General features: G+C 66.7%; 81 protein-coding genes, 8 pseudogenes and 1 riboswitch (1 of these 90 cut by a window edge). Of the genes and pseudogenes, 41 read left to right on the top strand and 48 right to left on the bottom strand.

The features are described from left to right. The 3 genes from IPK20_12270 to IPK20_12260 all read right to left on the bottom strand — a co-directional run. Positions 1-671 (bottom strand): hypothetical protein (locus tag IPK20_12270; GenBank protein ID MBK8017407.1); only part of this gene is annotated, 671 nt, incomplete at its 3' end. A 49-nt stretch (positions 672-720) separates the two neighbouring features. Then, the gene (locus IPK20_12265) at positions 721-1,500 is read right to left on the bottom strand and encodes a c-type cytochrome (GenBank protein MBK8017406.1); all 780 of its coding nucleotides are present in this window, start codon (positions 1,498-1,500) and stop codon (positions 721-723) included. Positions 1,501-1,642: 142 nt separating this feature from the next. Beyond that, the gene (locus tag IPK20_12260) at positions 1,643-2,320 is read right to left on the bottom strand and encodes a twin-arginine translocation signal domain-containing protein (protein ID MBK8017405.1); all 678 of its coding nucleotides are present in this window, start codon (positions 2,318-2,320) and stop codon (positions 1,643-1,645) included. 604 nt (positions 2,321-2,924) lie between these two features. Between IPK20_12260 and IPK20_12255 the strand changes: the two genes are divergently transcribed. After that, positions 2,925-3,296: a PEP-CTERM sorting domain-containing protein gene (locus tag IPK20_12255; GenBank protein ID MBK8017404.1), complete on the top strand. Its 372-nt coding sequence runs from the start codon at positions 2,925-2,927 to the stop codon at positions 3,294-3,296. 76 nt (positions 3,297-3,372) lie between these two features. On the opposite strand, the gene IPK20_12250 is transcribed toward IPK20_12255, so the two are convergent. From IPK20_12250 to IPK20_12235, 4 genes are all read right to left on the bottom strand, one after another. After that, complete coding sequence (locus tag IPK20_12250; GenBank protein MBK8017403.1) at positions 3,373-3,972, bottom strand: riboflavin synthase; 600 nt, start codon at positions 3,970-3,972, stop codon at positions 3,373-3,375. Between the two features lie 73 nt (positions 3,973-4,045). Beyond that, complete coding sequence (gene ribD / locus IPK20_12245; GenBank protein MBK8017402.1) at positions 4,046-5,155, bottom strand: bifunctional diaminohydroxyphosphoribosylaminopyrimidine deaminase/5-amino-6-(5-phosphoribosylamino)uracil reductase RibD; 1,110 nt, start codon at positions 5,153-5,155, stop codon at positions 4,046-4,048. Beyond that, positions 5,152-5,637, bottom strand: coding sequence for a transcriptional repressor NrdR (gene nrdR, locus IPK20_12240; protein ID MBK8017401.1), 486 nt, complete (start codon positions 5,635-5,637; stop codon positions 5,152-5,154). Before nrdR ends, ribD begins: the two co-directional genes overlap by 4 nt. Positions 5,638-5,738: 101 nt before the next feature. Continuing rightward, a complete protein-coding gene (locus IPK20_12235) occupies positions 5,739-7,004 on the bottom strand; it encodes a serine hydroxymethyltransferase (GenBank protein ID MBK8017400.1) in 1,266 nt (421 codons plus the stop codon). A gap of 256 nt (positions 7,005-7,260) precedes the next feature. Here IPK20_12235 and IPK20_12230 point away from each other — a divergent pair, with 256 nt between their 5' ends. Then, on the top strand, positions 7,261-9,324 hold the full coding sequence (locus tag IPK20_12230; GenBank protein MBK8017399.1) for a carbon starvation protein A: 2,064 nt from the start codon (positions 7,261-7,263) through the stop codon (positions 9,322-9,324). 100 nt (positions 9,325-9,424) lie between these two features. Continuing rightward, positions 9,425-9,604 carry a YbdD/YjiX family protein gene (locus IPK20_12225; GenBank protein ID MBK8017398.1) on the top strand — a complete coding sequence of 60 codons (180 nt, stop codon included), beginning with the start codon at positions 9,425-9,427 and terminating at the stop codon, positions 9,602-9,604. 69 nt (positions 9,605-9,673) lie between these two features. Here IPK20_12225 and IPK20_12220 read toward each other — a convergent pair whose 3' ends face one another. The 3 genes and pseudogenes from IPK20_12220 to pmbA form a co-directional block, all read right to left on the bottom strand. Next, positions 9,674-10,807, bottom strand: a complete 1,134-nt coding sequence (locus IPK20_12220; protein ID MBK8017397.1) for an iron-containing alcohol dehydrogenase — start codon at positions 10,805-10,807, stop codon at positions 9,674-9,676. Between the two features lie 192 nt (positions 10,808-10,999). Next, the gene (locus tag IPK20_12215; GenBank protein MBK8017396.1) at positions 11,000-11,866 is read right to left on the bottom strand and encodes a potassium channel family protein; all 867 of its coding nucleotides are present in this window, start codon (positions 11,864-11,866) and stop codon (positions 11,000-11,002) included. A gap of 25 nt (positions 11,867-11,891) precedes the next feature. Then, positions 11,892-13,257: pseudogene (gene pmbA / locus IPK20_12210) on the bottom strand (metalloprotease PmbA). A 52-nt stretch (positions 13,258-13,309) separates the two neighbouring features. Between pmbA and IPK20_12205 the strand changes: the two are divergent. Both IPK20_12205 and mog read left to right on the top strand, forming a co-directional pair. Continuing rightward, entirely contained in the window at positions 13,310-13,849 is a 540-nt protein-coding gene (locus tag IPK20_12205; protein MBK8017395.1) for a DUF615 domain-containing protein, read from the top strand. Beyond that, a complete protein-coding gene (gene mog, locus IPK20_12200) occupies positions 13,842-14,432 on the top strand; it encodes a molybdopterin adenylyltransferase (GenBank protein ID MBK8017394.1) in 591 nt (196 codons plus the stop codon). The genes IPK20_12205 and mog overlap by 8 nt, the downstream gene beginning before the upstream one ends. A gap of 189 nt (positions 14,433-14,621) precedes the next feature. Here mog and IPK20_12195 read toward each other — a convergent pair whose 3' ends face one another. The 3 genes from IPK20_12195 to IPK20_12185 all read right to left on the bottom strand — a co-directional run bounded on the left by IPK20_12195 (position 14,622) and on the right by IPK20_12185 (position 18,222). Continuing rightward, positions 14,622-16,184: a hypothetical protein gene (locus IPK20_12195; protein ID MBK8017393.1), complete on the bottom strand. Its 1,563-nt coding sequence runs from the start codon at positions 16,182-16,184 to the stop codon at positions 14,622-14,624. A 66-nt stretch (positions 16,185-16,250) separates the two neighbouring features. Continuing rightward, on the bottom strand, positions 16,251-17,570 hold the full coding sequence (locus tag IPK20_12190; protein ID MBK8017392.1) for an MFS transporter: 1,320 nt from the start codon (positions 17,568-17,570) through the stop codon (positions 16,251-16,253). Positions 17,571-17,796: 226 nt separating this feature from the next. Next, positions 17,797-18,222, bottom strand: coding sequence for an amidohydrolase family protein (locus IPK20_12185; protein MBK8017391.1), 426 nt, complete (start codon positions 18,220-18,222; stop codon positions 17,797-17,799). Between the two features lie 305 nt (positions 18,223-18,527). Here IPK20_12185 and IPK20_12180 point away from each other — a divergent pair, with 305 nt between their 5' ends. Both IPK20_12180 and IPK20_12175 read left to right on the top strand, forming a co-directional pair. Next, a complete protein-coding gene (locus tag IPK20_12180; GenBank protein MBK8017390.1) occupies positions 18,528-18,800 on the top strand; it encodes a hypothetical protein in 273 nt (90 codons plus the stop codon). Positions 18,801-19,030: 230 nt separating this feature from the next. After that, positions 19,031-19,801 (top strand): hypothetical protein, encoded by a 771-nt coding sequence (locus IPK20_12175; protein ID MBK8017389.1) that lies wholly within the window; start codon positions 19,031-19,033, stop codon positions 19,799-19,801. A 10-nt stretch (positions 19,802-19,811) separates the two neighbouring features. Here IPK20_12175 and IPK20_12170 read toward each other — a convergent pair whose 3' ends face one another. The 8 genes from IPK20_12170 to IPK20_12135 form a co-directional block, all read right to left on the bottom strand. Then, positions 19,812-20,387 (bottom strand): YqhA family protein, encoded by a 576-nt coding sequence (locus IPK20_12170; protein ID MBK8017388.1) that lies wholly within the window; start codon positions 20,385-20,387, stop codon positions 19,812-19,814. Positions 20,388-20,751: 364 nt separating this feature from the next. Continuing rightward, positions 20,752-21,900, bottom strand: coding sequence for a mandelate racemase/muconate lactonizing enzyme family protein (locus tag IPK20_12165; GenBank protein ID MBK8017387.1), 1,149 nt, complete (start codon positions 21,898-21,900; stop codon positions 20,752-20,754). A 16-nt stretch (positions 21,901-21,916) separates the two neighbouring features. Next, positions 21,917-22,228: a hypothetical protein gene (locus IPK20_12160; GenBank protein MBK8017386.1), complete on the bottom strand. Its 312-nt coding sequence runs from the start codon at positions 22,226-22,228 to the stop codon at positions 21,917-21,919. 161 nt (positions 22,229-22,389) lie between these two features. Next, on the bottom strand, positions 22,390-23,556 hold the full coding sequence (locus IPK20_12155; GenBank protein ID MBK8017385.1) for an ABC transporter permease: 1,167 nt from the start codon (positions 23,554-23,556) through the stop codon (positions 22,390-22,392). A 55-nt stretch (positions 23,557-23,611) separates the two neighbouring features. Next, on the bottom strand, positions 23,612-24,760 hold the full coding sequence (locus IPK20_12150) for an ABC transporter permease (protein MBK8017384.1): 1,149 nt from the start codon (positions 24,758-24,760) through the stop codon (positions 23,612-23,614). Positions 24,761-25,255: 495 nt separating this feature from the next. Beyond that, positions 25,256-25,948 carry an ABC transporter ATP-binding protein gene (locus tag IPK20_12145; protein MBK8017383.1) on the bottom strand — a complete coding sequence of 231 codons (693 nt, stop codon included), beginning with the start codon at positions 25,946-25,948 and terminating at the stop codon, positions 25,256-25,258. Then, complete coding sequence (locus tag IPK20_12140) at positions 25,945-27,171, bottom strand: efflux RND transporter periplasmic adaptor subunit (GenBank protein MBK8017382.1); 1,227 nt, start codon at positions 27,169-27,171, stop codon at positions 25,945-25,947. Before IPK20_12140 ends, IPK20_12145 begins: the two co-directional genes overlap by 4 nt. Positions 27,172-27,213: 42 nt before the next feature. Next, on the bottom strand, positions 27,214-28,413 hold the full coding sequence (locus IPK20_12135; protein MBK8017381.1) for an ammonium transporter: 1,200 nt from the start codon (positions 28,411-28,413) through the stop codon (positions 27,214-27,216). Between the two features lie 167 nt (positions 28,414-28,580). After that, a riboswitch (cobalamin riboswitch) is annotated at positions 28,581-28,807 on the top strand. A 163-nt stretch (positions 28,808-28,970) separates the two neighbouring features. On the opposite strand from IPK20_12135, the gene IPK20_12130 reads away from it, so the two are divergent. From IPK20_12130 to IPK20_12085, 10 genes and pseudogenes are all read left to right on the top strand, one after another. Continuing rightward, positions 28,971-29,771: a PEP-CTERM sorting domain-containing protein gene (locus IPK20_12130; protein ID MBK8017380.1), complete on the top strand. Its 801-nt coding sequence runs from the start codon at positions 28,971-28,973 to the stop codon at positions 29,769-29,771. Positions 29,772-29,792: 21 nt separating this feature from the next. Then, positions 29,793-30,524: pseudogene (locus IPK20_12125) on the top strand (DUF4465 domain-containing protein). Positions 30,525-30,688: 164 nt separating this feature from the next. Next, positions 30,689-32,710 (top strand): TonB-dependent receptor, encoded by a 2,022-nt coding sequence (locus IPK20_12120; protein MBK8017379.1) that lies wholly within the window; start codon positions 30,689-30,691, stop codon positions 32,708-32,710. A 99-nt stretch (positions 32,711-32,809) separates the two neighbouring features. Further along, positions 32,810-34,794 (top strand): annotated as a pseudogene (gene tadA, locus IPK20_12115) (Flp pilus assembly complex ATPase component TadA). Continuing rightward, a complete protein-coding gene (locus IPK20_12110) occupies positions 34,742-35,425 on the top strand; it encodes an MASE1 domain-containing protein (protein ID MBK8017378.1) in 684 nt (227 codons plus the stop codon). Before tadA ends, IPK20_12110 begins: the two are co-directional and overlap by 53 nt. A 301-nt stretch (positions 35,426-35,726) precedes the next feature. After that, a complete protein-coding gene (locus tag IPK20_12105; protein ID MBK8017377.1) occupies positions 35,727-36,278 on the top strand; it encodes a PAS domain-containing protein in 552 nt (183 codons plus the stop codon). Further along, positions 36,212-36,817 carry a PAS domain S-box protein gene (locus IPK20_12100; protein MBK8017376.1) on the top strand — a complete coding sequence of 202 codons (606 nt, stop codon included), beginning with the start codon at positions 36,212-36,214 and terminating at the stop codon, positions 36,815-36,817. Before IPK20_12105 ends, IPK20_12100 begins: the two co-directional genes overlap by 67 nt. A 327-nt stretch (positions 36,818-37,144) precedes the next feature. Further along, a complete protein-coding gene (locus IPK20_12095) occupies positions 37,145-37,330 on the top strand; it encodes a GGDEF domain-containing protein (GenBank protein ID MBK8017375.1) in 186 nt (61 codons plus the stop codon). Further along, on the top strand, positions 37,279-38,427 hold the full coding sequence (locus IPK20_12090) for an EAL domain-containing protein (protein ID MBK8017374.1): 1,149 nt from the start codon (positions 37,279-37,281) through the stop codon (positions 38,425-38,427). Before IPK20_12095 ends, IPK20_12090 begins: the two co-directional genes overlap by 52 nt. Before the next feature lie 168 nt (positions 38,428-38,595). Continuing rightward, complete coding sequence (locus IPK20_12085; protein ID MBK8017373.1) at positions 38,596-38,817, top strand: hypothetical protein; 222 nt, start codon at positions 38,596-38,598, stop codon at positions 38,815-38,817. Between the two features lie 1,136 nt (positions 38,818-39,953). On the opposite strand, the pseudogene IPK20_12080 reads toward IPK20_12085, so the two are convergent. The 4 genes and pseudogenes from IPK20_12080 to IPK20_12065 all read right to left on the bottom strand — a co-directional run bounded on the left by IPK20_12080 (position 39,954) and on the right by IPK20_12065 (position 44,623). Next, positions 39,954-41,143, bottom strand: a pseudogene (locus IPK20_12080) (VWA domain-containing protein). After that, positions 41,116-42,019, bottom strand: a pseudogene (locus IPK20_12075) (MoxR family ATPase). The pseudogenes IPK20_12080 and IPK20_12075 overlap by 28 nt, the downstream one beginning before the upstream one ends. A gap of 270 nt (positions 42,020-42,289) precedes the next feature. Beyond that, a pseudogene (locus IPK20_12070) lies at positions 42,290-43,668 on the bottom strand (von Willebrand factor type A domain-containing protein). 508 nt (positions 43,669-44,176) lie between these two features. Next, positions 44,177-44,623, bottom strand: a complete 447-nt coding sequence (locus IPK20_12065; protein ID MBK8017372.1) for a nuclear transport factor 2 family protein — start codon at positions 44,621-44,623, stop codon at positions 44,177-44,179. A gap of 302 nt (positions 44,624-44,925) precedes the next feature. Here IPK20_12065 and hyi point away from each other — a divergent pair, with 302 nt between their 5' ends. The 6 genes from hyi (at position 44,926) to glcF (ending at position 52,081) form a co-directional block, all read left to right on the top strand. Then, positions 44,926-45,702: a hydroxypyruvate isomerase gene (hyi, locus tag IPK20_12060; GenBank protein ID MBK8017371.1), complete on the top strand. Its 777-nt coding sequence runs from the start codon at positions 44,926-44,928 to the stop codon at positions 45,700-45,702. A 39-nt stretch (positions 45,703-45,741) separates the two neighbouring features. Then, complete coding sequence (locus tag IPK20_12055; GenBank protein ID MBK8017370.1) at positions 45,742-46,662, top strand: DMT family transporter; 921 nt, start codon at positions 45,742-45,744, stop codon at positions 46,660-46,662. Positions 46,663-46,709: 47 nt separating this feature from the next. After that, the gene (locus IPK20_12050) at positions 46,710-47,975 is read left to right on the top strand and encodes a glycerate kinase (protein ID MBK8017369.1); all 1,266 of its coding nucleotides are present in this window, start codon (positions 46,710-46,712) and stop codon (positions 47,973-47,975) included. A gap of 1 nt (position 47,976) precedes the next feature. After that, positions 47,977-49,470: an FAD-binding protein gene (locus tag IPK20_12045; GenBank protein ID MBK8017368.1), complete on the top strand. Its 1,494-nt coding sequence runs from the start codon at positions 47,977-47,979 to the stop codon at positions 49,468-49,470. A 2-nt stretch (positions 49,471-49,472) separates the two neighbouring features. Then, positions 49,473-50,516 (top strand): glycolate oxidase subunit GlcE, encoded by a 1,044-nt coding sequence (glcE, locus tag IPK20_12040; protein MBK8017367.1) that lies wholly within the window; start codon positions 49,473-49,475, stop codon positions 50,514-50,516. Positions 50,517-50,818: 302 nt separating this feature from the next. Beyond that, the gene (glcF, locus tag IPK20_12035; GenBank protein ID MBK8017366.1) at positions 50,819-52,081 is read left to right on the top strand and encodes a glycolate oxidase subunit GlcF; all 1,263 of its coding nucleotides are present in this window, start codon (positions 50,819-50,821) and stop codon (positions 52,079-52,081) included. A 6-nt stretch (positions 52,082-52,087) separates the two neighbouring features. On the opposite strand, the gene IPK20_12030 is transcribed toward glcF, so the two are convergent. Further along, positions 52,088-52,513: a c-type cytochrome gene (locus IPK20_12030; GenBank protein ID MBK8017365.1), complete on the bottom strand. Its 426-nt coding sequence runs from the start codon at positions 52,511-52,513 to the stop codon at positions 52,088-52,090. 17 nt (positions 52,514-52,530) lie between these two features. Beyond that, on the bottom strand, positions 52,531-53,067 hold the full coding sequence (locus IPK20_12025; protein MBK8017364.1) for a hypothetical protein: 537 nt from the start codon (positions 53,065-53,067) through the stop codon (positions 52,531-52,533). A gap of 167 nt (positions 53,068-53,234) precedes the next feature. Between IPK20_12025 and IPK20_12020 the strand changes: the two genes are divergently transcribed. Next, positions 53,235-53,771, top strand: coding sequence for a tetratricopeptide repeat-containing protein (locus IPK20_12020; GenBank protein MBK8017363.1), 537 nt, complete (start codon positions 53,235-53,237; stop codon positions 53,769-53,771). Positions 53,772-54,081: 310 nt separating this feature from the next. Continuing rightward, positions 54,082-54,821, top strand: a pseudogene (locus tag IPK20_12015) (site-2 protease family protein). A 285-nt stretch (positions 54,822-55,106) separates the two neighbouring features. Here the strand turns inward: IPK20_12015 and IPK20_12010 are convergent. The 5 genes from IPK20_12010 to IPK20_11990 form a co-directional block, all read right to left on the bottom strand. Beyond that, the gene (locus IPK20_12010; GenBank protein MBK8017362.1) at positions 55,107-55,826 is read right to left on the bottom strand and encodes a response regulator transcription factor; all 720 of its coding nucleotides are present in this window, start codon (positions 55,824-55,826) and stop codon (positions 55,107-55,109) included. Between the two features lie 72 nt (positions 55,827-55,898). Then, entirely contained in the window at positions 55,899-56,750 is an 852-nt protein-coding gene (locus IPK20_12005) for a PEPxxWA-CTERM sorting domain-containing protein (protein MBK8017361.1), read from the bottom strand. Positions 56,751-56,838: 88 nt separating this feature from the next. Then, positions 56,839-59,292, bottom strand: coding sequence for a TonB-dependent receptor (locus IPK20_12000; GenBank protein MBK8017360.1), 2,454 nt, complete (start codon positions 59,290-59,292; stop codon positions 56,839-56,841). Between the two features lie 564 nt (positions 59,293-59,856). Beyond that, positions 59,857-60,528, bottom strand: a complete 672-nt coding sequence (locus IPK20_11995; GenBank protein ID MBK8017359.1) for a response regulator transcription factor — start codon at positions 60,526-60,528, stop codon at positions 59,857-59,859. Continuing rightward, positions 60,525-61,871: a PAS domain S-box protein gene (locus IPK20_11990; protein ID MBK8017358.1), complete on the bottom strand. Its 1,347-nt coding sequence runs from the start codon at positions 61,869-61,871 to the stop codon at positions 60,525-60,527. The genes IPK20_11995 and IPK20_11990 overlap by 4 nt, the downstream gene beginning before the upstream one ends. A 378-nt stretch (positions 61,872-62,249) precedes the next feature. Between IPK20_11990 and IPK20_11985 the strand changes: the two genes are divergently transcribed. The 7 genes from IPK20_11985 to IPK20_11955 all read left to right on the top strand — a co-directional run bounded on the left by IPK20_11985 (position 62,250) and on the right by IPK20_11955 (position 68,800). Further along, entirely contained in the window at positions 62,250-63,203 is a 954-nt protein-coding gene (locus IPK20_11985; protein MBK8017357.1) for a beta-propeller fold lactonase family protein, read from the top strand. A 152-nt stretch (positions 63,204-63,355) separates the two neighbouring features. Continuing rightward, positions 63,356-64,972: a hypothetical protein gene (locus IPK20_11980; protein MBK8017356.1), complete on the top strand. Its 1,617-nt coding sequence runs from the start codon at positions 63,356-63,358 to the stop codon at positions 64,970-64,972. Next, a complete protein-coding gene (locus tag IPK20_11975) occupies positions 64,969-65,406 on the top strand; it encodes a DUF1425 domain-containing protein (protein ID MBK8017355.1) in 438 nt (145 codons plus the stop codon). The genes IPK20_11980 and IPK20_11975 overlap by 4 nt, the downstream gene beginning before the upstream one ends. Positions 65,407-65,435: 29 nt before the next feature. Beyond that, positions 65,436-66,020: a penicillin-binding protein activator LpoB gene (lpoB, locus tag IPK20_11970; protein ID MBK8017354.1), complete on the top strand. Its 585-nt coding sequence runs from the start codon at positions 65,436-65,438 to the stop codon at positions 66,018-66,020. Between the two features lie 112 nt (positions 66,021-66,132). Beyond that, positions 66,133-67,692 (top strand): sel1 repeat family protein, encoded by a 1,560-nt coding sequence (locus IPK20_11965; protein MBK8017353.1) that lies wholly within the window; start codon positions 66,133-66,135, stop codon positions 67,690-67,692. 92 nt (positions 67,693-67,784) lie between these two features. After that, positions 67,785-67,934, top strand: a complete 150-nt coding sequence (locus tag IPK20_11960; GenBank protein MBK8017352.1) for a hypothetical protein — start codon at positions 67,785-67,787, stop codon at positions 67,932-67,934. Further along, positions 67,931-68,800, top strand: coding sequence for a DMT family transporter (locus IPK20_11955; protein ID MBK8017351.1), 870 nt, complete (start codon positions 67,931-67,933; stop codon positions 68,798-68,800). The genes IPK20_11960 and IPK20_11955 overlap by 4 nt, the downstream gene beginning before the upstream one ends. 27 nt (positions 68,801-68,827) lie before the next feature. Here the strand turns inward: IPK20_11955 and IPK20_11950 are convergent, their stop codons facing one another. From IPK20_11950 to IPK20_11930, 5 genes and pseudogenes are all read right to left on the bottom strand, one after another. After that, complete coding sequence (locus IPK20_11950) at positions 68,828-69,874, bottom strand: GGDEF domain-containing protein (GenBank protein MBK8017350.1); 1,047 nt, start codon at positions 69,872-69,874, stop codon at positions 68,828-68,830. Between the two features lie 169 nt (positions 69,875-70,043). Then, positions 70,044-71,058 (bottom strand): annotated as a pseudogene (locus tag IPK20_11945) (branched-chain amino acid ABC transporter permease). A 394-nt stretch (positions 71,059-71,452) separates the two neighbouring features. Beyond that, a complete protein-coding gene (locus IPK20_11940; protein MBK8017349.1) occupies positions 71,453-72,322 on the bottom strand; it encodes a branched-chain amino acid ABC transporter permease in 870 nt (289 codons plus the stop codon). A gap of 40 nt (positions 72,323-72,362) precedes the next feature. Further along, positions 72,363-73,076, bottom strand: a complete 714-nt coding sequence (locus IPK20_11935; protein MBK8017348.1) for an ABC transporter ATP-binding protein — start codon at positions 73,074-73,076, stop codon at positions 72,363-72,365. A gap of 55 nt (positions 73,077-73,131) precedes the next feature. After that, positions 73,132-73,896: an ABC transporter ATP-binding protein gene (locus tag IPK20_11930; protein ID MBK8017347.1), complete on the bottom strand. Its 765-nt coding sequence runs from the start codon at positions 73,894-73,896 to the stop codon at positions 73,132-73,134. Positions 73,897-74,104: 208 nt separating this feature from the next. Between IPK20_11930 and IPK20_11925 the strand changes: the two genes are divergently transcribed. The 3 genes from IPK20_11925 to IPK20_11915 all read left to right on the top strand — a co-directional run bounded on the left by IPK20_11925 (position 74,105) and on the right by IPK20_11915 (position 78,259). Then, the gene (locus IPK20_11925; protein MBK8017346.1) at positions 74,105-75,766 is read left to right on the top strand and encodes a long-chain fatty acid--CoA ligase; all 1,662 of its coding nucleotides are present in this window, start codon (positions 74,105-74,107) and stop codon (positions 75,764-75,766) included. A gap of 157 nt (positions 75,767-75,923) precedes the next feature. After that, positions 75,924-77,093, top strand: a complete 1,170-nt coding sequence (locus tag IPK20_11920) for an OmpA family protein (GenBank protein MBK8017345.1) — start codon at positions 75,924-75,926, stop codon at positions 77,091-77,093. A gap of 170 nt (positions 77,094-77,263) precedes the next feature. Then, positions 77,264-78,259 carry a hypothetical protein gene (locus tag IPK20_11915; protein ID MBK8017344.1) on the top strand — a complete coding sequence of 332 codons (996 nt, stop codon included), beginning with the start codon at positions 77,264-77,266 and terminating at the stop codon, positions 78,257-78,259. Positions 78,260-78,352: 93 nt separating this feature from the next. On the opposite strand, the gene IPK20_11910 is transcribed toward IPK20_11915, so the two are convergent. Continuing rightward, the gene (locus IPK20_11910) at positions 78,353-79,270 is read right to left on the bottom strand and encodes an SDR family oxidoreductase (protein MBK8017343.1); all 918 of its coding nucleotides are present in this window, start codon (positions 79,268-79,270) and stop codon (positions 78,353-78,355) included. Positions 79,271-79,408: 138 nt separating this feature from the next. On the opposite strand from IPK20_11910, the gene IPK20_11905 reads away from it, so the two are divergent. From IPK20_11905 to mscL, 3 genes are all read left to right on the top strand, one after another. Then, complete coding sequence (locus IPK20_11905; GenBank protein ID MBK8017342.1) at positions 79,409-80,716, top strand: ArgE/DapE family deacylase; 1,308 nt, start codon at positions 79,409-79,411, stop codon at positions 80,714-80,716. Continuing rightward, the gene (locus IPK20_11900) at positions 80,713-81,312 is read left to right on the top strand and encodes a C40 family peptidase (protein MBK8017341.1); all 600 of its coding nucleotides are present in this window, start codon (positions 80,713-80,715) and stop codon (positions 81,310-81,312) included. Before IPK20_11905 ends, IPK20_11900 begins: the two co-directional genes overlap by 4 nt. A 123-nt stretch (positions 81,313-81,435) precedes the next feature. Further along, positions 81,436-81,864: a large conductance mechanosensitive channel protein MscL gene (gene mscL, locus IPK20_11895; GenBank protein ID MBK8017340.1), complete on the top strand. Its 429-nt coding sequence runs from the start codon at positions 81,436-81,438 to the stop codon at positions 81,862-81,864. 89 nt (positions 81,865-81,953) lie between these two features. Here mscL and IPK20_11890 read toward each other — a convergent pair whose 3' ends face one another. The 6 genes from IPK20_11890 to IPK20_11865 form a co-directional block, all read right to left on the bottom strand. After that, positions 81,954-82,553 carry a GGDEF domain-containing protein gene (locus IPK20_11890; GenBank protein MBK8017339.1) on the bottom strand — a complete coding sequence of 200 codons (600 nt, stop codon included), beginning with the start codon at positions 82,551-82,553 and terminating at the stop codon, positions 81,954-81,956. Between the two features lie 239 nt (positions 82,554-82,792). Beyond that, complete coding sequence (locus tag IPK20_11885; protein MBK8017338.1) at positions 82,793-84,331, bottom strand: VWA domain-containing protein; 1,539 nt, start codon at positions 84,329-84,331, stop codon at positions 82,793-82,795. 39 nt (positions 84,332-84,370) lie between these two features. Beyond that, complete coding sequence (locus tag IPK20_11880) at positions 84,371-85,372, bottom strand: hypothetical protein (GenBank protein MBK8017337.1); 1,002 nt, start codon at positions 85,370-85,372, stop codon at positions 84,371-84,373. Next, a complete protein-coding gene (locus IPK20_11875) occupies positions 85,369-87,168 on the bottom strand; it encodes a VWA domain-containing protein (GenBank protein ID MBK8017336.1) in 1,800 nt (599 codons plus the stop codon). Before IPK20_11875 ends, IPK20_11880 begins: the two co-directional genes overlap by 4 nt. Further along, a complete protein-coding gene (locus IPK20_11870) occupies positions 87,165-88,058 on the bottom strand; it encodes a DUF58 domain-containing protein (protein MBK8017335.1) in 894 nt (297 codons plus the stop codon). Before IPK20_11870 ends, IPK20_11875 begins: the two co-directional genes overlap by 4 nt. A gap of 164 nt (positions 88,059-88,222) precedes the next feature. Beyond that, positions 88,223-89,836: a MoxR family ATPase gene (locus IPK20_11865; protein ID MBK8017334.1), complete on the bottom strand. Its 1,614-nt coding sequence runs from the start codon at positions 89,834-89,836 to the stop codon at positions 88,223-88,225. Between the two features lie 1,174 nt (positions 89,837-91,010). Between IPK20_11865 and IPK20_11860 the strand changes: the two genes are divergently transcribed. The 3 genes from IPK20_11860 to IPK20_11850 are packed head-to-tail and all read left to right on the top strand — an operon-like array spanning position 91,011 to position 96,213. Further along, the gene (locus tag IPK20_11860) at positions 91,011-92,537 is read left to right on the top strand and encodes an arylsulfatase (GenBank protein ID MBK8017333.1); all 1,527 of its coding nucleotides are present in this window, start codon (positions 91,011-91,013) and stop codon (positions 92,535-92,537) included. Then, complete coding sequence (locus IPK20_11855; protein MBK8017332.1) at positions 92,455-93,807, top strand: alpha-hydroxy-acid oxidizing protein; 1,353 nt, start codon at positions 92,455-92,457, stop codon at positions 93,805-93,807. The genes IPK20_11860 and IPK20_11855 overlap by 83 nt, the downstream gene beginning before the upstream one ends. A gap of 6 nt (positions 93,808-93,813) precedes the next feature. After that, a complete protein-coding gene (locus IPK20_11850; protein ID MBK8017331.1) occupies positions 93,814-96,213 on the top strand; it encodes a hypothetical protein in 2,400 nt (799 codons plus the stop codon). A 263-nt stretch (positions 96,214-96,476) separates the two neighbouring features. Here the strand turns inward: IPK20_11850 and IPK20_11845 are convergent, their stop codons facing one another. The 4 genes from IPK20_11845 to IPK20_11830 all read right to left on the bottom strand — a co-directional run. Next, entirely contained in the window at positions 96,477-97,367 is an 891-nt protein-coding gene (locus IPK20_11845) for an EAL domain-containing protein (GenBank protein ID MBK8017330.1), read from the bottom strand. Positions 97,368-97,438: 71 nt separating this feature from the next. Further along, positions 97,439-98,623 carry a diguanylate cyclase gene (locus IPK20_11840; GenBank protein MBK8017329.1) on the bottom strand — a complete coding sequence of 395 codons (1,185 nt, stop codon included), beginning with the start codon at positions 98,621-98,623 and terminating at the stop codon, positions 97,439-97,441. Between the two features lie 220 nt (positions 98,624-98,843). Continuing rightward, positions 98,844-99,473: a response regulator transcription factor gene (locus IPK20_11835; protein MBK8017328.1), complete on the bottom strand. Its 630-nt coding sequence runs from the start codon at positions 99,471-99,473 to the stop codon at positions 98,844-98,846. Further along, positions 99,470-100,451: the final stretch of a PAS domain S-box protein gene (locus tag IPK20_11830; protein MBK8017327.1), read on the bottom strand. It continues 2,015 nt past the right edge of the window; 982 of the gene's 2,997 nt are visible here — the last part of the coding sequence; its start codon lies off the right edge, out of view; it ends in the stop codon at positions 99,470-99,472. The genes IPK20_11835 and IPK20_11830 overlap by 4 nt, the downstream gene beginning before the upstream one ends.

Below are 100,451 nucleotides of genomic sequence, written 5' to 3'. Positions count from 1 at the left end.
AGCGCACCCGTGACGGCTCCCAGCAGCATGGCCACGATGATGTAGGAACGGGGAAACAACCGCTTGAAGGCCACGGCGGAAACCAGCGTCACGCCGCTTATCGCGGCCGCGTACGGATTCACGATGTCGTTCCACGATGCCACCACAACGTAGAACTTCTCGTAGAAGAACTGCATCGACAGGCCCGAGACGCCCAGCGAACCCTCGAGCGCGGATGTGATGAGAAGCACCCCCACGCCGATCTTGATGCCACCGATCGCGGCCGGGCTGAGGAACCGGAAGACCGCGGCCCCACGCAACAGCCAGAACGCAAGCTGCAGCACGCCGACCATGAGACTCAGCAGCAGGACGTAGTCGGTGTAGAGGGGGCTGCCTCGTCCCGCGTGAGGCATGACCGCCAGACTCATGAGGATCGACAACGCGGTATTGGGACCGCCCACCATCGCGGAGTTTCCGAACAGGCTCGATACAAGCGCCACGAACACTGCACAGTACAGGCCGTATTCCGGAGCGAGTCCGACCACGTAGGCGAACGTGATCGCCTGAGGGATGACCAGGATCGCGCCGGCGATTCCGGAACCGAATTCACGCCGCTTGTCCGCATGTGCCCACCACGACACATCCGGCAGCGCCTCGCGGACCAGGGAAGGCAGGATACGCACCCGGCTCACGATCGGGCCCGCAGGCGGACTCGGGCCGATGGTCCTGAGCGTCGCACCCTCAGCGTCCGCTCCCTGTTCCGCCGCGGAACCACTGAACCACGCGTTCCGCCAGCTTCTTCAGCCGTCCCTCGCGGGGATCGAATGGACGCAACTGGAGATGAAGGAAGGCCGCCACGTCGAGCGCTTCCTGCTGCGTGAGCGATCGCCCCGCCCCGAGCGGCATGTTGGCCCAGATGAATGCGGCCGCCTTTTCGATGTTGTTCATGCCTGCACCAGCGCTGTACGACTCCGGACCCCACACGGGCGGCACGGTGGAGGAGCCACGCCCCTCCGGCCCGTGGCAAGCCGCGCAAGCGCGCTTGTAGACCGTCTCTCCCATGGCGGGATTGGGATCCTGGTCGGTGTCCGTGAGCGTGGGCACGCCCCAGCTGCGGGGGGGCTTGCCGATCACCTCGCCCTCCGACAGATAGTTCACATAGGCGGCGACTGCGAGCACTTCGGGCGCGTCCGCGGGAGGCATCACGCCGTTATGACTATAGAGAAAGCATTCCCGGATGCGCAGGCCGATTCCGTTGCGCACGCCGTTCTTGGCCCTCCAGCGCGGGTACAGACCCGCCACGTTGAGCGGGAAGGCATCGGGTGCCGTGCCCCCGGCGAGATGGCAGTTCGTGCAACTGAGCCGGTTGCCGGAGTACCGGGGCGCGTAACGGGGCGTGTCCATCACGATGTTGTACCCGAATACGACATTGCTCTCGTAGTCGTCGAGCACGCCCCGGGCTTTCAGTTCGTCGATGGAGGGTCGCGCGCAGGCAACCGCGCTCATGAGCGCGGTTGCCACCGTGAGGAGAACGCGTCCGATCAGGCTCGGGCGATGCATGTGAATGAAGGAAGGCAGGACGACCGGGCCGGTGCTTGCGTGCAACTGCGGATGCCGCGACCGTCGGCGCCTCGCGACCACACGCGAAGCGCCGAACCCATCGTCAACCGGCGAACATGTAGGTGAAACCCCTGGCCTGCGCTGCGTGGCAGGCGAACACGCCGGAGGGAAGGACCTTGATGCCCGGGTGCAACGCGTCCATCCACTCCTGTTTCACGGCAGCCGGCTCCAGTCCCATCTTCTTCGCGATCATCATGCTGCGGAACGTCAGCGCCAGATCGCACGCAGCGACCCGGACGCCGGCGTCAATCAACCTGGACAATGCCGCTTCCTGGAAGGGCAACGCGCCCGGCTTGAGGTAATAGGGATTGCGGACAGCAGGTGCCTTGGTTTCGGGATCGTCGATCTTGAACACCTCGCCCAGCTTGTATTTCGCCCAGACCGCATCGCCAAGAGCGAGCGGAATCGTATCGTGCCGGATCACCAGCACGGCCCCCACGTCGGCAGGCGATACACCGAGGCCTGCCGGGGTGCTGATCAGAAAAGCGAGGGTATAGATGAGCCCCATGCCGTGGTTGAGCTCTGGCCAGTCCGTCACCTGGTGATGCTTACCCGGCACACTCTCGAACCAGCGGGCGATATCCGCCGCCAGCTCGGTAGAGGCCTCGGCGGCATGAACCGCGGAACTGGCCACCGGCAGCGTGGCACCGAGTCCGGCGGCGGCAGCGGCGGCCAGCGTCAGGAACTCGCGTCGATTCTCGGGAAACGGTGTCTCTTTCATGCTGTGCTCCTCCTCTGGTTGGCGGGCGTGGCCTTCGCGCACTGCGGCGAATGGTACCAAAGGGCCTGACGCCAAGAAGGCGCAGCGACGTTGCGTCGAATTTCTTGACAGCATGCAACGCCCCGCCACAGGGTCCGGAGTGTCGCGGGACCGAGTCGCGAGCGGAGCCGTCGACGCCTCCAGGGCTAGGCGTGATAGTTGCTGTCACTCACTGCATACGCCAAGGACGATCTGGCGCTGCCAGATCCATCTACAAGGGAGACCCGGAATGTCGAAGCAGAAGCAGAGCAGACTCAACGCAATGCTGGGCGGCGCCCTGTGCGCCGGGGCGATGCTGACCCAACCCGTCTCGGCGGCGATCGTGACGGGGCATTACGAGGGTCCCATCATCGCGAGCAACTTTCCCGGGGTCCCCTCCAACTCGGCAATTCTCGAACTCGATTTCTCCTACGACGATGCAGCCGTGCCCGACAACAACGCGGGTGGCATCGCCGACTACACTACTTTCCTCCAGAGTCTCACTGTAACGATCGGTTCGAATGCCTGGAACTGGGACTCCGCCAACGGATCGGCGTGGTTGAACCTCTACGACAATTATTCGGGCATGAACGGACAGGACGCGATGTTCCTGTATGCCGAGACGTTCAACGGGCCCGAACTCGTGCCGGGTGCCCATGATTACGTGTTCTCGCTGTCCATGTACGACTTCGAGCCCTTCGGAGGCCCGGACGCCTTGACCGCGCCCGCGCCGCTGCCCGCCACGGTGCCGGATCCCGGCCAGTTTCAGCCGGCGCCTGCCTATCAGAACGGTATGAACTTCTCGTTCCTCGTGGGTGACCCCGAACTGGGCGACCGATATGCGGTCGTCACGGATGAAGTGACCACCGCGGTGCCTGAACCGTCCACCTATCTTCTGATCCTTGCGGGACTGGGCATTGTCGCTGGAGCGAGCCGCAGGGTCGCACGCAACCACTGACGATCCAGCTGCCAGTACCCCCCTCCAGGAACGCCCGCCTGCGCATCGTCGCGGCGGGTGTTGCCGTTCGTGCATCTCAGGGATGTGAGGAATCTCCGGACAGCATGCGTTCCACGTACCGGGCGATCAGATCCACCTCCAGATTCACCCGTGATCCCGTCTCGAGGTCGCCGAGATTGGTGACCGCCAGCGTGTGTGGAATGAGATTCACGCTGAAGCAGTCGTCTCCCACCCGATTGACCGTGAGACTCACACCGTTCACGGTGATCGAGCCCTTGCGCGCAACGTAACGCGCGAGTTCTCCAGGAACCCGGAATTCGAGCTTGCGGTTGTCCGCGAGCGATTCCACGTTCACTACTTCGCCTACCCCGTCCACGTGACCGGTCACGAGGTGACCGCCCAGGCGGTCATTCGCCCGCAACGCCTTTTCCAGGTTGAGCCGCTCTCCCGGCCGGAAGCCCACGGTGCAGTCGAGCGTCTCCCTCGACACGTCGACTTCGAACCCGGAGCCATCGAGCGCCACGACCGTAAGGCAACAACCATTGACGGCGATGCTGTCGCCGAGCATCGCGTCTCCGAGATCCAGGGTCGGCGCGTCGATCCTGACGCGCGCGCCAAGTCCGCTAGGTATGAAGCGGTCTATCCTGCCGATGGCCTGCACGATTCCGGTGAACATGATCTGGGGAAGCTCCGGTTTCCGATTGACGGTCCCTTCGATGCACGCGGCGCGTACATCAGGCGGGCCTGGCCTAGGTTGAATGGGATGAACGGCGACGAGGCCGCGCGATGATCCTCAGGTCGTCGCCAAAGCGTGAAATGTCGCGCACATCCAGTTGCGGCATGTCGTCGACGAGTTCTCCGGGCGCCAGCCTGAGCATTCCACGCGCCGCATCGCCCAGCAGCCGCGGCGCCTGGTACAGCACGAGTTCATCCACGACGCCGGCTGCCCACAGCGCGCTGTGCAGGTTGATGCCGGCCTCGCCCAGCACCTCGTTTACCTGCCGCTCTCCCAGACGCTGCATGAGCGACGGCAGATCCACCTTGCCGGTGGAGTCCGGCAGGACCCAGACCTCCGCGTTCCGCTCGGCGAGCTGTGCGACCTTCTCGGCATCGTCCGTGGCAGTCGCGACGATGAGACTGCCGCCGTCCAGGATCTTGGCATCGAGCGGAATGCGCAGACGGCTGTCCACCACCAGCCTCACCGGCTGGCGTTGCACCGGAACATCGCGCACGGTGAGCCTCGGATCGTCGTCACGCAAGGTGCCGATCCCGGTCATCACCACGCATGAGCGTGCCCGCCAGGCGTGACCGTCACGGCGCGCCTCGGGCCCGGTGATCCACTGACTCGCGCCGTTGGGCAGGGCAGTCTTGCCATCCAGGCTCGCGGCGATCTTCACGCGGAGCCAGGGCCGTCCCCGGGTCATCCGCGCCACGAAACCGATGTTGAGTTCGCGCGCCTCGTCCTCCAGCAGACCACAGTCGGTCTCCATGCCGGCTTCCCTGAGCCGGGCCAGACCCTGGCCCCGTACCCTGGGATTGGGGTCTTCCATGGCGGCAACCACACGCCGCACACCGGCGCGGATCAGCGCGTCTGCGCAGGGAGGCGTCCGTCCATGATGGCTGCACGGCTCGAGCGAAACATAGGCGGTGGCCCCCGCCGCTCGGTCTCCGGCAGCCGCGAGCGCATGCACTTCCGCGTGAGGTTCGCCCGTCCGCGCGTGCCAGCCCTCGCCCACCGTCGCACCGTCGCGCACGAGCACGCACCCGACCCGCGGATTGGGGGAGGTGGTATTCATGCCGAGCGCCGCGAGTTCCAGCGCCCGTGCCATGTGACCCCGGTCGTCGTACGTGAAACTCATGAACGGAGCGTCGTGCGTCTGCGCCGCGGGACCGGCTTGGCGACTTCTTCGATCGCATCGCGAAAGTCGTCCACGTCCTGGAAGCTGCGATAGACGGATGCGAAGCGGATGTAGGCCACCTTGTCGAGCTTGTACAGTTCCTTCATGACCATCTGTCCCACGGCCCGCGAGGCAATCTCCCGCTCGCCCAGCGCCAGCAACCGCTGCGTGATCCGCTGAATCGCGGCGTCGACCTGCTCGGTAGGAACCGGACGCTTGTGCAAGGCCCGCGTGAAGCTCGTGCGCAGCTTGCGCTCATCGAACTCCGCCCGGCTGCCGCTGGTCTTCACGATCTGCGGCATCCGCAGTTCGACACGCTCGAAGGTGGTGAATCGCTTGTCGCATGCCAGGCAGCGCCGGCGGCGGCGGACGCTGTCGGCATCCTCGCTTACCCGCGAATCCACCACCTGCGTATCCAGATGGCCACAGAACGGGCACTTCATGGAATTTCGGGCACAGTACTCCGGCCCTCACGCGCAATCAGCGAACGAGCGTTCTGCACTTCTGCTTTCCTGGCGGCGGCATCACCCTGGGGAGCCGGTGCTCAGCGGCTGCGGCCCGCCGACGATTCGTAGACGGGAAACTTCGCGCACATCGCCTTCACGTCATCCGCGACCCGGGCAATCACGGCGTCGTCCTGCGGAGCGTCGAGGACGTCGGCGACGAGATTGGCGAGCCGTTCGGCTTCCAGTTCCCTGAAGCCTCGCGTCGTCATGGCAGGCGAGCCGATCCGGATGCCGGAGGTCACGAACGGCTTCTCCGGATCGTTCGGTATGGCATTCTTGTTGACGGTGATGTGGGCCCGGCCCAGCGCGGCTTCGGCATCCTTGCCGGTGATCTTCTTGGCGCGCAGGTCCAGCAGGAACATGTGACTTTCCGTGCGGCCGGACACGATGCGCAACCCCCGCTCCGCCAGCACCTTCGCGAGCACCATGGCATTGTCCATCACCTGGGTCTGGTACTGCCTGAAGGCCGGGGTCATCGCCTCCTTGAATGCGACCGCCTTGGCTGCGATCACGTGCATGAGAGGCCCGCCCTGGATCCCGGGAAAGATCGCGGAATTGATGATCTTCTCGTGCTCTGCGCCCGCCAGGATGATGCCGCCCCGTGGCCCGCGAAGCGTCTTGTGCGTGGTGCTCGTGACGAAGTGGGCGATGCCGACCGGGTTGGGGTACAGCCCTGCCGCCACCAGACCGGCGTAGTGCGCCATGTCCACCATCAGGTAAGCGCCCACCGCGTCGGCGATTTCCCGGAATCGCTTGAAGTCGATGCGCAGAGCGTAGGCCGATGCGCCGGCCACGATCAGGCGAGGCTTGTGTTCCGCGGCCAGCCGGGCGACTTCGTCGTAGTCGATGGCCTCGTCCGCCGTCATGCCGTACGCGACGGCGTGGTAGAGCTTGCCGGAAAGATTGACCGGCGATCCATGCGTGAGGTGTCCGCCGTGGGCCAGCGACATGCCAAGAATCGTGTCGCCGGCCTTGAGGACCGCGGCGTATACCGCCTGGTTCGCCTGCGATCCGGAGTGCGGTTGCACGTTGGCGAACTCGGCACCGAAGAGCTTCTTGCACCGATCGATGGCGAGCTGTTCCGCCACGTCCACGTGCTCGCAGCCGCCGTAGTAGCGCTTGCCCGGATACCCTTCCGCGTACTTGTTCGTCAGAACCGAACCCTGGGCTTCCAGCACTCGGGGACTCGTGTAATTTTCCGAGGCGATGAGTTCGATGTGATCTTCCTGGCGCGCGATCTCGGCCTCGATGGCCTGGGAAAGCTCGGGGTCGAACCCGGCGATGGTGTCTTGGCTGCTGAACATGGCGGTCCTGCCTGGGGAGAGGCCCGGGATGTTACCACCCGCGCCGCTGCCTCCCTCCGGGTGCCGTCCCGGAAACTGTGGAAAACGCCTTGCCATTGAGGGAGTTGCCGCACTGCACATCGCATTGGGCGATGGCCTTGTCGTATGATCCGTCGTTCGCTGGCGGGGTTCGACACAGGGTGGCCCTGCCGGAACGGGAGAACACATCCGCGGCTGCCCGCGGGCACGCGACATCCAACGGGAGGAGAACCCTGAAATGCCCAACGTCCTGTCCAAGCTGATCTGGGTGGCCATCGCCATCCTCGGCGCCTCGGCCATCGGCGGCATCGCGCTCCACAGGGGCGAGTCGATCAACGCCATGTGGTTCATCGCCGCAGCCGTATGCACGTACCTCATCGCGTACCGCTTCTACAGTGCCTGGATATGCGCCAAGGTGCTGGTGCTCGACGAGACACGCGCCACGCCGGCGGAACGCTTCAACAACGGACGCGATTTCGTGCCCACGAACAAGTGGGTCGCCTTCGGACACCACTTCGCCGCCATCGCCGGTCCGGGACCGCTCATCGGACCGACGCTCGCCATGCAGTTCGGCTACCTGCCCGGCACGCTGTGGATTCTCGTCGGTTCGGTCCTCGGCGGCTGTGTGCAGGACATGGTGACCATGTTCTGCTCCACCCGGCGCGACGGCCGTTCCCTGGGTCAGATGGCCAAGGACGAACTCGGTGCCGTCGGCGGCTGGGCCGCAATGATCGGTGCCCTGATGATCATCATCATCCTCATCGCCGTGCTGGGTCTCGTGATCGTCAAGGCAATGAAGCACAGCCCGTGGGCGACGGCGACGGTGCTGGGCACCATCCCCGTGGCGATGCTGATCGGCATCTACATGCGCGGGATCCGCCCCGGGCGGGTGCTCGAAGGCTCGCTCATCGGCATTGCCCTGCTTCTCGTCTGCGTGTGGGGCGGCGGGGTCATCAACGAGTCCGATTCCCTCAAGGGCATGTTCGACTGGGACGACATGCAGTGCGCCTGGTTCGTGATGATCTACGGATTCTCCGCGGCGGCACTGCCTGTCTGGCTGCTGCTGGCACCCCGGGACTATCTCTCCACCTTCCTCAAGCTGGGCGTGGTGTTCATGCTGGCAGGCGCCATCCTGCTGACGGCCCCCGAGGTCAAGATGCCCGCCATCACGCAGTTCATCGACGGCACCGGCCCCATCTTCAAGGGCACGCTCTTCCCCTTCGTCTTCATCACCATCGCCTGCGGCGCCATCTCCGGCTTCCACTCGCTGGTGTCCTCCGGCACGACGCCCAAGCTGCTCGCCAACGAGCGCGAGATCCGCATGATCGGCTACGGCAGCATGGCCCTCGAGTCGTTCGTCGCCATCATGGCGGTGATCGCGGCGACCGTGATGGAGCCCGGCGTCTATTTCGCCATCAACAGCGCGGCAGGCGTTGTGGGCAAGGAAGCAGCCGACGCGGTGGCGAAGATCACGTCGTGGGGATTCCCTGTCACGGTGGACCAGATGAACACCCTGGCCAGCGAGATGGGCGAGAAGACGCTGTTCGCTCGTGTGGGCGGCGCGCCCTCCCTGGCCGTGGGCATGGCGACGATCTTCCACAGCACGTTCGGCGGCAAGATGCTGGCGATGTGGTACCACTTCGCCATCATGTTCGAGGTGCTGTTCATCCTGACCACTCTGGACGCCGGCACGCGCGTGGGACGTTTCATGCTGCAGGATCTGCTGAAGCACGTATCCCCGAAACTGGGCGACGTGTCTTCCTATCCCGCAACCGTGTTCGCAAGCGTCGTGTTCGTCGCGGCCTGGGGCTACTTCCTGGTGCAGGGTGTGCAGGATCCGCTCGGGGGCGTGAACATCCTCTGGCCGCTGTTCGGGATCTCCAACCAGTTGCTCGCGGGGATCGCGCTCACCGTGTGTACCGGCATCATCATCAAGATGGGCAAGGTACGGTATGCGTGGGTGACCGGCCTGCCGCTCACCTGGCTCGCGGTCGTGTGCACGAGTGCGGCCGTGGAGAAGGTGTTCAGCCCCAATCCCGCCGTCGGTTTCCTGTCGGGCGCGAACAAGCTCGCGGCGGATCTTGCCGCAGGCACCTTGCCTCCCGAGAAGATCGCCTCCGCGCCGTCGCTCATTTTCGGCCAGCGGATCGACGCCGCGTTGGCACTCCTGTTCGCGATCATCCTGTGGGTGGTGATCCTCGACATGCTGCGCATGGCACGCCGTTTCCTCGCGGGCGAGCCGGTGCAGGCATTGTCTGAATCTCCGCATACGCAAACGCAACTCGCGTGGGCGCGCGACTGAACGCTGGTGCACGTCCGGGGCGACGCGACGCGCGCTCCGGACACTCGATCTTTCGCTCCCGCCCCCGCAATCACCGATCCGGCGCCAGGGGCCAGAGACCATGCGTGACGATCTGAAGAAGCTCTGGGACTATCTGCGCGAGGTGTCGGGCGACGACGCCTACGAGCGTTATCTGGAGCGGCATCGGCGCACCCACCCCGAGGCGCCGCCACTCACCGAGAGGGAGTTCTTCGCGTCCGAGCAGGACCGCAAGTGGAGCGGCGTGACGCGCTGCTGCTGATTCGGAGAGAGAACGCCGCGCCCGCGATGATCCGCGCAAGCGGTTCACTGGCTGACGAACGACCTGCCCTCAGATCCAGGAAGCTTCCAGGATAGCCAGATACTCCGCCACGGTGGCCTTGCGCGGATTGGTCGCGTGGCAGTGGTCTTTAGGCGCGGCTTCCGCGATGGCGCTCAGCGCTTCCTTTGGCACGCCCATGGACTTGAGCCCCGGCGGCAAACCGAGACGCTGGTTCAGATCCGCGATGGCTCGGGCCACATCCGCCCCCGGCTCCAGCCCCATCACCGCCGCCATGCCGATCAGCTTGTCGCCGACGTGCTCGGCATTGAACCGGATGACCTCGGGCAACAGCACTGCGTTCAATGTGCCGTGATGCAGTTTCAGATCCTTCAATGCTCCCAACGGATGGGAAAGCGCATGAACGGCGCCCAGCCCCTTCTGGAACGCCAGCGCGCCTTCCATCGCGGCCATCATCATGTTCCAGCGCGCGTCGCGGTCGGAACCGTCGCGCGTGGCCCGCTCCAGGTACAGCGCGCACTTCGCCAGGCCATCCAGCGCGATCGCTTCGGCCGGCGGATTGATCAGGGGCGACAGGAAGGTCTCGATGCAATGCGCCATCGCGTCCATGCCCGTGGCTGCCGTGAGCAGGGGGGGCAGACCGAGCGTCAGCTCCGGATCGCAGATGGCCACCTTGGGCAGCAGATGCGGCGACAGCAGCCCCAGTTTGCGGCCGTCGTTCAGCACGATGACGGAACCTCGGCCGACTTCGCTGCCGGTTCCCGCCGTCGTGGGAATCGCGATGAGCGGTGCGACTGCTGCCGTGATCTTTCCTGCGCCCCCTTCCACGGCGGCGTACTGAACGAGCGGTTCGGGATGCGTCGCGAGCAGCACCAGGGCCTTGCCCAGATCGATCGACGATCCGCCGCCCATCGCGATCACGCCGTCTGCCGCGACAGCCCGGTAGCGGGCCAATGCGGAAAGCGTCGCCGCTTCCGTGGGATTCGGCGGCGTCTCGTCGAACACGTCGAATCCCAAGGAGGCGTCGAGCGCCTCCTGCAGCTTGTCCAGCAGGCCTGCGGCCCGGATGCCCTTGTCGGTGACGATGAGCGGGTGACGGATTCCAAGCCGCACGCACTCCTGCGAGACGAGGCGGATGGCGCCGAAATCGAACTGGGCAGTGGTGAGATAGCTGATGGTGGCCATGGCGGTGTGCGGGTGTGAGGGTGGCTGACGCTCGCATTATCTCACCGCAAGTGCGCACGCCGTGCTGGCCAGATCGCTGCATCACGCAACGCAACGGCCTGATGCGGGCTCCGCCCGGCGCGGAATCGGTCGCCAGATGCTCGTGGCGAATGAACAGCGCCGAGACAAGGCTCTGGAATCCCCGGAAGATGTCTAGCCGCGCGCGCGGCGAAGCGCCTCGATCTCCTCGCGCACCGACTCCAGTTCTCCCCGCAAATGGCGGACGTCCCGGTGCAGTTCCCGGATGATCGTCCTCTCCTCGTCGGTGATGAGCCTGGCGATCTCGACGCGCATCGTACGGACGTCCTCGTGCATCTCCTGGCGCAGACGGCGCTCGTCCTCGCCGATCAGCAGCGCCGCGATGCTCGCCGTCACCATCGACATCGTGGCAACGCCCACGACCACGATGAAGACGGCGAAGAAGCGCGCTGCGGTCGTGGTAGGAACGAAGTCCCCGTATCCGATGGTCGCGCCGGTCACGACTGCCAGCCACAGTCCTTCCCCGTAGCTGTGCACCGTCGGTTCCAGCCAGTAGAACCCGAAGCCTGACAAGAGCAGGACGACGAAACCGAACACCAGGAGATAGGGCAGCCCCCCCTTGCGGAATACCTTTCTGCTGGCGGCGAACGTCCGCATGAGCAGCAGTCCGACGATGGCAACACGGGTGAGACGCACGAGCGTGACCCATTCGGTCTCGAAACCCACGAGACTCGCCAACGTGAACACGATCACCAGGACGTCGAGCCAGTTGCGGAACAGGTACCGCACCTTGAACCGCGTGAGATGGAGCATCCATCCGAGTTCGGCAGTGAACGCCACGAGGATGAAGATCTCGATGACCTCGCCGAGGACGCGGGCGGGCCGTCCCGAGGCCAGTTCCTCGAAGTAGAAGCCGGGGACCGACAGGAGCGCCACCCCGATCATCACCCAGTGGAGCCGCCGCTCCCACAGATAGGCCTCCGGGGCGTCACCCGGAGGAACGCCGCCGATACCGAACCAGGAAAGACCCCGAAGCGCCATGAGGGCGTGCCGATGGAGTGAGGGTTCAGTCCCCTGCGACGGTCAGTTCGTCGATCAGAATGGAACCGCACTGCCGGGGTCCACGCACCAGCACGTCCGAGCCCGTCGCGACGATTCCCTTGAACATCGTCTTGAGATTTCCCGCCACGGTGATCTCGTGCACCGGATAGGCGATCGCACCATTCTCCACCCAGAAGCCCGCGGCACCACGCGAGTAGTCGCCCGTCACCATGTTGAGGCCGTGGCCCAGCATTTCGGTGAGCAGCAGTCCGGTGCCCATCGTGGCGAGCAGTTCTTCGAAGCTCTCGCCCGTGGGCTCCAGGACGAGATTGTGCGTTCCACCTGCATTGCCGGTGGAACGCATGCCGAGCTTGCGCGCCGAATACGAGCCCAGAAAGTAGCCGTTCAGCACGCCTGCCGTCACGATCTCCCTGTCCTGCGTCGCCACCCCTTCGTCGTCGAAGAAACTGCTCGCCATGCCACGGGGGACGTGCGCGAGATCACGGATGCGGACGATCGGCGAGAAGATCGGCTGCCCCAGACTGTCGAGCAGAAATGAAGACTTGCGGTAGAGACTGCCGCCGCTTGCTGCGGACGCGAAGTGGCTCAGCAGGGACGAAGCGATGGGTGCCCTCGAACAATACGGGGCACTGCCGGGTCGTGATCTTGCGACCGCCCAGGCGCGCCACCGCGCGCCGCCCCGCCTCCCGCCCCACGGCCTCGGCAGGTTCCAGCCCGTCGCGCATCCGCGAGACCGTGTACCAGTCATCCCGCTGCATGTCGTCCCCCTTGCCGGCGACAACGGAGCACGAAATGCTGTGACGGGTGGCGGGGAACCCGCCGATGAAGCCCAGGGAATTCGCGTACACGAAATGAGAGGCATGAGTACCCACCGTCGCCCCCTCGGAATTGCCGATGCGCGGATCCACGGCGAGTGCCGCGGCTTCGCACTCGCGCGCGATGTCGATGGCACTTTCCACGGCCAGTTCCCACGGATGAAAGAGATCCAGGTCGGAGGGGCGCTTCGCCAGGAGATCGGGATCGGCAAGACCCGCGCAATCGTCCTCTGCCGTATGCCGTGCGATGGAAACCGCTGCCCGCACCGTATCCTGCAATGCCTCCCGCGAGAGATCCGCGCTGGAGGCGTGGCCGCGGCGCGTGCCCACGTAGACGGTGACACCCCCCCCTTTGTCGCGGTTGTATTCGATGGTCTCGACCTCGCCGCGCCGGACCGAGACGGACTGGCCATGGCTCTCGCTCAGGTCCAGTTCGGCGCTGGTGGCCCCCTGCTCCGCCGCCATGCGCAGGATGTCCGCGGCAAGCGTCTTCAGGGTGTCGAGGTCGTAGGCAAATCCGTCGGGGCTGTTCACTTGATCGGAGGCTCGGGGCATGGGGGGAGTCGCGAAGGACGGGCAGTCGCGATCACTTATCATAGCAAGCGACATGACCGATCCCACCTTCCAGCACGAAGACGCGCCGAGCAAGTCTCAGCGCAAGCGCGAGATGAACGCCCTCCAGGACCTCGGCGAGGCCCTGGTGGCCTTGAGCGCAGACCGGCTCGCCCGCATCGAGCTGCCCGACTCCCTCCGGGCGGCCATCGACGAAGCACGGCGAATCCACAAATTCGGGGCCCTGCGCCGCCAGCTCCAGTACATCGGCAAGCTCATGCGCGACGTCGATGCGGAACCTATCCGGCGCCAGCTCGGCGCCCTCGAAGGCCAGTCACGCGAGCACACCGCGTGGCTGCATCGGCTGGAGCATTGGCGCGACCGGCTGATCGCCGACGAACACGCGCTGGGCGAACTGTTGAATGCTCACCCGGGCATCGACGCGCAGCGCATGCGAACGCTGATCCGCAATGCAAGACACGAGGAGGCGCAGGGCAAGCCGCCGAAGTCGTTCCGCGAGATGTTCCGCGTGCTGAAGGAATCGGTGCCTTTGCCCGCGGACGTTTCCCCACCCCCCGAGGAAGACAATGAGTGAAGAGGCTGTCAGGATCGGCCTGGTCTCCATCAGCGACCGGGCCTCGAAAGGCGTGTATCGGGACGAGGGTCTGCCGGCCCTGCGCGACTGGCTGAGCCGGGCGGTCATCAATCCGATCGCGTTCGTCGAGCGGCTCATTCCCGACGAGCAGCCCGGGATCGAGGCGACGCTCAGGGAACTGGCTGACGGCGAACGATGCAATCTGGTGCTGACCACCGGCGGAACCGGCCCCGCGAAACGGGATGTGACACCCGAGGCAACGCTGGCCATCGCGGACAAGGTAATGCCGGGTTTCGGCGAGCAGATGCGGCAGATCAGCCTCAGGTTCGTGCCGACCGCCATCCTTTCCCGGCAGACGGCCGTGATCCGGGGCGATGCGCTGATCATCAACCTGCCGGGCCAGCCGAAGTCGATCCGCGAGACGCTCGAGGGCCTGCGCAACGCCGATGGCACACAGGCCGTGCCCGGAATCTTTGCCGCGGTGCCCTACTGTGTGGACCTCATCGGCGGCCCCTACATCGAGACGCGCGAGGACCTGTGCAAGGCGTTCAGGCCCAAGTCCGCGATCCGGCCGAAGGCGTGACGCTGCGCGAGAGGAAGAACTGCCGGGATCTTCGGCGGATCCGATGAACCCGGCAAGCCGCGCAGAAGGGCGGCGACCGTTTCCACAGGGGCAGATGACCCGCCAGATGCCCGCGCGGGAAGAACCTTCCGGTATCGGGCCGACCATCGCGCCGAGACCGCGGGTTTCCGCCCGGAGTCCGGCGCTCCGTCAGTCGACCGTCTTCAGCAGCAGCCGGTATTCGGCGATCGCGTAGTCTTCCGTCTGCTCGATCACGCCCTTGGGCACCAGCAGATAGTCCATGCCATAGAGCATGAGCCCGTAACTGCTGCGAAGGTCGAACGAGCCGGGCTTGACGGCGATGCGCGTCGTGAGGCGCCCCACACTGTTGTCCGAAGACGATGGGAGAAGCATGGCGTCCACGGCAGTACGCGGGTCGGGATTGTGGGTGCCGTCCGACCGCAGCGAACTCAGCGCGACCCGGATGGCACCTCGGGACAGCAGCTCGATGCCGATCTGCCGCTGGTTGTTCTCCTGAACGGACAGGCGCCGCACGATCCCCACGCCCCAGGCGACGCCTTCGTCCAGATACCTGACGCCGACGAGATCGCCCAGGGTGACCCAGTCACCGCGACCGGCGGGAACGACGGCGCCGAAACCGGCCGGACTCTCGTCCGACAGTCCCCAGTCCTCGTACTTGTTGACGTCGAAATTCCAGCCGAACTCCTCCGCATCCACGGCGGCGACGATGTCCCCGAAACCGTGGACGACCTCGATACCTTCTTCCGAAGGGCGGCGCTTCTCGCGGCGGGCCGGAGGAATCGGCGCCCAGTAGTGCGCCAGATGCTCCAGCACGCGAACCACGTCGTAGACGGGGTAGGGGGATCCGAGATTGACGGTCGAGGGCACGGCACCGGTGGCCCGGATGTCCTGGGCGAGCTTCTTGAGGTGCGGCGCCGCGGCACTGGGCCCGAAATACCGCATCCCGGGACCGTCGTGACCTGTCCCCAGCGCCCGGGCAGGCGGGTGATCCGTGTCGAGATCGAAGCGGAAGTGCACGCCGGGCGCCGGTTGCTCCTGGAGCGTGAAGAACTCGGAGTACTGGGCACAGATGCGCTCGACGATCTCGATCTGCGGCTTCGGCAGCGCGTCCGTGGAGGACACCGCGAGCATCATCGCCTTCAGCATCTCGCGGCGCACCGACGAGATGCCCCAGGGACCGGGATAGACCTCCACGTTCACGGACGCCACCTTGTGCCGCTCCGCGATCGAGAACACGCGCGCCAGACTGCCCCACAGTCCGGGGTCCACCGGTGTGTAGCGCAACAGACACCACTTCAGATGCAGATTGAACGCCCGGATGGCGCGGGCACCGATCATGGGGATCTTGGCGCGCAGGTTCTGCGCCGTGGGATCGCCCACTTCGTGGCTCTCAAGCGCCATGCGGTAGGCCTTGGCAAGGCAATCCCAGAACGTGGCCTCGACGTGCGCGATGCGCATGCCGGCGGCCCGGTGCTGGAGGCCATGATCCAGATACTCCCGGGTCAGCAGGCGATGGAAGGGCTTACCGGTCTGGTCGATGTGTTCGATGATCTCCAGGGTCCGGGCGGCGGAGAGCCCGGCGGCTTCCCGCACCGAATCCAGATACTCCGCCAGGGTCTCCAGCGCCACCAGCGGGGTGCCGGTCGGCAGGGAGGACAGGATCTCCTTTGCAGCCTTCGGATCCGCAAGCGGGTGATCGGATTCGGGCGCAGTCTTGAGCCAGCTCAGCATGGGAAGAGGTCGCGCTAGAGAGTCGGACGGGAAACCATTGGCATACGCTCCATGGCAGCGAGCAAGTTATGCACCTTCTCGAAACACGCCATCGTGATCTGCATCAAGGGCAGCCTGCCGCCCCCTGTCGGCCTTCACACCTGCCAGCAGGGCGAGTCCGATGACGAAAAAGACGCCGGTAAGCAGCATTGCGAGACGGTGGTCACCCCTGGACACCCAGCTCACCACACCATAGGTGAGAGGGCCGAGTATCGACGACAGCTTCACCGAGAGACCCCACAGCCCGAAGAACTCCGCCCGCCGCGTCTCCGGACTGAAGTACCCCACGAGCGCCCTTCCCGCCGATTGACTGGCCCCCATGCACAGTCCGGCGAGGTTTGCCGCCAGCCAGAACCAGGCCGCCTCGGTGGCGCGCCAGGCGACGAGCGTGGTCACGCACCAGCCGATAAGCGTCAGGCCCACGCTTCGGACGTGGCCTACCCTGTCCTGAACGTAACCGAAGCCAAAGGCCCCGATGCTTGCAGTGATGTTGACCAGAAGCACCATGATGAGCGTTTCGCGGGTGCCGAAACCCATGGCCTCCTGGGCATAGATGGCTGCGATGGACACGACCGTCTGGACGCCTGCCTGGTAGAAAAGGATGCACACGAGGAATCGTGCGAGATCCCGGAACTGCCCGGCGTGCCGCAATGTGGCGCCCAAGCGGGAAAAAGCGCCGGCGTAGGCTCCGGCTCGAGTCCGCTGCGGACGGGCGCGCTCCTTCATGATCAGGAAGGTCGGCAGGCTCGCCACTGCGAAGAGGATGGCCGTGATGACCATCGTCACCGGCACGAAGTCCTCGGCCTCCTGGCCGCGTCCCTGAGCCCACGTGACATAGCCGAGGCAGGCTCCCAGACTCACCAGACCGCCCACGTAGCCGAAGGCCCAGGCCCAGCCGGAGATCTTGCCCAGCGCGTCTCCCCTGGCAAGCTCGGGGAGGAAAGCGGCCGTGATGTTCTCTCCGGTCCCGTAGAAGTAGTTGGAGATTACCAGGGCGACGACCGCGACCCACAACTGGCCGGGACCGGCGAGCGACAGCGCGGCCGTGCCGATCACGCAACCGGCCGTGGCGACGAACAGCACGCGCTTCTTGGCCGCGTGCGCGTCGGCCCAGGCGCCCACCAGAGGCGCCGTGAGAACGATCAGCACGTACGACACGGAAAGCGCTGCGGTCCAGGCGAACGTCGCCCAGGGCGCCTTGCCGGCGATGACGCCCACGAAGTACGCGTTGAAGATCGCCGTGATGACGACGGTGGTGTATCCGGAATTGGCGAAGTCGTAGCAGGCCCAGGCCCAGACTTCCCGGGCACGCACTCCATCGTTGAGCCAGGCCTTGCGTTGGGTCATGACGCCGGTCCGCACGGAACGCAGCGCGCGGCGCCTGCATCCTCGGCAAGAGGCTTCCATGCATCGAACGCGACTCCCGGGGCCGACCATTCCCGGCGTACCCGCATCGGCACGGGCCGCCGGCACGGTACCGCCCCGCTACTCACGCGCTGTTCTCATTGGTTTCTCCGCCCGCGCTTCTCCGATCGGCTGTCACGCCACTGGAGAAGGTTGTCGAAAATGCGACCTAACCCCTGCTGGGCTCGAACTCCCTCAAGACGCGGCCGGCCAGCGGAGCGCTGGCAAGCATGCCATGTTCATCGGCGACGCGCGCCCCGTTGACCCATACGCCCAGCACCCCCCTGCCGGGTGTGACCAGCCTCGATGCGCCAGCCGGCAGGTCGCTCACGCGGCGCGCCGGACCGCGTCCGACCGTGGCCGGATCGAACAGGAAGAGGTCTGCGCTCGCGCCTTCCGCGATCCTGCCACGCCCCTTCAGCCCGAACAGCCGGGCAGGCTCGTCGGTCATGCGGTGAATCGCCTGCTCGACCGTCAGCACGCCCAGTTCGCGAACCCAGTGCCCGAGCACGTGCAGCGCGAATCCTGCATCGCAGAAGAACTCGAGATGCGCACCCGCATCGGACAGCGAGATGAGCGCATTGGGATCGCGCAACAGGCGCCCGACGGCCTGCTCGTCGGAATTGAGCAGCGTGGCGATGAAATAAGTCTCCAGATTCTCGGACAGGCCCAGATCCAGCAGCCAGTCGAACGCTCTCTTTGCCTGCGGCCGCGGCCGCCTGCGCCACGGTCATGCCCTCGTACTTCGCGTTCCGGGGATCGTGCACCTTCAGCACGGTCACGCGGTCCCACTCACCGTTGAACAGACGCCGTACCGGTTGCGCGAGCTCGTCGTTCAGCGAATCGCGAAACGCCGCAGACGCAAGCAACGCCCGGTAGGCGGCGGCGTCCTTGGCCTGCATGGCGGGTTTCCACGCCTGCAGCCCCTCGAAGACGTACGGCGACTTCAGCGTGAACTCCATGGTGAGCGGACACGGCGACATGGCGCCGCGCAGCATCGTGCCTCTCGACCTCGCCTGCGCCATGGCGTCCAGATCCTCGAACACCGACTCGGGCGTCACGTTGCTGTGCAGAAGCGCCGCGATCACGAACGGACGGCCGGCGGCGGAGGCCCATTGCTCGAACTTGGTGACCGGCTGCTGGGCGTCCTTGGTCACCATCAACACGCCATGATCGGCTTCCCGCAGCGCGCCGGTGAGAGCCGCCATCTCGTTGTCGTCCGCGAGACGGGACGGCATGGGAATGCCGTTCTCGCCGTTGTGCTGCCGCGAGGTCGTCGTCGAGAAACCGACCGCTCCGGCCTTCATGGCATCCACGACCACCTTTCGCATCGCCGCGATCTCGTCCTCCGTCGCAGGCCGCCGAGCGGCGTCCTGTTGCAGCGCCCAGGTGCGGATCGACGAATGGCCGACGAACGTCGCGACGTTCACGCCGACGCCACGGCGCTCGAGGAACGAAAGGTACTCGGGGAACGTCTCGAACTCCCAGCGCACACCCGATTGCAGCGCTTCGAGGGCCATGCCCTCGACGTGGGTCAGGTTGCGCATCGTGAGGTCGCGGTCGCCGGGACGGCAGGGAGCGAGGGTGAATCCGCAGTTGCCCAGGATGGCCGTGGTGACCCCCAAGGCGGGGGACGGCGTGAGATGCGGATCCCACGTGATCTGCGCGTCGTAGTGCGTGTGGTTGTCGATGATGCCTGGAGCCAGCGTGAGGCCGCCCGCGTCGATGCGTTCCCTGGCCTCCCCGAGATGGCGCCCCACACCGCGAATCACGCCGTCCGTGACGGCGACGTCTGCAGGGAAGCCGGGAGCGCCGGTGCCGTCCACGACCAGGGCGTTTTCAATGATGAGATCGTGCATGTGTTCCACTCCGAATGTCTTCAACGTGTCTTCGCCGGGGCCGGCGTTTACAATCCGCTCATGCGCACGACGACTGGCTGCCTGATACTGATTTCGCTTCTTGCCTGTTGGGGCCCTTCGGCCCCCGCCGGGGAGAAAGGCCCTCCATCGCCCGCTCGCACCGACGCCGCCGAGAAAGTCCAGGAAGGCAACGTGAAACAGTGGGTCGAGTACTACGAGCGCACGAGACCGGGCAACACCCCGGCTTCATCGCCACAGCCGCCGAAGCCTGCCGTTCCCGCGACAAACGAGAAGCCGGACTCGCGCGACCGCTGAAGCTGGCACCTCAGTGCCCGACGTCGCGGTGGTCCTCCGCTCCGCCCGACCGCGGACCCCGGTCCCCGTGACCCTCCGACGCGTGTGTCAGGTACAACGCCAGCCCCACGAGCGCGATGCTTCCCCCCAAATAGAGCAGTTCCAGCACCGAATCGAGCTTCATCTTCACCGCGTGCTCGAAGAGCTTCACCACCAGGATCATCAGGATCACCTTCGCGAGGCGATTCTTGAGATCGTCCAGATTCTCTATCACGAGTATCTTGCTCGAGGCGCGCGAACCGCGCGCCTGGTCGATATCGCTCACGAACAGCTCGTAGAGTCCCAGTGCGAAGATGAGCATCACGGTGGCGAGCAGATAGCCATCGACCACCTCCACGATGTGGGTCACCGTGTCGTCGTGCAGCGTCTTGCGCGCCTCGGGCGTGATCGCCGGATCCGCGTAGTGGGCGATGTGAAGCACCGCGTACCAGACATCCACGGTCGTGATGTAGAAGACGGCGATGGCCGCTGCCATGCTCGCCACGACGGCAATGACGACGACGAAGCGGCTGTTCCAGAGAACGCTTTCGAAGAGCTTTTCGAACATGTCCCGCCCGTTGCGATCCGAAGGGCCGGATTATAGGGCCCGCTTCCATTCCGATGAGGCCATCGGTCGCCGGAGTGGCGCTGCTGCTGCGGGCAAAAAAGAAGCCTGCCCGGGAGGGCAGGCTGGAAGTCACGGAGGATCTCGGTGGGCAACCGGCAGAACAGCGGACTGCCTGCCGCTTGACACCGAGCTCTGGAATTGCAAACGGCATGCCACGTCGCAATTCTCATGGCATCAAAGGGTTGCCGTTTTCACCGGACCGGATCCGGCCCCAACGGAGTGCGCATGCCACGGCGCCCCGCACCATGAGGAAGCGTCCGGAGAAACCGTCCACGTCCCGGCGCCTGTCCGGTCTCCCGGCCGGTCAGGCAATGCGGTAGCGGTCGAGCACGGCCCGGTCCACTTCCACTCCAAGGCCGGGGCGCTGCGGAATGTCGATCCAGCCACCCACCTGCTGTACCGGTTCCTGCACCAGGTGTTGCCGGAACGGATGCGACGAGCGGTCGTACTCGAAGATCGGTTCCTCGGCGAACACGCTGTGGTGCGCCACGGGGACGGCGGCGATCATCTGAAGCGAGGCCGCCTGTGCAATGGCCGAACCCCACACGTGCGGATTGATCTGCACGCCGTGGGCCTGCGCCAGCGCGGTGACGTGGCGGCACGCCGTGAATCCGCCCACGGAGCCGAGATCGGGCTGCGCGATGTCGACCGCTCCCGCGGCAAGGAAGTCGCGAAAACCGTAGAGCGTGTGCTCGTTCTCGCCACCGGCGATGGGCATCGAAAGGCGGCTGCGCACCTCGCGATAGCCCGCGATGTGTTCCGGTGCCACGGGTTCCTCGTACCAGCGAAGATCGTACTCCGCGAGTCCGTAGCCCAGCCTGATGGCATCGCCGACGCCGTACGCGTGATTGGTGTCGACCATCAGGGTGACGCCGCGGCCCGCAAGCTGGCGGCCGATTTCGCGCATCACGGTGAGGTCGTCCTGGATCCCGTACCCCAGCTTCACCTTCATGATCCGGAAGCCCGCCTCGAAGTGCGCGATGGATTCCTCGCCCAGCCGGGTGGCCTCGCCCTGCCCCGAGATGCGGTAGAAGCCGGTCGCGTACGCCTGGACACGCGTGCGGAATGCCCCGCCGAGCAGACGGTGGACCGGAACGCCGTAGGCCTTGCCCGCGATGTCCCAGAGCGCGATGTCGATGGCGCTGATGCCTGCGATGACCGAACCCTTGCGCCCATAGTCGCGAGATGCGTGATACATCCTGTGCCACAGCACTTCGGTGGCAAGCGGATCCTGGCCCAGAACGACCGGCTTCAGTGCGGACTCGATCACGGCCGCTGCGATCTGCGGGGGCTCGAGCCCCTGGGCGAACGCCTCGCCCCAACCGGTGATGCCTTCGTCGGTGATGACTTCGATGATGGTGGCCGACCGGTTGCGCACCCACCCCTGGGAGAACGCAAAGGGCACTTCCAGCGGCGTGCGCAGCGGATGGATCTTGATGTCGACGATCTTCACGTGGGGGTCTCCCGGGTCAGGACTTGTTGCAGGGGAAAGCGCTGCGCAGCCCCTGGATGATCAGATAGCGTTGCGGACGCCACAGATCGTCCGGATGCGCTTCGAGATAGTCGCGAACGGCGTTGAAACGCGCATCCGCCCGGTCGTCCACGGGCGTGCAGAAGACACTGCCGTCCCACTTGTCCGCGGCGTTGTCGATGTGGCGCTGCGCGAGTGCACGGGCCTTGGGTTTTCGCATGAGCGACAGGAAATCCTGGCCGTCGTCTTCGGCCAGGGCGAGGGACGGTACGGCCGCGAACAGCAGCATCGCGGCGACGAATCTCTTCATGGGTTGCTCTCCTCCTGACAGCCGCGGCAACGCCCGGGCTGCATTCGTGTTCCGAACGCGGTGGGCCTCGATTCAGCAAGGGCCGGCCGTCGACCGGGCCTTTCTCGAGGGCCGGAGATTAGCGCCGGTACCGCCCTCTCACAAGCCGCGAGGCATGCCGGTCAGGCTGCCCGGAGCGCATCGACGATCCTCAAGCGGGCGGCGCGTCCCGCCGGCAGCAGGCCACCGAGCAGTCCCATGCCGACCCCGAACGCCATGGATGCCGCCCCGATGCCCGGGGTCAGGTCGAACGTGAAGGCGAGTTCCGAGAACGACTGCCAGTTGATCGTCGACACGGTGACGAGTTGCATGGTGGAGGCCCCCAGCACGCCGATGAAGCCGCCGATGGCGCCGAGCAGCACTGCCTCGGTGAGGAACGCCAGAAGGATGCTCCTGCGCTGGAAACCGAGGGCTCGCAGCGTGCCGATCTCGGCCGTGCGGTTGGCGACCGAGGCATACATGGTGATCATCGCCCCGATGACTGCGCCGATGGAGAAGATGATCGACAAGGTGAGCCCCAGTATCCGGATGAAACGGGCCAGCGTCTCGGACTGTTCGGCATAGAAGACCGTCTCTCGCTTGGCTTCCACGGTGAGCCGCTGATCGGCCTCGAGGTCGGCCTTCATCCGGTCGAATGCCGAGGAATCGTTGAGCCGCACCAGAACGGAGGAGTAGGCGGTCCGCCGGAAGGCCTGGATCATCTGTTCGGAATCCCCCCAGATCTCCGAATCGAACCCGCTGCGTCCGCCATCCATGATTCCCACGATGGTCCATTCGCGCATGCCGAATCGCAGCTTGTCTCCGAGCCCGGTCCCGATGAAGCGGTCGTGAATGCTGCGGCCGACGACGATCTCGGAGCTGCCCGGCCTGAAGGATCGACCTTCTGCCAGCCGCACTTGCGGCCGGAGGGTGAGCCCGCTCCGGCCCACGCCACGGATGATGACGTTCGAAGCCGTGCCCGCACCCCGCTTCTCGAGAGAGATCAGCACCACCACCTCGCGGGAGGACAACGGCTGTCCGTCCGGTCCAAGCGCGACGGCGTGGTGGCTCTCCACCACCGCGGCCTGTGCCCGGTCCACCGCGCTTTGCACCTCCGAGCCAGCGGAGCGGCGCGTGAGCAGGACGTTGTCGACGGCACCGGTGGACACGAGCGTCATCCTGAGCCCCTGCTCAAGCATCAGCACTGTCGCGAAGACGAACACCACGAGCGCCATGCCTCCCGTGGTGAGTGCGGTGGTGAGCTTGCGCGCCCAGAGATTCCGCAGCACGTAGGCGAACGGAAGTGTCATCGACCGCCACGCTCCACGGCGACCGCCACGCCTTGTCGACGAAGATCCGGGAGCGTCACGCGCGCAATCCTTCCGCGATGCGCACGCGCCCCGCGCGGATGGCGGGCGCAACCGCCGCCACGACGCCAATCACGGCGGCACAAGCGAGTTGCAGGATCACGGTCCGGCCGGAGACATGAAACACCGGGAACAAGGTTCCCATGGTGATCGCGAACTGCCGGGCGACGGGAAACGTCGCGGCGACACCGAGCGCGCCGCCCGTCAGCGCGATGAGCAAGGACTCGCCGAGCACCAGCACGCCCACCCACCCGGGCTGGAACCCCAGCGCCTTCAGGGTCGCATACTCCGACAGCCGTTCGCGCGCGCTCATGGCCATCGTATTGGCCATCACGGCCATGATGATGAAGATGACCAGATACGAAACGATGCGGATGGCCACGACGATCGCCTCGGTCATGGCCACGAAACCGAGCTGGAACGCCTTCTCCGTCTCGGTGAGCGTTTCGGCCAGGGAGTTGCGGAACTGCGCGTCGATGATCCGCGACACGTCTGCCGCGCGATCCGGATCGTCGATGCCCAGCACGTAGACCCCCACGGTGTTGGCCCGGCGGGGAAAGAGCCTCTTGACGTTCTCGTTGAGGTATTCCCAGTGGAAGAAAAACTGCGAGGTGTCCGTCTTCGTCTCGCGTCCGTCGTAGATGCCGCGCACCACGAACTCCCAGTTGCCGGCGTAGATGGTGCCCCGCAGAGGCACGACGTCCCCCACTTTCCAGCCGTAGGTCGTCGCGAGCTTGCGGCCGACGATCGCGCCCTTCCTGTCCCGCATGAAATCCTTCAGCGCGGCTTCGGAAACCAGATACTCAGGATAAAGGCGAAAGTACGTCTCTCCGTCCACGGCGAACTGCGGAAAGAAGTTCTTCTCCGAGATGTAGACGCCCCCGAACCAGTTGGCCGTCGACACACCGGTGACTCCCTCCACCTGGCGCAACTTCTCGCGGTAGGTGATGGGCAGGGGAAACACCAGCGATATCGAGTTGCGCGTGACAAGGCGCGTCGACGAGGCGTTGTCCGCCCCCGCATACCAGGCCTCCACGACGGTGGCCAGCAGACCGAAGGCCAATATCGCGATGAAGATCCCCAGCACCGTCAGCGACGTGCGCAGCCGGTGGCGAAGGGCGTTCTTCAGAGTCAGGCGGAGGAACATGGCATGCACGGCCGCGGTGGGTGATCCGAGCGGTGCGTAGCAAAAGTACCTGCCCGCTCCTTCCGTCCGGGGCCCCCTGGAAAGTCGCGAGACTTTCTGGGGTGGAAATCCGGGGCCCCCGGAAAAGTCGCAGACTTTCTGGGGTGGCGCAGAGGGGCGGGGGTGAGGGGGGGGGGGGGCGCCCCCCGCCCCGCGGGGCCCCCCCCCCCTCCGGCGGGCCCCCGGAAAGTCGCAAGACTTTCTGGGGTGACGTAGAGGGGCGGGGGTGAGGATGGGCAGTCCGAGAAGCGCGCAGCGCAGATACTCCCCTCTCCTTCGGCCGGGGCCCCCGGAAAGTCGCAAGACTTTCTGGGGTGGCGTAGAGGGGCGGGGGTGAGGATGGGTTTGGATAGCGCCCCCCTATCGTCCACCCGAAGGACCCCTGCGCCGCGCGCCGGTCCGTTGCGACGTGCCTCACGTCCATGCGGCACCGCGCGTTCTCCACTCGCGCATTCTCTAACCCGTCCGTTCTATGGCCCCCTTTTCCAGATTGACGATGGAGTGCGCCCGCTCGGCCGCACGCTGATCGTGCGTAACCATGATGATCGTCTTTCCCAGTTCGGCGTTGAGCTGGCCCATCAGGTCGAGGATCTCCCCGGCGGATACGCGGTCCAGATCCCCGGTCGGTTCGTCGGCGACGAGCAACGTGGGATCCGAGATGATGGCGCGTGCGATCGCCACGCGCTGCTGCTGCCCGCCGGAGAGTTCGGAGGGATCGTGATCCAGACGGTCTGCGAGCCCCACCATGCCAAGCGCCATCTCGGCCCGTTCGCGCCGTTCGCCGCGGCCGAGCGGGGTGAGCAGCAGCGGGAGTTCCACGTTCTCCCGCGCGGTGAGCACGGGCATGAGGTTGTAGAACTGGAAGATGAAGCCGACATGGTGCGCGCGCCACCGCGCGAGATCGGCCTCGCCCAGCTGGGTGATATCCACGCCATCGACCTTCAACGTGCCGGTGTCCGGCTTGTCTATGCCGGCGATCAGGTTGAGGAGCGTGCTCTTGCCCGAACCGGAGGGACCCATCAGGGCCAGGAAATCGCCCGCACCGATATCGAGGTCCAGATCCTGCAGAACCGGCACGGACTGTCCGCCACGGCGATACGATTTCGCCAGCTTGCGGATTTCCACCAGCGGTTGCGCCCTGTCGTTCACTTGGCGGCCGGCTTCACCTTGTTGCCGTCCGCGAGCTTGTCGGCCGGATTCAGGACCACCTTGTCACCGGGCGCGAGTCCGTCCGCGATCTCGACCAGGTCGCCGACCTTCTGCCCTCTCCGGACGTCTCGCCGGCGCACCGTGCCGTCCTCCACCACGAAGGCGACGTCGCGCCCGTCGCGCTTGACCACCGCGGCCGGATTGACCGCCGTGCGCGGCTCGCGCTGCGCGTCCGTCACCGGCTGCGTCAGGAAGATCGCCTTGGCGCTCATCTCCGGCAGCACACGCGGATCGATGTCGACGAAACGGATCTTGGTCATCACCGTGGCCTTCGACCGGTCCACGGTCGGCACCATGCGGGACACGACACCACGGAACCGCCTGTCCGGAAGCGCATCCAGCTCGATCTCCACGGGCTGTTCCAGCCTGACCTTCGCGAGGCTGGATTCGGAAACATCGGCCTCCACCTCCAGCGTGCTCATGTCCGCCATGCTGACGACGGCGCCCTTCGCGTCCATGGCCGACGAGAATGGCGTCACGACATCGCCCACGTTCGCACTCTTGGTCAGCACCACGCCGTCGAACGGAGCGCGGATCAGCGTCTGCTCGACGCTCACCTCCGCCGCGCGAAGGTTCGCCTGCGCGACGGCGACGGAGGCCTCGAGCGAACGCAAGCCGGCGGCTGCCTTGTCCACCCGCGCCCGGGCCTGGTCGTACACGGACTCCGAGACGAACTTCTGGCGCAGCAGCTCGGCAGCACGGGCGAGCTCCCGGCGCGCCTCGTCCAGTTCCACCCGGGACTGTTCCACGTTGGCCCGGGTGACCTTGAGACTGGCGGCCGCCTGGTCGCGGGTGGCCGCGACGTCGCTGCTTTCCAGCCGCGCGATCACCTCGCCCTTGCGCACGCGGCTGCCTTCGGCCACACCCAGCCATTCCAGCCGGCCGGTCGCCTTGGACGCCACGGCCGCCTTGCGCTGGGCGACCACGTATCCCGTGGCTGTCAGGGCGGCGAACGCCTGGTACGGATACGCGGTGGTCACCGTGGCCTGCTCGACGGCAACCGGGGCGTCACGCATCGCGCGCATGGCGTAGCCGCCTCCGGCGATCGCCGCGGCGATCAGCAGCACCGGTACCACGAACCTGCGCCAGGGCCGGCGTTTCGTCGCCAGCATTCCGTCCGCACCACGCGACAGCTTCAGTTTCGACAGGTCGTGTTCCGCCAAACGTTCGCTCCAGAGACAAGCGGCCCGCGGGCCGCGATTTCGTCAAAGCACAGGATCGCGCTCCGGCGTCGCGGAGATCTTGTGCACGCTCAAGTCCGCGCCATTGAATTCGCTTTCCTGGTCCAGGCGGATGCCGACCACGCGCTTGAGCCCGCCGTAGACGATCACGCCGCCCACCAGGGCCACCCCGATCCCGATGCCGGTTCCGATGAGTTGCGAGATGAAACTGACTCCGCCCAGCCCGCCGAACGCCTTGGTCCCGAAGATGCCTGCGGCCAGCCCCCCCCAGGCACCGCACAGGCCGTGGAGTGGCCACACTCCCAGGACATCGTCGATCTTCCAGCGGTTCTGCACCACGGGAAAAAGAAGCACGAACAGGGCCCCGGCCACTCCTCCGGTGAAGAGCGCCCCGACCGGATGCATGAGGTCCGACCCTGCGCACACGGCCACCAGGCCCGCAAGCGGCCCGTTGTGCACGAAGCCCGGGTCGTTGCGGCCGACCACCAGTGCCACGAGCGTCCCGCCGACCATGGCCATCAGGGAATTCACAGCTACGAGGCCGCTGATCTTGTCCAGCGTCTGCGCCGACATCACATTGAACCCGAACCAGCCCACCGTCAGTATCCACGCGCCGAGCGCGAGGAAGGGAATGGACGACGGCGGGTGGGACGACACCCCGCCGTCCTTGTTGTAGCGGCCCCGCCGGGCGCCGAGGAAGACGACGGCGATCAGGCCGATCCAGCCGCCGACCGCGTGCACCACCACCGAACCCGCAAAGTCGTGGAACGCAGCGCCGAAGTTCGACGCGAGAACGTCCTGGATACCGAAGCGCCCATTCCAGGCGATGCCCTCGAAGAACGGATAGACGGCGCCGACGATCAGGGCCGTGGCGACCAGCTGCGGATAGAAGCGGGCACGTTCGGCGATGCCACCGGAAACGATGGCCGGGATTGCGGCGGCAAAGGTCAGCAGGAAGAAGAACTTGGTCAGCTCGTAGCCGTTGGCCATGGCCAGCGTATCGGCGCCCACGAGGAAGCCGGTCCCGTAGGCAACCCCGTACCCGACGAAGAAGTAGGCGAGCGTCGACATGGCGAAGTCCGCCAGTATCTTGACCAGCGCGTTCACCTGATTCTTGCCGCGCACCGTTCCCAGTTCCAGGAACGCAAACCCGGCGTGCATGGCCAGCACCATGACAGCCCCCAATAGAACGAAAAGCACATCCTGATGGCGTGCAGCTTCCACGAGATCCTCCGAACGGTTCCTTGAAATTGGCTGCGGAATCTGCGATCCGCTCTGCGCCGCGTCGCCGCGGGCGGCGCGTATGATGCCTGAAGCCGCCGCGATTGCTCTTCTCCATCGGCTCCTGTCCTCGCTACACCGGAAACTTGACGTGCACGGAATGGCCGCATTACGCTCCCTGCTTGTCAGGTGCTTGAGCGGGCGACCGTCCGTTCGAGTGAAACGGGAAGTCCGGTGGGCGTTACGGTGTCTCCACACTGTCGCGAATCCGGCGCTGCCCCCGCAACGGTAAGCGAGTCGGGGCGATCCTCTGCGCCACTGTGTCCTCGGGCATGGGAAGGCGGATCGCCCGTCACCCTCGCAAGCCCGGAGACCGGCCTGACTCAGCGCACCGGCGGCTGCGGAGGGCGGCGATGCAGTGGCGACATCCTGGCCAGCCCTCGTCATCCGTTCGTTCCCCGGGCTATCGCGGTTCTGCGGTGTCCTCACTTCTTCTCCAATCGGCAGCAGGTGCTTTCCCAACCTGACGGCGCACTTCCCTGCGCCAGGGAGAGTCTGCAATGGCGTTACCCAAGAGTCTGTTGTTCCTCGCGCTCCTGTCGTCCCCGTTGGCCGTGGCAGGGCCCTACGCTCCGGCGGCGGGTCAGCCGGATTCCACTGCCCTTGCGGCCGCGGATCCTTCCATCTCCGCCTGGGCCACCGGTTACCTCGACTATCTGCCCGGTGCGAATGTCTCGGACACGTTCAAGACCCCCCAGAAGGCACTGGGTGCCGCAAGCGGCAACCCGACCGATGTCGTGTCGCTGGGCGATTCGGGGCGCATCACCCTGACGTTTTCCGGCGCGATCCTGAACGGCGCCGGCGCGGATTTCGCCGTCTTCGAGAACAGCTTCAGCGACACCTTCCTCGAACTGGCCTGGGTAGAGGTCTCATCCGATGGTGCCAACTTCTTCCGCTTCCCCGGGTTCTCGCTGACCGCCAACGCCATCGGCGCCTTCGGAACCCTGGACCCCACCGATCTGGACGGTCTGGCGGGCAAGTACCGCGGGGGCTACGGCACGCCGTTCGACCTGGATCTGCTCAAGTCTGTCCCGGGACTCGATGTCGACGCCGTCCGTTTCGTCCGCATCGTCGACATCGTCGGAGACGGTTCTGCCCTCGACAGTCTTCCCGCGGTGGCCGGGGGCCCGAATCCCATCTACGACCCGACGCCCACGACGGGCAGTGGCGGATTCGATCTCGACGGTGTCGGCGTGATTCACTACGCCGCTGCCGTGCCGGAACCTTCGACTGCCTGGCTCCTCGCCGCAGGGGCCGTCGTCGCCGTCATCCGCTTTGCCCGCCGCCGCAACGCGGCCTGACACGTTCCCGGGAGACCTTCGATGAAAATCTCGCACTTCGTCGCGGCGATCGCCGCATTTCTTGTCACCGGTTCCGCCGTTGCCGAAACGATCGGTTTCGAGGACTTCGCCCTGGACGCCACGGGCGTCTACATGCCCGGTGCCACCACCTCCTTCACGAGCGGTTCTGCCACCTTCAATCATGAGTTCGAGAACTGGGGAGGTGGCTGCTGCTGGTCCGGCTGGACCGTGTCGAATCACACCGACAGCACGACCGCGGGACCGGCAAATCAGTACAGTGCCTGGCCCGGGAGCGGAGAAGGAGGCTCGGCGCAGTACGGCATCGCCTACGTCGGGGCGCCTTCGATCGATTTCGCGTCACCGGTCGTCGTGCAGGGGGCGTCTCTTGCCGTCACGACCTACGCGGCCCTTTCGATGCTCCAGGGCGACGGCTTTGCAAAGAAGTTCGGCGGGCCGAGCGGCACGGATCCCGACTTCCTGACAGTCGCCGTGCAAGGACGCGATGTGGCCGGGCACATCACGGGAACCGTCGTCCTCGCGCTGGCCGACTACCGGTTCGACGATTCCGGTTCGGATTTCATCCTCGAAGGCTGGCAACGTATCGACCTCACGTCCCTCGGTATGGTGAGTTCGCTCAGCTTCTCCATGGACTCGTCCGACAAGGGTGACTTCGGCATCAACACCCCCACGTACTTCGCGCTCGACGACCTGACCGTGACCGCCGTCCCCGAACCCGGTACTGCCGTGCTCCTCACGCTGGGGTCGTCATCCTGGCCGCCGGCGTGTCGCGCCGCCGCTGACCGATGGTTCGCCGCATCGGGCGGATCCGGTCCGTTGCGGCTGTCCTTGCGGTCGGGCCCATTCTCTGCCTGGGACCGGCCGCAGTCCGGGCTGACGACGAGTCGCCTCTGTTCAAGATGCGCGAGGTCGTCGTCTCGGCCCGGGCGGCCGACGGCACGCTTCGGACCACACCGCACAGCCTGTCCATCATCACCGCTGCGGACATCGAGCGTTCCTCGGCCGTCACGGTGGCCGAACTCCTGGCACGCGAGGCCAACGTCAACCTGCAGAGCTATTCCGGCACCGACAAGCAGGCAACCATCGATATCCGCGGCATGGGTGCGACCTCCACGAGCAACGTGCTGGTGGTCGTCGATGGCGTCCGCCTGAACGAGTCCGATCTTTCGGGCGCCGACCTCGCCTCCATTCCGCTTTCCCAGATCGAACGCATCGAGATCCTGCGGGGTGGGGGGGCGGTTCGCTTCGGCGACGGCGCCGTGGGCGGAGTGATCCACATCCTCACGAAACGCAGTGGCCCGCTCGGCCACGGCGGAGAAGTATCCGCGCGGTTCGAGTCCTTCCGCACCCGCGAACTGCGTCTCGCCGCAAGCGGCAGTTCCGGTCGCTGGTCGGGGCGCATCGACGCGAACGAGTTCCGGACGGACGGCTTCCGTCGCAACTCGGATCTTGACGCCCGCAACGCCGCCGCCTCGCTGCGATACACGCCGCAAGGGCAGTGGTCCTTTCTCACCTTCCAGGGACGTGCTGCCGCTCATCGCGACGAGATCGGACTGGCCGGCCCGGTGAGCGCGGCCGCGTTCTCTTCGGGCACTGCGGAACGACGCTCCACCAGCGCTCCCTTCGACGAGAGCAGCACCGACGATCTGCGGCTGCAACTCGACATGCTCGCCGATCTGGGGGAGCGCGGCGCGGTGGAACTGCGCTGGTCCGGCCGCGACCGCAAGACGCCCTACGTGATCGGATTCAACGCGGGGATCCCATTGGAGAATCAGCGGTCACGCATCACGTCGCGACGGCAGGACATCCTGCTGCGCTACGAACGGCGCTTCGACGCGCTGGGCGGAAGCCACGCGCTGTCGGCCGGCATCGAAGTACTTTCCGCCGACTATGCGCGAAGCGAGAACGGCGAGAACCTGATCGGGACGTCCACACGACGCTCGGGCACGGCCGATTCCACCGCCCAGTTCGTCATGCTGAACTCGGTCCTGTCGTCCGCATGGGCGCTCCAGGCAGGGTTGCGGCTGGACCGGTACGAATCCCGTGCGGACGATGCCCGCTACATCGCGTCGGGCTGCCGAACCATCACCGAGACCACGCTGGTGGACGTGGATCCCGGACCCGGCGTCACCCTGATTCCCGTCCCCGTCACCCGCCAGGTGGACTGCGTCGAAGCATACCGGTCGCAGGGATTCGCACGGCGCCAATCCCGGCAAATGGCGGTCGAACTGGGCGCCACCTGGAGCCCGGACGCCCGGACTACCGCGTTCGCCTCCGCGACTCGTCATTTCCGCAATCCGAATCTCGACGAACTGCTGCTCGCCACGACCGACCTGCACTCCCAGCATGGAACGACATTCGAGGCCGGGATCCGTTCGCGTCCCGGCGAGCGCGTCGAACTGTCGGCCACCGCGTTCCTGATGCGCGTCGTCGACGAGATCTCGTTCGGTTCCAACGCGTTCGGCGCCATCAGCCTCAATCGGAATCTTGCGGAACCCACGCGACGATTCGGGGGCGAGGCGGAACTTCGCTGGAGCGCCACGAGCCGGTTGGCGGTCCGGGCCAACGTGGGCTACGTCGTGCCGAAGCTCGCCCGGACGGGAACCGACATTCCTCTGGTTCCACGGACCACGGCGCTCCTGGATCTGGAGTGGTCCCCGTTTCCACGGTGGCAGGCAACGCTCACGAACCGCCACACCGGCTCGCGCTACGATGGCAACGATTTCACCAATTCGCAGTTTCCCCGGCTGCCGGCGCACACGCTCGTCGATGCAACGCTGCGATTCGACAACGGGTCGTTCACGTTGACGGCCGGGGTGCGCAACCTCTTCGACCGCCCTTACGCGACGATCGCCTACAGCGCGAACTACTACCCCATGCCCGAGCGCCACACCTTCGTCGCCTGCCGCTGGAGGTTCTGAAGGGCGACTCCCCCTTTACCGCGGCGCTGAAGCCGGCGCGATACGGGCCGATAATCCTCCGGTGCCATAATTCCGGATGGATAAGGAGTCACGCAGAACATGGACACGACAGCGCCGGCGCGGACCGAAGCCACCGCCAACCGCAGGCTGGAACTGGACGGCATCCTCGCCGACATGGTCCAGGACGGTCTCGCCAGCCGGGAACAGGCGCAGGAACTGCTGTCGAAGCAGGTGTCGCGGCGCGCGCCCATCCACCCGCTCGTACTGATCGCGGACCAGAAGTGGCCCGATCCACGCAACCCCAAGAAGCTGCTGCACCTGGAACTGCTCACCGAGTGGCTCGCAGGCCGCGTGGACCTGCCCTATCTGCACATCGACCCCTTCAAGATCGACTTCACCGCGGTGACCAAGGTGATGTCGAATGCCTACGCCACCCGCTTCCGCATCCTGCCCGTCCAGGTGACCTCCAAGGAATGCGTGATCGCCGTGTCCGAACCGCACGTGCGGGAGTGGGAGGCGGAACTGCGCGCGTGCTGCGGCTGGACATCAAACGGGTCCTCGCGAATCCGCGGGACATCGACAACTATCTGGTCGAGTTCTAGCAACCTCGCCCGGTCGGTGCACGGCGCGCAGCAGCAGAAGAAGGGCGAGCTGAACGACATCACCAACTTCGAGCAGCTCGTCCAGCTCGGCAGCCGCGGGCAGGTGGACGCCAACGACCGCCACGTCGTCCACATCGTCGACTGGATCTTCCAGTACGCGTTCGAGCAGCGGGCAAGCGACATTCACATGGAACCACGCCGGGATGTCGGCAACGTGCGTTTCCGCATCGACGGCGTGCTGCACCAGGTCTACCAGATCCCCACGGCCGTGATGGCGGCCATGACGAGCCGCATCAAGAGCCTCGGCCGCATGGACGTCGTGGAGAGCCGCCGTCCTCAGGATGGCCGGATCAAGACCGTGACGCCCGACGGCTCCGAAGTGGAACTGCGCCTGTCCACCATGCCCACGGCGTTCGGCGAGAAGCTCGTGATGCGGATCTTCAACCCGGACGTGATCGTCAAGGACTATCGGGAACTCGGCTTTTCCGAAGACGACCAGAACCGGTGGACCCAGATGACCACGCAGCCGCACGGCATCGTGCTGGTGACGGGCCCCACGGGATCGGGCAAGACCACGACGCTCTACTCCACGTTGAAGCAGCTGTCCACGCCCGACGTGAACGTCTGCACCATCGAGGACCCTATCGAGATGGTGGAGCCCTCGTTCAACCAGATGCAGGTCCAGCACTCCATCGGACTGGATTTCGCCTCCGGCGTCCGCACGCTCCTGCGGCAGGATCCGGACATCATCATGGTCGGCGAGATCCGCGATCTCGAAACGGCCGAGATGGCGATCCAGGCCTCTCTCACCGGCCATCTGGTGCTCTCGACACTGCACACGAACGACGCACCGGCGGCCATCACCCGGCTGCTGGACATCGGCGTTCCGCCCTACCTGCTGCACTCGACGATCCTGGGCGTGATGGCCCAGCGCCTGGTGCGGACCCTGTGCCCGCACTGCCGGGAAGCGGGCCCCATCGACGACGACACGTGGAACATGCTCATCACGCCCTGGAAGGCGGAAAGCCCAAGCAGGTGTTCCATCCCAAGGGCTGCCTCGAATGCCGCATGACCGGCTACATGGGACGCGTCGGCATCTACGAGATCATGCTGTTCACGCCGGGCCAGCGCAAATTCGTGACAGCGGCGGCCGATCTGCCGGCGATCCGCGAACAGGCGTACCGCGACGGCATGAGACCGCTTCGCATCAGCGGCGCCATGAAGGTCGCGCAGGGTGTGACCACCGTGGAGGAAGTGCTCAAATCCGCGCCACCCATCACGCTGGACCGACGCAGGAAAGGCTCCGGCCCCGGACGGGGCCTGCGGCATGAACCGATTCCAGCGCCGCGACGAACACGTCGCCGGTCGAAGGCTGGATCTGCGTCCCGGGACATTGGCGAAGGCAGCGTTCTGGGCTGCTCTGTACACGGTGGTCGGCCTGTCCCTGCTGTCGCTCTCCGGGCGCCACGACCAGCTACGTGATGCTCTGGCCCTCGGCGGCGATCGCCGTGATGGCGGCACTGCGTCTGGGCCCCGTGGCGCTTCGTTCATCTTCGCCGCGGCGGGCTTGGTCGAATGGATCGACGGCGGGCCGGCACCGCTCGTCATCGCGGAGGCCGGCGCCGCGGTCCTCGAGGCCGCCATCGCCTGGCTCGTTCTCCGGCGCGTCGGGCTCGGCAGGGAGGAATTCCCGGCGCGTGCACTGGGCGTGGACATTCCGGTCGTATCGCTGCTCGCACCTGCGCCGGCCGCTGCGGCGTTCGCAGGCGTCTACGCCCTCGTACACGGCGTGGGGATCGTCGACGCGAGCCACATCGCCGTGTTGTGGTGGCTGTCGGACGCCGTCGGCATCATGGTGTTCCTGCCGCTTCGTCGTGTGGCGGCATCCGCCCCGCCTCTGCCCGGACACCCGGTGCATTCCGCCGGCTTGCTGACATGCCATGCGCTCATCTCCGGCTTCGTGTTCTTCGGCGGAGCATCGACCTGGCCTGATCAGACCTCCATTGCCTATCTCACGTTTCCCGTCGCCTTGCTGATCGCCGTCAACGCGGGATCGCACCTGGCAACCCTCGCCGTGGCCGTCGTCGCGGTTTTCGGACTGGTCGGCACCTGAACGGGGTGGGGCCCTTCACCTTCTCGACACCGACGACCGATCACCTGCTGCTGGAGCTGTTTCCGCGCCATCAACGCCGGCTCGACGCTGTTCGTCCATGGCCTTGCCGCGGCCCAGCGCAACGCGGCCAATCAGCTGCGGAGGGCTTCGACCGCTTCCGCTCGCTTGCCGCCCTGTCGGCGGATTGGTACTGGGAGACGGACGTCAACCAGCGGTTCACGCGGGTGTCCGGCCGTGCCGTCGATTCCGGCCTCTTGATCCCGCGAACTTCATCGGGCGCTCGCGCTGGGAACTGCCTTGCGTGGTGACCGACGAGGAAAGGCAGCGTCACGATTCGGCCATGGCCCGGCGCGAATCGTTCCGCGATCTGATGCTGACGCGCCTCAACATGGGCGACACCGCCACGTGTCGATCAGCGGCGAGCCGGTGCTGGACGAATCGGGCCGGTTCGCCGGGTACCGTGGCGGGCCGCGACGTCACCGTGATGAAGCAGGCGGAGCACGAGATTGCCCAGTCGCGCGGATTCCTCAAGGCCCTGATCGACGCCATCCCGAGCCCTGTGCTGCTGAAGGATGGCCAGCACCGCTACGTGGAGGCCAATCCGTCTTTCGTGGAGTTCTTCGAACGGCCGCTCGACCGGATCGTGGGCCGCACGGACTTCGATTTCTTCACCCGCGAAGACGCCACCTATTTCCTCTCCACCGACCAGGCGGCGTTGCGCGGAGACGGGCCCGTGACCTCACGAGCGTCCCTTATCGCATCCACGACTCGATCCGGTGGATGCTCGTGCGCAAGACCGCTATCACGGCACCGGACGGCAAACGCTACATTCTTCTGGTTCTCTTCGACGTGACCGGCAAGAATGCGACCGAAGAGCGCCTGCGCGAGAGCGAGCAGCGATTCCGCAGCCTGACGGAACTGTCGGCGGACTGGTACTGGGAGCAGGACGACCGCTACCGCTACACCTATTCGTCCGATAGCGCGGCCGGCCACATGGTCGAGACCGGTTCGGAGCTCATCGGCCGGACCCGTTTCGAAGCCGAATTCGACTGGCCATCGGATCAGGCGATGCGGGACCACCGCGCCACACTGGATGCCCGGCGGCCGTTCCGGGACCTCGTGCTCCGCTCCCGCAAGACCGGCCGCTGGGGCCTGTCCAGTGGCGAACCCGTGTTCGATGCCGGCGGCGCCTTCAAGGGATACCGGGGCGTCGGCCGGGATATCACGGATCTCAAGACTGTCGAGGAACAGTTGCGCGAGAGCGCGAATGCCGGTTCCGCGACTTCGCGGAAGCCGCGAGCGAATTCGTGTGGGAACAGGACGCCCATGGCGCCTATACGTACCTCTCGCCGCGGGTCCGCAACGTGCTCGGCTACGCGAACACCGAACTGATCGGGCGGCGGCCTGCCGATCTCATGCCCGCAGGCGAGAACGAGCGGGTTTCGCTGTGGCTGGACGACCATGTGCGGCCGGACGGTTCCTAAGGGCGATCTGGGGCACACAACGCTCTCACCCGCAGCGGGTCCATCGTCTGGGTGAGCGTGAACGCGGTAGCCATGCGGGGACGAAGCGGGCCGCGCGGTCGGGCAACGCGGGACAGCGCGGGACATCACGGACCGCAAGGCCGCGGAGGAACGCATCAGCCAGCTGGCGACGCGCGATGCGCTGACCGGCCTGCCCAACCGGCTGCTGCTCCAGGATCGTCTGGAGCAGGGGCTGGTGAACTCACGGCGAAACCGCGAATCCCTGGCGCTGATGTTCATCGATCTCGACCGCTTCAAGAACATCAACGATTCCCTGGGCCACGATGTCGGCGACCTGCTGCTGAAGGAGGTCGCCACGCGGATGCAGACGTGCATCCGCAAGGTGACACCCTGGCACGGCTGGGTGGCGACGAGTTCGTGATCACGCTCGAAGGCCTGCAACAGGCGGAGGATGCCGCCCACGTGGCGGACAAGATCACCGCGGCCCTTGCACGGCCCGTGGAGGTCCGGGCGCACACCCTCAACACGTCCTGCTCGATCGGCATCAGCATCTTTCCGGACGATGCCGAGGATGCCGCCACGCTCATGAAGAACGCGGACACGGCGATGTACCACGCCAAGGAGAAGGGGCGGCGCAACTACCAGTTCTTCTCGCGCGAGATGAACATCCGCGCGGTGGAGCGGCACGATCTGGAGAACGCGCTGCGGCTTGCGCTCAACCGGGACGAGTTCGTGCTGCACTACCAGCCGCAGATCGACATCGCCACCGGCCGGATCGCGGGTGTGGAAGCCCTGCTGCGCTGGAAGCATCCGGTCAAGGGCCTCGTCGCACCGGCCACGTTCATCGAAGTGGCGGAGGAGACCGGCCTCATCGAGCCCATCGGGGCCTGGGCCCTGCGCGCCGCCTGCGAACAGAACAAGGCGTGGCAGGACGCCGGTTATCCCGCCCTGCGGGTGGCCGTCAACGTCTCTGCCCGCCAGTTCCACCAGCCCAACGAGTTCGCGCGTGCCGTGCAGCGCATCCTCGCGCGCACCGGGCTCGATCCGATGTGGCTGGAGCTCGAGATGACCGAGTCCGTGCTGTGGCAGTCGGCGGACGAGAGCATCCAGGCGTTCCGCAGGTTGGGGAAGTTGGCACGCGCCTGGCGGTGGACGACTTCGGCACGGGTACCGCTCGCGACACTCGGCAGTTGCCCATCGACACGCTCAAGATCGACTGTTCCTTCGTGCGCGATGTCGACTCGACAAGGGCAGCGACGTCATCGTGGCCACCATCGTGGGATGGCCCACAGCCTCAACCTCCGCGTCACTGCGGAAGGGGTCGAGAATCTCGCGCAGCCGTCTACCCTCAAGCGTCTGGGCTGCGACGAGTATCAGGGCTTTCTCTTCAGCAAGCCCGTACCGGCGGACGAGATCGCGCGTCGCTACCTGCGCCGCGGCAGCTCAATTTCGGCGCGTGAGCCACCGCACGGCAGACGCTGCGCCGGTTCAGCCGGCGCGCAGTGGATGTCGTCGTGATCGGCGGAGGCGCCACGGCCCGGGCATCGCGCTGGATGCCGCGCAACGGGGATTCTCCGTGGCACTGGTCGAAGCACGCGACTTCGCGGCCGGCACGTCCTCGCGAGCCACCGTTGCTGCACGGCGGGGTCCGGCTACCTGCCCAGGGGAACCTGGCCCTCGTGCGAGGTGGCGCTGCGCGAACGCACGGTCATCATGGGCAACGCGCCGCATCTTGCGCAGCCCCTGCCCTTCGTCCTGCCACTCTACGTGATTGCGCGTGGCGCGCTGTTCGATCGCTGGTTCTACCGGGTCGGGCTGGGTCTCTACGACCGCCTGGCTGGAGAAGCCGCCATCCATCGGACCGACACGCTGACGCCGCCGCGGCACGGTCCTGCATTCCCGCGCTGAAGACGGAGGGGCCTGCGGCTGCCGTGCGTTACCGGGGATGGCCAGTTCGAGGATGCGCGCCTGGCGCTGCCCCGGCTCCGCACGGCGATGAGCCAGAAGGTGCGGCGGCCCTCAATCACTGCCGGGCGGTGGAACTCCTGCGGGAGGGCGGCCGCATCGCAGGCATCGTGGCGGAGGATGCCGAAACGAGCCGCCGTCTTCGCCTGCAAAAGCCGCTGCGTGATCAACGCCACGGGGTCTGGGTGGATGCGATCCGGCATCTGACGCCTCGAACGAAACGGATCTGGTGGTCCCCAGCCGTGGCACGCATCTTGTCGTCGACCGATCGTTTCTTCAGGGCGATCACGCCTGTGCCAGCTGCCGCGCACCGCGGACGGGCCGCGTGCTCTTCGCGATTCCCGGCTGGGACGCGTGCTGCTCGGGACGACTGACGTGGCTGCGTCCTCCGCACCCCAGGAGCCGGAGGCAGACTCCGCCGAAGTCGACTTCTGTTCTCCGCGAGGCCGCATCCGTCCTGGTACGACTCGCCGCAGCGCCACGACGTGCGCTCTGTGGGTCAGCTGCGCCCCAGTGAAGCCTGCCGCGCCGTCCGGCGCCGCGACAAAGTCCGTGTCGCGCGAGCACCGTGCACGTGGACCGCTCCGGTCTCGTCAGCGTCATGGGCGAAAATGGACGACCTATCGCTCGATGGCGGGAAGACGTGCTGCAGCGATGCACCGATGCCGGCTTTCGCCCGCGCCCCGCAGGCGGGACGGCAGCCCTTCGCTTGCACGGCTGATCGAGCGGTCGGGTTCGATCACCGAAGCACCCGGTCTGCACCTCGTACGGCGCCGATGCACCGCGTAGCCGCACCGCCCGGACCGAAGTCCGAACTCGCCCCTGGGGCTGACTGGAGGGCATGGTGCGCTTCGCTGCGCGTGAGGAGCACGCGCGCCCGTGGAAGACGTGCTCGCGAGACGATCGCGGCTGCTGTTCCTGGACGCTTCCCGTGCAGCAAGTTCGCACCGCGCGTTGCGGAGATCCTCGAGGAAGAACTCTGGCCGGCTTTCGACGCGCAGGCGTCGTGCCGTGCGTTCGTGGAACTGGCGGCGCGGTACGCGTGCGTTCCCCGAATCGGCGCTACCGCGTCAGATCCTTCATCGCCCGGTCGAGCCCCCTTCCAGCGTGAGGGGGAACATCCGCTCGCCCATCAACTGGCGCGTGAGCTTGATCGAGTCGTAGTAGTCCCAGCGGTCTTCCGGCTGCGATTCAGCCAGACGGTCTTGGGATAGACGTCCAGCACCTGCTGCAGCCACACCGCTCCCGCTTCCTCGTTGTGGTGCTCGATGGATCCGCCCGATAGGCGATCTCTGTCCGTGTTGGCGGTGGCATCGCCGACGAAGATCGCTCGTTAGTGGTCGTGGGCGTAGGCAGTAAGGCGTAGCCGCAGCATGGGAAAAGCGCTCGCCGTTGCGGCGGTGCCGGTTGTCCTTCCAATCTCTCCGTAGACGAAATTGTGGAAGTAGAAGTACTCCATGTGCTTGAACTCGGCGCGCGCCGCGGAGAAGAGCTTCTCGCACACCTTCACGTGGTCGTCCACGGAACTGCCCACGTCCAGGAACAGCAGCACCTTCACGCCGCGTTGTGGCGCTCCGGCACTATCTTTGATGACCAGCCAGCCCGCGTTGCGGGTGGTGGAGCGCACCGTGTCGTCGAGATCCAGTTCGTCGGCCGCCCTTCCCGCGCGAATCGCCGCAGCCGCTTCAGCGCCACCTTGATGTTGCGTGTGCCCAGCTCCACGGTGTCGTCGAGGTTGCGGTACTGCCGCTCGTCCCACACCTTCACGGCGCGGCGGTTGCGCGAGCCGTCCTGGCCGATGCGCACGCCCTCCGGGTTGTAGCCGTAGGCGCCGAAGGGCGAGGTACCGGCCGTGCCGATCCACTTGGAACCGCCCTGGTGACGGCCCCCTTTCCTCGAGGCGCTTGCGCAGCGTCTCCATGAGCTTTTCCTAATCCGCCCAGGGATTCGATGGCCGCCTTGTCCCCGTCCGACAGGAGCAGTTCCTCGCCTGCTTGCGCAGCTCTTCCGGTAGCACGGTTACAGCATCCCGCGGGTCGGGGATCTGCGCGATACCCTTGAAGTACTCGGCGAACACCCGGTTGAACTTGTCGTCGTTGGATTAAACCCGTCCTTCACGAGGGGCAGGCCCCGTCGGGCGAGGTAGTAGAACCCCTCCACGTTGTAGCTCGGCAGTTCCGCCGTGATGCCGGGCATGAGGGTGAGGTATTCCCTTCACCGACACCGGCAACCCGCCTTCCTTCAGCTTGATGAAGAAATCGATGAGTATGGCCCGCTCGCGGAACGACGGCCCAAGCGAAAACGAACGCCGTTCGCCACGAACTCGAGGCGCCGAACAGGTGGACATCCTGCTCGTTCTGAGCAGCGCCCCGTGCAACGGCGGAACGATCAGCCCTGGTCCTGGCTGTGCAGTGCCCTGCGGGAATGTCCTCGGCAACGAGCAGCTTCAGCCAGTCCAGCAGTTCGAGGTCGAGGGTTTCTTCTTCAAGCCCGGCACGTCGCGGAACTCGAAGAAGACGGTGAGCGCCTTTTCCAGCAGCGTGCGCTTGAGACCGGGATAGTGGACTCGACGACGCGCTCCATCGTCTCGCGGTCGGGGAAAGCGGGATGGTGGAAGAAGCAGCGGCGCAGGAAGGCATCCGGCAGCCCTTTTCGTTGTTGGAGGTGATGATGATGGCCTCCCGATGCCGCGCCTTTCACGAGCTGCTGCGTCTCGTAGACGTAGAACTCCATGCGGTCCAGTTCGCGCAGCAGATCGTTGGGGAACTTTGATGTCGGCCTTGTCGATCTTCGTCGATCAGCAGCACTGCCGGGGTATGCCGCATCGAAGGCTTCCCCAGACCGGGCCGCGCTTGATGTAGTTGGCGATGTCGTGCACACGCGTATCGCCGAGCTGCGAATCGCGCAGGCGCGACACCGCGTCGTACTTCCCTGTACAGCCCTTGCTGCGCCTTGGGCCGTGGACTTGACGTGCCACTGAGTAGCGGGCGTCCCAGCGCGCTTGCGACTTCCAGCGCCAACATCGTCTTGCCGGTTCCGGCCCGCCTGACGAGCAGCGGGTGCTTCCAGCGGGTGATGGTCGCGTTGACGGCCACGTGAGATCGTCGGTGGCGACGTAGGGTCCGGTGCCGCCGGTGAGCCGCATGGGAGAAGGGGGAGCGGGTGGGAGACAGCCCTCAGGGTACAACATGTGGGCCCGGGCACCGTCGGACCGGACTTGCCCCTGGCGTGACCCCTCGCGTGGATGGTCGCGCGCACCTGGCGGTTGACGGACGACCGGGATGCTTCGATCCGTCCCCGGCTTTTCGCTACCACGCGGGTCGTTGCCGACGACGCGCCACCTGGTCTTCCGGTCGCAAGTGACCGCCCCATCCACCATGCGCAGGAATCTGGCGATACCCGGAAGCGATCCTCAATTATTCCACCCCGGCCAGTGCCGGGCGTCGGCAAGGCTCCAGGTTCCGTGTAACGGCCACCGCGCAACAGCTGTCGAAACCCGGACCGCCATCGCGTAGCGGAACTCGCCGCTCGCTTGTGCCACGGCACGAACGGAGCGCGCGATACCGTGAGTTCCAGCTTCTGCTGGCCTGACGCCCCCCGGGTTCCTTGGTACCGCAGCTTCAAGTGCGCGAGTTCGTCGGCCTGGCCGGCGCGGGCGCCGCGTCGCGAGGGCCATAGCGCTTCCGTCGATGAGGCCCCGGGCCCCGGCGAGCGTGCGTTCGTACAGTGCCGTCGGTGCGCCCCGCGCCGATGTCGCCTGCATCCACGCGGTCGTTGTTGAAATCCTCGCGCTGCAGCGCCCGGTTCTCGTGGCCTGATCGACGGTACTCCTGTACTGTGGTCGGGTTGAACTCGATCTGCACCTTGACGTCGCGCGCGATGGTGGCGAGCGTGAGGTTTGGTCTCGTTGACGAGCACCTTGTGCCCTTCCATCAGGTTGTCGACGTAGAGTACGCGCCGTCGTCTCGGGCATCCGCCAGCCGCTCTGTCAGCTGCTCGTAGTTGCCCGTCCCGGAAGCTGAGTGTGGTCAGCGCTACACCCGACTTGCGGTTTCTCCCACCATCGCCTTCAACTGCCGGAAGTCCGTGACACCCACGTTGGTCGCCATCGGTGGCCAGCAGGATGCGGTTGATGCCGCCGGAATGAAGGTCGCTGCGCCGTTTGGGCCGCAAGGTCGATGCCAGCCGCTGGCGCCCGCCGTGCTGCCTCCGGCCGTCAGCGCATCGATGGCGGCCGCGATGCGTGCGCGCTCGCTGCCGGGCGTGGGCGGAGAACGACGGCGGTCTGGCCCGCGTAGGTGACGAGCGTGATGCGGTCGCGGTCTCGCAGCTCGTTCACCAGCAGCTTGAGGAGGACTGCAGCAAGGGCAGCTTGTCCGGGGAGTGCATCGATCCGGACACGTCGACAAGGAAGACCAGATTCGCCGGCGGCAGCGTCTCCTTGGCCTGGTCGCGCCCCTTGATCGCCACGCGCAGGATCACGTTGCCCGCGTTCCAGGGCGACGGCGCCAGCTCCGTGTGCACGGCGAAGGGGCTCGCGTCGGCTGGCGCGGCATAGTCGTAGGGGAAATAGTTGACCATCTCCTCGACACGCACGGCGTCCGGCGGCGGCAACTGCCCCGCGGAGAGCATGCGGCGCACGTTGCTGTAGCTGCCGGTATCCACATCGATGCTGAAGGTGGACACCGGCGTTTCGGCAACCCGATGCACGGGGTTGTCGTTCAACGATTGATACCGCTCCCGGAATTCGTCGACCTCCGGGTAGGCCGCCTCGGCGGGTGCCGAGTGGACGATGGACGCCGCCTTTTCGCGCTTGCCGACGTCGGCGTGGCCGGCCTGGAACTGCCGCACGGCCGCCAGCGTGCCGGCCGTGGCGTGCGAGGAGCCGCCCGCTCTCCGCCTCTCGAGCGGGTGCAGGTGGCGATACAGGTGAGGCCTCGGACAACGGACGATTCGCGCCAACGGATTCCGCGGGCAGGATCGCCGGAAACGGTGCCTCGACGTCAGGCTTGCCCGACGTGGGCCCTGTGGGGGTTTCGCCCGCTTTTTCCTGAGGAACTCTGGCGCAGGCGGCCAGAAGAAGGGTCAGAACCACCGCCGCGGCGGTGCGGGAAACGTGCATGTCGATTCTCCTGATCGGTGACGGAAAGTGCTTGCCCGGTCACTGAAACGGAGGAGAAACGCAAACGGGGTCAGGGATGGTCCGATTGATTGGCGCGACCGCGCGCGCCGGATCCGACCATTTACCCGGGCCGCTCTTCGGCGCACCTCCCGACCCCGCCGCCAAGTTGGTCCAGGCCCATCACTTCGGCTTCCACGAGTTGTGGAACTGCACGATGTACCACCGGTCGCCGCGCTTGTGCAGCACCGAGGAATTGCGCGACGGGCCGTTGGTGGTCATCTTTCCGTCCAGCGTGCGCTCGGACTGCCAGCGGGCAGTGGTCAGAACCACATCCTCGGTGAGTTGCGTGGCCGTGATCTCGAACACATTGGACTTGACCGTGCCGCGCGTACCCGACAGTGCCCGCACGAAGTACTCGCGTACACCGGCGGGATCGGTGACCAGATCGGGAGAGATGGTGCCGATGAACAGCACGTCGTCGGAGAACACGGTCATGATCTGATCGTGGTTGTCCGTCCGGAAGTACTCGAAAAACTTCTCGTACAGCGCGAGCGCGTCTTCGCGAGGACCTGCAACGGCATACGTGGTCCATAGCGAGACCAGAACGGCAAGGACGATTCGAACCATGGGTTGCTCCTCGAAAAGGTGACGGCTGGTGCGAAAGATCTGGCGAAGGGGTGAATCCGACCTCCCCTGGCATTTCCGGCAACCAGGTCGACGCACTCGTCTTGGGTGAGCCGGCAATGTCCGCGGTGCGCGCGGTCCCACGAGTGCAAACGACGGATCGATGATATCGCCGATCACCTGGACGAGACCGCACGACAGGCATTGCGATTCGGCGCTCTGCAAGTTCTCCCCGTGTACGCGCTGCCGGAACCGGGGACCGATCGGCCATAATTGCGGTCCGCTTCCCGCCTCCGGAGACTGTCATGCCGAAGTTCAATGCCAACCTGTCCATGATGTTCAACGAGGTGCCGTTCCTGGAGCGATTCGGCGCGGCGGCAAGGGCCGGATTCAAGGGTGTCGAGTTCCTCTTCCCCTACGACTTCCAGCCGCAGCAGATCCGGGACGAACTGGACCGCCATCGTCTGGAGATGGTGCTGTTCAACATGCCGCCGGGCGATTTCGCCGCGGGCGATCGCGGCCTCGCATGCGATCCGGCGCGAGCCGGCGAGTTCAAGGACGGCGTGGGCAAGTCGCTCGAATACGCCAAGGTGCTGGGGGTCAAGCGGCTGCACGTGATGGCGGGCCTGAAGCCGCGCGGCGTGGGGGAGGAAACCATGCGCGAAACCTATCTCCAGAGCCTCCGCTATGCAGGCGCGGAGGCGGCCAAGGCGGGTCTGGAGATCCTCATCGAAGCCATCAACACGCGCGACATCCCCGGCTTCTACCTCAACACGTCCGACCAGGCGTTCGACGTGATGCACTACGCGAGCGTGCCCAACCTGCGCTTCCAGTACGACATCTACCACATGCAGATCATGGAAGGCGACCTCGCACCCACCATCGAGAAACATCTCGCGAAGATCGGCCATATGCAACTCGCGGACACGCCCGGACGCCACGAACCCGGCACCGGCGAAATCAACTACGACTTCCTCTTCCGCCATATCGACAAGGTCGGGTACACGGGTTGGATCGGCTGCGAATACCGCCCGGCCGGCCGCACCGAGGATGGCCTGGGCTGGATGCGCCCCTATCTCTGACCGGAACAAAGCGATGGCCCTCCGCCGCAAGCGGCGCCGATGACGGATCGCCGCAACGCGCCCGCCTGGCTGCCCCACGCCGTGCTCGCGGCGGGTGTGCTGGTGGTGTCGACGGCGTCGATCCTGATCCGGTACGCGCATCAGGAGGGCGCCAGTTCCACGGCCATCGCTGCCCTCCGCCTCGCCTTCGCCACGGCGCTGTTGACGCCCTATGCGTGGCCGCGCGCGAGACGCGAGATCGCAGTGGCGGACCGGCGGGCCGTTCTTTTCGCGGTGGGTTCCGGCCTCGTGCTGGCCGTCCACTTCGCGACGTGGATCAGTTCTCTCGAATACACCTCGGTGGCTGCCAGCGCCGTGCTGGTGACGACCAATCCCATCTGGGTCGGTCTCGCGGCATGGCTGTGGATGCGGGAACCCGTCGGGCGGCGTGCAGTTCTCGGGATCGGCCTGGGGATGGCGGGGGGGCTGGTGGTCTTTTTTGCAGAGGCGAACGGTGCGGGTGCCAGCCCGAACGCGATGCTCGGAAATCTGCTCGCGCTGGCCGGAGCCCTGGCAGCCTCGGCCTATCTCCTCATCGGCCGCCGCGTCAGGAATCACCTGTCCCTCACCGCCTACATCTGGATCGCGTACGGATCGTCAGCCGTCGCCCTCCTTCTCTTCGCAGCCGTCACGCGACAGGCGCTGTTCGGACTGACGTGGCTCGCCTACGGTCTCCTTCTGGCGCTCGCGGCGGGTCCGCAGCTCATCGGTCACACCACGTTCAACTGGGCGGTCCGGCGCCTGCCGGCCCCCGTGGTGGCCATGGCCATTCTGGGCGAGCCGGTCGGAGCGGCCGTGCTGGCCTGGCTCCTGTTCGGAGAATCGGCGTCGCCGGCGCAACTCGCGGGTTTCGCGCTGCTGCTCGCGGGGATCTACATGTCGGCAAGGGATGAAGGCGAGCGGCCTGCGGCGGGGGACTGAACGGCGTGTAAGCTAACGCCCCTTTGCCGGACTACGCCTGCTGCCCCATGTCGCACGAACCACGTGACCTTCTGCGCCGCATGTTCGACGCGGCCATCGCCTCCGCCATGCCGGACGTCTGTATTCCGGCGCACCTGCCCGAGCCGCCCAAGGGCCGTACCCTCGTCATCGGCGCGGGCAAGGCGTCCGCGGCCATGGCCAAAGCGGTGGAAGACCACTGGAACGGCCCGCTGGAGGGTCTCGTGGTCACGCGCTACGGACACCGGGTGCCGACCCGTTCCATCGAGATCGTGGAGGCAGCCCATCCCGTACCGGATCTCGCGGGCCGCGAGGCCGCCGAGCGGATCCTGGGTCTGGTGCAGGGGCTGACGGCCGACGATCTCGTCCTGTGCCTCATCTCCGGTGGCGGTTCGGCGCTGCTCACCCTGCCGGCGTCCGGCCTGACGCTGCAGGACAAGCAGGCGATCAATCGCGCGCTGCTCAAGAGCGGCGCCAACATTACCGAAATGAACTGCGTGAGAAAGCACCTGTCCGCCATCAAGGGAGGCCGCCTCGCCGCGGCCGCAGCTCCGGCGCGGGTGGTGACGCTCACCATTTCGGACGTGCCGGGGGACGACCCCGCCGTCATCGCCTCCGGACCGACCATCGCCGATCGCACGACCTTCGCCGATGCACTGGCCATCCTGCGCAAGTACGGCATCACGGAACCCGCCTCGGTTCTCGAGCACCTGCACGCAGCCGAAGAGGAAACACCCAAACCCGGCGATTCCCGGCTCGCGCGGTGCGAAACACACATGATCGCCACGCCGCAGATGGCGCTGGAAGCGGCGGCGGCCGTTGCCCGGGACGCCGGCTGTGCGGCGATGATCCTGGGCGACGCGCTTGAAGGCGAATCCCGCGACGTCGCCATGGTTCACGCGGGAATTGCACGGCAGGTGCTCCGGCACCGTCAGCCTGTCCCCGCGCCCTGCGTGCTGCTTTCCGGCGGCGAGACCACTGTCACGGTGCGGGGAAAGGGCCGGGGCGGACGCAACGTGGAATTCCTCCTGGCGCTCGCGGTGGCGCTGGATGGCGCGCCGGGCGTCCATGCGCTGGCGGGCGACACCGACGGCATCGACGGTGCGGAGGAAACGGCAGGCGCCATCGTGACGCCGGACACCCTGGCGCGGGCAGCCGCTGCCGGCGTGGACGCCAAGGCACGCCTTGCCGATAATGACGGGCACGGCTTCTTCGAGGCGCTGGGTGACGGTGTGGTCACCGGCCCGACGCTCACCAACGTGAACGACTTCCGCGCCATCCTCATCGAGAGCTGACATGGGCAAACCCGAAACTCTCCCCGACACCCAGTTCAGCACCGACGCCGGTCAGCTGGTCAGCCGTCTGCGGCAGGTGCTGCCGGAGCACTGCCTGCTCGTCACGCCGGAGGAAACCAGGCCCTACGAGTGCGACGGTCTGTCCGCGTACCGCAAGGTGCCTCTCGCGGTGACGCTGCCTGAGAACGAAGCGCAGGTTCAGGCGGTTCTCAAGGTATGTCACGAGCTGAAAGTCCCGGTCGTGGCACGTGGCGCGGGTACCGGACTCTCGGGCGGCGCGCTGCCGCACGAGCAGGGCGTGACGCTGGGCCTGTCCAAGATGAAAAGCATCCTGGAGATCGACCCCGTGGCGCGGATCGCCCGCGTTCAACCGGGCGTGCGCAATCTCGCGATCTCCGAAGCCACCGCCGTTCACGGTCTCTACTACGCGCCGGACCCCTCCAGCCAGATCGCCTGCTCCATCGGCGGCAACATCGCCGAGAACTCGGGCGGCGTGCACTGCCTCAAGTACGGCCTCACCGTTCACAACGTGCTCAAGGTGCGTTTCGTCACCATCGAAGGCGAAGTGATGGAACTGGGCGGAGACGGACTCGACGCCGCGGGCCTCGACCTGCTTGCCCTCATCATCGGCTCCGAAGGAATGCTGGGCGTGGTGACCGAGATCACCGTGAAACTGCTGCCCAAGCCTCAGCTCGCGCGCGTGGTGCTGGCGTGCTTCGACTCGCTCGAGAAAGCCGGCGCGGCGGTGGCGAACATCATTGCAGCAGGCATCATTCCCGCCGGTCTCGAAATGATGGACAAGCTCGCCACGCAGGCGGTGGAGCAGTTCGTGCGGGCGGGTTATCCGCTGGATGCCGAAGCGATCCTGTTGTGCGAGTCCGACGGTACGCCCGAGGAGGTCGCCGCCGAGATCGAACGCATGGAAGCCGTGATGCGCGCAAGCGGCGCCACGGAGATCCGCCTGTCCAGGGATGAAACCGAACGGCTGAAGTTCTGGTCAGGGCGCAAGGCCGCTTTCCCCGCCGTGGGCCGGATCATGCCTGACTACTACTGCATGGACGGCACGATTCCCAAGCGCAAGCTCGCGGCCGTGCTGAGCGGCATCGAAGCGCTGTCAAAGGAGTTCGGCTTGTCCTGCCCCAACGTCTTCCACGCCGGCGACGGCAATCTGCATCCGCTCATCATGTTCGACGCGAACAAGCCGGGCCAGGCGGAACAGGCTGCGAAGTTCGGCTCCCGCATTCTCACGCTGTGCGTCGAGGCGGGCGGCACCGTCACCGGCGAGCACGGCGTGGGAGTCGAGAAGATCAACGAGATGTGCGTGCAGTTCGCGCCCGAAGAATTGCTGACGTTCCACGCGGTCAAGCGCGCCTTCGACGAACGGGGCCTGCTCAATCCGGGCAAGGGCGTGCCCACGCTCCACCGCTGCGCCGAGTTCGGCATGATGCACGTGCGCCGCGGGCAGGAACGCTTCCCCGACATTCCCCGCTTCTGACCATGATCGAACAGTTCACGGAGGCCGTTCGCGCGGCATCCTCGCAGGGCCGTTGCTTGCGCGTCCGCGGCGGCGGCACCAAGGATTTCTACGGTGTCGCGCTGGAAGGCGACATCCTCGACACTCGCGGCTACGCCGGCATCGTGGACTACGATCCGGCCGAACTCGTGCTGACGGCCCGGGCGGGAACGCCGCTCGAGGACGTCGAATCGACGCTCGCTGCGAGCGGGCAGATGCTCGCGTTCGAGCCCCCGCGATTCGGTCCGGCCTCGACCATCGGTGGCGTCGTCGGCGCGGGGTTCTCCGGTCCGCGACGGGCCGCCGCGGGCTCCGCACGTGACTTCGTGCTGGGCATGCGCATCGTCGATTCCGCGGGCCAGGATCTGTCGTTCGGCGGACAGGTCATGAAGAACGTCGCCGGCTACGATCTGTCGCGCCTCATCGCCGGCTCGTTCGGCACCCTGGCGCTGATCACCGAGGTGTCCCTCAAGGTCCTCCCGGTTCCGGAGACCGAGGCGACCCTCCAGTTCGACCTGGACGAAGCGCAGGCCATCGACCGCATCAACCGCTGGGCTGCACAGCCCCTGCCCATCTCGGCATCGTGTCACGTCGACGGCAGGCTGACGGTCAGGCTGTCCGGCGCCAAAGCCGCGGTCGATGCCGGACGCGCGAAAATGGGCGGAGACCCGCTCGCCGAGGCAGAGGCCTTCTGGGCATCGCTCCGTGACCAGACGCACCCGTTCTTCGCGGGCGCGTCGACGTTGTGGCGCCTGTCCATCAAGAGCACGACAGCGCCCGTGGCCCTGGGTCCGCAACTCCTGGAGTGGAACGGCGCGCTTCGCTGGATCGCCGCCGACCTGGACCATGATCGCGCGCATGCGGCGGCAGCCGGGGCGGGTGGTCACGCCACGCTCTATCGTGGCGGCGAAAAGTCACGCGGCATCCAGCGTCTCGCCCCGCCGGTGCTCATCCTGCACGAGAAGCTCAAGCGGTCGATCGATCCCACATCGACCTTCGGCCGCCACCGCATCCACACAGAGTTCTGAGAATGAACGCGTGCATGCGATGCAACGCAGCCATTCACGGTCGAAACGGGCGCCGAGCCGCCTCGAGCTCGTTTCGCAGTCTCTTGCTCGACAAAGTGCACGTGCATCGCGACAGCGATGCCTTCGTAGCTCTTGATTCGCGGCAGGCGCCGAGCCGCCTCAAGCCTGCCGCGGAAGCGGGCTATCGGCGAAGCGGTCCGGCATCGCGCAAGCGATGCCGCGTTGCCTTTCGCAATCGAAACGAGCGCCGGCGCCTCAAGCTCAACTCTTGCTCGACAAAGTGCACGTGCATCGCGGCAGCGATGCGTACACTTTGTCGAAATAGCCATCATGAAACCCATCTCGCCGACTTCATCAAGGACACCGCCGAAGGCGTGGAGGCCGAAGCGATCCTGCGCCGCTGCGTGCACTGCGGCTTCTGTACCGCGACCTGTCCCACCTACCAGCTGCTGGGCGACGAGCTGGACGGACCTCGCGGACGGATCTATCTCATCAAGCAGGTCCTCGAAGGCACACCGGCCACCGAGAAGACTCAGCTTCACCTGGACCGGTGTCTTACCTGCCGTTCCTGTGAAACGACCTGTCCGTCAGGCGTGGAGTACGGCAAGCTCGTGGACATCGGCCGCCGCGTGGTGGAAGAGCAGGTCGGGAGGCCGGCCGGGGAGTCGATCAAGCGCAAGGCGATGGCGACCGTCTTTTCCAGCGCGCCCGTCTTCGCTCCGGCGCTCGCGCTGGGACGAACGTTCAGCGCTCTGGTTCCGGAGACCCTGCGCAAGAAGATCCCTCCGGCCGCCTCGGCAGGACCCTGGCCTTCGGCACGCCACTCACGCCGCATGGTGGTGCTGGAAGGATGCGTTCAGCCGTCGCTCGCCCCGGACATCAATGCCGCCGCCGCCCGGGTGCTGGACCGCATCGGAATTTCGCTGGTGAAGGCGGATCGAGCGGGCTGCTGCGGCGCCGTTGCGTTCCACCTCAACAAGCAGGAGGAAGGCCGCGCGCACATGCGGCGCAACGTGGATGCGTGGACGCCGCTGCTGGAATCCGGGGTGGAGGCAGTCGTCATGACGGCCAGCGGCTGCGGATCCACCGTCAAGGAGTACGCGCACTACCTGGCTCACGATCCGACGCATGCGAAGACCGGGGAGCGCGTCTCGACCGCCACCCGCGATCTGAGCGAGGTGCTCGCTGCGGAGAAGTCCGCCCTTCTGCCCTTGCTCGAGAAAGCGGCTGCGGGAAAGCCCCGGCGCACGCTTGCCTACCACCCACCCTGTTCACTCCAGCACGGCCAGCAGATCCGCGGTCTCGCCGAGTCCTTGCTCGTCGCGGCGGGGTTCGAACTCACGCCCGTCCCCGATTCCCATCTGTGTTGCGGCTCGGCGGGTACCTACTCGCTGCTCCAACCGGAACTGTCCCGGCGGCTGCTGGACAACAAGGTGAAGGCGTTGGAAGGAGGTGCTCCAGCCGGCGTCGCCACGGCGAATATCGGCTGTCAGACACACATCCAGAGCGGGACCGGCTTGCCGGTCCGGCACTGGATCCAGTGGATCGACGACGTTCTGCGCTGACCGGGACTACTGTTCCGCGGCTTCCTTCTTCTTCTGTTCGGTACGCAGATAGGCGATCACCGCCACGATTTCCTCCATGGGCAGCGCCTCCCCGAAGGCGCCCATGGCCGTGCCCTTCACCCCTTCCGCGATGTTGCGGTAGAGATCCGAATTCTTTCCGCCACGCTTGAACTTGCCGCAGATGAGGCACGGACCCCTGCCGCCCTTGCCGCCACTGCCGTGGCAGAAGCCGCTGCACTTCTGGCCGAATCGGGTCTTGCCCAGTTCGATGGCCGCGGCGTCTTCCATGGGCACCGCCAGATCGTTCACCTCCGCTGCATCGTCCGCAACGGCGCAACTGCTTCCCGCGGCCAGACCAAGACCGAACACGACCGCTGCCACGAACATGCGAACGAACCGCTGGAACGCGGTTCCTTCGAGAAGAATCGCCATCACCCACCTCCGCCGTTTCAGTTCAGGACTCTTTCCGTTTGACCATCATCGGCCAGCGCGGGCGCACTGGGCAACTCCAGCGCCATGTCCCACTCGGCCTTCAGCACGGCCTGCTGCACCAGCTTCATCAGGCCATGGAGAAGATTCTCGCTCAATGTCAGATGCGCTCCCTGGCCTTGCGACGGCAGCAGGGCGATCAGGCTGCGGCCGTCGGCCTCTCGCCGAGCCTGGATTCTCGTGACGAGCAAGGGTTCGGGCCCCAAGGGTTGAACCCGCGGTGGCGCCTGGGGAGGCTCCGGTTCCGAGCGCGAGAACTTCACCTCACGCAGCGCCTTTTCGTGTTCGAAGTGCAGGACGGCGGTTCGTGCCTCCGGATTGGACTGGAGCTGGATCTCGGGCTTGATCTCCGCCATGCGGACCATGGCCATCCAGAAGCGCTTGACGCAACGGCGAGTCAGCCACAGGCGAACCTCCGCGGCGCCATCGATGAGCACCAGCATCAGGAGGCGGTCCTGTTCCGGGTCGAATTCGATGCGGATACGTTCCAGTTTCAAGTCGGGTCCATCCCTGGGAAGGCGCCGTTCTGGCAGGCCGGCAATCCGGAAACCGGCGGGCGCGCCTCGCCGATGTCTACCCGGTCGATTCTAGCCCGGGTATGTCCACGCGACGGGGCGTAAACTGATCCATCCCCTCGTCAGGCGCCTTTCGTGGGCAGAAAACCATGTTCATCGACGCAAAAGATGTGACAAAAGTCACATTCGTATTGTTCTGCTCGGCGCTGTTGGTTAGCGTGGGCTGTTCTTCCCGGAAGGGAGTGGTCGAGAAGTACACGAAAGAAGGCGAGACCGCCGCAACGACTCAGCGCGCCACTGATGCCGAGGGGTACTACCTGTCAGCCGTGGAACGTTCGAAATCGCTCGATTCCGCAACGCAGGCAGAGGCGCTGTACAACCTGGGACGGTTCTACCGGCAACAGGCCCGTTTTGCGGAAGCGGCGCGAGCCCTGGAGCAGTCTGGATCCCTGGCGCGGAACACCCCGCAGACGACGGACGGGGCCCATGCCAGACGGGATCTGGAGCTTGCCCGTTGCTATGCGGCCATGAACCGCTGGCAGGAGGGCGCGGTGGCACTCCGACGGTCTGCCAGTGGCTGGGGCGCATTGTCTGCCGAAGAAGGGAAGGACGCGCGCGCCCTTTCGGCCGTGTACTTCGAGCGTTTGCAACAGCTCGGGCTGGATTCCGCCGGACTGCCGCAGTAGCGGCGAGCGGCCGGCGGTCCACCCGCGTGCAGGAGGTGGACATGAAGCATCGGGCCGGAAAACGGCGGGTCCCTGGCGGGATCCCCGTTCCGTTGCAGCGCCTGCCCGTGGCGGTGAGACGCGTCGACGTTGTGGCCGTCGGAAAGCAGCGATCCAGAGTAGAGCATGGGGTGTCCCGTTCCCGGCCCGGGCAGCGGGACAGCCTGATGGAGATCCCGCGGAAGACTCCTTGCCGCAGCGTTGCTTGGCGGTCGTGCCGCGCGCTTCGGGGGCTCCTCCGGCCCCTCCCGAAGCACGAGGACTTCCGCCCATGCTGAAGCTGCTCGTCCTGCTCTTCTCCGCCGGCAAGCTGGGCAAGGTGGCGATCACCGGGCTGACGATGATCATCTCCGTGTTCGCCTACACGCTCGTATTCGGCGTGTGGTACGCCGTCGGGCTCGTGGGCCTCATATTCGTGCACGAAATGGGACATTTCATGGCCGCGCGGCAGCGGGGACTCGCTGTCGGCGCGCCGACGTTCATCCCGTTCGTGGGTGCCTGGGTGCAGCTCAAGACACTTCCCCACGATGTGGAGACCGAGGCCTACGTCGCCCTGGCGGGTCCGGTCGCCGGCACGCTTGTCTCCATCGCCTGTTACGTGCTTGCCCGCTCCTGGCACAGCGATCTGCTGCTGGCGCTTTCCTATGCGGGCTTCTTCATCAACCTGTTCAATCTCATTCCGCTGGCGCCCTTCGACGGCGGGCGGATCACCTCCATCGTCTCGCCGCGAGTGTGGCTGCTGGGCGTGCCGATCCTCGTCGCACTGTTCGTCTGGCGCCCCAGTCCCATGCTGCTGCTCGTCGCTCTGCTGGCTGCGCCTCACGTCTGGAAAGCGGTCAAGTTCGACCGGCGGGACCCTGCCAACGCCGTGTACTACGACGTGCCCACAAGAACACGCATCCTCTACGGGGTGACCTACCTGGCGCTCGCGTGCTATCTCGCCGTGATGACGGGGAAGTCCACGACATGCTGCAGTCCGCGAGACCTTCCGCAACGGAAGAGTCGCTCTAGAGGGGATGGTCAGCCAGCCGAGGACCGGGATCGACGAACTCTCTCGAGCTGTCACCGCGCGTCCTCGTCGCGGCTCGGTTCAGGCCCGGGCGATTCGCGCCGGTAGATCGGGTCTTCGCGCCAAAAAAAACGCCGGGGACGCGCCCCGGCGGGATATCGAGAGGAAGTCAAGAAGTACTTCGTCGCTTGCGAGGCCGCCGGTCGGTGTACGCGGCTGCCAGCACAATCGCAACGGACTGGAATTTACGCCGCGGCACCGAACCGCCACAGGCGCATCTCACCCGATCACTCCCAGGAATCATTCCCGGTCGCACCGGCCTGGGACTTGCCGGCTTCGATCACGGCGGGAAACAGGCCATGCGCCATGGCCAACCGGACAGCCTGAGTGGTGTTGGAGACATCCAGTTTCTGGCGAAGCGCGGACTGATAGTTCGCCACCGTCTTCTGGGAAAGCGACAGGACCCGCGCGATTTCGGCCACCGAGTGCCCCTCGACCAGCATCCGGAACACTTCGAACTCCCGCGCCGAGAGCGCCTGAACAGGATTGTTGCGCCCCGGCAGCGACAGGACCGCAAGCTCCTGGGCGATGTCCTGGCTCAGGTACAACCTGCCCGCCCCGACCGCCCGAATAGCGTCGATCAGAACGTCGGGCGCCGCCGCCTTGGTGACATACCCCTTGGCACCCGCCTTGAGTGCGCGGGAAGAGAACACCGCGTCGTCGTGCATGCTGAAAACGAGGACCCGCGCCTGGGCGTCCCGGGCGACGATGCGTCTGACCGCCTCGATGCCGCCGATGCCCGGCAGGCTGAGATCCATGACCACCACATCGGGATGCAGTTCCCCATACAGCCGATAGGCCTCTTCCCCGGTGGCTGCCTCGCCGATCACCGATAGATCGGCTGTGGCCTCGATGAGGCGCCGGTAGCCCTCCCGCACGACCGAATGATCGTCGACGAGCACCACGGATATTGGCCCTGCGCCCTGCTTCTTGTCGCGGTTGGTCATCTGATTGGAGAATCAAGAACGCCGGCACCCCGAAGAGGTGCCGGCGTCGTTCGATGCACGCGGATGCGCGAATCAGGCGTTGCGACGGCGGCGAGCCATTGCACCCAGCAGACCCAGCCCACCCAGAAGCATGGCGTAGGTGGAGGGCTCGGGCACGGCCGTGGGGATGAAGCCGGCGAAATCCGCACCTACGCGAGGCTGGCCTTCTTCGCCCGCCTGGAAGACACCGATGGCGGTATCGCCCAGCGTGTAGTACTGCGCGTTTGTCTTGAGCAGGAACAGTCCGCTGTATGGGTTGCCTTCCGAAAGGTTCACGTCGGACTGCATGCGGACGGTGTTGGCATCGTAAGGCGTTGCGCCGGTCAGGCTGGCCGAGTCCGTGCGACCGGCGTTGTACATGCGCAGGTCGAAGTCGCCAGTGAACAGCCATGCCGCAGAGACGTCGAAGGTCGTGGCTCCTTCCTCGAACCCATAACGATAGAGGAAGTTGAGTTCGGAGTCCTGCGATTGATCGGGTTCCACGCCGAGCCGCACGCGCGTACCGAACACCAGCATGTTGTCGCGTGAATCGCGGAAGACGAAGTCGTACAGATGGCCGATCTCGTCGAAGTCGCCAGGGATTTCACCAGGCAGTTCCATGTCTTCGGTGACGCGATGGTCCAGGAGCGTCAACGTTCCCGAGCCAGTCACTGCCCGTGGCAACCCACCAGCGGTCGCGATGGCGTTGTAGTTGATGATGGAAGGCACTTCGTCTGCGACGAGCCAGGTGATCGACGTGGCATCGAGATAGAAGCGGTCGACGTTAGGATTGTTGGCGCCAGCCTGCAGCGCCCCCGTCGTCGGCAGGGTGGTGAAATCGCCAGCGAGCGCGGGCGCGGCAACCAAGCCCAGCGCCACAGCCGCGGTGAGGTGTTTCAGTTTCATAGAGGTCTCCATTCAAGAATTGCCCGGTCGTGCGGACCCGGAGCGGTACTGCGCACAACGAAACGGCAGAAAGCGGAGGGGTTCATGCTCAGCGGCCTCCCGTATCGAAAACGAAGGTCATGGAAAGCCACAGCGCGCGCGGCGCGCCGGGGCCAACGAAAGTGGAATGCGTCCAGTCGTTCGAGTTGTAGTTGAACCCTGCGGCATCTCGCATGCCCCATACGGAAGGCGAGAACGGATTGAGCGCGAGTCCACCGGCCGTGACGTAATTGCGGTCGAACAGATTGTCCAGACGCAACCCGATGCTCAACTGCTTGTTGATCCGATAGCTCGTGGTCAGGTTGACGATGGCGTAGCCGGGAATCTTGCCTTCCCCGACGTACCTCCGGCCCGGTTCCACGGTGATCGACGGGTCGTTCGTGCCGAGCGTGGGGGCTCCATTGGAATCCGTCCCTTCCGGCACGTGGTCGTTGTTCTCGTTGCCGCGTACGTACGACCAGGAGTGCGCGATCATCGCCAGCCCCAGGTCCCAGCGGTCGGTGAACTCGTAGTTCCACGCGAGCCGCAGTGCATTCTGCGGAATGCCGGGAATCCGGTCTCCCGGCTCGATGCGAAAGGTGTTCACGCGCCCGACGATCGTCGTCGAGGTGCTGTTGGAGAGGTTCACGACTTCCGCCGGGCTTTCGAACGTGGCATCGATCCGCGAGTAGGACGCGCGGAACGAGTGCCGCCCCAGACCGCCTTCCAAACCCAGTTCCAGGCCGCGGCGACGGGTCTTGCCGAAGGTGTCGAACACCCCTCGATTCCGCGAACCCAGCGAAACGAACATGATGTCGTTCGCCAGGTTCGTCTGATACAGCGAGGCGTTCCAGGAGATCCCGTCCATCACCGCGCCGCGCACACCGATTTCGGACGTATAGGAGATGACTTGCGGCAGATAGGGGTCGCTCGTCAGTGCGGTCGGCACCGAACAACCCGGCGTGCGCCCGGTATTTCGCCCGCCACCGGCGAGACGCTCCGCTTCGCGGTCGCGCGCGCACCCCAGTTCGATGGTGCTGGGCACGCGCGACCCCTTGCTCCAGTTCACATACAGATTCAACGTCTCCCGCGGCAGCCACGAAATGCCGAAGGACGGGTTCAGGCTCTCGTATGTGAAATCGCCCTTGCTGCAATAGAACCGCGCCAGCGCATCGCCACGCTCTGCACCGCAACGGGGAGCCAGCCTGCGGAACAGGAGTTCGTCGAACGGATAGAGAGGAATGGGCCGGTCGGCAATCAACTCGTTGGTGACACGGGAGCGCGTATACCGGAGACCCGCGTTCAAGTGCAGGTTCGGTCTGACAGACCAGATGTCCTTCACGAACAGGCTTGATGTGTTGGTGCCGCCGGTCAGGTTGTTCCGCTGGATCTCGGAGATCAGCGGAACGAGAAACAGATCGTCGTAGCGGTCGCCCCGCAGCACCACATTCCGGTCGTCATCGATGAAACCGAGTTGCTGGCCCTGGCGGAAATCCACACGGTTCATGTCCAGCGCCGCACCCAATACGAATTGATTGGTCTCGGTGAGGGTGTTGAGCTGCCACGACACGCCGTTGGCGGTCTGGTTGGAGTGTCCAAGATTGAACACGCCGTTGGGTTGCAGATTCGGGCATCCGGGCAAGTCCACGCCGATAGCGCCGTCGGCGGTTGCGCTGGGAATGCCGTTGTTGCAGTCCAGCCGCAGGCGCGCTGCCGCCGCGCGGAAATCCTCCCAGACGTCGCCGCCGATCGAGTTCTGATTGAGCTTGCGGTAGTACGTCTGCGCGGCAACGCTGATGGTCTCCGTGAAATTGAGCCTCACGTTCCCATTGATGTGATTGACCCGATTGCTCGTCTCGTCGGGAGAGGTGAACACCGAGGTCGGATCCTGTTTCCACTGCTCGTAGGGCACCAGGCCGTTGCCGACGAGCGTGTTGTTGGCGTGCATCGCGGACAGCGTGGCCGACCCCAGAACGCCTTGCACATCGAGACGCCCATAGGCTTGGCGAACCGACGACGGCGAGTTCTTGCGCCATCCGTCCTCATCGAAGTAGTTCAGCGCGACGAAACCTCCGAGCGTCCCGTTGTTGGCGCCGGCCGACACCTTCGCCTGCCGACGCCCCCAGCTGCCCCCGGTGACCGTGCCCTCCACCTTGGGAAACGTGAAACCGGACTTGGTGGTGATCGCCAGCGCGCCCCCCAGCGTGTTCAGCCCGAACAGCGGGTCCGAACCCGGCATGAGATCCATGCGCTGGATGGCATTCACCGGGATGAGATCCCAGTTGACGACTTCGCCGAAGGGCTCATTGACCCGCACTCCGTCGACGTAGACCGACAAGCCCTGCGGGGTGCCGATGAGCGGCGAAGCGGCGAAACCGCGGAAGACAAGATCCTGCTGGAAGGGGTTGCCCTGGTAGTCGTTGACATTGACCGACTGCATGGTGCTGTTCATGAAGTCGGTGATGCTCACGGCCTTGGCGTTGTCCAGATCCTTCGCCGTCGCGCTCTGCACGTTGGTGGTCATCTGCTCGCGCTGGATGGTCACACCCGGGATGGGCGTGACGATCTTCGGCGCAGTGACGCGGACGGTGGGCGCGACGATTTGACCGCCTCCCCCGCCCGTCGTCGGACTTGAAGCAGCACCCGCCGAAGTACCCGCGGTCTGGCCATACGATGCGATTGCCCACGTCAACCCCACCCATCCGAAAATCGCGGCGACCCGCCTGCCTCCAGGCAGACTCGTATCGGAAAGTCCGGACGATCTTCCCTTCGTCTGGACGGACCACAGCACCATTGCGCGACATCTCTCGTTATCGTTGTATCGGTCGAACCGGCCGTACGCACAATGGCGCCTCACTTACCGATTGCGATGGCGCGCAGCCTTTTCGGACAGGTCTCCCGAAGGCTCCTTCGCCATCATGACGAACTGCAAGGGTAGGAGCCCGCCCGGACAAACCGTTAGGGAGTTTTTCCCAAGGACAATGGGAGGCGCTCCCGGCCTTCGCAGCGCCGGGAATGCCCCTGGAGTGTAGAAGGTCCCGTCCGCATTGATAAGGGGGTCGGGAGATTTTCCCGCGAGCACATGCCGCTATTTGTCTGCCAACACCGTGGCTTCGGGGTTGGCGTCGATCACGCCGTGGGTCATGGCCATGCGCACCACCTGTGCGGTGTTGGAAACGTCCAGCTTCTGCCGGATGTTCCATTGATGGTTGGCGACGGTCTTGTAGGACAGGGACAGGATCTTGGCGATCTCTCCCACGGAGTGCCCGCCCACCAGCAGACGGAACACCTCGAATTCGCGGGGCGACAGGGCCTGCAGCGGGTTCTCGTTTCCCGGAAGCATCTGCACGGCAAGCTCCTGAGCCATGTCGTGGCTGATGTAAAGCTTTCCGGCAGCCACCAGTCGCACTGCTTCGACCAGAACATCCGGCGCGCTGGACTTGGTGACGTAACCCCGCGCACCTGTCTGCAGCGCCCGGGAGGAGAACACGACGTCCTCATGCATGCTGAACATGACGATCCTTGCGTCGGGACGACGCGCCAGCATGCGGCGCGCAACCTCAATGCCGCCGATTCCGGGCAGCGTGATGTCCATCACCACGACATCCGGCGACAACTCCACGAACCTGCGATAGGCGTCGTCTCCGTTGGACGCCTCCGCAACGACCGCGATATCGGGCGTGCGTTCCAGCAGCCGCCGGTAACCTTCCAGAACCACCGCGTGGTCGTCGACCAGCAGAACCGTCGTCTTGTCCGTCATGTCGTTGCTCCCGTGGGCTGCGCGGGCAGCAGCGCCCGCACAGCCGTTCCCTTGCCGGCCTCGCTCTCGACCCAGAAACGGCCACCGAGCATTTCGATGCGCTCCCGAAGGCCCACCAGACCCAGACCGCTACGCGGACCCGTCGCCTCCATGCCCACCCCATCGTCCGCGATGCTGGCTCGCAGGCCGCCCTCGCGATCATCCATTTCGAGTTCGATGCGCACGGACTGCGCGCCTGCGTGTCTCGTCACGTTGGTCAGGCCCTCCTGCACCAACCGGTACAAGGTGATATTGGCGGCCTCACCCAGGCTGTCCGGCAGCCCCTGGATGGATACGTCACACTGCACCGCGGGATGGCGCCGCCGCCACTGATCCACACAATACTGGATGGCTGGGCCCAGCCCAAGTTCGTCGAGCGCCACCGGGCGGAGCTGGCGCATCAGCGAACGCGCGACATCGTAGACGTGATCCGTCACCTCGACGATCGACTGGGCTGCCGCCCGGACTTCGTCCGGAACGTCCGTGCGGTTCCTGACCGATACCGCGTCCACCTTGAGAGCGTTGAGCCACTGCCCCATTTCGTCGTGGAGTTCCCGGGCGATATTGCGCCGCTCGTGCTCCAGCATCTCGATTCCACGCTGTGCGAGCAGGCGGTTCTCTCCAAGTGCCTGCGCGAGCTCCCTCCGCGTCTGCTCGAGCGCCGTCACGTCCGTGAAGAACGCGTGCAATTCCATCCCGGAATGGCCGCGGCGGGCGGTCAACCGGGCGATGACCACGGCTTCCGCGCCGTCCGCCCGGCGAATGGGGAGGTCGTTCAGCTCGATCCGCCCCTGCCCGGCGACAGACCGCCGGTGCTCTTCCCACAATGCCGGATCCCGGTAGAAGTCGCCCAGGTGGCGTCCCACCGCCTGCTCGGCATCGGGCAGGCCGAACAGCTTTGCCAGTTCGGGATTGGCGACACCGATGCGACCCTGGGGATCGGCAATGAGATTCGCGGACAGATTCTCGCGGAACAGCACTTCCAGATACTGGCGCTGCTCGTTGAGGCTCTCCTGGGCCTTCAACCGCAACCCCATCTCCGTCGCCACCTGCCGGGACCGGCGCCAGGAGGACCAGGTGAGCCCGACGATCAGCACTGCGAGCGCCGCGGGCACTTCGTCCAGCTGGTAGCTCTCGAAGTGCTTGAGCCAGCCGCCCACACCCTCGGAGAGTTCCAGCAGCCCAGCCACGAGGAATGTGGCCACCGTCAGCGCCAGGACGAATGCCAAATCGCGCCAGGCCCGACCCGGGCGAGACGTCTCGCCTTGCTCCGTGCCCCCACCAAAGTAAACCGAATCCGTCATCCGTAGCTCCGCGGCGCCCGCGCATTTTTGCACCGTGGCATAGCTTATATGTCGAAGAGACCCCATTCGCCAACGGAACCGATCTGACATTTTCACGCGCCGGTCGCAGCATGCCCATGGGAATTGCTCCCGACATTCCCCCATTCCCGATCGCCGTCCGCTGCCGCATCGGCATCGCCTCTGCGAACGGGGCAGCGCGCGAACGCTGATCCGCGTCAACAGCGACATCTGCGTGACGTTTGGGTTGAGAGATGATCAGCCAGGGACACCTGCGCGGGCTGGCATCGCCGGCGATGCGTGCGATACTCCGCGCCCGTCAGGAAGAACTTTACGTGCACGGCTGGCGTCCAAGGCCGCGACCCGACAACGATCAGGAGCATGATGAAAACCGCAATCGCATGGGCCGGGCTCTGCGCCGGCATTGCCTGCATGACGACGCTGGCCTCCGCCGAACCCTTCGCCTACGTCCCCAACGAGAAGTCCGGCACGCTGAGCGTGATCGACACCGCGATGGACAAGGTTGTGCGGACGATTCCCGCCGGTCAGAAGCCGCGCGGGATCGCCATCAGCCCCGATGGCAAGCGGATCTACGTGAGCGATCAGCCCAAGAACGCACTCCTCGTCGTGGATCTCGAGCAGGAAAAGATCGAACGCACGATCGATCTGGGCGAATCGCCGGAAGGAGTGAGCATCTCGCCCGACGGCAAATACGTGGTGGCCGCCGTGGAAGTGAGCAACTCCGTGGCCTTCATCGAGACGTCGTCCGGTGCGCGCAGCTTCTCGGTCAAGGTCAAAGGCAAGAATCCCGAACATGCGGTGTTCTCGCCGGACAGCAAGTGGCTCGTGGCGAGCGCCGAGGAAGCCGATCAGGTGGACATCGTGGACGTGGAGAAGCGCGCCCAGGTGGGGCAGATCCAGGTCGGCAGCCGGCCGCGGGGCATGGCCTTCACGCCCGACGGTTCCCGCCTCTACGTCGCATGCGAACTGGCCAACACGACGTTCGCGATCGACTGGCAGGCACGCAAGGTCATCGCCAAGATCGCCACCGGAAACTACTCCAACGGCGTCGTGATGCATCCGAACGGTCAGCGCGTGTACGTCTCGAATGGCAAGGATGCCACCGTGTCGGTCATCGATACGTCCAGCAATACGGTCGTCGCCACGATTCCGGTCGGCAAGCGCCCCTGGAACATGGCCATCACGCCCGACGGCAAGAAGGTGTACGTCGCCACGGGCCGCTCCAACGCCGTCTCGGTCATCGATACCGAAACCAACAAGAAGATCGCCGACGTTCCAGTCGGCGAAGCCCCCTGGGGCGTGGTCATCCACTGACAGGGCGCAAACCCCGGGCCCCTGGCGTGGGCCCGGCGGCCACCCTCGAACTGGCGGGAGCAGGGTAGTTCTGGCATGACTTTCTGCGTGGACCCCGCAGGCGGAGCACCCGCGTGTTCGTGTCAGAATGTGTGGCGCACCAACCAGCCGCCATGTCCAGCCCTCTCGCGGTGACCCGCGATCATTCCCCGACATCCTTCGCCTCCACGCGATATCCCAGCCGCGTGGCGGCCCCCCGGTTCCCGCGCTTCCTGACGGCCATGCTCTGCGCATCCCTGCTGGCAGGGTGCGGCACCTTCCGCAGCTACCGGGCCGAGATGGACGAGACGCTGTCCCGGGCGGCCTCCGGCGACGTGGCCGGGGCGATCAAGGTCGTCGAGAAGAACAATTCCCTGATGGGCGGCAAGGACCTCCTCTACCACATGGAGCTGGGCGAGCTGAAGCGCATGGCGGGCGACTACGAAGGGAGCTTTGCCGCGCTCTCGGCCGCGGATGCCGAACTGATCGCCTGGGAGCAGGCCTCCAGACTCGATCCCGACCGGGTGACGGGACAGGTCGCCAGCTACCTGCTGAACGACCGGGTCCGTACCTACGAAGGGCACGACTACGAGAAGGTGATGGTGACCACGCGCATGGCCATGGATCACCTCGCGCGGGGCGACTGGGACAATGCCCGGGTGGAGATCAAGCGGACCCACGAGCGGGAGGCCTTCATCTCGGAACTGCGCACGCAGGAATATCTCAAGGTCCAGGAGGAAGCGAAGCGGCGAGGGGTGGACCCCAGCTTCAAGGAGATCGGCGGCTACCCGGTGCACGCGCTGGAAACGCCCGAGGCGCTGTCGCTGCGCAACAGTTATCAGAATGCGCTCTCCCATTACCTCGCCGGTTTCGTCTACGAGGCACTGGGCGAGATCGGCCTGAGCGCACCGGACTACCGCAAGGCGATCGAACTCAAGCCGGGCCAGCCTCTGCTGGAACAGGCGCTGGCCGGCCTGGACGAGCGGTCGAGCGCCGCGGACGATGGCACCTGCGACATGCTGATGATCATCGAGACCGGCGCCATCCCGGGCCGGATCTCGCAGAACTTCAATCTGCCTATCCCCATCCTGGCCTATGGCACGTTCGTGACCATGCCCATCTCCTTCCCGATCCTGCCGCCCCCTCCGATGGCCTACCAGGCGCCGGATGTCCAGGTGGACCGCAACGGCAGCGTTCCCACGGCGCACGTCCTGGACCTGGACGCCGTGGCACGGCGGGCGCTCAAGGAAGAAATGCCGTCGATCATGCTGCGGGCGTTCATCCGTGCAAGCTCCAAGGCTGTCGCTCAGTATCAGTTGCAGCAGCAGATGGCCCAGCGCAACCGGAAGCAGAACGACGGGGGCCTCGGCGCCGCGCTGGCGCTTCTGGCCGTGCAGATCGGCGGCGTGATCGTGGAGCAGGCGGACGAACGCGGCTGGCGAATGCTGCCGGAACAGGTGTCCATCGCGCGCGTCCGGATCCCCCGGGGCCAGCACGCCGTGGACATCCGGACCGAATCGGGCACGGCCGGATTCCAGGTGAACGTGACGGGCCGGCATGCGTTGGTGAGCGTGCGGCTTCTCCGCGGGCAGTCGTTCGCCAGTCCCGCGACGTCCCCGGGAGGCGCCACGACGCCGCCGCCCGCACAGAGCACCCGCTTCGACGGCGAGTCCGGGCAACCGTTGTATGCTCGGACGGAAGTGATCGAGTTTCCCCACCCATTGCCACCACCCAGGAGGACCGCGCAATGAAACTAGCCCCTCTCTTCGTCCTGCTCGTCGCCGCCGTGGTCGCCACGGGTTGCGGCGGCAAGAAGGGATTCGAGAAGCCCGGATTCGCGTTCGGCTGCCCCATCGGCGACGCCAAGATCGGTTCCATGGACGATCTGGTGAAGGCCAAGGTCGCCAAGGAAGGCAAGAGCGCCCCCGACGTGGAGATCGAGGAAGTCCGCTGCACCACGACCGGCGACCTGCTGAAGGTGGACATTGTCGTGTTCAACGACGAGAGCGACGTCGAGCGCCTGCTCTACAAGTTCCGCTGGGCCGACGCCGAAGGCATGCGCGCCGCCGACGAGGAATCCTGGAAACCCGTCCTGCTGTACGGCAACTCCCGGCAGACGATCACGACCGTGGCGCCCAATTCCAAGGCGCGCGACTTCAAGTTCATCGTGATGGGTCAGCAGTGACGCCCGCGGCCAAACGAGGAGAACACGGGATGAAGAGCATCGGAAGACTCGCCTTGATCGCCGCCCTGGCCGTCGCAGTCGCGGCGGCGGGAGGCTGCGCAAAACCCAAGACCCGTTACGGCGACGCGGGCAGCGTGGAGACCGTCACCAACCAGTTCGGCTCGACCGACCTGCAGATGCTGGCCGAGCAGATGACCCAGTCCATGCTGCAAGCGCCGGTGATCGAGAGTAACAACCTCCCGATCGTCACGATCCAGGAGGTCAAGAACAAGACCAGCGAGTACATCGACACGCGCGCCATCACCAACCGCATGCGTTCCACGCTGCAGAAGAGCCGGCGCGTGCGCTTTGCGGTGGACAACGCCGAGATGCAGAAGCAGATCGAGGAACTGAAGCGCCAGCAGGGCGAGTACTACGATCAGGAAAAGGCGGTCCAGCAGGGCAAGATGGTCGGTGCCGGCTACCGCCTGTCGGGCGAGATCACCTCCATCGTCAAGGAGACGAAGGATGTCAAGGACGTCTACTACCAGTTGTTCCTGAGCCTTACCGACATCCAGACCGGTATCGAGGAGTGGAGCGAAACCAAGGACATCCGCAAGACCACCGAACGCTGACCCGCAGAGCCCGGCCGGACCTGCCCGCAGGGCGACCGGCCGGCAAGCCTTCCTTCCTTTTTGCGCTGCCTCAATGCACCGTCCACGCGGTGACGGCAGCATTGTCATTGCGATGAACGAGATTTCTTCTTCCGCGACGGTCACGATCGATCCCGCCTTCGTTGCCCAACTGGAGAGCCGGGCCGAAGCCGGCGAGGTCAAGGCGATGTTCGATCTGGCCTGCCTGCACGACGTCCCGGTCAAGGGCGGCGTCGAGTTGGACCTTCGCAAGGCGTTCCACTGGTATTCGCGCGCCGCCGGCGAAGGCCACCCATGGGCACAATTCGCGCTGGGCAACATGATGGAACTGGCCCAGGGCACGAGCCGCAACGACCTCGCTGCGCGGCAATGCTATGAGGCCGCCTCGGCGCAGGGGATCGCCGAGGCCCAGATGCATCTTGCGCGCATGCTGCAGGCCGGGCGCGGCGGGCCCGCCGACCTTTCCCGGGCGGTCGAACTGTACGAACGAGCGGCTGCGCAGGGGCACGAGCAGGCCGCGACGAACCTCGCACTGCTGCATCTCCAGGGGACCGTCCCCGCAGCGGATCCTGCCAAGGCGCTCGACCTGCTGACCTTCGCCGCGGACAAGCACGGGCGGTCGATGGCAAGGAACGTCTCCTCGCCCGGCAGCCGCAGTTGCGGCAGGAGTACGAATCGCAGGCGCAGGAGTTCGTCGACTCCCGCGCGGGGGCCGCCGCCGCGCGCTTCGCCCGCGGGCACGGCGGGGCCGGACCCGCGCAGGACGAAGCGTGACTCACCGCACTACCCGGAATTCCGTCCCCGGCGCGGAAATGCGCCGGGGCACCGATACAGGAGCCAGGCAATGAACAAGTTTTTCTGGAGTGCGGCCGTCGCCATCGCGCTGACGGGTCAGGTTGCGTGGACGTCGGCCGGAGAGAAGGAAGACGACGAGCGGAACAAGCAGGATGCGGTCGAACGTGTCGCCCAGGCGCACGACGAGATCCTTATCACGGGGGCCGCCGCCCTGATCGTGAAGCAGGCGTCGATCCGCGTGGCGCGCGATCTCCTGGCGGGGTGGGGAAAGGAAGAGAATCTCGGCCCCGGCTGGAAGGAGGGTGTGGCCGAGTGGAACGAGGCGGAAGCACGCCTCGTGCAGGAGACGACCATCCCGCGGCTCTCGCGGGTCAACGCCGGCGGCTGGGTCAAGGACATCCGGCGCGAATACGTGGCAAACACCTTCGACGGCGAGTCCGCCGACACGATCGCCACGCATTTCGAGAGCAAGTCGGGCAAGGCGCAGCTCGCGCTCATGGACTGGTTCATGGGCGAGACGACGCTCTTCAACTACACCTACACCGGCCGCTTCAAGTACGACCTCAAGGGCGCGGAAGCGGAGCTGAAGGCATTGCAGAAGGCCGCCCAGCCACGCATCCCCAAGAAGGACAACGAACTGGAATTCTCCACGCTCAACCCGGAAGCATTCCAGTTCGTGGCTTGCAGCCCCGACAGCCGCTACTGCCCGGGACTCCGGTACGCCAAGGTGAACGGCGTCATGGTCCAGGGCGCGATCATCCGCTACATCGATTCCGTGGGGTTCGAAGTGCAGGACGCGATGAAGGCGATGCGGCCGCAGATGCAGGCCTATTTCGACGCGTTCCTGGCACGGCAATGACAAGGCGTCCCCGGATCGCAGATGACTCCCCGAGGCATGGCGCCGCGAGCGCCTGGACATGGGCTGTCGGCGCCACCCTCGCGGCGCTGGTCATGACCGGATGCGCGGATCCTGCCCGCAACGTGTACGAGGGTGTGCGCACGCGCGACACCACGATGCAGACGCCGATGGAACGTTCGACCCAGCCGGCGCCCACCTACGAGGACTACGAGCGGGAACGCCGCAAAGCCGGCGGGCAATGAAACCTGCGGCGGGCGGGGGTTTCGCGGTCGCGGGGCTGCTGCTGTGTGCCGCCAGTCTCGCCTCGGGCCACGTGTCCGCGCGGATCGCCTTCGGGCATGGGGTCAACCTGCTCACCGCCGCGACCCTGCGGGCGTTCTGTGCCAGTCTGGTCGTCCTGCTCTTCGTTCTGTCGCGGCGCGCATTTTCACCGGTCACCCGCGGAGACCTCGCCGGCTCGTTCGTCCTCGCCCTTGGGGTGGTGGGCCAGACGCTGCTCATCCAGTTGGCAGTGAAGCGCCTGCCCGTCACGGTGGCCATCCTGCTCTTCTACACCTACCCGTTCTTCACTGCCCTCGTTTCGGCACTCACGGGTGACCATCGCATCACTCGCACGCTGGCACTTTCTCTGGTGGCTGCCTTCTCGGGGTTGCTGCTCGTGCTGGGCGTGAGCCCTGCCGGCGTCGACGCCTGGGGAGTGGCGGCCGCGGTAGGCGCAGCCGTGGTCTTCACCGGGACGCTCACGCTCACGCCCAGGCTCGCCCCCGGGCTCAATGCGCCCTTCCGGACGCTGCTCATGTTCACGGCGGCCACCGCCGTCATCGGCGGAATCGCCGTGGGCACGGACAACGTCCGCTGGCCCTCGGAGCAGATCGCCTGGGCGGGACTTGCGGGACTTGCCGCCTTCTACGCGCTGGGAATCGTCGGGCTGTATCTGCTGCTGCCGCGGCTCGGCCCCATGCAGACCGCCGTCGTGCTCAACATGGAGCCGGTGTTCGTCGCGGTGATCTCGTGGCTGGCCGTGGGCGAACGCCTGACGGGACTGCAGCTTGCGGGTGCCGCGCTCGTGGTGGGCGCCGTGATTGCGAACCAGGCGCGCAGGCGTTGATCTCCCACCGGCACCTCGGGTACTGCGTCAGAACAGTTCGATCTCGCCGCTTTCGACCTTCTTCGGCGCGATCACGCCGAGGTCGCGCAGCGCTTCGTAGCTCCTGACCTGGTTCCTGCCGTTCTGCTTGGCGTAGTAGAGCGCCTCGTCGGCGCGCTCGAACGCCGCCTCGGGCGTGTCCCGTACCGTGGCGCGGCTGAAACCGATGCTCACCGTGACGTCGCCCACCTGCGGAAAGTCGAAAGCCTCCACCTGATAGCGGAAGCGTTCCAAAGCGGTTTCCGCCCCCGCCGCGTCCGATAGGGCAAGAAGCACCACGAACTCCTCGCCGCCGAACCGGAACAGCACGTCGCTGGTCCGGAAGGCGGAGCGCATGAGCCGCGCCATGAGCAGCAGGACCTCGTCGCCGAAGAGATGCCCGTAGCGATCGTTGATGCGTTTGAAGTGATCGATGTCGACCACTGCGATCCAGGTCGTTTCATCCGGACGCGGAATTCGCCGGCGCCCGACGAGTTCGATCTCCTTGCCGTATTCGGGTCCGATGGACGACTTCGCCACGCGGCGCGCAAAGATGTCGTCGAAGGTCTTGCGGTTGAGCAGCCCCGTGAGGGTGTCGTGCTCGCTGTAGTCCAGGAGGGCGAGATGATTGCGGTGGATTCGCAGCAGGCCGTCCACCAGTTCCCGCTGCGCTTCGGTGACAGCGGCATCGGTTTCCACCTCCACCACGCCCACGACCTCCCGTTCGCTGTTGACGGGGAACAGCGTGACCTTGGCCCCGCCCCCGCTCAGTTGCAGGGGCACGTTGTCGTCCACGCAGGAGCCGAAGCCTTCGTGCTCGTCCACGCGGGGCAAATCCTCCGGCTCCACATGAGGATCGGACATGGCGACCGGCTGGTTCGAAGTGAGTCCGGCCATGAGCCGAAGCCTTGCGCCCTGCGGGTGCTCGATCAGACGCCACCAGGACAGGCGCCTGGCCTTGAGCAGCCGGAACATCACGTCGGCGACCGTCACCTCGACGAGGTCACGGTCGCGCTGGCCCGTCATGTCGGCCACGAAGTTGATGAGATTCGGCATGTGCTGATCGAAATGGGTACGAAAGCTTCCAGTCGTGGCGTCCTTTGCCGCCGCCGCGGAAAGATCCTACTCCGCTGGAGGGATTAGCGGTTCCGTCCCGCCGGACTTTAGGAAGGTCCGGCCGACGATCGATCGGACGTTCCCCGAGGCTGCCATGCTGGCCGGGCGGCTACCGGCCGGCCGGCGTCCCCGCCTGCGACGCCGGACGTCTGACACCACCCAGCCGCTGGCGAAGATAGACCACCATCCAGGCAACGCCGCCCGGCATGAGATAGATGAAGACCAGCAGGACCAGCCCGTAGATCGCAGGGGGCGGCCTTGGAGATCTGATCGGCGAAGTTGGGAACGAACTGGATGAACAGCGCGCCATAGATCGCGCCGGAGAGGGTCGCCAGGCCACCGACGACGATCCCGACCAGGAAGCTGATCGACAGGAACGCCGTGAAGCTGTCCGGCGCCACGAACTGGATGGCGATCGCGCCGAGCGCTCCGCCGATGCCCGTATACATGGCGCTCACGCCGAAGGCCGCACTCTTGAACAGGGCCCCGTTCACGCCCATGGCCTCGGCCGCAATGGGATGATCCCGCAGTGCGACGAGGGCCCGGCCCGCGCGGCCCCGCAGCAGGTTCCACGCAAGCACGAAGAGCACGATCGCCACGCCCAGTGTGAAGTAGTAGAGCCATTGATCCTGGGAGAGCGTCCAGCCGAACGGCGGATCGGGTTTCATGATGACGATCCCCTGGACGCCGCCGGTCCACTCCTCCAGCCGCTTGTACTTGAGCACCTGCGGCGTGGCGACCGCCAGGGCGAAGGTCGCGAGTGCGAGGTAATGGCCCTGCAGCCGCAGGGCAGGCAAGCCGAACAGGAATCCGAATACCAGGCAGACCCCCCCGGCGACCGGCAGCGTCGCCCAGTAGGGCACCCCGAAGCGGTCCATGAGGATTGCGGCCACGTAGGCGCCGATGGCGTAGAACGCACCGTGGCCCAGCGAGATCTGGCCGTTGTAGCCGGTGAGGATGTTGAGCCCCAGCAGCACGATGGCGTAGACGATGGCCTGGGTGAACTGGAACGTCCGGTAGTCGCTGATTAAGAACGGCAGCGCAAAGGCAGCGGCCAGGAAGACGGCCAGCAGAATGCCCCGGGTCCAGGGTGACAGCGGTTTGGAACCAGATGCTGTCACCACACCCTCGCTTGCGTTGCCTCAGTGTTCATCCGCCCGTCTCTCCATCATCGAACTTGGTCAATCACCGGGTGCGTGCCCATTGTCGGTCAAGGTGACTTTGCGCTTGAAACCCATCCTCACCCCCGCCCCTCTACGTCACCCCAGAAAGTCTTGCGACTTTCCGGGGGCCCCGGATCTCCACCCCGGCCCGATGACCACGGGCGTTTCCTGCGCTATGCGCGGCTCGGATCATCCGTTCACTCCACCCGCAGCAGGTCCCTTCCCCTTCAGGGGGAAGGACAGGATGGGGGTGGGTTCCCCCCCGACCGCCGCCACCCCCCCTCTGGGTACACCCACCCTCACCCTCTCCCTGAGGGCGAGGGGAGCCTCGTGCGATTCGCCCCTCCGGGATCCTCTACACCCTCGTCACGTACTTCCTTCCGAACAACCCCGACGGTCTGAACAGCAGAACACCGATGATCAGCACCAGCGCTACCGTCAGCTTGAGTTCCGTCCCGACGACATAGGCTCCCGCGATGTTCTCGACCACTCCCACCACGAATCCGCCGACGACGGCACCGAAGGGATTGTCGATGCCGCCCAGCAGGGCCGCCGCGAAGGCGTAGAGCATGACGCCGGACATCATGTTGGGATCCAGATACACGACAGGCGCGATCATCATTCCCGCGATGGCGCCGATGGCCGCGGCGAGCCCCCAGCCGAGCGCGAGCATCCAGCCGACCCTGATGCCTGCGAGCCGGCTGGATACCGGATTCTGGGCCGCCGCACGCATGGCAAGTCCCAGCGAAGTGAAGCGAAAGAAGGAGTACAGGATCAGAAGCACGGCCACGGTCACGCCCACGGTGCCGATCTCGTGCGGCCCGAGATAGGGATTCTGCAGACCGGACCAGCTGAACGGCGACGGAAACGTCTTGATCGTGTACGAGTAGATCCAGCCCGCCGTGCTGTTGAGGATCACCAGGAGCGCGATGAATACGATGACCACCGACAACACGGGCGCGTGCTCCACCGGCCGGATGACGACCCGCTCGATCACCACGCCGATGAGAAAGGACGCCGCCAGCGTCACGGCGAACGCTACCCAGTAGGGCAATCCCGCCTGCACGCAGGTCCACGCGAGATAGGTGGAGAACATCGCCATCTCACCCTGGGCGAAATTGATGTGGTGTGTCGACTGGTAAATCATCACGAGCGCGAGCGCGAGGCTCGCGTAGATGCCGCCGGTGGCGAATCCGGACAGGACCTGGTGGATGAAGGCTTCCATTCGTTTCGGGATCGCTCGTGGGCTGGTGGGATGGGCCGTGTCAATAGCCGAGGTAAGCGCGCCGGACCGTCTCGTCGTCGCGCAACTGCGCCGCAGGGCCGCCCTGCACGACGCGCCCGGTCTCCAGCAGATAGGCGGAATCGGCGAGATCGAGCGCAAGCTTCGCGTTCTGTTCCACGAGCAGGATGCTCACCTTCTCCTCCTGGTTCACCGTGCGCATGATGCGGAAGATGTCCTGCACGACCAGAGGTGCCAGCCCGAAGGACGGCTCGTCGAGCACCAGCAGCTTCGGACGCAGCATGAGCGCACGCGCGATCGCCAGCATCTGCTGCTCCCCCCCGGAGAGAGTGCCTGCCTGCTGCTCGCGCCGTTCCTTCAACCGCGGGAAGTAGCCGTACATGCGCTCCATGTCGTCCTGCACCGCCCGCCGGTCGCGCCGCGTGATGGCACCCACTCGAAGGTTCTCCTCCGCCGTGAGCATGACGAACGTGCCGCGTCCGTCCGGCACGTGCGCAAGGCCCAGGCGGACGATGTCTTCCGTGCTGCGCTTCCCGATCGCGGTACCGGAGAATCTGACTTCGCCGCGGCGCCGCACGAGCCCGCACACCGCCCGCAGCAGCGTGGTCTTGCCCGCGCCGTTGGCTCCCAGGATGGTCGTGATGCCGCCCTCGCCCACCTCGAAGCTCACGCCCTGCAGCACATCGCTCGGCCCATAACCGGCGTGCAGATCGCGGACTTCCAGCAATGCGCTCATCGGCGGGGCCCGCGCCGTGTGCCGGTACGATCGCCGCCGGTGCCGTCAGCCGGACTCATGCCGTCCCCAGATAGGCCTTGATCACTTCGGGATCCCGCTGCACGTCGGCAGGCAGCCCATCCGCGATCTTGCGTCCGAAGTCCAGGGCCACCACCTTGTCCGACACCCGCATGACGAGATTCATGTGGTGCTCGACCAGCAGCACCGTGAGGCCCAGATCGTCGCGCAGCCGCCGGATGAGCGCCATGAGGTCCTCGACTTCCTCGTGGTTGAGGCCCGCCGCCGGCTCGTCCAGCAGCAGCAGCTTCGGATCGGAGGCCAGCGCGCGCGCAAGCTCCACGCGCTTCTGCGTGCCGAACGGCAGGTCGGCGACCCGCGCGTTGACGCACGCATCGAGACCGATCAGCCGGGCGAGTTCCTCCGCCCGGGCATGCACGCGCCGTTCCTCCCGGCCCACGGCCGGCCAGCGCAACGCGCTGGCAAGGAAACCGCCCCGGCTCACGGCGTGGCAGCCCAGCAGGATGTTCTGCAGCACGCTCTGCGAGCGGAACAGCGCGAGATTCTGGAAGGTGCGTCCGATGCCCAGCCGGGCCACCGCATGGCGCGCGACGCCCGAAAGAGAGATGCCTTCGAACAGGATCGAGCCGCGTTCGAAGCGGTACAGACGCGACAGGCAATTGAACAGCGTCGTCTTGCCCGCGCCGTTCGGACCGATCAGGCCGCAGATCTGGCCGCGCCCCACGTCGAAACTCACGTTGTCCAGTGCGACGATGCCGCCGAAGCGCACGGTGATGTCGCGAACGGTGAGTTGTGGGTCCACGCGAGCCTCGCCAGCGTTTTCGTTTTGCAGTGCGACAGAGAAGGTCCGCGGATGCGGGGCGCGCCGATACTGACACACGCATGTGGACCGCGCAACGCAGCGCGACAAGGCCCGTTCCACCCCGGGAACGCGTGTGGCGTTGGGTGCGCACTACAATCGAGGCCCGTGGCTGCCGTTTGCCGCGCCGCATCACCCTTTGCTTCGGATCATGACTCCCGACGACTACCCGAACTGGCCCAAGCCTTTCTCCCGCAATCTCACCGTTCCCCAGACGAGTCTCTGGCACAACCTCCTGGTCAACGCGCAGCGCTATCCCGACAAGAGCGCATCGGTCTTCTACGACGCACGGTTGAGCTATGCGCAGATGCTGGAACAGACCGAGCGCCTGGCCGGGTACCTGCAGCACGACTGCGGTCTGCAGCGCGGCGACCGGGTCCTGCTCTTCATGCAGAACAGCCCGCAGTTCGTGGCATCGTTCTTCGGCATCCTGCGAGCCGACGCCGTCGTCGTGCCCGTGTCGCCGATGAACGTGACGGACGAACTGGAGCATTACTTCGACGACAGCGAAGCGAAGATCGCCATCGTCGGCCAGGAACTCTACGACCGCATCGAGCCGCTGCTGGGCGGCCGCGTCCACCACGTCATCGTGGCGGCCTACTCCGATGCGCTAGGTCCCCGCACCGAAATGGACATCCCCGCGTTCGTGAGCGAACCGCGCCGCGAATTCGCCACGCCGGGCGTCACCGCGTGGGCGGATGCGCTCGCTGCCGGCCGGGTGCCCGCGCCCCACGCCGCGGGTCCTGACGATCTCGCTTCCATCCTCTACACCTCGGGCACCACCGGAAAGCCCAAGGGCTGCATGCACACGCACCGCACCATGATGTGCACCCTGGTCGGCGGCGCGCTGGGGGTCCAGAAGACGCAGGACTCGGTCGTGCTCGCCACCGCACCCATGTTCCACGTGACCGGAATGCAGCACAGCATGGGGGCCACGATCTACGCCGGCGGCACGATCGTCTTCCTGCCGCGCTGGGATCCCGTCGCGGCCGGCTATCTCATCGAGAAGTACCGCTGCACGCACTGGGCCAACGTGCCCACGATGGTCGTGGACCTGCTGGCGCACCCGTCCACGGCCACACGCGATCTTTCGTCCATGACCAACATCTTCGGTGGCGGGGCGTCGATGCCCGAGGCGGTGGCAAAGGACCTCTACGACCGCTGCGGCGTCCGCTACATGGAGGCCTACGGCATGACCGAGACGATCTCCCAGACGCACATGAACCCCCACAACGACCTGCGGCGGCAGTGCCTGGGCATTCCCACCTTCGACACCGAGTCGATGGTGATCGACCCGGACACGGGCAAGCCGGTCGGTCCCAACGAAGTGGGCGAGATCGTGTCGCGCGGGCCGCAACTCATGAAAGGCTACTGGCGCAATGCCGACGCCACGCGCGCTGCGTTCATCGACATCGACGGACGCACCTTCCTGCGTACCGGAGATCTCGGCCGCGTCGACGAGGACGGATTCTTCTACATCGCGGACCGCCTGAAGCGGATGATCAATGCGTCCGGCTACAAGGTGTGGCCCGCCGAGGTGGAGGCCACGCTGTTCAAGCACCCCGCCATCAAGGAAGCCTGCGTCGTCGCGGCACCCGACAGCCGACGGGGCGAGACGGTGAAGGCGTACGTGGTGCTGCGCGACGACTTCCGGGGCGCGGTGGGCGAAGCCGAGATCATCGCCTGGTCGCGGGATCACATGGCGTCGTACAAGATCCCCCGGATGGTGGCGTTCGTCGACGCCCTGCCAAGGTCCGGAACGGGCAAGGTCCAGTGGCGCGCGCTCCAGGAAGCCGAGTGGGGCCCGGGCTGACGACCCGGTTCGTCGCCAGGGAAGGCCCGGTCAAACCCCGCCGGAAACGCGGTGGGGCCGGGTGGTTGTGGCATCCGTCCGGGCGCTTCACAATAGGGCACTTTTCCGCCGCGGGCCGGCGGGTCCACCTTTCCATACGAATCAAGGAAGAAAAACCGTGAGATCGCTACATCGAAGCGCCCTTCTGGGCCTCGCCGCAGTGCTCGCCACCGGCTGCGCCCAGATGGGCAGCTACGTACCGGACAGCATGAAGAACGGTGACCTGGCCGACAAGTTCAAGAATCCCGCGGTCTGCGCGGCGGCTGGCGCGCTGCTGGCAGGTGGAGTCGGTGCAGTGGAAAACAAGGAAGCCATGGCCATCGGCGCCGTGGCCGGCGGCCTGCTCGGGTGGTGGGCCTGCAACCAGCAGGAGAAGCCGCTGCCCGATGCCGACGGCGACGGCGTGCCGGACAAGATCGACATGTGTGCCAACACGCCAGCTGGCACGAAGGTCATCGACACCGGCTGCCCGGTCGATGCCGACACCGACATGGACGGTGTGGCCGACAGTGCCGACAAGTGCGCAGCGACGCCCAAGGGCGCCACCGTCGACTCCACCGGCTGCGTGCCGACGGCCGATGCCGACGGCGATGGCGTGACCGACATGAACGATCTGTGTCCGAACACACCCGCCGGTTCCATCGTGCTGCCCAATGGCTGCGAGATGGATTCCGACGGCGACGGCGTTCCGGACAGCCGCGACCGCTGCGCGGGAACCCCGACCGGCATCAAGGTGGCCGGCGACGGTTGCGCCGTGGACTCGGATGGCGACGGAGTGTCCGACATTCTGGACCGCTGCCCCACCACCCCGTCCGGGGCGAAGGTCGACAGCGCGGGCTGCGAGGCTGCCGTGAAGCCGGAAGCGCCCATGTCGAAGAACGACACCGGGAAATCGGCCGCCGCGCCCGCCGCGAAGGACATGGTGACGGTGCCGACGGAAGCCGGCCAGTCGATCGTGCTGAAGGGTGTCGTGTTCGAAAGCTCGTCGGCCAAGCTCACGCGCGATTCGCTGGCCACGCTGAACGACGTCGCCGAACAGCTGAAGCAATCGGGCGCGAAGGTGGAGGTCTCCGGTCACACCGACGCCTCCGGTTCGCCGACGGTCAACCGCGCGCTGTCCCAGCGCCGTGCCGAAGTGGTCGCGACCTATCTCGCGTCGAAGGGTGTGCCGGCCGAGAACATGACCGCCAAGGGCTACGGTCCGGATGCTCCGGTGGCCGACAACGCGAACGCGGGAGGCCGCGCCAAGAACCGCCGGGTGGAACTGAAGGTGATGGGCGGCAACTGATCCGGTCCCGATCGATCGAACGACGGGCATCGCCTCCGGGTGATGCCCGTTTTTTTTGGGGTAGCCGCGCCGGTCTGCCCCTGTCGCGGGGACGGCGCGCGGGGCGAACGCCGCGCCGGCGGACCGGGCGAGCCCCGCTGCGCCCTCCGAACCGCATTGCCGTGAACACGATGGACGCCGCGTCTGCGAGGCAGGTGCCGTGGGTTCGATGGTGCGGAATCATCGCCCTGGCCGCCGCCGTTTCCGGCGCCCACGCAGAGGATTCCGCGCCGCAACGTCCCGCTCCGGTCCGCGAACGGTTCCTCGACTGGCCCCATGACCGGCTTTCCCACTTGGTGGAGCGCGTCGCGCAGGGTGCGGACAGCCTGCTGTCGGGAAACCGGGACTACGACGCACCCACCGGCAGTTACGCGGTACTGGGGGAAGCGCTCACCGCGTACCGTGGAGACGATGCGGCGGACTCGCACCGGGCCATCACGCGTCTCAAGCTCAACCTGCCGCGAACGGAAGACCGACTGCAGGTGCTCATCGACCGGGGCCTTGCCACGCTCACCCGGTCCGATGCCCAGCGGGATGCCGAAGTGGCGGCGGGACAGACCGCCTCGGACAATTCACCGTTCGCCGCCCTCCGGTTGCTGGTGGTGGACGTTCTCCGGCTGCGGGTGACGACCGACGTGGGCGCGAAGATCCGCGTGCCGTTCGACCCCTTCGCCCGCCTGCGCGCGGATCGCTCGATGCCGATGGGCCCATGGACCGCGTTGTTCTCGCAGACTTTCCTCTATTCCAGACAGAACGACTTCCAGTCGAACACGCAGATGGCGTTTCAGCGCCCGCTGACAAGCAGCGTTTCCTTCGCGCTCGTGAGCGATGCCACCTGGCGCAGCCCGGAACACGCGTTTCAACTCAGCCAGACGGCAACCCTTCTGTGGCAGCAGAACGAACGGACCCTCGTGGGATTCGAGGCGGGCCTGCTCGGCACGACCGAGCCGCGGACCGAGATCACCGCCCATTCGTTCTCCGCGCGGTGGCGCCGGCAGCTGTACCGGCAGTGGCTCATCCTGGAAGCGCGTCCCCAGCTCGTCTACGCCAGGGACCGCGGTTTCCGCCCCCTGCCCTCGCTCACGGTGCAGGTGGAGGCGTTCTTCGGTCAGGAATTCCTGCGCTAGACCGGGTCCGATCGGTGGATGTGGATCGCGCTGCAATCTGGAACGGAAGTGGGCAAGCCGGACGGCCCCGGCCACAGGCAGCCCGGGATCCGGTCACGTACGTTCGTCGGACCTTCCCAGGGACGGCACCGGCGGTGAGCCAGGCGTGTCGGAGCACTCCGACACGTGCCAGCCGGGATGCTCGACCCACTCCTCGCTTCGTCGCCAGAGCAGTTCCTGCATCTCCACATCGTTCGCCGCGGCGGACGCCGCCTGTTCGACCTGATGTTCGTCGAAGTACCGCCCGTTCGTGCCTGCCACGTCCGGAGAGAGCGCGAGATACAGGGATGTCCTGGCACCTTGCTCGCAATCGATCATTCCCGGGCTGATCAGCGGCTTCACGAGCCGCAACCAGCGGGGCAGCAGGTGGGACGAGATCACACCCGGATGGAGACAGTTCGCCGTGACGCTGCCTCCCTCCAGACGGCGGGCGAGCGCGAAGGTGTGCATCACGTTGGCAAGCTTGGACCGGGCATACGCGTCCCGGCTGCGATAGGTCGCCCGGGGGTCCGGCACGGAGTCCAGATCCATGCGTCCGCGAAGATGGATGCGCGAGGCAACGTTGACGATGCGTGCCCCCGGAACCAGGCACTTGCCGAGCAGTGCCGTGAGCAGGAAGGGACCCAGGTGGTTCGTCGCGAACGTCAACTCGAAGCCGTCCGCCGACAGACGGTGGCTCATGCTCACGGCGCCGGCATTGTTCACAAGAAGATGAAGGCGCGGGTACCGCTGGCAGACCTGTGCTGCGGCGGCACGGACGGAGTCGAGACTGGCGAGATCGCAATGAATCACGTCCGGCCTGCGATCTGGCACGGACCGGGAAATGTCCCCGGCCACCCGTTCTCCCGCGCTCGCGTCCCGGACCAGCATGACCACATGTCTACCCGCTCTTGCGAGTTCCCGCGCCGTGACCATACCGATGCCGTGCGTGGTTCCGGTGACGACGGCGACATCGGCGTCCGTGGGGTTCATCGGCGGGAAGCGCAGGTCCGATCGAGAGGGCGCAGAGCATGCGCCTTTCATGACACTTCCTGCATCGCTCGGCCGGCGTCCGCTCGACCGGGACCCAAGCTGGGGTATATTCCGCCGGAAACTTGCTCCGGTCCTTCAATGACAACATCGTCCGGCACTCCCATCGATTCCGGCCTCGAACATGAGTTGCTCGCGGCCTGCGACGATCTTCAGCCCCGCCTGCATGCGCTGCTCGAAGCGCTCGTGCGCTTCCCCAGCGTGCTGGGGGAAGAAGCGTCCGCGCAGGATTACATGGAAGGCCTGTTCCAGGGCATGGGCCTGGCCGTCGACCGCTTCGAGGTGCGCGACGACGAACTGGCGGACATGCCGGGTTATGCACCGCCCGTCGGCCACTGGCAGCGTCACGACAATGTCGTGGGCGCGTTCCGCCCTCGCAATGCCGCAGGCCGGTCGCTCATCCTCAACGGCCACATCGACGTCGTTCCGGTCGGATCCGAAGACCTGTGGAGCGCGCCGCCCTTCGAACCGGTCATCCGGGATGGCCGGCTCTACGGCCGCGGGTCGGGTGACATGAAGGCCGGCATCGCGGCATACGTCATCGCCTTCGAAGCTCTGCGCACATTGGGATTGCAGCCGGCCGCACCGGTATGGCTGCAATCGGTGGTGGAAGAGGAATGCACGGGCAACGGCGCGCTCGCCTGTCTCAAGCACGGCTACCGGGCCGACGCGGCGATCATTCCGGAGCCGTTCGATCATTCCGTGCTGACCGCGCAGGTCGGCGTCATCTGGCTTTCGCTCGAGGTCCTGGGTCGGCCCGCCCACGTGCTCGACGTGAGCCGCGGCATCAATGCAATCGAGGCGACGTACGCGCTGTATCGCGGTCTGCAGACGCTGCGCGACGACTGGAACGCCCCGCAAGCGCGGCACCCGGCGTTCGCGGGCGTGGAACGGCCCATCAACTTCAATCTCGGACGCATCCAGGGTGGCGAGTGGACTTCGTCCGTCCCCACCCGCTGCGTCGCCGACATCCGCTGCGGCTTCTATCCGGGCGTGAGCGTGGGCGAGGCTCGCGCCGCCATCGAGGAGCGCCTTGCGCGGACGGCACGAAGCGATCCGTCGCTACAGGGTGTCCAGTACCGCATTCGCTATGCGGGCCTGCAATCCGAAGGCGTGGTGATCGACCGCGCCCAGCCGCTGGTCGAGACGCTCGTGGCCGCGCACGAGCAGGTAACGGGAACGCCGACCCGGTACTTCGCATCCACCGCGACGACCGACGTGCGGGTCTTCAATCTCTACGGCGACACGCCGGCCACCTGTTACGGCCCGGAGTCGTCGCACATCCACGGCATCGACGAATCGGTATCGCTCGAAAGCACGCGGAAGGTGACGCAGGTGCTGGCGCTGTTCATCGCACGCTGGTGCGGCGTGCAGAAGGCCGGCGCATGAGATCGCGCTTGCGGGCGATCGCTTGGGTCGTGGCATCGCTGGCGCTGTGTGCCTGCGCGCCGACACGCCCCACCTCGCAGCCGGCCTTGCCGCTCCCGGGGGACCCGGCGGCTTCCGTGCTCCCTCCGCAGACCCAGGAACCGCCGCCCGTGTTCCCGGCCGCAGTCGCGGTCCCGGAGCCGGTGCCCTCGGTGGAATCGACGGTCGGGGAAACCACCGCGCCACTCCGGGAAAGAGCCGCCAGGCATGCGACTGCGCTCATCGGCGTCCCTTACCGCTACGGCGGCGCGACGCCCGAGGGTTTCGACTGCAGCGGCCTCATCCACTACGCGTTCGCCAAGGCTGGCCGGATCGTCCCCAGAGATTCCCTGAGCCAGAAGACCTACGGCGCGAGGCTGGATCGTGCGGATGCCCTGCTGCCGGGAGACCTGCTGTTCTTCCGCCGGGGCAAACGGGCGATGCACGTTGCGCTGTACATCGGTGACGGACGCTTCGTCCACGCGCCCTCCCGTGGGGGCGCCGTGCGTGTCGACCCGTTCGATGCGCCTCACTGGAAAGCCCGGTTCATCGAAGCGCGGCGGATAGGCTCGGCATGAGCGTGCAACGCAGGTGATTCCGGGGACAGTCACATCGCGGCAGGAGCAAGGCGCGTCGCAGCCGAACGGACGATGCCCGTTTCCCCCACCCATTCGAACAACGTCGACGAAGGAGAACCAGCAATGAGTTTCGCATCGGAGTTCAGGGAGTTCGCGGTAAAGGGCAACGTGATGGATCTCGCGGTGGGCGTGATCATCGGCGGGGCGTTCGGCAAGATCGTGGATTCGGTCGTTGCCGATCTCATCATGCCCGTGGTCGGCCGGATCTTCGGCGGCCTGGATTTCTCGAACTACTTCTTTCCGCTGAAGGAGATTCCCCCGGGGACCGCGATGACGCTGGACGCCGTGAAGAAGGCGGGCGTGCCCGTGTTCGCCTACGGCAACTTCATCACCGTCGCCATCAACTTCTTCATTCTCGCCTTCATCATCTTCCTGATGGTGAAACAGATGAACAGGATGAAGCGCGAGGCGCCGCCCGCTCCGCCCGCGGCCACTCCGGAAGACATCGTGCTGCTGCGGGAGATCCGCGACAGTCTCAAGGCCAGGGGATGAAATCCGGGCGAGGCCTCGGCCTCGCCCCGCAGAAAGGGCCGGGCCGCGGCGGCGTCTTCGCGCGGCAGCCCGAAACCGGACAGCGCCGGTCAGGACACGGCGGGCACTGCCGTTTGCGAAGGGGGTGCGATCCGGCCCAGCACGACCGCGTTGCCCGTGTGGGTCTGGGCTTCCGCCAACGCGCGGGTGGCGGGCTCGAGCAGCGCATCGAGGTCCACGGTGCCGCGAACGGAGGCCGAGGCCACCCCTGCGCTCGCCGTGACGGGAATCCCCGCGGGTTCAAGATCGGAAATCGCGCAGCGAAGCGCCTCGGCCTTGGCCATGGCGTTCTCGCTGTCGCAGTGCATCATCAACACGACGAAGCGCGCATCGTCGAAGCGCGCGACCATGTCCTCGCGCCGGATGCAGGCTCTCAGCAACTCCGCCACGTTCACCAGCACTTCGTCCGCGGCGCGCTGTCCTTCGTTGCCGAGCAGTTCGGCAAAGCGGTCCACTTCCAGTACGACCACGCTCGCGTAGTAGCCATGGCGGCGTGCTTCGCTGAAGCGGGCGGTCGCCAGTTCGCACAGGAAATGCCGGCTGAAGACGCCGGTCAGGAGGTCGATCGAGACCGGCTGATCCAGCCGGGTTCCGATGGCACGGTTCGCGTCCGCAAGGCCCTTGTCTCGGGCGGTGTTCTGCAGGTACATGGCGGTTCCTCAATACGGCTGACCGGGCCCGCCCCTTCCCAGTCCGAGCAGCCGCGCGGCCTGGGCGAGCCAGGCTTCGACGACTCGACATGCTTCGAGAAGGAGGTAGGTCGGATCGGGGATCACAGGTTGGGCGAGGCGAGGCTGACCTGTTGCATTACGGCGCCAACCGGCGACACTTGAGCCGTCGCTCGCAGCGCTTCGGACGCAGGGTCTTTCGGCGCCTGTCCGGTACCCGTTCAGCCTTCGAACAGACGCCGGATCCAGGGGGCACGGCGGATGGCGAGGTCCAGCAGATAGAGCGCCAGACCCGCGAGGACGAAGCAGGGCCACAGGGCGGCCCTGATCGCGGAGGTCTCCCCGTAGGACGCGAAGACTTCCTCGGGGCGAGGCGCATAGACGCCACCCGTCTGGCTGGCGAGCGTCTTCAGCATCGCGGTGTCCGGTGAGCGCAGACGAAACTCCTCGGGCATCGGACGCACCAGTTCGCGCGGACCGGTCAAGGCCTTGATGGCTGCCGGGACATCCCCGGCCAGTTCGAACCGGGCGCGCGGCTGCATGCCCTCGGGAACCGCAACGCGCAGTTCGTAGGTGCCCGGCGCCGTCTGGCGCATGGGCGCCGCTCCCGGCAGATCCCCCATGCCGCTCATCCGCAGTTGCGGCGCCAGCCCGTTGCGGAAGCCGCCCTCGGGTGTGAGGGCCACGAGTCTCGCCACGACTTCGCCGTTCTCCACCGCGACGGTGAACTGACCTTCCTCGCGGGTGGTGCGGCGCATCACCTCCCGCACGAGCTGGCTCCAGAACTTCTGGTACCCCGGCCACGCGAGCCAGTCGGCGGCCCAGCGGTTCTTGAGATCCGATCCGAACACGGCGGCCTTGCCCAGGCCCACCTGCCAGCGCGTGAGCAGTGCGGCGTCGGTGCCCGTGACGAGATACACCTCGGCACGCGTGCGCGGCTTGGTGCTGACGAATCCCTTGAGCTTGGGCGCCTGGGCGAAGTCGATGCCCCGCAGGGCTTCGGCCTTGCGCTTGACGACGGCACCGACCGGCTCCTCGCGCAGCCCCTCGTTCACGAGCCGCTTGGTCTCCTGCAGGAAGATCTGCGGCACCGCTTCCGCACTCTCGGCGTAATAGAACCTCCCCTTGCCCCAGGTCGAGATGTTCTCCAGCAGGGTCTTGTCGGCCTCCGCACCGATCGCCACCGTGGTCACCGTGATGTTCGCATCGCCCATCCGCCGGGCGAGCCGCTGGAAGTCCGCGGGCTGCGTGTCGCCGTCCGAGAGCAGGATCACGTGCTTGGCCTTGAGCGGCACGTCGACCAGCATGCGGTAGGCCATCTGCAGCGCCGGATAGATGTTGGTCTGCCCGCTGGCGGTGAACCGCGAGATGAGATCCTCCGCCTTGCGCTTGGAGCGCACGGGCGCCAGCGGCACGGTGATCTCGGGCTGCGAGTCGAAGGTGATCACGGCGAACCTGTGCTCCTCCTCCAGCAGCTGGAGCGCGCCCAGCGTGGCGGCCTTCGCCAGGTCCAGCTTGCGACCCTTCATGCTGTAGGAACGGTCCAGCGCGATCACCAGGGCGAGATCCCGGCGCTTCTCCTGCGCCTCGAAGGTGGCAGGCAGAACACGCTCCAATGCCGAATCCCGCAGTCCCGATTCGCCATACGAATTGACGCCGGCCGCGTACACGAGGCCACCGCCGAAATCGCGGACATAGCGTTCCAGCGCCTCCATTCGCTGCGCACCGAGCTGGTCGCCCCGCGTGTCGGACACGATCACGGCGTCGTACTCGTTCAGTGCCTCGGCGGTCTGCGGTGCCTACTCCGGCAGCGCCACCTGCACATCGAAGCCCTGGGCCGTCAGTGCGTCCTTCGCGTAGCGCGCCGAATCCGCCGCCGATTCGATGTACAGCACGCGCGGACGCGGCAGCACCGAGGCCGCCGTGGTGAACGCGTTGTTCTCCGCGATCAGATCGCCCGCCGCGGCCACTTCCGCCGTGAGCGAAACGCCGCCGCTGTCGGGAATGCGCACGGTGAAGGGCACGCGCTGGATTCCGGCGGCGAGCTTCAGCGTCTGACGGCCGAGCACCTTCGAATCCCGGCGCAACGTGACCTGCGCTTGCACGGCCGCCTGGGCGAACACCAGCACGTGGACGACGGTGGGTTCGTCGCGCCGGAATTCCCGCGGCACCTCGATGGATTCGATCCTGGCGTCACCGGCGGCGCGCACGGTCGCGGGTACCGTGAAGACCCGCACGTGGCGCGCGCGCAAGGCATCCAGCGCTCGGGCGGCATCGCCCCGCGTCTCCAGGCCGTCGGTCATGAGCACCACACGCTTGAGCCGGTCGTCGGCAAAGCTGCTGCCGACGGCCGCGAGCGCGCCTTCAATGTCCGAAACGAGGGGGTCGAGTCCGTCGGCAGCCCCCTTGCCGTCGACGCGAAGCGGGACGCGCCTGATGGCTTCAGGCGATTCCGCACGCCGCACGCGATCGGCGAACGCCACGAAGCGGGACTGCGCAGGCTTGCCCAGTGCGTCAGCCTTCTGCATCCATCCGATGGCCGCGTCCACGAAGGCAGGATCCACGCTGCGCGAGACGTCCAGCGCGTAGACGACCGAGACGTCCTGGGACTCGGACAGGGCGACCGGGCGCATGAGCGCGGCGGTCACGCACGCAAGCACCAGCACGCGCACGCCCAGAAGCACGCGGCGCTGGGCCGGCCCCAGCGCCGTGGAGGACTTCAGTCCTGCCCACACCAGCACCGGCAGCGCGGCCAGGAAGGCGGCCGCGGGCCACGCGTACTCGAAGGTGATCGCGCTCATACGGTCACCCGCCGATGGTAGGTGAGCCATTCCGCGACCAGGGCGGCCGCAGCAGCGAGCAGCAGCCACCAGGCGAGCGGCAGCGCATCGGCCGTCCCGTCGTGCGGTTCGGCCGTGGAGGACGACGCAGGCGCCGGAGACAACCCACTGGCATTGATGTCCGTGACGGCCGGGTCCAGCACGTTGACCAGCACCCGCATGCGCCCGGCGGAAGACTCCACCGTGAGAAAGTCGGGCTCGCTCACGGTGAAACCCGTCGCACCCGGCAGTTCACGCGTCTGCAGTGCGCCTGCGTTCATCGCGCTCACACGCGCCTTTTCCAGAGGCACCCGCAACGTGCCGAGCCGCTCGTGGTGCGGCGGGATTTCCTCGGTGAGCCACTGCATCGCGTTGGCGAGAAAGACCGGAAAGGAGGCCTGCGACGCGAAGTTGGAATCCTCGCCGGAGAAGCCGACGGCCAGCCGCCGGGGGGCGCGGTCCGACGCGATCACCAATGCCTGTCCGGAGGGGGTCCGGGCCAGCACGCCGGACTGGGCATCGACGCCTTGCAGCGCCACCGCCCGGTCGATCTGCACGTCGGCCAGCGACACGTTGTCCAGTACCGGATGATCGGCCAGCCACGAACCCGCCACCGGCGCGGCGAGCGAGCCGCCGTGCGCGGCCAGCCATTTCGTCTGCGGCGGCCGGAACGCGAGCACGGGGGCCAGGGGAGCGGCGGCCGGTGCGAAGCGGTCGAACACGTACGCGTCGTATCCGCCCTTCGCCGCGTACTGCGACGGCGAGAGCACCGTGAGCCGCAAGCGCGGATCGAGACGCAACGCCGCTTCCAGCGGTGCATTGCCGGCGGTGACCAGCGCCACCCGCATGCTGCGGTTGAAGGGAAGGAACGCGTAGGCCCGGTCGTCCAGCGCGAGCCGGTCGTCGGCACTTTCCACCGTGGCCTGCAGGGCGCCTCCGCCGAAGTCGGCCACGGGCACCGATACGGTGGCGAAGCCGCGCGGCGGCAGGCGCACGGGCTTCGATCTGGGATCGCGGCCGGGGCCGGAAACGGTGACCGTTGCCTCCACGGCGACCGTCGCCGCATTGCCCACCTCGACGAACGCTTCGTAGCGCGTCGCGTCGGTGGGCAGCGGCCGCAGATTGAATGCCGTGATGCCGAGGTTCGGCGCGCGTTCGAACGAGGACACCGTGGTGACCGCGGCCGGATGGGCGACCGCAGTCACGCCATCGGTGAAGAAGAGGACATCGCGTTCCCGCGCGGCCTCGGGGAGCAGTTCGAGCTCCGGAAACCAGGCCTTCGTCCCGTTGCCCGCTTCCATCGAGTCCAGCAGGCGCAACGCGGCCTCGCTCTGCACGAAGCCGCCGGTGGACGCCAGACGCAGCGTGTCCGACACGAGAAAGCGCGTGCCGGGCGGCGCCTTCCGGATGGCCGACCGGGCCGCAGCGACCGCATGTTCGAAACGGGTCTTGCCGTCGGACCGCATGGCGTTCATGGTGATCGAGTTGTCCACCACGACGACCAGATCGCGGGCGCCCGTGCTGCTGCCTGCCGCTTCGGGACGCATCGCCGCCAGTGCGAGCAGGGTCGCGATGACCAGCGCGAGCAGCAGCGACAGCCACCACCGCCAGCGCTGCGCGAGGCGGCGGCGCACGCCGGCGATGCGTTGCCACAGCACGAGGGACGGCACGGCGACGCGCTGCGGAGGGGGACGCAAGAGGTACAGCCCGACCACCGCAGCGGCCGCCATCGCGGCCAGGACCCACGCGACGGCGGGCGCCAGACCGGCAAAGCTCATCGCAGCACGCCTTCTCTTCTCAGCGCCGTGAGCATCAGATCCTCGAACGGCGCATCGGTGCGCGCCAGCAGGTACGACCAGCCCTGGCGCCGGCACTCCGTCTCGATCGATTGGCAATGCGCGTGCAGGGCCGCGCGATAGTCCCGCATCAGTTCGGGCGTGACCTCCAGCGGCAGGCTGTCGCCGGTCTCATCATCCACCAGCACGATGTTCTCCGGCAGTTCCGGATTCATCTCCTCGGGCGGCAGCACCTGGAACGCCACGACTTCGTGCCGGAACTGCCGCAGCCACTGGACGCAAGGCGCGAACGAGGACCGCCTTTCTTCCAGGAAATCGCTGATCGGGATCACGAGCCCGCGGGTGCGCCGTGCGCCGAAGTACGCGCGGGCCGCGCTGTTGAGGTCCGTGCCGGACGAAGGTTCGATGCCTTCGAGGAAGCGGAACATGGGCCATACCTGGGTCTTGCCGCGGCGGGCCGGAAGCTCCGCTGCGATGCCGTCGGCCCACGCGACGACGCTCACGCGGTCGTAGTTGAGCAGGGCCAGGTACGCGAGCGCCGCGCCGATCTGCCGCGCGAAGTCGAACTTGCGCGGAGTGCCGTGCGCCATGGAGGCGCTGGAGTCGATGAACACGTACACCGGCAGGTCGGCCTCCTCCTCGAACAGCCGGAGGATGAGCCGGTCGAGCCGCATGTAGATGCCCCAGTCCAGATTGCGGGTGTCGTCGCCGCTCGAATACTGGCGGTAGTCGGCGAAGACCATGCCCGTGCCGGTCCGGCGCGACCGGTGGGAGCCGCGCAGGTGTCCCGCGGCAGGCTTGCGCGTCACGACGTTCAGATGTTCCAGGCGGCGCAGGAAATCTTCGGTGAACAGAGTGTGTCGGGTGGGCATCGGAACGTGAGGGGAACTCGGTGCGGATCGGAACGGCTCGCGGAATGTCGGTGGCCGGACGGCGCAACGGCCGGGCGGCCCCGCCGGACGCGGACTGGCGCCCGGCGGTTTCCCATCGGATCAGCGGGCGTGTGCTCTCCCAGGCATGCGCGGCTGCGGGTTCTTCAGCGGGGTCCGGGCACGTCGGCCAGGATCCGCTGCAGGATCGCGTCGGTGTCGACCCGGTCGGCTTCGGCTTCGAAGTTGAGCAGCAGCCGGTGCCGCAACGCCGGCAGCACGACTGCCCGGATGTCCTCGCCGGCCACGTGCACGCGATCGTGGATGAGCGCATGCACTTTCGCCCCGAGGATCAGCGCCTGGGTGCCGCGCGGGCTGGCGCCGAAGCGCACGTATTTCTTCGCCATCTCGTGGGCCAGATCCGACTCCGGATGCGTCGCGAGCGTGATCCTGATCGCGTAGTCCTGCACCGGCCGCGCGATGGGCACTTCCCGTGCCGTCTCGCGCATCTCCAGGATCTCGCCCTGGGCCAGGGTCCGTTCCACGGCGGGATCGTGACCGTGCGTCGTGCGGTCCAGCACCGCGTGCAGTTCCTCCACGCCGGGGAAACCCATGCGCAGCTTGAACAGGAAACGGTCGAGTTGCGCTTCGGGCAGCGGATAGGTGCCTTCCATCTCCAGCGGGTTCATGGTGGCGAGCACGAAGAACGGCTGCTCCAGCGGCCGCGTCGCATTGCCCGCGGAGACGCTGTTGTCCTGCATCGCCTCCAGCAGCGCCGACTGGGTCTTGGGCGTGGCACGGTTCACCTCGTCGGCCAGCACGAGGTTCGCGAAGATCGGGCCGGGCTGGAACTCGAAGTACTTCCGCCCCGCGTCGTCCTCGCGCACGATCGAGGTGCCCACGATGTCGCCGGGCATGAGATCGGGCGTGAACTGGATGCGCGAGAACTTGAGATGCAGCGCATCGGCCAGCGTCTGCACCAGCTTGGTCTTGCCCACGCCGGGAATGCCCTCCAGCAGCACGTGCCCGCGCGCCAGCAGGCAGGTCATCACGCCATCGATCACGTCGTCGTTGCCGACGATGACGCGGCCGACTTCTTCGCGCACCAGCCGCACATTCCTGCGAAACTGCTCGAGCCTCTGATCCACGTTCACCACGCTCACTTCGCGTTCTCCGCGTTCTCGGGGAAGAATCCCTTCACCTGGTTTCGATGCCGGAGCGCGATCCGCTCCGGGCTCAGCGCCTCCTCGCCCACGTGGCGGTAGCGCCCCTCCACTGCCTGGTACTCCACGCGCGCGTCCGCCTGGCGGCTCGCGGCGTAGAACGCCGAGTCGGTGCCTTCGTTGCCGTCGGCCTCCTGCCCCTTCACCGTCTCGCGCTTGTATTTCGCCTGGATGCGGGTGGCCTCGTCGCCCACCACGGGATCGCCCGGCGCGTGACCCGAGGCCTCGCCCGAGCGGCTCGACTCCTGGCCGGGCGCCTTGGGCTTCTCCTGGGCCAGGGCGCCGAGGCGGAACATGGATCCGCCCTTCATTTCGGCATCGCCGGTCTCGGCCGACTCGCTGGGATTGCCTTGCCCCTGCTGGCGTCCGAAACGCGCCGCGCGCAGGGTCGTCTCGCGCTTCAAGGGCCGTGGACACGGCGGCGAGCTTGCGCGCGGCGCGATTGAGCGCCGCCGCGGCATCGAGCCGGCGGGAGATCTCCTCCAGATTCTGCACCGCCTTCGACAGCCGGCCCTCCGTCTCGGCCTGCGAACCGTCGTTGCGCGACAGCGATTCCATGGATTCCTTGAGCTGGTCCATGGCCGCCTGATCCGGCGCCGCGGCGGCCGAGGCCGATCCGCCCTTTTCGCCGCCGGAGGCCTCCGCCGGATCCTGGGACGGCATGCGCTGGCGCAACAGTTCGGCCGCGGCCTTCGCGTCGCCCGACCGCAGGGCCTGCGCCACTTCCTCGAACCCCTTCCGGTCTTCCAGACTTTCGGCCAGGCTGCGCATCTGCTCACGGCTCGCGGCGGCTTCCAGCGCGCGCTGCCCGGCGATCTGCCGCGCCTCCTCCACCGCCCTGCGCTTTTCCTCGGCGCTGCGCTGCGGATCCTGCAGCGCCGCCAGCGTACGTTCCAGGCGCTCCCTGGCGGCGGCATCCGCCGACGCGAGCGCCTCCTCTATGACCGCCTGCCCAGGCGGGGGGGCCGCGGGCGGGCGCGCTGGTTGCGCCGCTGAGGAGGACTCGGGGCGATCGGAAGCATGCGATGCGAAATGCGGGGACAGGATCACGGCGGCGGCCAGCACGACGCCGAGGATGACGACCGCCCAGACCGTGGACGGCAGCCGCAGCGGCACGAGCTTGCCGGCATCCAGCCCGCGAACGGTGGCCGAGCATCGCTGCAGCAGGACGGCGACCCAGGGCGAGCTCTCCCCGGACCGGGAGAACCACAGCGTGGACTTGAGCTCGTCGCGCAACTGCGCCGCGTCGTCTGCAATGCCCGCGGCTTCCTCGAGCGAGACGGAGCGCAGGGCGGCGCGTCCGAACAGGAAGAGTGCACCCGCGATCAGGAAGAGGCCGCCGTACAGGGGCCAGCGGGCGAGCGGCGTGCCGGAGAGGATGGCGCCCAGTACCACCATGACGGTGCCGATGGCGAGGAGCGCCGAAAGAGCGAGCAGGCCGATCTCGATGGCGTGCTGCAGCCGCACCCGCGCACCGACGGCCTCGAGTGTTCGCTGGAGTGTTCCGTCCATGCCGGCAGTGCGCTCGCTCATGGTTCGATGCTAGCACAGGGCCGCCGCCCTTCGCGGTCCCGTTCGGGGGGTTCCGCCGCGCAGACGAGGGACAGGAAACACTCCGCCCTTCGCCCTCCGGAATGTCTCGGAAGTCCGGGCATGGACAAGGCCCGATTGTCGAGGACAGGCGCTCCCGCGCGATGCGTCGCGGGGGGAGCGCGGTGTAACATCCGCGACCATGACGATTGCTTCTTCCCCGGCCCGGCGCAGAGGCGGCATCGCCGGGAAGCCGGCGAACGCACTTGTCTTCGCCCTCGTTGCAGCCATCACCGCCTGCCCCTTCCTGCCGGCACAGGCAGCGCAGCGCCCGCACATCGTGTACCTCATGCCGGACGATCTGGGCTGGCAGGATCTCGGGTACCTCGGCAAGGAAATCCGCACGCCGAACATCGACCGGATCGCCGACGGCGCGGTGCGCCTCAATCAGTTCTATGTCCAGCCCCATTCGAGCCAGACCCGGGCGGCGGTGATGACGGGCCGCTATCCCTTCCGCTACGGACTGCAGACCCAGTCGATCCTCCCGCAGAGCACGTACGGCCTGCCGGTGGAAGAGCGGACGCTGGCCCAGGCCCTGAAGGAATCGGGATATCGCACCGCCTTCGTCGGCAAGTGGCAGCTGGGCCATGCCCAACCCGGGTTCTGGCCGCTTCGACGGGGCTTCGACCACTTCTACGGCACGCTCGCCGGCGGCGTCGACCACTTCACCCGCCGCGGCGACAACGGGCCGGACTGGTACCGCCAGGACAAGCCGGTCAAGGAAACCGGATACGACACCGCTCTCATCGGCAAGGAAGCCGCGTCCGTCGTCGCGGGCCACGATCCGTCCAAGCCGCTGTTCCTGTTCGTGTCGTTCAACGCACCGGCCGCTCCGCTGCAGGCGCCGCGCGAATTCCTCGACCGCAACGCGCACATCGGGGACGAGATCCGGCGGACGTACGCAGGCATGGTGAGCGCGCTGGACGATGCCGTCGGGCAGATCCTCGCGGCGCTCCAGAAGAAGGGAATGCTGGAGGACACGCTGCTGGTCTTCCACAGCGACAACGGCGGCGCCGTGGCGCACAAGTTTCCGACGGGCGACGGCGACCTCGCCGTGGCCGCCGCCGACAACGGCCCCTACCGCGACGGCGCCGGCAGTGTCTACGAAGGCGGCGTGCGCGTTCCGGCGCTGGTCAAGTGGCCCCGGGGGCTGGAGGCGGGAGTGACCAACGCGCTCATCCACGTGACCGACCTCTATCCGACGCTGCTGGCTCAGGCGGGGGCCGGTCTGGATCAGCGCAAGCCGCTGGACGGCATCGACCAGTGGCCCGTGATCAAGGAGGGCAAGCTCGGCACGCGCAAGGACGTGCCGCTCACTGTCGAGGATCTGCGCGCCTCGATCCGCTCCGGCGACTGGAAGCTCGTGGTGTACTCCACGCTGCCGTCCAGAACGGAGCTCTACGACATTCCGCACGACCCGGCGGAGGAAGACAACGCGGCCGAGCGCAACCCTCAGCTCGTGCAGGAACTCCTGCGCAAGCTGACGGATTTCGCGTGGGAGATGGCGCCTTCGCGGCACCTCGAGGACCTCGCCCGCGCCCGCAAGCGCGATCTGCCCACGGTCTGGGGCGCGAATCCCCTTCGGCATGGCGCGACCGCCCGGACGGACTCGCGCAACGACCCGTCCCTCACCGTGGAACGCGCGGACCGGCCGCAGGGGGCCAGATGAGACCCGAGACCCTGGTCCCTGGTCCCGGGGGAAAACCCGCTTCTCTCCACGTCGACGCCTGCCCGAGAACCGGCCGCCCGCGCCGCGGCGCTCCCCTGGGGACCCGGGCCCGGGGACTCGCGCCTTGAATCTCCAACGCCTGTACAACATTGCCGATCTGCGTTCGGCCGCCCGCAAGCGGCTGCCGCGGGTCATCTTCGAGTTCGTCGACGGCGGCGCCCAGGACGAGATCACGCTGCGTGCGAACAGCGCGGATTTCGCGCGATATGCGTTCCGGCCCCGCATGCTGACGGACATCTCCGAACGGTCCACGGCCACGACGATCCTCGGCGCGCCTGCCGCGTTTCCCGTGGTGCTCGCGCCCACCGGGCTGGCCGGCATCACGCATCGCCGCGGCGAGCTTCCGGCCTCCCGGGCCGCAGCCGCTGCCGGCGTGCCCTACTGCCTGTCCTGCATGTCCACCTGCAGCATCGAGGACATCGCCGCGGCGTCCTCCGTCACCCGCTGGTTCCAGCTCTACGTCCTGCGCGATCGCGAGCTCACCCGCACGTTCATCGAGCGCGCCAAGGCCGCCGGATGCAGGGCGCTGGTCCTCACCGTGGACACCAAGGTGCAGGGGCCGCGCGAGCGCGACATGCGAAACGGATTCACCGTGCCGCCACGCTTTTCGCTCGACACGTTGCTCGATTTCGCGCTCCATTGGCGCTGGCTGCTGGACGTGGGACTCGGCCCGAGGGTCACCTATGGCAACTTCGCCGGCAGCGCCCTGTCGACCGGCGAGGCCATGACGATCACCCGCTTCATCGGCGGGCAGTTCGATCCCTCCGTGAGCTACAAGGACCTCGAGTGGTTCAAGAACGCGTGGGGCGGACCGGTGGCGGTAAAGGGAATTCTCACGGGCGAGGATGCACGCGCGGCGGTCGACCACGGGGCCGACGCCATCATCGTTTCGAACCACGGCGGCCGTCAGCTCGACGGAGCGATGTCCTCCATCCGCGCGCTGCCGGAGGTGGCGGATGCGGTGGGCGACCGGGCCGAAGTGATCCTCGACGGCGGCGTGCGGCGCGGTTCGGACATCGTGAAGGCGCTGTGTCTCGGCGCCCGCGCCTGCATGATCGGACGTGCATGGCTCTACGGACTGGCGGCGGGCGGCGAACCCGGCGTGGCCCGTTCACTGGCGATCCTGCGCCATGAATTCGATCTGGCCGTGGCTCTGCTCGGCCGGACCGGGGTCGACCAGCTGGATCGGAGCTGCCTCGCCCCCACGTAGCCGGTCATGCGCATCGTTCCGCGGCTCGCGTTCGCCGCCCTCACCTGCCTCGTGTCACCCTTCGCGATCGCCGCCGCCGGCGACTGCGAACGCCTCCTGGCGGCGGCGCCTGCCCCGGCCGCGACGCCCGACGCCGTCTCGCTCAATGCCCGGGCGCAGTGCTGGCTGGCGCTGGGCCGGCCCGCCACCGCCCGCCGCCTCTTCACCGAAGCGCTCGTGCAGGATCCGCTGCTCCTGCAGGCGCATGCTGGCCGGGCGATCGCCGCGGCACGCACCGGTGACTTCACCCGCGCGAAGCTCGATCTCGAAGCGCTCAAGGCCCTCGATCCCAAGGCGGCGGCGCAGGCCGGCGAACTGCTCACGCTCGAATCCGCCCGCGACGACGGAGCCGCGACTCCCGAGGCAAGGCGTGCGGACCTGGACCGGGCCGCCGCCGCCGGCGAGCCCGCAGACCGCTTGCGCTCGCTCGGGGGCGCGCTGCTGCGTTCCGCTGCGAGCCACCACCGGCGCTACGAGGAGTGGTACCAGGACCGCCTGGGCCAGCTGGCGGCCGCCGCGCGTGCGGAACCCGCCAACGTCGAGCGGTACGTCGATCTCGCGGAATTTCTCGTGCGGGAATCGAATGTGCGGCAGCGAAGCGAAGCCCCGCCCCCGGCAGGCGCGCAGATGCCATGGCGTCCCTGGGCGGCGGAGTACGAGGAACTCCTCGCCGCACGCGCGGCCGCCGACGAAGCGCTCAAGATCGATGCGAGACACGTACGGGCGCTGGCACTCAAGGCCGTGGCGCTGTCCCGGCTGGGCCAGGACGATCCTGCCGATCAGTTCGTCCGCCGTCTCCAGGGCGCGGGCGACTCGCCCGAGGCTGCCCGCGCGCTCGCCTGGATCCGTCAGCAGCGCATCGCCCGTTGGACGCAGCAGGCGCGCTCGCTGCGGGTGCCGGTCTGCACCGCGACGCGGCCGGGCACCGCACGCGCACCGCGTCCGGGCGAATTGTCTCCGGCACCGTGTCCCGCGCCGGGCAGCCGAGACCTTCATCTCGCCGACACGCTGGAGAACAAGGCAGCCGCTTCGAGGCGAGAGAGCGCCACGCTCTTTCAGCGAGCGGCGCAGGCGGGAGCGGGACGCGTGGAAGCCGAGGTGTTCCAGGCGGAGATCTGGCTGTCCCGGAACCGTCCGGCGGACGCGCTCGCCGTCCTGCAGAAGGCAGTGCAGCGGGAACCGGGATCCCTGGAGGCGCATGGAGCGCTGATCGACGTGCTGGCCGCGCATGGTCAGGAGGACGCACTGCTGCGCGCCCGCTCAGCGGCCGCCAGGCTCCTGCACACGACAGTGGCGTGGGATCTCGAGCGCGTCTGGGACCGCATCGAGCGCGGCCGGATCGACGAAGCCCTCGCATTGCTGACCGAAGCGAAGCGGAACGTCCCGGACGAACCTCGACTGGATGCCTATCGCGCCGTGGCGCATCAGGCGGCGGGGCAGACGGCGGAGGCCATCGTGTCCGCAAGGGCCGCGCTGGCCCTGGAAGAAGCCCGCCTGGCGATGGACGATGGTATGGCCGCCGCCGGGCTGCCGCGTTCCGCCGCCGATTCGGGTCTGATTCTGCGTCTGCGGCCGCTGCTCGCGCAGTGGCTCGAACCGCGCGGTGCATCGGCGGAGATCACGGCGCTCCGGCGCGATCATGCCGCCTTGATGGGCAGGCTCGACCCGGCGGAGTCCGATGCGCTCGTCTACACGGCCGTCCTGCCGGTATCCGGTGCGTCGGTTCCGGTCAGCCTGGCCTCGCTGAAGGCGTCCGCCGCGCAGTCCGCCCAGGCTTCGAGCCTGCCACCTGTCCCGGCGGCTCGGCCCCCGGCGCTGCCGCGAGCGGCTGACGCCGGCCCACCTGCAACGGCAGTGCCCCGTCCCTTGCCGTCGACGGCCGCGGCCGGCGCACCGAAGGAAGCCGTCGCAGTTCCACCGCCTCAACCCGTACGCGCACCGGAAGCCGCGACGCAGGGGACATCATCGCTGCCTCGCACACTGTCTCCCAGGACACCGCCGGCACCTGCCGCCTCGGCGCCATCCGCGACACCGTCCGCGCCGATTCCCGAACCCGGGTCCGGCCTGGATGCCGCACTCGCCGGAACGTGGGTGACGGAGATCGCCGACCCCCGCGGCCAGCGGCGCCGCATCTCGCTGGAGATCGAGGCGGCAGGCAGCTACGACATCCGTTCGGAGGGGCGCGTGCTGACTCACGGCCGCATCCAGGCCACGGCAGGACGGCTGCTGATGACCGACCAGTCGGGGCATACGACGCTGGGTACCTACCGGATCCGCCCGGCCGAGCCGGATTCCCCGTCGGGCGCGCGCACGGACATCCTGCAGCTCACCATGGACAGCGGCGCGTCCCAGTGGCAGAGGCAGTAGCGCGGCGGCGCCGCGGGCAGAAGCGAAAGAGAAGGCTCGGGAACGCTCGGGAAGACTCGTGACGCCCGCACACCGGTTCGCCGTTGGCAGACGGTTCACCGGTGCACGGCGCAGAGCGTCGTCACGAGAGAGCACCGGAGACATGCTGCATGCGTCTCCGGCCGTGCCGGTACGGACTCGGCCTGCGTCGCCGACTCCGGCACTCCGGGGCCTGTCGCCGGCTCGAGAGGGAGTGAGCTGGCGACAGGCACTGGAAAATGGAGCTACGCGCGCACCGGCACCTCCATCGGCGACGATCCGAGAAAGCGCGCCCCGAACTGCGCGGCGGAAGCCGGCATGGACCACAGGCGCCCCTGGAACAGCGTGCATCCGAGCTGCGCGAGAGAGCGGAACTGGGCCTGTGTCTCCACCCCCTCCGCGACGACCTCGAGGCCCAGCGCATCGGCCATTCCGACGATCGCCTTGACGATCGCGCCTCCCGCCGGATGGGTGTCCACGGAATCCGCGAACTGGCGGTCGATCTTCAACGCATCCGGGGCAAGCCTCTGCAGGACCGCAAGGGATGAATAGCCGGTGCCGAAATCGTCGATGGCGATGCGCACCCCCATGGCGCGCAGACGGGCCATGGCGCGCGAAACCTCGGGCAGGTCTTCCATCATCAGGCTCTCGGTGATCTCGACCTCGATGCGGTCGGGCCGGACGCCGTGCTCCTCCAGGCAGAGAGCGAGGTGATCCACGAACCCGTTGCGAAACTGCGCGCAGGACACGTTGATCGCCACACGGGGAACGGCCAGTCCGTCGCGCCACCAGAGCGCCATCTGCCGGGTCACCTCCGAAGCCACCCACTCGCCGATGTCCGTGATGAGCCCGACCTCCTCGGCCAGCGGGATGAACCGGGACGGTTCGATCTCGCCGCGCTGCGGATGCTTCCATCGCAGCAACGCTTCCGCGCCCACGAGAGCCGTGCCCTCCGCGTCCATCTGAGGCTGATAGTTGAGTTCGAACTCGCCCCGTTCGATGGCGCGTCTGAGATCGCGTTCCAGGCCGAACCTCTGTTCGGCACGATCGTTCATGTCCGGGGCAAAGAAGCGGAAGGCGTTGCCGCCGCCATGCCGGGCGACGTAGGCCGCCGCCGCGGCGGAGCGCAGGAGCATGTCGGCGTCCCGGCCGTTGGGCGGGCACAGGGCGATTCCTATCGAACAGGTCAGGCGGAATTCCTCTGCCCCTATCTCGATCGGATCGGCGATGCCCCGCAACAGCCGGGTCGCGATGCAGGCGATGCTCTCGTCGCCGCGGGCGTCGTCCAGAACGATCGCGAATTCGTCGTCGCCGTGGCGGCACAGGATGTCCGCCTCCCCAGCGCGGACCGGACACGTCCTCCCAGCCCGATCAGCACCTGATCGCTCATTTCCGACCCGAGCGAATCGCGCAGCAGGCGGAAGCGGTCGATGGTGAGAATCAGCGCGGCCACGGATTCCCCGCGCCGGCCTGCCTCCGCGATCTTCTGACCGAGCAGTTCCTTGAGCGCGGTCCGGTTGATGAACCCGGTCACCGGGTCGCGGGTCGTCGCGGCGGCAAGCCGCGCCTGGGCCAGCTTGAATTCGGTGATGTCCGTGAGAAAGCAGCGCACCGTGCCCGAACCCTTGTCCGCTCCCGCGCGCATGGCGCGTCCCTTGAGCCAGACCGAGCCGCCGTTGGCGGTATTCATGCGCAGTTCGAGCGTCCTGCTCGCACCGTCGGCCGCCACCATGTCGAGCAGCCTGAACACGCCCTCGCGGTCTTCTTCCTCCATCACGTCGCGGAAGAAATTCGGGTTCTGCAGCCACCACTCCAGCTTGAAGCCCAGCAGCCGCTCCGCTCCGAGCGACACGAAGGTCACGCGCCGGGTGGCGGACACGATGTCGCACAGGATCGCGTCGCAGTCGTCGACCGACACCTGGCGCAGTTCGGCAAGCGCCCGGGACGTTTCATGGGGATCGATGCCAGGAACGGTTTCGGCAGGTTCGGCGCGCGGGTCTGTCGGCGTGTCGTGCGGCTTCTCGGTCCTGGCTTGGGCCACGACGGACGCCAGAACACGATGCAGCCCCTCGCGGTCATCGCGCGAATCGATGACGTGGTCGGCCCCGGCCGCGCGACAGTACTGGGCGAGAACCCCTGCCGGATCGTCGACGACGGCGACGATCATCGCGCCCGGCACGGAGTTGCGGATCTCGGAGAGCATCCACGGATCGACCGTCTGCTCGGGTTCGATGCCCGCGACGATCACCTCGGGCTGTGTCGTCTGCGCGACGTCCACGGCCTCGCGCGGGTCGCTGGAACTGCCCACGAGCCACGCGCCGGGTGAAGTCACCACCCGCTTGACGAGCCGCGACTTCGTCGCGAGATTGCTTGCCACCACGTACGTACGCACCGATCGTCTCCCTTGCTCCCGCCGGCTTGCGCGGGTTTCCATGGGAGGCACTATCGGCGCAACGGCCGCGCGCGCCCATCGGTGCAAGTCGCGATGCGATGTGGGAGACCGCCGGGGACGGCGTAGGCGGATTCCTACAGGTATCCGCGGCAGCGCCCGCCGGGAGGCCTGCGGAAAGAATCGCCGGCCGGTGCGAACACACCGCGTGGCGGGAGCAGGTCTAGTCGATCAGCGTGTGCTTGAGGCAGTAGCGGGTGAGATCCGCGTTGTTCTGCAGCCCCATCTTGTCGAGGATGCGCGAACGGTAGGTGCTCACGGTCTTGACCGACAATGCCAGCGCCTGCGCGATCTCGGTGGGCGTCTGACCCGCGGCGAGCATGCGCATCACCCGGAATTCGCGGGACGAAAGCGCCTCGTGCGGGAGGGCGAGCGGCGGCATGGCGAGCCTGTCCGCCAGCACTTCGGCCAGTTCGGCGGTGATGAAGCGCCCGCCGCCGAGGATCTTGGAGATGGCACCGAAGAGCTGCTCGGTGGCGTTGTCCTTGGTGATGTAGCCGCGGGCCCCGAGCCTCAGCGCCTGCACGCCCAGTTCCGTCTCGGAATGCATGCTCAGCATGAGCACGCGTTGATCAGGCCGGCGCTCGATGGCCTTCGCCAGCACGTCCAGCCCGGACATGCCCGGGAGCGACAGATCGAGGATCACGAGATCGAAGCGCTGCCTGCGCAGCTCATCGAGCGCCGCCTCGCCGGAATCGGCCTCTGCCACCTCCGCCTGGACGTATGCCTCTTCCAGCAGCTGCCGGATTCCGCGCCGGATGAGCGGGTGATCGTCGACGACGAGAAACCTCATGCCGCCGGCGCCGGATCCTGACCGGACTCGGCGCGGACGGGCACGACCACCGTCACGACGGTTCCCTGGCCAGGCCTGGAAGCGATCTGCGCGACGCCGCCCAGGAGGCCCGCGCGTTCCGTGATGCCCAGCACTCCCAACGTGCGGGGTGTGCGCAGCGTCCCGGGATCGAACCCCCGGCCGTCATCGGCCGCGGTCATCCGCACGCGGTCTCCCGCCAGCTCCAGGCGGATGCGGACCACGGTGGCCTTCGCGTGCTTCGCCACGTTGGTCAGCGCCTCCTGGAAGATCCGGAAAAGAGCGGTGGCACGGTCGTCGTCCAGCGCGACGTCCTCGGCGTCGACCTCGCAGCGGATGCCCGTGCGTGCCTGGAACTGCTGGGCATAACCGCGGAAGGCCGCGGCGAGACCCAGCGTGTCGAGCGCCGCGGGGCGCAGTTCCGTGGCGATGCGGCGGACAGTGCCCACGGTCGTGTCGATGAAATCCGCCATCGCGCCGAGACGCTCATCGAGCGGCTCGATCTCCAGCGCCCCGCCCGGATTCAGATGCCGGCGCAGCCAGGCGACGTCCATCTTGAGCCCGCTGAACGCCTGCCCCAGCTCGTCGTGGATCTCCCGTGCGATGCGCACCCGGTCCTGCTCCATCGCGCGCGTGATCTGTTCGGTGAAGCGGGCGAGGCGGTCGTGGGAGTCCTTGAGGAGCCGCTCGGTGTCCTTCAGTTCCGAGATGTCCGTGATCATCGACGAGAAGTACGGCGGGCGGCCATCTCCGGGTTCGACGCGGGACGTGTTGACCGACACCCACACCTCGCTGCCGTCGGGCCGCAGCATGCGGCGCTCGTCGCTGAAGCGCTTGAGCTTGCCACTGAGCAGTTCGTCCATCAACGCACGGCGGCGCTGGCGATCGTCGGGATGCGTCAATTCGGGAGGTGACGTCGCCAGCATCTGTTCTTCCGTACGCCGGACGATCTCGCAGAAG

The sequence above is a fragment of the Betaproteobacteria bacterium genome (assembly GCA_016713305.1).
Taxonomy (GTDB): Bacteria; Pseudomonadota; Gammaproteobacteria; order Burkholderiales.
This window is presented reverse-complemented; position numbering and strand designations above follow the sequence as displayed.

Excerpts from the sequence above, each read along its gene's own strand:
- mscL (MBK8017340.1), top strand. The coding sequence starts at position 81,436 with ATGAGTTTCGCATCGGAGTTCAGGGAGTTCGCGGTAAAGGGCAACGTG.
- IPK20_11960 (MBK8017352.1), top strand. The coding sequence starts at position 67,785 with ATGACCGGATGCGCGGATCCTGCCCGCAACGTGTACGAGGGTGTGCGC.
- IPK20_12220 (MBK8017397.1), bottom strand. The coding sequence starts at position 10,807 with ATGGCCACCATCAGCTATCTCACCACTGCCCAGTTCGATTTCGGCGCC.
- nrdR (MBK8017401.1), bottom strand. The coding sequence starts at position 5,637 with ATGAAGTGCCCGTTCTGTGGCCATCTGGATACGCAGGTGGTGGATTCG.
- IPK20_12030 (MBK8017365.1), bottom strand. The coding sequence starts at position 52,513 with ATGGCGATTCTTCTCGAAGGAACCGCGTTCCAGCGGTTCGTTCGCATG.
- IPK20_12065 (MBK8017372.1), bottom strand. The coding sequence starts at position 44,623 with ATGGTTCGAATCGTCCTTGCCGTTCTGGTCTCGCTATGGACCACGTAT.
- IPK20_11880 (MBK8017337.1), bottom strand. The coding sequence starts at position 85,372 with ATGAGCGCGATCACCTTCGAGTACGCGTGGCCCGCGGCCGCCTTCCTG.
- IPK20_11870 (MBK8017335.1), bottom strand. The coding sequence starts at position 88,058 with ATGCCCACCCGACACACTCTGTTCACCGAAGATTTCCTGCGCCGCCTG.
- IPK20_11985 (MBK8017357.1), top strand. The coding sequence starts at position 62,250 with ATGATGAAAACCGCAATCGCATGGGCCGGGCTCTGCGCCGGCATTGCC.
- glcF (MBK8017366.1), top strand. The coding sequence starts at position 50,819 with ATGCGTACACTTTGTCGAAATAGCCATCATGAAACCCATCTCGCCGAC.
- IPK20_11990 (MBK8017358.1), bottom strand. The coding sequence starts at position 61,871 with ATGACGGATTCGGTTTACTTTGGTGGGGGCACGGAGCAAGGCGAGACG.
- IPK20_12175 (MBK8017389.1), top strand. The coding sequence starts at position 19,031 with ATGGCCGACGAACGTCGCGACGTTCACGCCGACGCCACGGCGCTCGAG.
- hyi (MBK8017371.1), top strand. The coding sequence starts at position 44,926 with ATGCCGAAGTTCAATGCCAACCTGTCCATGATGTTCAACGAGGTGCCG.
- IPK20_12045 (MBK8017368.1), top strand. The coding sequence starts at position 47,977 with ATGGGCAAACCCGAAACTCTCCCCGACACCCAGTTCAGCACCGACGCC.
- IPK20_11875 (MBK8017336.1), bottom strand. The coding sequence starts at position 87,168 with ATGAGCTTTGCCGGTCTGGCGCCCGCCGTCGCGTGGGTCCTGGCCGCG.
- IPK20_12155 (MBK8017385.1), bottom strand. The coding sequence starts at position 23,556 with ATGACACTTCCGTTCGCCTACGTGCTGCGGAATCTCTGGGCGCGCAAG.
- IPK20_11845 (MBK8017330.1), bottom strand. The coding sequence starts at position 97,367 with ATGCTCCTGCGCTCCGCCGCGGCGGCGGCCTACGTCGCCCGGCATGGC.
- IPK20_11975 (MBK8017355.1), top strand. The coding sequence starts at position 64,969 with ATGAAACTAGCCCCTCTCTTCGTCCTGCTCGTCGCCGCCGTGGTCGCC.
- IPK20_12050 (MBK8017369.1), top strand. The coding sequence starts at position 46,710 with ATGTCGCACGAACCACGTGACCTTCTGCGCCGCATGTTCGACGCGGCC.
- IPK20_11955 (MBK8017351.1), top strand. The coding sequence starts at position 67,931 with ATGAAACCTGCGGCGGGCGGGGGTTTCGCGGTCGCGGGGCTGCTGCTG.
- IPK20_12005 (MBK8017361.1), bottom strand. The coding sequence starts at position 56,750 with ATGAAACTGAAACACCTCACCGCGGCTGTGGCGCTGGGCTTGGTTGCC.
- IPK20_12120 (MBK8017379.1), top strand. The coding sequence starts at position 30,689 with ATGCGCGAGGTCGTCGTCTCGGCCCGGGCGGCCGACGGCACGCTTCGG.
- IPK20_11835 (MBK8017328.1), bottom strand. The coding sequence starts at position 99,473 with ATGAGGTTTCTCGTCGTCGACGATCACCCGCTCATCCGGCGCGGAATC.
- IPK20_12000 (MBK8017360.1), bottom strand. The coding sequence starts at position 59,292 with ATGACCACCAACGTGCAGAGCGCGACGGCGAAGGATCTGGACAACGCC.
- IPK20_12170 (MBK8017388.1), bottom strand. The coding sequence starts at position 20,387 with ATGTTCGAAAAGCTCTTCGAAAGCGTTCTCTGGAACAGCCGCTTCGTC.
- IPK20_12250 (MBK8017403.1), bottom strand. The coding sequence starts at position 3,972 with ATGTTCACCGGAATCGTGCAGGCCATCGGCAGGATAGACCGCTTCATA.
- mog (MBK8017394.1), top strand. The coding sequence starts at position 13,842 with ATGAGTGAAGAGGCTGTCAGGATCGGCCTGGTCTCCATCAGCGACCGG.
- IPK20_12235 (MBK8017400.1), bottom strand. The coding sequence starts at position 7,004 with ATGTTCAGCAGCCAAGACACCATCGCCGGGTTCGACCCCGAGCTTTCC.
- IPK20_11940 (MBK8017349.1), bottom strand. The coding sequence starts at position 72,322 with ATGGAAGCCTTCATCCACCAGGTCCTGTCCGGATTCGCCACCGGCGGC.
- IPK20_11925 (MBK8017346.1), top strand. The coding sequence starts at position 74,105 with ATGACTCCCGACGACTACCCGAACTGGCCCAAGCCTTTCTCCCGCAAT.
- IPK20_11950 (MBK8017350.1), bottom strand. The coding sequence starts at position 69,874 with ATGCCGAATCTCATCAACTTCGTGGCCGACATGACGGGCCAGCGCGAC.
- IPK20_12195 (MBK8017393.1), bottom strand. The coding sequence starts at position 16,184 with ATGCTGAGCTGGCTCAAGACTGCGCCCGAATCCGATCACCCGCTTGCG.
- IPK20_12160 (MBK8017386.1), bottom strand. The coding sequence starts at position 22,228 with ATGAAGAGATTCGTCGCCGCGATGCTGCTGTTCGCGGCCGTACCGTCC.
- IPK20_12205 (MBK8017395.1), top strand. The coding sequence starts at position 13,310 with ATGACCGATCCCACCTTCCAGCACGAAGACGCGCCGAGCAAGTCTCAG.
- IPK20_11935 (MBK8017348.1), bottom strand. The coding sequence starts at position 73,076 with ATGAGCGCATTGCTGGAAGTCCGCGATCTGCACGCCGGTTATGGGCCG.
- IPK20_11980 (MBK8017356.1), top strand. The coding sequence starts at position 63,356 with ATGTCCAGCCCTCTCGCGGTGACCCGCGATCATTCCCCGACATCCTTC.
- IPK20_12150 (MBK8017384.1), bottom strand. The coding sequence starts at position 24,760 with ATGTTCCTCCGCCTGACTCTGAAGAACGCCCTTCGCCACCGGCTGCGC.
- IPK20_12130 (MBK8017380.1), top strand. The coding sequence starts at position 28,971 with ATGGCGTTACCCAAGAGTCTGTTGTTCCTCGCGCTCCTGTCGTCCCCG.
- IPK20_11890 (MBK8017339.1), bottom strand. The coding sequence starts at position 82,553 with ATGTACCTGCAGAACACCGCCCGAGACAAGGGCCTTGCGGACGCGAAC.
- IPK20_12215 (MBK8017396.1), bottom strand. The coding sequence starts at position 11,866 with ATGGCGCTTCGGGGTCTTTCCTGGTTCGGTATCGGCGGCGTTCCTCCG.
- IPK20_11905 (MBK8017342.1), top strand. The coding sequence starts at position 79,409 with ATGACAACATCGTCCGGCACTCCCATCGATTCCGGCCTCGAACATGAG.
- IPK20_12010 (MBK8017362.1), bottom strand. The coding sequence starts at position 55,826 with ATGACCAACCGCGACAAGAAGCAGGGCGCAGGGCCAATATCCGTGGTG.
- IPK20_12190 (MBK8017392.1), bottom strand. The coding sequence starts at position 17,570 with ATGACCCAACGCAAGGCCTGGCTCAACGATGGAGTGCGTGCCCGGGAA.
- IPK20_11995 (MBK8017359.1), bottom strand. The coding sequence starts at position 60,528 with ATGACGGACAAGACGACGGTTCTGCTGGTCGACGACCACGCGGTGGTT.
- IPK20_11850 (MBK8017331.1), top strand. The coding sequence starts at position 93,814 with ATGCGCATCGTTCCGCGGCTCGCGTTCGCCGCCCTCACCTGCCTCGTG.
- IPK20_11915 (MBK8017344.1), top strand. The coding sequence starts at position 77,264 with ATGGACGCCGCGTCTGCGAGGCAGGTGCCGTGGGTTCGATGGTGCGGA.
- IPK20_11910 (MBK8017343.1), bottom strand. The coding sequence starts at position 79,270 with ATGAACCCCACGGACGCCGATGTCGCCGTCGTCACCGGAACCACGCAC.
- IPK20_12260 (MBK8017405.1), bottom strand. The coding sequence starts at position 2,320 with ATGAAAGAGACACCGTTTCCCGAGAATCGACGCGAGTTCCTGACGCTG.
- IPK20_11865 (MBK8017334.1), bottom strand. The coding sequence starts at position 89,836 with ATGGAATCGCTGTCGCGCAACGACGGTTCGCAGGCCGAGACGGAGGGC.
- IPK20_12180 (MBK8017390.1), top strand. The coding sequence starts at position 18,528 with ATGGCGGGTTTCCACGCCTGCAGCCCCTCGAAGACGTACGGCGACTTC.
- IPK20_12230 (MBK8017399.1), top strand. The coding sequence starts at position 7,261 with ATGCCCAACGTCCTGTCCAAGCTGATCTGGGTGGCCATCGCCATCCTC.
- IPK20_11855 (MBK8017332.1), top strand. The coding sequence starts at position 92,455 with ATGGCGCGACCGCCCGGACGGACTCGCGCAACGACCCGTCCCTCACCG.
- IPK20_11965 (MBK8017353.1), top strand. The coding sequence starts at position 66,133 with ATGAACGAGATTTCTTCTTCCGCGACGGTCACGATCGATCCCGCCTTC.
- IPK20_12055 (MBK8017370.1), top strand. The coding sequence starts at position 45,742 with ATGACGGATCGCCGCAACGCGCCCGCCTGGCTGCCCCACGCCGTGCTC.
- IPK20_11860 (MBK8017333.1), top strand. The coding sequence starts at position 91,011 with ATGACGATTGCTTCTTCCCCGGCCCGGCGCAGAGGCGGCATCGCCGGG.
- IPK20_11900 (MBK8017341.1), top strand. The coding sequence starts at position 80,713 with ATGAGATCGCGCTTGCGGGCGATCGCTTGGGTCGTGGCATCGCTGGCG.
- lpoB (MBK8017354.1), top strand. The coding sequence starts at position 65,436 with ATGAAGAGCATCGGAAGACTCGCCTTGATCGCCGCCCTGGCCGTCGCA.
- ribD (MBK8017402.1), bottom strand. The coding sequence starts at position 5,155 with ATGAGTTTCACGTACGACGACCGGGGTCACATGGCACGGGCGCTGGAA.
- glcE (MBK8017367.1), top strand. The coding sequence starts at position 49,473 with ATGATCGAACAGTTCACGGAGGCCGTTCGCGCGGCATCCTCGCAGGGC.
- IPK20_12255 (MBK8017404.1), top strand. The coding sequence starts at position 2,925 with ATGAACGGACAGGACGCGATGTTCCTGTATGCCGAGACGTTCAACGGG.
- IPK20_12020 (MBK8017363.1), top strand. The coding sequence starts at position 53,235 with ATGTTCATCGACGCAAAAGATGTGACAAAAGTCACATTCGTATTGTTC.
- IPK20_12225 (MBK8017398.1), top strand. The coding sequence starts at position 9,425 with ATGCGTGACGATCTGAAGAAGCTCTGGGACTATCTGCGCGAGGTGTCG.